At 72.9% G+C, this 112,837-nt stretch carries 99 protein-coding genes, 1 rRNA gene, 1 pseudogene and 1 riboswitch (1 of these 102 cut by a window edge); of the genes and pseudogenes, 56 read left to right on the forward strand and 45 right to left on the reverse strand.

What is annotated here, in order from left to right; translation table 11 throughout:
- The 11 genes from rrf to ACZ7DL_RS28190 form a co-directional block, all read left to right on the forward strand.
- Positions 1 to 95 (forward strand): 5S ribosomal RNA (rrf, locus tag ACZ7DL_RS28140); the annotation flags it as partial.
- Between the two features lie 107 nt (positions 96 to 202).
- Positions 203 to 811, forward strand: a complete 609-nt coding sequence (locus tag ACZ7DL_RS28145; protein ID WP_470778244.1) for a CDP-alcohol phosphatidyltransferase family protein — start codon at positions 203 to 205, stop codon at positions 809 to 811.
- A gap of 114 nt (positions 812 to 925) precedes the next feature.
- Positions 926 to 3,421, forward strand: a complete 2,496-nt coding sequence (locus tag ACZ7DL_RS28150) for a sugar phosphate nucleotidyltransferase (RefSeq protein WP_470778246.1) — start codon at positions 926 to 928, stop codon at positions 3,419 to 3,421.
- Positions 3,422 to 3,645: 224 nt separating this feature from the next.
- A complete protein-coding gene (locus ACZ7DL_RS28155) occupies positions 3,646 to 4,554 on the forward strand; it encodes a DUF881 domain-containing protein (RefSeq protein WP_470778247.1) in 909 nt (302 codons plus the stop codon).
- Positions 4,551 to 4,883 (forward strand): small basic family protein, encoded by a 333-nt coding sequence (locus tag ACZ7DL_RS28160; RefSeq protein ID WP_003988855.1) that lies wholly within the window; start codon positions 4,551 to 4,553, stop codon positions 4,881 to 4,883. The genes ACZ7DL_RS28155 and ACZ7DL_RS28160 overlap by 4 nt, the downstream gene beginning before the upstream one ends.
- A gap of 5 nt (positions 4,884 to 4,888) precedes the next feature.
- Positions 4,889 to 5,749, forward strand: coding sequence for a DUF881 domain-containing protein (locus ACZ7DL_RS28165; protein WP_470778249.1), 861 nt, complete (start codon positions 4,889 to 4,891; stop codon positions 5,747 to 5,749).
- A gap of 190 nt (positions 5,750 to 5,939) precedes the next feature.
- Positions 5,940 to 6,770: an FHA domain-containing protein gene (locus tag ACZ7DL_RS28170; protein ID WP_470778251.1), complete on the forward strand. Its 831-nt coding sequence runs from the start codon at positions 5,940 to 5,942 to the stop codon at positions 6,768 to 6,770.
- A 45-nt stretch (positions 6,771 to 6,815) separates the two neighbouring features.
- A complete protein-coding gene (ftsR, locus tag ACZ7DL_RS28175) occupies positions 6,816 to 7,553 on the forward strand; it encodes a transcriptional regulator FtsR (protein WP_470778253.1) in 738 nt (245 codons plus the stop codon).
- Between the two features lie 85 nt (positions 7,554 to 7,638).
- The gene (locus ACZ7DL_RS28180; protein WP_026253112.1) at positions 7,639 to 8,112 is read left to right on the forward strand and encodes a bifunctional nuclease family protein; all 474 of its coding nucleotides are present in this window, start codon (positions 7,639 to 7,641) and stop codon (positions 8,110 to 8,112) included.
- Positions 8,113 to 8,371: 259 nt separating this feature from the next.
- Complete coding sequence (locus ACZ7DL_RS28185) at positions 8,372 to 9,055, forward strand: MerR family transcriptional regulator (RefSeq protein ID WP_470778255.1); 684 nt, start codon at positions 8,372 to 8,374, stop codon at positions 9,053 to 9,055.
- Between the two features lie 67 nt (positions 9,056 to 9,122).
- On the forward strand, positions 9,123 to 10,718 hold the full coding sequence (locus ACZ7DL_RS28190; protein ID WP_470778257.1) for a DNA polymerase IV: 1,596 nt from the start codon (positions 9,123 to 9,125) through the stop codon (positions 10,716 to 10,718).
- Here the strand turns inward: ACZ7DL_RS28190 and ACZ7DL_RS28195 are convergent.
- A complete protein-coding gene (locus ACZ7DL_RS28195; protein WP_470778259.1) occupies positions 10,640 to 11,011 on the reverse strand; it encodes a PRC-barrel domain-containing protein in 372 nt (123 codons plus the stop codon). The genes ACZ7DL_RS28190 and ACZ7DL_RS28195 overlap by 79 nt on opposite strands.
- A 119-nt stretch (positions 11,012 to 11,130) precedes the next feature.
- Positions 11,131 to 11,225: riboswitch (glycine riboswitch) on the forward strand.
- 174 nt (positions 11,226 to 11,399) lie between these two features.
- Between ACZ7DL_RS28195 and gcvP the strand changes: the two genes are divergently transcribed.
- Complete coding sequence (gene gcvP, locus ACZ7DL_RS28200) at positions 11,400 to 14,285, forward strand: aminomethyl-transferring glycine dehydrogenase (RefSeq protein ID WP_470778261.1); 2,886 nt, start codon at positions 11,400 to 11,402, stop codon at positions 14,283 to 14,285.
- Positions 14,286 to 14,337: 52 nt separating this feature from the next.
- Here the strand turns inward: gcvP and ACZ7DL_RS28205 are convergent, their stop codons facing one another.
- From ACZ7DL_RS28205 to ACZ7DL_RS28235, 7 genes are all read right to left on the reverse strand, one after another.
- On the reverse strand, positions 14,338 to 14,757 hold the full coding sequence (locus tag ACZ7DL_RS28205) for a TOBE domain-containing protein (RefSeq protein ID WP_470778263.1): 420 nt from the start codon (positions 14,755 to 14,757) through the stop codon (positions 14,338 to 14,340).
- Between the two features lie 28 nt (positions 14,758 to 14,785).
- Entirely contained in the window at positions 14,786 to 15,874 is a 1,089-nt protein-coding gene (locus ACZ7DL_RS28210; protein WP_470778478.1) for an ABC transporter ATP-binding protein, read from the reverse strand.
- 53 nt (positions 15,875 to 15,927) lie between these two features.
- Positions 15,928 to 16,788: a molybdate ABC transporter permease subunit gene (gene modB, locus ACZ7DL_RS28215; RefSeq protein ID WP_470778264.1), complete on the reverse strand. Its 861-nt coding sequence runs from the start codon at positions 16,786 to 16,788 to the stop codon at positions 15,928 to 15,930.
- A complete protein-coding gene (gene modA / locus ACZ7DL_RS28220) occupies positions 16,785 to 17,606 on the reverse strand; it encodes a molybdate ABC transporter substrate-binding protein (protein ID WP_470778266.1) in 822 nt (273 codons plus the stop codon). The genes modB and modA overlap by 4 nt, the downstream gene beginning before the upstream one ends.
- 386 nt (positions 17,607 to 17,992) lie before the next feature.
- Positions 17,993 to 18,388 (reverse strand): molybdopterin-binding protein, encoded by a 396-nt coding sequence (locus ACZ7DL_RS28225; protein ID WP_398791070.1) that lies wholly within the window; start codon positions 18,386 to 18,388, stop codon positions 17,993 to 17,995.
- A 180-nt stretch (positions 18,389 to 18,568) separates the two neighbouring features.
- A complete protein-coding gene (locus tag ACZ7DL_RS28230; protein WP_470778269.1) occupies positions 18,569 to 20,527 on the reverse strand; it encodes an APC family permease in 1,959 nt (652 codons plus the stop codon).
- Between the two features lie 337 nt (positions 20,528 to 20,864).
- On the reverse strand, positions 20,865 to 21,395 hold the full coding sequence (locus ACZ7DL_RS28235) for a universal stress protein (RefSeq protein WP_470778271.1): 531 nt from the start codon (positions 21,393 to 21,395) through the stop codon (positions 20,865 to 20,867).
- A 199-nt stretch (positions 21,396 to 21,594) separates the two neighbouring features.
- Between ACZ7DL_RS28235 and ACZ7DL_RS28240 the strand changes: the two genes are divergently transcribed.
- Positions 21,595 to 23,082 carry a glycoside hydrolase family 43 protein gene (locus tag ACZ7DL_RS28240; RefSeq protein ID WP_470778272.1) on the forward strand — a complete coding sequence of 496 codons (1,488 nt, stop codon included), beginning with the start codon at positions 21,595 to 21,597 and terminating at the stop codon, positions 23,080 to 23,082.
- A gap of 153 nt (positions 23,083 to 23,235) precedes the next feature.
- On the opposite strand, the gene ACZ7DL_RS28245 is transcribed toward ACZ7DL_RS28240, so the two are convergent.
- Positions 23,236 to 23,442, reverse strand: a complete 207-nt coding sequence (locus ACZ7DL_RS28245; protein WP_361665910.1) for a DUF5999 family protein — start codon at positions 23,440 to 23,442, stop codon at positions 23,236 to 23,238.
- Positions 23,443 to 23,696: 254 nt separating this feature from the next.
- Positions 23,697 to 24,281, reverse strand: a complete 585-nt coding sequence (locus tag ACZ7DL_RS28250) for a hypothetical protein (protein ID WP_470778274.1) — start codon at positions 24,279 to 24,281, stop codon at positions 23,697 to 23,699.
- A gap of 572 nt (positions 24,282 to 24,853) precedes the next feature.
- Between ACZ7DL_RS28250 and ACZ7DL_RS28255 the strand changes: the two genes are divergently transcribed.
- Together ACZ7DL_RS28255 and ACZ7DL_RS28260 are read left to right on the forward strand one after the other, a co-directional pair.
- Positions 24,854 to 26,371, forward strand: coding sequence for a glutamate-cysteine ligase family protein (locus tag ACZ7DL_RS28255; RefSeq protein ID WP_470778276.1), 1,518 nt, complete (start codon positions 24,854 to 24,856; stop codon positions 26,369 to 26,371).
- 314 nt (positions 26,372 to 26,685) lie between these two features.
- Positions 26,686 to 27,486, forward strand: a complete 801-nt coding sequence (locus ACZ7DL_RS28260; RefSeq protein WP_470778480.1) for a CPBP family intramembrane glutamic endopeptidase — start codon at positions 26,686 to 26,688, stop codon at positions 27,484 to 27,486.
- 8 nt (positions 27,487 to 27,494) lie between these two features.
- On the opposite strand, the gene ACZ7DL_RS28265 is transcribed toward ACZ7DL_RS28260, so the two are convergent.
- On the reverse strand, positions 27,495 to 28,307 hold the full coding sequence (locus ACZ7DL_RS28265; protein ID WP_470778279.1) for a PhzF family phenazine biosynthesis protein: 813 nt from the start codon (positions 28,305 to 28,307) through the stop codon (positions 27,495 to 27,497).
- Positions 28,308 to 28,515: 208 nt separating this feature from the next.
- On the opposite strand from ACZ7DL_RS28265, the gene ACZ7DL_RS28270 reads away from it, so the two are divergent.
- Positions 28,516 to 29,151 (forward strand): PadR family transcriptional regulator, encoded by a 636-nt coding sequence (locus tag ACZ7DL_RS28270; RefSeq protein ID WP_470778281.1) that lies wholly within the window; start codon positions 28,516 to 28,518, stop codon positions 29,149 to 29,151.
- A gap of 172 nt (positions 29,152 to 29,323) precedes the next feature.
- Here the strand turns inward: ACZ7DL_RS28270 and ACZ7DL_RS28275 are convergent, their stop codons facing one another.
- Positions 29,324 to 29,752, reverse strand: a complete 429-nt coding sequence (locus tag ACZ7DL_RS28275) for a type II toxin-antitoxin system Rv0910 family toxin (protein WP_470778284.1) — start codon at positions 29,750 to 29,752, stop codon at positions 29,324 to 29,326.
- Positions 29,753 to 30,153: 401 nt separating this feature from the next.
- On the opposite strand from ACZ7DL_RS28275, the gene ACZ7DL_RS28280 reads away from it, so the two are divergent.
- The 3 genes from ACZ7DL_RS28280 (at position 30,154) to ACZ7DL_RS28290 (ending at position 33,148) form a co-directional block, all read left to right on the forward strand.
- On the forward strand, positions 30,154 to 30,834 hold the full coding sequence (locus tag ACZ7DL_RS28280) for a Clp protease N-terminal domain-containing protein (protein ID WP_470778287.1): 681 nt from the start codon (positions 30,154 to 30,156) through the stop codon (positions 30,832 to 30,834).
- 178 nt (positions 30,835 to 31,012) lie between these two features.
- Positions 31,013 to 32,017, forward strand: a complete 1,005-nt coding sequence (locus ACZ7DL_RS28285) for an EamA family transporter (protein WP_470778289.1) — start codon at positions 31,013 to 31,015, stop codon at positions 32,015 to 32,017.
- 189 nt (positions 32,018 to 32,206) lie between these two features.
- Entirely contained in the window at positions 32,207 to 33,148 is a 942-nt protein-coding gene (locus tag ACZ7DL_RS28290) for a DMT family transporter (RefSeq protein WP_470778291.1), read from the forward strand.
- A 10-nt stretch (positions 33,149 to 33,158) separates the two neighbouring features.
- Here ACZ7DL_RS28290 and ACZ7DL_RS28295 read toward each other — a convergent pair whose 3' ends face one another.
- Positions 33,159 to 33,839, reverse strand: coding sequence for a pyridoxamine 5'-phosphate oxidase family protein (locus ACZ7DL_RS28295; RefSeq protein ID WP_470778294.1), 681 nt, complete (start codon positions 33,837 to 33,839; stop codon positions 33,159 to 33,161).
- Between the two features lie 64 nt (positions 33,840 to 33,903).
- Here ACZ7DL_RS28295 and ACZ7DL_RS28300 point away from each other — a divergent pair, with 64 nt between their 5' ends.
- Positions 33,904 to 35,235, forward strand: coding sequence for an aminotransferase class I/II-fold pyridoxal phosphate-dependent enzyme (locus ACZ7DL_RS28300; RefSeq protein ID WP_470778296.1), 1,332 nt, complete (start codon positions 33,904 to 33,906; stop codon positions 35,233 to 35,235).
- Between the two features lie 61 nt (positions 35,236 to 35,296).
- On the opposite strand, the gene ACZ7DL_RS28305 is transcribed toward ACZ7DL_RS28300, so the two are convergent.
- Positions 35,297 to 36,235: a DMT family transporter gene (locus ACZ7DL_RS28305; RefSeq protein ID WP_470778298.1), complete on the reverse strand. Its 939-nt coding sequence runs from the start codon at positions 36,233 to 36,235 to the stop codon at positions 35,297 to 35,299.
- Positions 36,236 to 36,309: 74 nt separating this feature from the next.
- Between ACZ7DL_RS28305 and ACZ7DL_RS28310 the strand changes: the two genes are divergently transcribed.
- Positions 36,310 to 37,212 carry a LysR family transcriptional regulator gene (locus tag ACZ7DL_RS28310; protein ID WP_470778299.1) on the forward strand — a complete coding sequence of 301 codons (903 nt, stop codon included), beginning with the start codon at positions 36,310 to 36,312 and terminating at the stop codon, positions 37,210 to 37,212.
- A 3-nt stretch (positions 37,213 to 37,215) separates the two neighbouring features.
- Here ACZ7DL_RS28310 and ACZ7DL_RS28315 read toward each other — a convergent pair whose 3' ends face one another.
- The gene (locus ACZ7DL_RS28315) at positions 37,216 to 37,686 is read right to left on the reverse strand and encodes a pyridoxamine 5'-phosphate oxidase family protein (RefSeq protein ID WP_470778301.1); all 471 of its coding nucleotides are present in this window, start codon (positions 37,684 to 37,686) and stop codon (positions 37,216 to 37,218) included.
- Between the two features lie 150 nt (positions 37,687 to 37,836).
- Between ACZ7DL_RS28315 and ACZ7DL_RS28320 the strand changes: the two genes are divergently transcribed.
- The gene (locus ACZ7DL_RS28320; protein ID WP_470778303.1) at positions 37,837 to 38,481 is read left to right on the forward strand and encodes a cysteine hydrolase family protein; all 645 of its coding nucleotides are present in this window, start codon (positions 37,837 to 37,839) and stop codon (positions 38,479 to 38,481) included.
- A 6-nt stretch (positions 38,482 to 38,487) separates the two neighbouring features.
- Here ACZ7DL_RS28320 and ACZ7DL_RS28325 read toward each other — a convergent pair whose 3' ends face one another.
- Positions 38,488 to 38,955 (reverse strand): Rieske (2Fe-2S) protein, encoded by a 468-nt coding sequence (locus ACZ7DL_RS28325; protein ID WP_470778304.1) that lies wholly within the window; start codon positions 38,953 to 38,955, stop codon positions 38,488 to 38,490.
- 175 nt (positions 38,956 to 39,130) lie between these two features.
- On the opposite strand from ACZ7DL_RS28325, the gene ACZ7DL_RS28330 reads away from it, so the two are divergent.
- The 7 genes from ACZ7DL_RS28330 to ACZ7DL_RS28360 all read left to right on the forward strand — a co-directional run bounded on the left by ACZ7DL_RS28330 (position 39,131) and on the right by ACZ7DL_RS28360 (position 45,331).
- Positions 39,131 to 39,907, forward strand: a complete 777-nt coding sequence (locus tag ACZ7DL_RS28330; protein WP_470778305.1) for a HipA family kinase — start codon at positions 39,131 to 39,133, stop codon at positions 39,905 to 39,907.
- Positions 39,904 to 40,353 carry a DUF3037 domain-containing protein gene (locus tag ACZ7DL_RS28335; protein ID WP_470778307.1) on the forward strand — a complete coding sequence of 150 codons (450 nt, stop codon included), beginning with the start codon at positions 39,904 to 39,906 and terminating at the stop codon, positions 40,351 to 40,353. The genes ACZ7DL_RS28330 and ACZ7DL_RS28335 overlap by 4 nt, the downstream gene beginning before the upstream one ends.
- A gap of 145 nt (positions 40,354 to 40,498) precedes the next feature.
- Positions 40,499 to 41,260: a 3-oxoacyl-ACP reductase FabG gene (gene fabG / locus ACZ7DL_RS28340; RefSeq protein ID WP_470778309.1), complete on the forward strand. Its 762-nt coding sequence runs from the start codon at positions 40,499 to 40,501 to the stop codon at positions 41,258 to 41,260.
- A gap of 22 nt (positions 41,261 to 41,282) precedes the next feature.
- Complete coding sequence (locus ACZ7DL_RS28345) at positions 41,283 to 42,044, forward strand: SDR family oxidoreductase (RefSeq protein WP_470778311.1); 762 nt, start codon at positions 41,283 to 41,285, stop codon at positions 42,042 to 42,044.
- A gap of 186 nt (positions 42,045 to 42,230) precedes the next feature.
- Positions 42,231 to 43,808, forward strand: a complete 1,578-nt coding sequence (locus ACZ7DL_RS28350; protein ID WP_470778313.1) for an ABC transporter substrate-binding protein — start codon at positions 42,231 to 42,233, stop codon at positions 43,806 to 43,808.
- 98 nt (positions 43,809 to 43,906) lie between these two features.
- Positions 43,907 to 44,590: a uracil-DNA glycosylase gene (gene ung / locus ACZ7DL_RS28355; RefSeq protein ID WP_470778314.1), complete on the forward strand. Its 684-nt coding sequence runs from the start codon at positions 43,907 to 43,909 to the stop codon at positions 44,588 to 44,590.
- 228 nt (positions 44,591 to 44,818) lie between these two features.
- Complete coding sequence (locus ACZ7DL_RS28360) at positions 44,819 to 45,331, forward strand: hypothetical protein (RefSeq protein WP_470778316.1); 513 nt, start codon at positions 44,819 to 44,821, stop codon at positions 45,329 to 45,331.
- Between the two features lie 149 nt (positions 45,332 to 45,480).
- On the opposite strand, the gene ACZ7DL_RS28365 is transcribed toward ACZ7DL_RS28360, so the two are convergent.
- Positions 45,481 to 45,954 carry a hypothetical protein gene (locus ACZ7DL_RS28365; RefSeq protein ID WP_470778318.1) on the reverse strand — a complete coding sequence of 158 codons (474 nt, stop codon included), beginning with the start codon at positions 45,952 to 45,954 and terminating at the stop codon, positions 45,481 to 45,483.
- A 281-nt stretch (positions 45,955 to 46,235) separates the two neighbouring features.
- Here ACZ7DL_RS28365 and ACZ7DL_RS28370 point away from each other — a divergent pair, with 281 nt between their 5' ends.
- The gene (locus ACZ7DL_RS28370) at positions 46,236 to 47,147 is read left to right on the forward strand and encodes a Gfo/Idh/MocA family protein (protein ID WP_470778319.1); all 912 of its coding nucleotides are present in this window, start codon (positions 46,236 to 46,238) and stop codon (positions 47,145 to 47,147) included.
- On the opposite strand, the gene lnt is transcribed toward ACZ7DL_RS28370, so the two are convergent.
- Positions 47,065 to 48,639, reverse strand: a complete 1,575-nt coding sequence (gene lnt, locus ACZ7DL_RS28375; RefSeq protein WP_470778321.1) for an apolipoprotein N-acyltransferase — start codon at positions 48,637 to 48,639, stop codon at positions 47,065 to 47,067. The two genes, ACZ7DL_RS28370 and lnt, sit on opposite strands and share 83 nt — an antisense overlap.
- Before the next feature lie 71 nt (positions 48,640 to 48,710).
- Positions 48,711 to 49,193: a nuclear transport factor 2 family protein gene (locus ACZ7DL_RS28380; protein WP_470778323.1), complete on the reverse strand. Its 483-nt coding sequence runs from the start codon at positions 49,191 to 49,193 to the stop codon at positions 48,711 to 48,713.
- Between the two features lie 95 nt (positions 49,194 to 49,288).
- Here ACZ7DL_RS28380 and ACZ7DL_RS28385 point away from each other — a divergent pair, with 95 nt between their 5' ends.
- Positions 49,289 to 49,900 (forward strand): DUF4291 domain-containing protein, encoded by a 612-nt coding sequence (locus ACZ7DL_RS28385; protein WP_470778325.1) that lies wholly within the window; start codon positions 49,289 to 49,291, stop codon positions 49,898 to 49,900.
- Between the two features lie 12 nt (positions 49,901 to 49,912).
- Here ACZ7DL_RS28385 and ACZ7DL_RS28390 read toward each other — a convergent pair whose 3' ends face one another.
- The 3 genes from ACZ7DL_RS28390 to ACZ7DL_RS28400 all read right to left on the reverse strand — a co-directional run bounded on the left by ACZ7DL_RS28390 (position 49,913) and on the right by ACZ7DL_RS28400 (position 51,815).
- Complete coding sequence (locus ACZ7DL_RS28390) at positions 49,913 to 50,092, reverse strand: hypothetical protein (RefSeq protein ID WP_470778326.1); 180 nt, start codon at positions 50,090 to 50,092, stop codon at positions 49,913 to 49,915.
- Positions 50,093 to 50,288: 196 nt separating this feature from the next.
- Complete coding sequence (locus ACZ7DL_RS28395; RefSeq protein ID WP_470778328.1) at positions 50,289 to 51,164, reverse strand: undecaprenyl-diphosphate phosphatase; 876 nt, start codon at positions 51,162 to 51,164, stop codon at positions 50,289 to 50,291.
- A gap of 180 nt (positions 51,165 to 51,344) precedes the next feature.
- Positions 51,345 to 51,815: a winged helix-turn-helix transcriptional regulator gene (locus tag ACZ7DL_RS28400; RefSeq protein WP_470778330.1), complete on the reverse strand. Its 471-nt coding sequence runs from the start codon at positions 51,813 to 51,815 to the stop codon at positions 51,345 to 51,347.
- Between the two features lie 107 nt (positions 51,816 to 51,922).
- Here ACZ7DL_RS28400 and ACZ7DL_RS28405 point away from each other — a divergent pair, with 107 nt between their 5' ends.
- On the forward strand, positions 51,923 to 53,092 hold the full coding sequence (locus ACZ7DL_RS28405) for a thiolase family protein (protein ID WP_470778332.1): 1,170 nt from the start codon (positions 51,923 to 51,925) through the stop codon (positions 53,090 to 53,092).
- 218 nt (positions 53,093 to 53,310) lie between these two features.
- Here ACZ7DL_RS28405 and ACZ7DL_RS28410 read toward each other — a convergent pair whose 3' ends face one another.
- Complete coding sequence (locus tag ACZ7DL_RS28410) at positions 53,311 to 54,090, reverse strand: TVP38/TMEM64 family protein (protein ID WP_470778334.1); 780 nt, start codon at positions 54,088 to 54,090, stop codon at positions 53,311 to 53,313.
- Between the two features lie 381 nt (positions 54,091 to 54,471).
- Here ACZ7DL_RS28410 and tuf point away from each other — a divergent pair, with 381 nt between their 5' ends.
- On the forward strand, positions 54,472 to 55,641 hold the full coding sequence (gene tuf / locus ACZ7DL_RS28415) for an elongation factor Tu (RefSeq protein ID WP_470778336.1): 1,170 nt from the start codon (positions 54,472 to 54,474) through the stop codon (positions 55,639 to 55,641).
- A gap of 84 nt (positions 55,642 to 55,725) precedes the next feature.
- Complete coding sequence (locus tag ACZ7DL_RS28420) at positions 55,726 to 56,571, forward strand: spermidine synthase (RefSeq protein WP_470778338.1); 846 nt, start codon at positions 55,726 to 55,728, stop codon at positions 56,569 to 56,571.
- Here the strand turns inward: ACZ7DL_RS28420 and ACZ7DL_RS28425 are convergent.
- On the reverse strand, positions 56,533 to 57,831 hold the full coding sequence (locus ACZ7DL_RS28425; protein WP_470778340.1) for an MFS transporter: 1,299 nt from the start codon (positions 57,829 to 57,831) through the stop codon (positions 56,533 to 56,535). The two genes, ACZ7DL_RS28420 and ACZ7DL_RS28425, sit on opposite strands and share 39 nt — an antisense overlap.
- A 69-nt stretch (positions 57,832 to 57,900) precedes the next feature.
- Complete coding sequence (locus tag ACZ7DL_RS28430; RefSeq protein WP_470778341.1) at positions 57,901 to 58,980, reverse strand: DUF8017 domain-containing protein; 1,080 nt, start codon at positions 58,978 to 58,980, stop codon at positions 57,901 to 57,903.
- Positions 58,981 to 59,042: 62 nt separating this feature from the next.
- Here ACZ7DL_RS28430 and ACZ7DL_RS28435 point away from each other — a divergent pair, with 62 nt between their 5' ends.
- Positions 59,043 to 59,504, forward strand: coding sequence for a DUF4442 domain-containing protein (locus ACZ7DL_RS28435; RefSeq protein ID WP_470778343.1), 462 nt, complete (start codon positions 59,043 to 59,045; stop codon positions 59,502 to 59,504).
- Positions 59,505 to 59,600: 96 nt separating this feature from the next.
- Here ACZ7DL_RS28435 and ACZ7DL_RS28440 read toward each other — a convergent pair whose 3' ends face one another.
- Both ACZ7DL_RS28440 and galU read right to left on the reverse strand, forming a co-directional pair.
- Positions 59,601 to 59,777 (reverse strand): S1 domain-containing protein, encoded by a 177-nt coding sequence (locus tag ACZ7DL_RS28440; protein WP_470778344.1) that lies wholly within the window; start codon positions 59,775 to 59,777, stop codon positions 59,601 to 59,603.
- 296 nt (positions 59,778 to 60,073) lie between these two features.
- Positions 60,074 to 60,990, reverse strand: a pseudogene (gene galU, locus ACZ7DL_RS28445) (UTP--glucose-1-phosphate uridylyltransferase GalU); the annotation flags it as partial.
- A 368-nt stretch (positions 60,991 to 61,358) separates the two neighbouring features.
- Here galU and ACZ7DL_RS28450 point away from each other — a divergent pair.
- From ACZ7DL_RS28450 to ACZ7DL_RS28485, 8 genes are all read left to right on the forward strand, one after another.
- A complete protein-coding gene (locus ACZ7DL_RS28450; protein WP_470778346.1) occupies positions 61,359 to 63,320 on the forward strand; it encodes an RICIN domain-containing protein in 1,962 nt (653 codons plus the stop codon).
- Between the two features lie 412 nt (positions 63,321 to 63,732).
- Complete coding sequence (locus ACZ7DL_RS28455; RefSeq protein ID WP_470778348.1) at positions 63,733 to 70,800, forward strand: SDR family NAD(P)-dependent oxidoreductase; 7,068 nt, start codon at positions 63,733 to 63,735, stop codon at positions 70,798 to 70,800.
- A gap of 1 nt (position 70,801) precedes the next feature.
- Positions 70,802 to 76,126 (forward strand): type I polyketide synthase, encoded by a 5,325-nt coding sequence (locus tag ACZ7DL_RS28460; RefSeq protein ID WP_470778350.1) that lies wholly within the window; start codon positions 70,802 to 70,804, stop codon positions 76,124 to 76,126.
- A complete protein-coding gene (locus ACZ7DL_RS28465; protein WP_470778352.1) occupies positions 76,123 to 76,443 on the forward strand; it encodes an acyl carrier protein in 321 nt (106 codons plus the stop codon). Before ACZ7DL_RS28460 ends, ACZ7DL_RS28465 begins: the two co-directional genes overlap by 4 nt.
- 3 nt (positions 76,444 to 76,446) lie before the next feature.
- On the forward strand, positions 76,447 to 77,247 hold the full coding sequence (locus ACZ7DL_RS28470) for an alpha/beta fold hydrolase (protein ID WP_470778353.1): 801 nt from the start codon (positions 76,447 to 76,449) through the stop codon (positions 77,245 to 77,247).
- Positions 77,244 to 78,425 (forward strand): glycosyltransferase, encoded by a 1,182-nt coding sequence (locus tag ACZ7DL_RS28475; protein ID WP_470778355.1) that lies wholly within the window; start codon positions 77,244 to 77,246, stop codon positions 78,423 to 78,425. The genes ACZ7DL_RS28470 and ACZ7DL_RS28475 overlap by 4 nt, the downstream gene beginning before the upstream one ends.
- Positions 78,422 to 79,489, forward strand: a complete 1,068-nt coding sequence (locus tag ACZ7DL_RS28480; RefSeq protein WP_470778357.1) for a class I SAM-dependent methyltransferase — start codon at positions 78,422 to 78,424, stop codon at positions 79,487 to 79,489. Before ACZ7DL_RS28475 ends, ACZ7DL_RS28480 begins: the two co-directional genes overlap by 4 nt.
- Positions 79,490 to 79,977: 488 nt before the next feature.
- The gene (locus ACZ7DL_RS28485; protein WP_470778360.1) at positions 79,978 to 80,622 is read left to right on the forward strand and encodes a DedA family protein; all 645 of its coding nucleotides are present in this window, start codon (positions 79,978 to 79,980) and stop codon (positions 80,620 to 80,622) included.
- Positions 80,623 to 80,670: 48 nt separating this feature from the next.
- Here the strand turns inward: ACZ7DL_RS28485 and ACZ7DL_RS28490 are convergent, their stop codons facing one another.
- Positions 80,671 to 81,198 (reverse strand): gamma carbonic anhydrase family protein, encoded by a 528-nt coding sequence (locus ACZ7DL_RS28490; protein ID WP_470778362.1) that lies wholly within the window; start codon positions 81,196 to 81,198, stop codon positions 80,671 to 80,673.
- A 108-nt stretch (positions 81,199 to 81,306) separates the two neighbouring features.
- Between ACZ7DL_RS28490 and ACZ7DL_RS28495 the strand changes: the two genes are divergently transcribed.
- The gene (locus tag ACZ7DL_RS28495) at positions 81,307 to 82,071 is read left to right on the forward strand and encodes an acyltransferase (RefSeq protein ID WP_470778363.1); all 765 of its coding nucleotides are present in this window, start codon (positions 81,307 to 81,309) and stop codon (positions 82,069 to 82,071) included.
- Between the two features lie 11 nt (positions 82,072 to 82,082).
- Here the strand turns inward: ACZ7DL_RS28495 and ACZ7DL_RS28500 are convergent, their stop codons facing one another.
- Positions 82,083 to 82,940 (reverse strand): EamA family transporter, encoded by an 858-nt coding sequence (locus tag ACZ7DL_RS28500; RefSeq protein WP_470778365.1) that lies wholly within the window; start codon positions 82,938 to 82,940, stop codon positions 82,083 to 82,085.
- Between the two features lie 110 nt (positions 82,941 to 83,050).
- Between ACZ7DL_RS28500 and ACZ7DL_RS28505 the strand changes: the two genes are divergently transcribed.
- Together ACZ7DL_RS28505 and ACZ7DL_RS28510 are read left to right on the forward strand one after the other, a co-directional pair.
- On the forward strand, positions 83,051 to 83,623 hold the full coding sequence (locus ACZ7DL_RS28505; RefSeq protein ID WP_470778366.1) for a helix-turn-helix domain-containing protein: 573 nt from the start codon (positions 83,051 to 83,053) through the stop codon (positions 83,621 to 83,623).
- A 43-nt stretch (positions 83,624 to 83,666) separates the two neighbouring features.
- Positions 83,667 to 84,224 carry a YbaK/EbsC family protein gene (locus ACZ7DL_RS28510; RefSeq protein WP_470778368.1) on the forward strand — a complete coding sequence of 186 codons (558 nt, stop codon included), beginning with the start codon at positions 83,667 to 83,669 and terminating at the stop codon, positions 84,222 to 84,224.
- Between the two features lie 2 nt (positions 84,225 to 84,226).
- Here ACZ7DL_RS28510 and ACZ7DL_RS28515 read toward each other — a convergent pair whose 3' ends face one another.
- Positions 84,227 to 85,375 carry a cation diffusion facilitator family transporter gene (locus tag ACZ7DL_RS28515; RefSeq protein WP_470778370.1) on the reverse strand — a complete coding sequence of 383 codons (1,149 nt, stop codon included), beginning with the start codon at positions 85,373 to 85,375 and terminating at the stop codon, positions 84,227 to 84,229.
- Between the two features lie 62 nt (positions 85,376 to 85,437).
- On the opposite strand from ACZ7DL_RS28515, the gene ACZ7DL_RS28520 reads away from it, so the two are divergent.
- On the forward strand, positions 85,438 to 85,803 hold the full coding sequence (locus ACZ7DL_RS28520; protein ID WP_470778371.1) for an ArsR/SmtB family transcription factor: 366 nt from the start codon (positions 85,438 to 85,440) through the stop codon (positions 85,801 to 85,803).
- 19 nt (positions 85,804 to 85,822) lie between these two features.
- On the opposite strand, the gene ACZ7DL_RS28525 is transcribed toward ACZ7DL_RS28520, so the two are convergent.
- The 3 genes from ACZ7DL_RS28525 to ACZ7DL_RS28535 form a co-directional block, all read right to left on the reverse strand.
- On the reverse strand, positions 85,823 to 87,043 hold the full coding sequence (locus tag ACZ7DL_RS28525) for a 4-hydroxybenzoate 3-monooxygenase (RefSeq protein ID WP_470778373.1): 1,221 nt from the start codon (positions 87,041 to 87,043) through the stop codon (positions 85,823 to 85,825).
- Between the two features lie 65 nt (positions 87,044 to 87,108).
- The gene (locus ACZ7DL_RS28530; protein WP_470778375.1) at positions 87,109 to 88,743 is read right to left on the reverse strand and encodes an APC family permease; all 1,635 of its coding nucleotides are present in this window, start codon (positions 88,741 to 88,743) and stop codon (positions 87,109 to 87,111) included.
- Between the two features lie 199 nt (positions 88,744 to 88,942).
- Positions 88,943 to 89,353 carry a CoA-binding protein gene (locus ACZ7DL_RS28535; protein WP_470778377.1) on the reverse strand — a complete coding sequence of 137 codons (411 nt, stop codon included), beginning with the start codon at positions 89,351 to 89,353 and terminating at the stop codon, positions 88,943 to 88,945.
- 142 nt (positions 89,354 to 89,495) lie between these two features.
- On the opposite strand from ACZ7DL_RS28535, the gene ACZ7DL_RS28540 reads away from it, so the two are divergent.
- The 5 genes from ACZ7DL_RS28540 (at position 89,496) to ACZ7DL_RS28560 (ending at position 95,930) form a co-directional block, all read left to right on the forward strand.
- Positions 89,496 to 90,464, forward strand: a complete 969-nt coding sequence (locus ACZ7DL_RS28540) for a hypothetical protein (protein ID WP_470778378.1) — start codon at positions 89,496 to 89,498, stop codon at positions 90,462 to 90,464.
- Positions 90,461 to 91,006 (forward strand): SixA phosphatase family protein, encoded by a 546-nt coding sequence (locus ACZ7DL_RS28545; RefSeq protein WP_470778380.1) that lies wholly within the window; start codon positions 90,461 to 90,463, stop codon positions 91,004 to 91,006. The genes ACZ7DL_RS28540 and ACZ7DL_RS28545 overlap by 4 nt, the downstream gene beginning before the upstream one ends.
- Positions 91,007 to 91,042: 36 nt before the next feature.
- A complete protein-coding gene (locus ACZ7DL_RS28550; protein ID WP_470778381.1) occupies positions 91,043 to 91,669 on the forward strand; it encodes a YigZ family protein in 627 nt (208 codons plus the stop codon).
- Between the two features lie 107 nt (positions 91,670 to 91,776).
- The gene (locus ACZ7DL_RS28555) at positions 91,777 to 92,940 is read left to right on the forward strand and encodes an exonuclease SbcCD subunit D (protein ID WP_470778382.1); all 1,164 of its coding nucleotides are present in this window, start codon (positions 91,777 to 91,779) and stop codon (positions 92,938 to 92,940) included.
- A complete protein-coding gene (locus ACZ7DL_RS28560) occupies positions 92,937 to 95,930 on the forward strand; it encodes an AAA family ATPase (RefSeq protein WP_470778383.1) in 2,994 nt (997 codons plus the stop codon). The genes ACZ7DL_RS28555 and ACZ7DL_RS28560 overlap by 4 nt, the downstream gene beginning before the upstream one ends.
- On the opposite strand, the gene ACZ7DL_RS28565 is transcribed toward ACZ7DL_RS28560, so the two are convergent.
- On the reverse strand, positions 95,927 to 96,373 hold the full coding sequence (locus ACZ7DL_RS28565; RefSeq protein ID WP_470778385.1) for an Lrp/AsnC family transcriptional regulator: 447 nt from the start codon (positions 96,371 to 96,373) through the stop codon (positions 95,927 to 95,929). The genes ACZ7DL_RS28560 and ACZ7DL_RS28565 overlap by 4 nt on opposite strands.
- A gap of 94 nt (positions 96,374 to 96,467) precedes the next feature.
- Between ACZ7DL_RS28565 and ACZ7DL_RS28570 the strand changes: the two genes are divergently transcribed.
- Positions 96,468 to 96,944: a rhodanese-like domain-containing protein gene (locus ACZ7DL_RS28570; RefSeq protein WP_470778386.1), complete on the forward strand. Its 477-nt coding sequence runs from the start codon at positions 96,468 to 96,470 to the stop codon at positions 96,942 to 96,944.
- A gap of 93 nt (positions 96,945 to 97,037) precedes the next feature.
- On the opposite strand, the gene ACZ7DL_RS28575 is transcribed toward ACZ7DL_RS28570, so the two are convergent.
- From ACZ7DL_RS28575 to ACZ7DL_RS28600, 6 genes are all read right to left on the reverse strand, one after another.
- Positions 97,038 to 98,273 (reverse strand): cytochrome P450, encoded by a 1,236-nt coding sequence (locus ACZ7DL_RS28575; RefSeq protein ID WP_470778387.1) that lies wholly within the window; start codon positions 98,271 to 98,273, stop codon positions 97,038 to 97,040.
- Between the two features lie 34 nt (positions 98,274 to 98,307).
- The gene (locus ACZ7DL_RS28580) at positions 98,308 to 99,699 is read right to left on the reverse strand and encodes an NAD(P)/FAD-dependent oxidoreductase (protein ID WP_470778389.1); all 1,392 of its coding nucleotides are present in this window, start codon (positions 99,697 to 99,699) and stop codon (positions 98,308 to 98,310) included.
- The gene (locus ACZ7DL_RS28585) at positions 99,689 to 99,937 is read right to left on the reverse strand and encodes a ferredoxin (protein ID WP_470778391.1); all 249 of its coding nucleotides are present in this window, start codon (positions 99,935 to 99,937) and stop codon (positions 99,689 to 99,691) included. The genes ACZ7DL_RS28580 and ACZ7DL_RS28585 overlap by 11 nt, the downstream gene beginning before the upstream one ends.
- A 161-nt stretch (positions 99,938 to 100,098) precedes the next feature.
- The gene (locus ACZ7DL_RS28590; protein ID WP_470778393.1) at positions 100,099 to 100,770 is read right to left on the reverse strand and encodes a hypothetical protein; all 672 of its coding nucleotides are present in this window, start codon (positions 100,768 to 100,770) and stop codon (positions 100,099 to 100,101) included.
- A 296-nt stretch (positions 100,771 to 101,066) separates the two neighbouring features.
- Positions 101,067 to 102,758, reverse strand: coding sequence for a DUF885 domain-containing protein (locus tag ACZ7DL_RS28595; protein ID WP_470778394.1), 1,692 nt, complete (start codon positions 102,756 to 102,758; stop codon positions 101,067 to 101,069).
- Between the two features lie 52 nt (positions 102,759 to 102,810).
- Positions 102,811 to 103,296 carry an Lrp/AsnC family transcriptional regulator gene (locus tag ACZ7DL_RS28600; RefSeq protein WP_470778395.1) on the reverse strand — a complete coding sequence of 162 codons (486 nt, stop codon included), beginning with the start codon at positions 103,294 to 103,296 and terminating at the stop codon, positions 102,811 to 102,813.
- A 60-nt stretch (positions 103,297 to 103,356) separates the two neighbouring features.
- On the opposite strand from ACZ7DL_RS28600, the gene ACZ7DL_RS28605 reads away from it, so the two are divergent.
- Complete coding sequence (locus ACZ7DL_RS28605; RefSeq protein ID WP_470778396.1) at positions 103,357 to 104,571, forward strand: trans-sulfuration enzyme family protein; 1,215 nt, start codon at positions 103,357 to 103,359, stop codon at positions 104,569 to 104,571.
- A 137-nt stretch (positions 104,572 to 104,708) separates the two neighbouring features.
- Here ACZ7DL_RS28605 and ACZ7DL_RS28610 read toward each other — a convergent pair whose 3' ends face one another.
- The 4 genes from ACZ7DL_RS28610 to ACZ7DL_RS28625 form a co-directional block, all read right to left on the reverse strand.
- On the reverse strand, positions 104,709 to 106,121 hold the full coding sequence (locus ACZ7DL_RS28610; RefSeq protein WP_470778398.1) for a GNAT family N-acetyltransferase: 1,413 nt from the start codon (positions 106,119 to 106,121) through the stop codon (positions 104,709 to 104,711).
- A 99-nt stretch (positions 106,122 to 106,220) separates the two neighbouring features.
- On the reverse strand, positions 106,221 to 107,807 hold the full coding sequence (locus ACZ7DL_RS28615) for an alkaline phosphatase D family protein (protein ID WP_470778400.1): 1,587 nt from the start codon (positions 107,805 to 107,807) through the stop codon (positions 106,221 to 106,223).
- Between the two features lie 135 nt (positions 107,808 to 107,942).
- Positions 107,943 to 108,773, reverse strand: a complete 831-nt coding sequence (locus ACZ7DL_RS28620; protein WP_470778401.1) for an alpha/beta fold hydrolase — start codon at positions 108,771 to 108,773, stop codon at positions 107,943 to 107,945.
- Positions 108,774 to 108,925: 152 nt separating this feature from the next.
- A complete protein-coding gene (locus ACZ7DL_RS28625; RefSeq protein WP_470778402.1) occupies positions 108,926 to 109,579 on the reverse strand; it encodes an NADPH-dependent F420 reductase in 654 nt (217 codons plus the stop codon).
- A gap of 121 nt (positions 109,580 to 109,700) precedes the next feature.
- Between ACZ7DL_RS28625 and ACZ7DL_RS28630 the strand changes: the two genes are divergently transcribed.
- Positions 109,701 to 110,585, forward strand: a complete 885-nt coding sequence (locus ACZ7DL_RS28630; RefSeq protein WP_470778404.1) for an RNA polymerase sigma-70 factor — start codon at positions 109,701 to 109,703, stop codon at positions 110,583 to 110,585.
- A 276-nt stretch (positions 110,586 to 110,861) separates the two neighbouring features.
- Complete coding sequence (locus tag ACZ7DL_RS28635; protein ID WP_470778405.1) at positions 110,862 to 111,623, forward strand: GntR family transcriptional regulator; 762 nt, start codon at positions 110,862 to 110,864, stop codon at positions 111,621 to 111,623.
- A 222-nt stretch (positions 111,624 to 111,845) separates the two neighbouring features.
- Here the strand turns inward: ACZ7DL_RS28635 and ACZ7DL_RS28640 are convergent, their stop codons facing one another.
- On the reverse strand, positions 111,846 to 112,837 hold the 3' portion of the coding sequence (locus ACZ7DL_RS28640) for an ROK family transcriptional regulator (protein WP_470778407.1). Its footprint extends 166 nt past the window's final position; 992 of the gene's 1,158 nt are visible here — the last part of the coding sequence; the start codon falls outside the window, past its right edge; it ends in the stop codon at positions 111,846 to 111,848.

Genomic DNA, 112,837 nt, shown 5'->3' on the forward strand with positions numbered 1-112,837 from the left:
AAACGCCCGGTTACATACCGAACCCGGAAGCTAAGCCTCACAGCGCCGATGGTACTGCAGGGGGGACCCTGTGGGAGAGTAGGACGCCGCCGAACTCCTTTTGAAGCTCCGGCTCTTGGGCACTGCCCAAGAGCCGGAGCTTTTTTGCGTTGAGGTAAGGTCAGGGGGCATCGTCGGCTCTTTTCCCACAGGAGGCCCCCGGGTGGAGGTCCAGGAGACCCGTGTCCAAACAGACCGGGTCCTCACCATCCCCAACATTCTCAGCATGGCGCGGCTCGTCGGCGTACCCCTCTTCCTCTGGCTGATCCTCAGGCCGGAGTTCGGCGGACCCAACAGCGACGGCTGGGCCCTCCTGGTGCTGGCCTTCAGCGGAGTCAGCGACTACCTCGACGGCAAGCTCGCCCGGCGCTGGAATCAGATCAGCAGCCTCGGCCGGCTTCTCGACCCTGCCGCCGACCGGCTCTACGTGCTGTCCACGCTGGTCGGTCTCACCTGGCGGGAGATCCTCCCGATCTGGCTGACCGGGCTGCTGCTGGTGAGGGAACTGGTTCTCCTGGTGATGGTGGGGATCCTCCGCCGGCACGGGTATCCGCCGCCGCAGGTGAACTTCCTGGGGAAGGCCGCAACCTTCAACCTGATGTATGCCTTCCCGCTCCTGCTCCTCAGTGACGGAAGTGATTGGATCGCGTCACTGGCTGCCATTTTCGGATGGGCGTTCGCCGGATGGGGTACAACCCTCTACTGGTGGGCAGGAGTGCTCTACGTGGTACAGGTCCGCCGATTGGTTCGAGCGGACACCACGGCCGATTGAGCTCGGCGATTGTCCCGACCTGACGCCTCGATGGCCCGCGGTGGAAAAGTGCGGGACAATCTGGACGGGTGAAGTCGGCTAGACCGTCGTCTCTTGGAGGAGGACGCTTCCGACATGAAGGCCGTCGTGATGGCCGGGGGCGAAGGCACTCGCCTGCGCCCCATGACCTCTAGCATGCCCAAGCCGCTCCTGCCCGTGGTGAACCGCCCGATCATGGAGCACGTGCTACGGCTGCTCAAAAGGCACGGGCTCACCGAGACCGTTGTCACCGTGCAGTTCCTGGCATCGCTCGTCAAGAACTATTTCGGTGACGGCGAAGAGCTCGGTATGGAGCTCACCTATGCCAATGAGGAGAAGCCACTCGGTACCGCCGGAAGCGTCAAGAACGCCGAAGAGGCGTTGAAGGACGATGCCTTCCTCGTCATCTCCGGTGATGCCCTGACCGACTTCGACCTCACGGAGCTGATCAACTTCCACAAGGAGAAGGGCGCGCTGGTCACGGTCTGTCTGACCCGTGTGCCCAATCCGCTGGAGTTCGGCATCACCATCGTCGACGAGGAAGGCAAGGTCGAACGCTTCCTGGAGAAGCCGACCTGGGGACAGGTCTTCTCCGACACCGTCAACACGGGCATCTATGTGATGGAGCCCGAGGTCTTCAACTACGTCGAGGCCGACGTGCCGGTCGACTGGTCCGGCGACGTCTTCCCGCAGCTGATGAAGGAAGGCAAGCCGATCTACGGCTATGTCGCCGAGGGCTACTGGGAGGACGTCGGCACGCACGAGAGCTACGTGAAGGCTCAGGCGGACGTACTCGAAGGCAAGGTCAACGTCGACATCGACGGCTTCGAGCTCTCCCCGGGCGTGTGGGTCGCCGAGGGCGCCGAGGTGCACCCCGACGCCGTACTGCGCGGGCCGCTCTACATCGGCGACTACGCCAAGGTGGAGGCCGGCGCGGAGATCCGCGAGCACACCGTCGTGGGTTCCAACGTCGTCGTCAAGAGCGGTGCCTTCCTGCACAAGGCCGTCGTGCACGACAACGTGTACGTCGGGCAGCACAGCAATCTGCGTGGCTGCGTCGTCGGGAAGAACACCGACATCATGCGGGCGGCCCGCATCGAGGACGGCGCGGTCATCGGTGACGAGTGCCTGATCGGTGAGGAATCGATTGTTCAGGGCAACGTCCGGGTCTATCCGTTCAAGACCATCGAGGCCGGTGCCTTCGTCAACACCTCGGTGATCTGGGAGTCCCGGGGCCAGGCCCATCTGTTCGGCGCCCGGGGTGTCTCCGGCATCCTGAACGTCGAGATCACGCCCGAGCTGGCGGTGCGGCTCGCCGGCGCCTACGCGACGACCCTGAAGAAGGGCTCCACCGTCACCACCGCTCGCGACCACTCCCGGGGGGCCCGGGCGCTCAAGCGTGCGGTGATCTCCGCGCTTCAGGCCAGCGCCATCGACGTACGGGACCTGGAGAACGTGCCGCTGCCGGTGGCCCGGCAGCAGACCGCGCGCGGCAGCGCCGGCGGCATCATGATCCGGACCTCACCGGGTGTCCCGGACTCGGTGGACATCATGTTCTTCGACGGCCAGGGCGCGGACCTCTCCCAGGGCAGCCAGCGGAAGCTGGACCGGGTGTTCGCACGCCAGGAATACCGGCGGGCGTTCCCGGGCGAGATCGGTGACCTGTACTTCCCGGCGAGCGTCTTCGACTCGTACACCGGGTCGCTGCTGCGGAACGTCGACACGACCGGGATAGCGGCAGCGGGTCTCAAGGTTGTTGTGGACGCTTCGAACGGCAGCGCTGGTCTGGTGCTGCCCAGCCTGCTCGGCAAGCTCGGGGTGGACTCGCTGACCATCAACCCCGGTCTGGACGAGTCCCGGCCCACGGAGACGGCCGAGATGCGGCGCAACGGGCTGGTGCGCCTCGGGGAGATCGTGGCCTCCTCGGGTGCCGCCTTCGGTGTGCGGTTCGACCCGGTCGGCGAGCGGCTGTCGCTCGTGGACGAGAAGGGCCGGATCATCGAAGACGACCGGGCGCTGCTGGTGATGCTGGACCTGGTGGCCGCCGAGCGGCGCAGCGGGCGGGTGGCGCTGCCGGTCACCACCACCCGGATCGCCGAGCAGGTGGCCGCCTATCACGGCACCCAGGTCGAGTGGACCACCACCTCGCCCGACGACCTCACGCGCGTGGGGCGCGAGGAGGGCACCATCTTCGGCGGCGACGGCAAGGGCGGGTTCATCGTCCCCGAGTTCAGCGGCGTCTACGACGGCACGGCGGCCTTCGTGCGGCTCATCGGGCTGGTGGCGCGGACGCAGCTCACGTTGAGCCAGATCGATGCCCGGATCCCGCGGGCGCACGTCCTCAAGCGGGACCTCGCGACGCCGTGGGCCGTCAAGGGGCTGGTGATGCGACGGGTGGTCGAGGCCGCAGGAGATCGCTTTGTCGACACGACCGACGGTGTGCGGGTCGTGGAGACCGACGGGCGCTGGGTGATGGTGCTGCCCGACCCGGCGGAGGCGGTCACTCACCTGTGGGCGGAGGGCCCTGACGACGCCTCCGCGCAGGCTCTGCTGGACGAGTGGTCGGCCGTCGTGGACAGCGCCGGCCGGTGATCCTGGTGGCAGCGGTCGGCTGCCGGTCAGGTTGCGCCCACGGCTGAGCCGGGCGGCAGCGGACAGCCGTCGGCCCGGCCGCGCCCGCCGGTGAGCCCTGGCCGGTGAGGACGGCAAAAGCCGCTGCACGCGTGCGTGCCGGACAAGTGTCCCCAAGGGGGCCTGTCCGGCACGCCGGTGGGGCCGTTCGGAGGTACTGCTCGCGACATGCGACGATGTGCGGCATGCCGCAGCAACCCCCCGTTCGGAGCAGCCCCACGCGGCCGCAGCGCCCGGACGCCTCCATGTCGTTGATCACCAACGTCATGGACCACAGCCTCGACGACGGGTACGCCGAGGCCGCCGCCCGGAAGAAGTCGCTGGGCGAGGGCGGTCTGCCGAGGACACTCCGGGCCAAGCTGGGCCTGGCCGCCGGTCTCGTCCTCGCGGCGCTGGTCGTGACCGTGGGAGCGGCACAGGCGCGCGTGACGGCGCCCGTGGTGGCCAAGGAGCGCCAGGAGCTGATCGACCGCATCGACAGCGAGACCGCGGACGCGGACAAGCTCGAGAGCACGGTGGACAAGCTGCGCGACGACGTCAGCGCTCGCCAGCGGGCGGCTCTGAAGTCGAGCGGCGGCAGCGCCGACGCGGATCTGGTGGGTCTGCTGTCCGGCGCCACCGCGGCGCACGGTCCCGGGGTCAAGCTCGTCGTGAACGACGCCAAGGAGGCCGGCACCGGCGGCGACGGCGCCAATCCCCGGGAGACGTCGGGCTTCTCCGACACCGGCCGGGTGCGTGACCGCGACATGCAGCGCGTGGTCAACGGGTTGTGGGCCTCCGGGGCCGAGGCGATCTCCATCAACGGGCAGCGGCTGACCGCCCTGTCCGCGATCAGGGCCGCGGGCGACGCGATACTGGTCGACAACAGGCCGCTGGTGCCGCCGTACACGGTGCTGGCGGTGGGCGACGGGGACAGGTTGAGCACCAGGTTCCAGAACAGCGCCGACGGCCTGTATCTGCATGCCCTGGAGGAGAACTACGGCATCCGCGCCACCATCTCCACGGAGGGCGATCTCCGGCTGCCCGCCGCCCCCAGTGTGATCGTACGAACAGCACAGCCGAAGTCCGAGAAAACCGAGAAGGGCACATCGTGATCGCCGTACTGGGCCTCGTCGTGGGAGTCGTGGCCGGCCTGTTGGTCCGTCCCGAGGTTCCGGCGGTCGTCGAGCCTTATCTGCCGATCGCCGTCGTCGCGGCGCTGGACGCCGTCTTCGGCGGCCTGCGGGCCATGCTGGACGGCATCTTCGACGACAAGGTCTTCGTGGTGTCGTTCCTGTCGAACGTGGTCGTCGCCGCCCTGATCGTGTTCCTGGGTGACAAGTTGGGCGTGGGCGCGCAGCTGTCCACGGGTGTGGTCGTGGTCCTGGGCATCCGGATCTTCTCCAACGCCGCGGCGATCCGTCGGCACGTGTTCCGGGCGTGACGGTCATGAGCGAGCAGAACGACCGCAACGGCCGGAGTGATCAGCCCGAGAACCGGCTGCGCAGGGAACTGCCGGCCGAGGTGCCCGCGCCCGCACCCGCGCCCGATGCCGGGCAGCAGGCCGGCGAAGATCCTCAGCAGCCGCTGACGGGCCGGCAGCGGCTCGTCAAGGGCCTGTGGCCGCCGCGCTTCACCCGGGCTCAACTCATCGTGGCGCTGCTGCTGTTCGGCCTCGGCTTCGGCCTGGCGGTGCAGGTGGCGTCCAACAGTGACACCGACAGCGCGCTGCGCGGGGCACGTCAGGAAGATCTTGTGCGCATCCTCGATGAACTGGATTCGCGTACTCAGCGTCTTGAGGACGAGAAGCAGGGACTCGAAAAGCAGCGTCAGGAGCTGCAGAGCAGCTCCGACCAGGCCGCGGAGGCACGCCGGCAGACCGCCGAGAAGGAAAGACAACTCGGCATTCTGGCGGGCACCGTGGCGGCGGAGGGTCCCGGCATCACCATGACGATCGAGGACACGAAGGGGACGGTCCAGGCGGACATGCTGCTCGACGCGATCCAGGAGTTGCGCGCGGCCGGCGCGGAGGCGATCCAGGTCAACGGGGTCCGGGTGGTCACCGGCACCTATTTCACCGACGGGGACAAAGCGGTGAGCGTCGACGGGAACAAGATCAACGCTCCCTATCGTTTCAAGGTCATCGGCAAGCCGCAGGACCTCGAGCCGGCGCTGAACATCCCTGGAGGTGTGGTGCAGACCCTGGAGAAGGAGCAGGCGACGGTGACTGTCGAGCGGTCGGACAAGATCGTCGTGGACGCCTTGCGACAGGCGAAGCGGCCTGACTACGCTCGGTCGTCCTCCCAGTGAACCGGCGGTGCATGGGGGCCGTCGGGCAGGGGCATGAGGTTGCGGGGGGTCGGCGCACCGAAGAGGTGGTGCGTGATGGAAACTGTTTGGTGGATACGGACGTTGTGAGAATGTCCGGCTCGGCCGGTGTAGGCAATCAGGGTTCGTCCTGCCCCACGGGCGGGTCTGTTTCGGTCAAGGGGAATCGCCCGTGAAGTTGTTTGCGAAGTTGTTCGGCAAGAGCGCGCGAGAGGGCAGCGACAACGCGACCGCTCGTCATCGCGCACAGCCCGACGCGGAGGGCCAGCGCCCGCTGTTCCGGGACCAGGTCGCTGGTCCGGGCGGTGACATTTCGGGTGTTCAGGGCGCGGCGTCTGTTGACCCTGCCCGGTCCGGCGGCATAGGTTTCGGGCAACCGTCAACCTCAGGTACGGGTGGAGGGTTTGCCTCCGGCCCGTACGCGTCCAACGCCCCGGCGGGGCAGCCGCGGCAGGAGGATCCGTCGATGTCGGTCCTGGTATGTACGAGGTGCGGTAACCGGAATGCGGAGAACGCCCGGTTCTGCTCCAACTGCGGGGCGCCGCTGCGTCCCGGTGTGGCGCCCGAGCGAGCCTCCGAGACGACCTCGACGATCTCGATCTCCGGTCTCGAGGCCTACGACTCCGAGGCGACGGGCCAGACGCCGCTGCCGATGCTCTCCCCGGAGGCGCAGGCCGCGGTGGACGCGCTGCCGCTGGGTTCGGCGCTGCTGGTGGTGCGCCGGGGTCCGAACTCGGGCAGCCGCTTCCTGCTGGACAGCGACCTGACCACGGCCGGCCGTCACCCGCAGAGCGACATCTTCCTGGACGACGTGACGGTCTCCCGGAGGCACGTGGAGTTCCGGCGCTCCCCGGACGGCTCCTTCACGGTGGCCGACGTGGGCAGCCTGAACGGCACGTACGTCAACCGCGAGCGCATCGACCAGGTCGCTCTGTCGAACGGTGACGAGGTGCAGATCGGCAAGTACCGGCTGGTGTTCTACGCGAGCCGGCAGGGCATCTGACCCGCCCCCGGACTGACGTCCGGGGGGATCCCCCAGGGAAGGTCCATGCTTCAAACACCGAGCGGCGGTGCCGGAAGCGGTACCGCCGCCAGGGACAGTGGGCTGATGAGCATCGGCACGGTGCTGAACGTGCTGCGCGACGAGTTCCCCGAAGTCACCATCTCCAAGATTCGCTTTCTGGAGTCGGAGGGGCTCATCGAGCCGCAGCGGACCCCGTCGGGGTACCGAAAGTTCAGTGCCGAGGATGTCGAGCGCCTCGGTCACGTCCTGCGGATGCAGCGGGACCACTATCTGCCGCTCAAGGTGATCCGCGAGCATCTGGAGGCCATGGAGCGGGGTGAGGCCCTCCCGCTGCCGCTGGTCGGGCGCCAGCGCACCCCGGAAGACGCGCCGGAGGTCATGCCGGGGCCCACGGTGGCCCGGGTCGGCAGGGCCGAGCTGCTGGCCGCGGCGGACATCGACGAGGGCGAGCTGAAGGAGTGGGAGTCCTACGGGCTCATCGCTCCTCTGGAGGAAGGGGCGTACGACGCCGAGGCCGTCACCGTGGCCACGCTCGTCGCCGAGCTGGGCCGATTCGGCATCGAGCCGCGCCACCTTCGGGTGATGAAGGCCGCCGCCGACCGTGAGGCGGGGCTGGTCGACCAGGTGGTGGCCCCCCTCAAGCGTCACCGCAACCCGCAGACCAGAGCGCTTGCCGAGGCTCGCACGAAGGAGCTGGCGGCCCTCACGGTCAAGCTGCACGCGGCCCTGGTCAAGACCGCCCTCGGCGTGCGGCTGCCCTGAAGCGGCGGGTCCCGGAGAGGCCGGATCGGGCACCTGTTCCCGGCCCGACTACCCAAACGTCCCGAGCACGGCCTAGGGTTGCTGTGTGAACGAGCTCGATGTCGTAGGTGTCCGGGTCGAAATGCCCTCCAACCAACCGATCGTGCTCCTGCGCGAAGTGGGGGGCGACCGTTATCTCCCCATCTGGATCGGGCCGGGGGAGGCGACGGCGATCGCCTTCGCCCAGCAGGGCATGGCGCCCGCGCGACCGCTGACGCACGACCTGTTCAAGGACGTGCTGGAGGCGGTCGGCCAGGAGCTGACCGAAGTGCGCATCACCGATCTGCGGGAGGGCGTCTTCTACGCGGAGCTGGTGTTCGCCAGCGGGGTCGAGGTCAGCGCCCGCCCCTCCGATGCCATAGCGCTCGCCCTGCGCACCGGGACGCCGATCTACGGCAGTGACACGGTGCTGGACGACGCGGGCATCGCCATTCCGGACGAGCAGGAGGACGAGGTGGAGAAGTTCCGCGAGTTCCTCGATCAGATCTCGCCCGAGGACTTCGGCACCAGCAGCCAGTGAGGCGGGGGCCGGCCCTGTCGGCCCGGTCTTTCCGGGGGCGAACGGCGGCTCCGCGCGGCCGGCGCCCCGGCAATTGCCTCCGGCCAGTGAGAGCGTCCTACGGCTCCCCGGGAGCGCATTCGGCTAGCCTTTCCCCGCGGTGGGACACGGGAAACCACTCCTAGGGTGATTATCACTCGGCGTGCCGAGTGTGGCGATCGTTGACGCACCCCTGGTGACTGCCTACCGTCGAGAAGGCAGGTCAAGGACGGAGGTCGGCGTGAGAACGAGCGGCGACGGTACGGCTGGGGGTGCCCCCGGACGCAGTTTGGGGGAGAGCGGTCCGTACCCGCCCCCGAGTTCACGGCCGCGCTCGAGCGGGGGATTCCCCCATCCGGGCAGCGCGGTCGATCACGCTCCGCAGCTTCCGACGGCGGTGCCGAACGGCGGAGGGGTGGCGGCCATGACGTCCGAGCAGATCGGCTACCGCGGGCCCACGGCCTGCGCGGCTGCCGGCATCACCTACCGGCAGCTCGACTACTGGGCGCGTACCGGTCTGGTCGAGCCCAGTGTGCGGCCCGCCTACGGGTCGGGCACCCAGCGGCTGTACAGCTTCCGGGACGTCGTCGTCCTGAAGATCGTGAAGCGGTTCCTGGACACCGGGGTGTCGCTCCAGAACATCCGCACGGCCGTCCAGCACCTCAGGGAACGCGGTTTCCGCGATCTGGAGCGGATGACGCTCATGAGCGACGGCGCCACCGTGTACGAGTGCACCTCGCCGGACGAGGTCCATGCCCTGCTCCAGGGCGGTCAGGGCATCTTCGGGATCGCCGTCGGCGTGGTGTGGCGGGACGTGGAAAGCGCCCTCTCCCAGCTGCACGGCGAGCGCATCGACACCGGCGAGACACTCGTCGGGCACAACCCCGCGGACGAGCTGGCCCGGCGCCGCAACCGGGCGGTCTGACCGCCGGAATCCCGTCGGGCGCTCCGGCACCACCGCATTGTCAGTGCCGTGGTGCAGCATCGGAGATGTGAGAAACGCGCCCACGATCCTGCATCTCGACATGGATGCCTTCTTCGCCTCGGTGGAGCAGGCATCCAAGCCGAGCCTGCGCGGGAAGGCGGTCGTCGTGGGCGGGCTCGGACCGCGCGGGGTGGTGGCCACCGCGTCGTACGAGGCACGGGTGTTCGGGGTCCACTCGGCGATGCCCATGGCCCAGGCGCGCCGGCTGGCACCCAACGCCGCGTATCTGGTGCCGCGCTTCTCTCTGTACCGGGCGATCAGCGAGCAGGTGATGGCGCTGCTGCGGGAGCTGTCGCCGCTGGTGGAGCCGCTGAGCCTGGACGAGGCGTTCGTGGATCTCGAGGCCGGGGGAGCGGCCTGGGACGAGGAGTCGGCGCGGCGGGCCGGAGTGCGGCTGCGGGCGGACATCCGGGCGGTCACCGGGCTCACCGGGTCGGTCGGGCTCGCCGCCTCCAAGATGCTCGCGAAGATCGCTTCCGAGCAGGCCAAGCCGGACGGCCTGGTGGTGATCGAGCCGGGGACCGAGCGGGCCCTGCTGGGGCCGATGCCGGTGCGGACCCTGCCGGGGGTCGGGCCGGCCACCGGCGACCATCTGCGCAGAGCCGGGATCACCACGGTGGACGAGCTGGCGGAGGCCGGCGAGGACGAGCTCGTCCGGCTGCTCGGCAAGGCGCACGGACACGCGCTGTACGCGATGGCCCTGGCGCGCGACGAGCGGCCCGTGGTGGCCGAGCGGGAGGCGAAGTCGGTGTCGGTGGAGGACACCTACGACGTGGACATCCACGACCGGCTGCGGGTCGGTATGGAGGTGCAGCGGCTGGCCGACCGGTGCGTACGGCGGCTGCGCGAGGCCGGGCTGTCGGGGCGGACCATCGTGCTGAAGGTGCGGCGGTACGACTTCTCCACCCTGACCCGGTCGGAGACGCTCAGAGGGCCCACGGACGATCCGGCGGTCATCCGCGAGGCGGCGGCGCGGCTGCTGGACTCGGTGGACACCACGGGCGGGGTGCGGCTGCTCGGGGTGGGGGTGTCCGGGCTCGCCTACTACACACAGGAGGATCTGTTCGCGCAGGCGATGCCGGTGCCGGTGCCTGCGGCGGAGGAGCCGGGAACAGGTGCGGCTCCGGCTGTTGCGGAGCGGCCGGAGCCGGTCGAACGGCAGTGGCGGGCCGGGCAGGATGTGCGGCACGCCGAGCACGGGCATGGGTGGGTGCAGGGGAGTGGGCTGGGCCGGGTGACGGTGCGGTTCGAGACGCCTCAGTCCGAGCCGGGCCGGGTACGGACGTTTTTTGTCGACGATCCTGCGCTGGAGCCCGCTGATCCGTTGCCGTTGGTTCCGGATTCTTCCCATCCGCCCGCCGGTCTGGGTCCGCCGAGCAGTGGCCGACACGGGGCTCCGCCCCGGACCCCGGAGCAATTCAGCGATGAGGCATCTTCCGACCTCGCCGAAGCCACGCATCAGGCATTCTCCGACCCGGCCGAAGGTACTGATCAGGCATTCTCCGCCCCCGCCGAAGCCACTGATCAGGCCTCTTCCGACCCCGCCAGCTTCCCGAAGTCGTGGTCCGGGACCGTGGGAGGTGAGGCCACGTCGAGGCCGTAGTGGTGGTAGAGCTGGAGTTCCTGCTCGGGGGAGAGATGACGGCCCACGCCGAAGTCGGGGGCGTCCTTGATCAGGGCGCGGTCGAAGGGGACGTGGAGGGTGCCCTCGACGAGTTCGCTGGGCTCCAAGGGCACGAAGGCGTCCCGGGAGAACAGGCCGGTGCGTATGGCCGCCCATTCGGGTACGCCGGTCGCGTCGTCCAGGTACACCTCGTCGATGGTGCCGATCTTGGTGCCATTGCGGTCGAACGCCTTGCGGCCGATCAGGTTCCGCGGATCGATGTCCGTCTGCACGGGCCCTCTCCCTCCACGTGGTCGCAACTCATCCGTAAGCACTACAAAAGAGCACATTCAAGGAGGCGGCCACTCGAAGGCTCAGGCGTTGACCTCGCTGGTAGGCTGACAGCGGCTGCTGACCCCGTGCGGGAGAGTCCTCCGACCACCTCGGAGGCGCCGAAGGAGCAAATCCTCCCCGGAATCTCTCAGGCTCACGTACCGCACGGACGAGGTCACTCTGGAAAGCAGAGCGGGTGTCGACGGCTTCCGCTCTCACCGACGGGGAAAGCCGGCGCGCACAGGCGCCCGGTGAAGCTCTCAGGTTGAGATGACAGAGGGGGAGGCCGTCGGGGTACCCGCGCCGTGGTGCCCCTCGAAGGTCGCGTCAGACCAGGAGGCCTCCGCCATGACCGCCCACCGTACGCCGCTTTCGGAGCTCGAAGCGGGCATCCCCTTCGAGCAGCGCCACATCGGGCCCGACCAGGAGGCGCGGGCCAAGATGCTCGCGCAGGCCGGGTACGGCTCGCTCGACGAGCTGACCGCCGCCGCGGTCCCGGATGTGATCAAGAACGCCGATGCCCTGGACCTGCCGGGCGCCCGCACCGAGGCGGAGGTGCTCGCCGAGCTGCGCTCGCTCGCCGACCGCAACCAGGTCCTCGACTCCATGATCGGCCTCGGCTACTACGGCACCTTCACCCCGCCGGTCATCCTGCGCAACGTCATGGAGAACCCGGCTTGGTACACGGCCTACACGCCGTACCAGCCGGAGATCTCCCAGGGGCGGCTCGAGGCCCTGCTGAACTTCCAGACCGTGGTCGCCGACCTCACCGGTCTGCCCACGTCCGGCGCCTCCCTCCTCGACGAGGGCACGGCCGCCGCGGAGGCGATGTCGCTGTCGCGGCGCATGGGCAAGAACAAGAAGGGCCTGTTCCTGGTCGACGCGGACGCGCTGCCGCAGACCATCGCCGTGATCGAGACGCGTGCCGAGCCGACCGGCGTCGAGGTCGTCGTCGCCGACCTGAGCGACGGCATCCCGGCCGAGATCGCCGAGCGCGAGATCAACGGCGTACTGATCCAGTACCCGGGCGCCTCCGGTGCCGTACGGGACATCAAGCCGGTCATCGACCAGGCGCACGAGCTGGGCGCCCTGGTCACCGTCGCCGCCGACCTGCTCGCCCTGACCCTGCTGACCTCGCCGGGCGAGCTGGGTGCCGACATCGCCGTCGGCACCACCCAGCGCTTCGGTGTGCCGATGGGCTTCGGCGGTCCGCACGCCGGCTACATGGCGGTGCAGGAGAAGTTCGCGCGCAGCCTGCCCGGCCGTCTCGTCGGTGTCTCCCTCGACGCCGACGGGCACAAGGCCTACCGGCTCGCGCTCCAGACCCGTGAGCAGCACATCCGCCGCGAGAAGGCGACCAGCAACATCTGCACCGCGCAGGTGCTGCTCGCCGTGATGGCCGGCATGTACGCCGTCTACCACGGCCCCGAGGGGCTCAGGACCATCGCGCGGCGCACCCACCGGTACGCCACGATCCTCGCCGAGGGCCTGAAGGCTGCCGGTGTCGAGATCGTCCACGGCGCGTTCTTCGACACCGTCACCGCGCGCGTGCCCGGCAAGGCCGCCGAGGTCGTCGCCGCCGCCCGGGAGAACGGCGTCAACCTGCGCCTGGTCGACGCCGACCACGTCTCCATGGCCTGCGACGAGACGACCGGCCGGGCCCAGCTGGCCGCCGTCTGGGCCGCCTTCGGCGCCGAGGCCGACGTCGAGGCGCTGGACGCGACCGCAGAGGACACCCTGCCCGAGGCGCTGCTGCGCACCGACGTCTACCTCAACCACCCGGTCTTCCACCAGCACCGCTCCGAGACGGCGATGCTGCGCTACCTGCGCAAGCTGGCCGACCGCGACTACGCGCTCGACCGCGGCATGATCCCGCTGGGCTCCTGCACCATGAAGCTCAACGCGACCACCGAGATGGAGCCGGTCACCTGGCCCGAGTTCGGCCAGCTGCACCCCTTCGCGCCCGCCGAGCAGGCCCAGGGCTACCTCACGCTCATCCACGAGCTGGAGGACCGCCTCGCCGAGGTCACCGGCTACGACAAGGTCTCCCTCCAGCCGAACGCCGGCTCGCAGGGCGAGCTGGCCGGTCTGCTCGCCGTCCGCGGCTACCACCGCGCCAACGGCGACGAGCAGCGGACCGTCTGCCTGATCCCGTCCTCCGCGCACGGCACCAACGCCGCCAGCGCCGTGATGGCCGGCATGAAGGTCGTCGTCGTGAAGACCGCCGAGGACGGCGAGATCGACGTCGAGGACCTGCGCGCCAAGATCGAGCAGTACCGCGACGAGCTGGCGGTGCTGATGATCACCTACCCGTCGACACACGGCGTGTTCGAGGAGCACGTCGCCGACATCTGCGCCCAGGTGCACGAGGCGGGCGGCCAGGTGTACGTCGACGGCGCCAACCTCAACGCGCTGGTCGGCCTCGCCAAGCCGGGCCACTTCGGCGGTGACGTCTCCCACCTGAACCTGCACAAGACGTTCTGCATCCCGCACGGCGGCGGCGGCCCGGGTGTCGGCCCGGTCGCGGTCCGCGAGCACCTGGCGCCGTACCTGCCGAACCACCCGCTCCAGCCGGAGGCGGGCCCGGAGACGGGCGTCGGGCCGATCTCGGCGGCCCCCTGGGGCAGCGCGGGCATCCTGCCCATCTCCTGGGCGTACGTCCGCCTGATGGGCGGCGAGGGCCTGAAGCGGGCCACCCAGGTGGCCGTGCTGTCGGCGAACTACATCGCCAAGCGCCTGGAGCCGCACTACCCGGTGCTCTACACCGGCCCCGGCGGCCTGGTGGCGCACGAGTGCATCATCGACCTGCGCCCGCTGACCAAGGCGACCGGCGTGACCGTGGACGATGTCGCCAAGCGCCTGATCGACTACGGCTTCCACGCGCCGACGATGTCCTTCCCGGTGGCCGGCACGCTGATGATCGAGCCGACCGAGTCCGAGGACCTCACCGAGCTGGATCGTTTCTGCGATGCGATGATCGCCATCCGCGCGGAGATCGAGAAGGTCGGCGCGGGCGAGTGGCCCGCGGAGGACAACCCGCTGCGGGGTGCCCCGCACACGGCCGCCGCGCTCGGCGGTGAGTGGACGCACGGCTACAGCCGCGAGGAGGCCGTCTTCCCGGCCGGCGTCTCGATCGCCGACAAGTACTGGCCGCCGGTGCGCCGCATCGACCAGGCCTTCGGCGACCGGAACCTGGTGTGCTCCTGCCCGCCGCTGGACGCGTACGAGGACTGAGCGACGAGGGTGAGGGCCCCGTCCGTGCCGCGGACGGGGCCTTCACCCGTTCCTATGCCGTCGCCAGGGACACCTCGGTCGCCTTGATCAGGGCGATGACGTCTGAGCCCACGAAAAGACCGAGGTCGCCGACCGCGTCCTTGGTGATCACGGCGGTGATCCGGCCGCCGGGCACGGTGATCTTCAGGGAGGCCATGGCCTCACCGGTGGTGAGCTGGGCGATGGTGCCGGGGAGCTGGTTGCGGATCGACAGGCCGTCGACGCGACTCGTGGCCACGGCCACCTCGGTCGCCTTCACCAGCGCGCGGACGGGTGTGCCGGGGGAGAGGGCGAGCTGCTCGGCGGCCTCGCGGGTGATGGCGGCGGTGAGGAGCGGGCCGTCGTCCAGCCGGAGCTTGACGGTGGCCATGACCTCGCCGGGGTGCACCTCGGTGACGGTTCCGGGGAGCTGGTTGCGGATGCTGAGCGTCATGGGCACCCACCGTAGAGCGCCGGTCCGCTCAGGCCGGGTATGCGTGGGTCTGCGCCGCCTTGACCGTCGCCCAGACTGGTGCACCCGGGTGCAGGTCCAGCTCGGCGGCGGCGACCGTCGTCAGATCCGCCGCGAGCGGCAGCTCGCCGGTGAGGTCGGCGCGGATCTGGTCGCCGTGCGTCTCCAGGCCGGCGACCTCGCAGCGCCACAGGTTCCGGGCGCTGGCGCCCGAGGGCCGGTCCCGGAACAGGGTCACGGCGGACGGCGGGAACGCCACGAAGGCCGGCCCCGACAGCTCCTCCGTGGTGGTGATCGCGGGGCCCGCGTCGAGCCGTACGGTGTGCCCGGTGGCCTGCCCCCGGTAGAGGTTGAGACCGACGAGCTGGGCGATGTAGTCCGTGCGCGGGTGGCGGGCGATGTCGGCGGGCGTGCCCTCCTGGACGACCCGGCCGTGTTCCACGACCACCAGCCGGTCCGCGAGCACCATGGCGTCCAGCGGGTCGTGGGTGACCAGCACGGAGACCGCCTCGAACTCGGCCAGATGGCGGCGCAGCTGCGCGCGGATCTCCAGCCGGGTCCGGGCGTCCAGGGCGGCCAGCGGCTCGTCCAGGAGCAGCAGCCGGGGCCGGGTGGCGAGGGCGCGGGCGAGGGCCACGCGCTGGGCCTGGCCGCCCGACAGGCGGCGCGGCTTGGCGCCCGCGTGGCCGGCGAGGCCCATCCGCTCCAGCCAGGCCGCCGCCTGGGCGCGGGCCTCGGCCTTGCCCGTTCCCCGGCAGCGCGGTCCGAAGGCCACGTTGTCCAGGGCGGACAGGTGCGGGAAGAGCAGATAGTCCTGGAAGACCACGCCGACCGGCCGGGACTCCGGGGGAGTGCGCTCCAGCGGGGTGCCGTCCAGGCGCAGGTGGCCGTCGGTGAGCGGGGTGAGCCCGGCGAGCGCGCGCAGGGCGGTGGTCTTGCCGGCGCCGTTGGGCCCGAGCAGCGCGACGACGTCTCCCGGGGCGGCCGTCAGGGCCACGTCCAGCCGGAACGCGCCTCGGTCCACGACGAGACGGGCGTCGAGGCCCGCATCACGTACGACCTCGGAGGCCGCGTTCCGGTGGGCGTCGATGTCCGTCATGAATCGGTCCGTCGGCATGGGTGCGGGGGTCCTCTCCACTCCTTCCGGCATCCTCACGCTCCCGTCGTCCAACGGTCCCTGAGCCCCGCCAGCACCGCGATCGACACGGTCAGCAGCACCAGGCTGAGGGCGATGGCGGCATCGGGGTCGTTCTGGAGCGCGAGGTACACCGCGAGGGGCATGGTCTGGGTGCGGTCGGGGAAGTTGCCCGCGAAGGTGATCGTCGCGCCGAACTCGCCGAGTGCCCGGGCCCAGGCCAGCACCGCGCCGGCCGCGATGCCGGGCGCGATCAGCGGCAGCGTGACCCGCCGGAAGGCGGTGAAGCGGGACGCGCCGAGCGTGGTCGCCGCCTCCTCGTAGCGCGGGTCGGCGGCGCGCAGGGTGCCCTCGACGCTGATGACCAGGAACGGCATCGCGACGAACGCCTCCGCGATCACCACCCCGGTGGTGGTGAACGGCAGGGTGATCCCGAACCACGCGTCGAGCCACTTGCCGACGACGCCGTTGCGGCCGAGCGCGAGCAGCAGCGCCACACCGCCGACCACCGGCGGCAGCACGAGCGGCAGGGTCACCAGGGCTCGTACGAGGCCCCGGCCGGGGAAGTCCGTACGGGCCAGCAGCCAGGCCAGCGGAACCCCGAGCACGAGGCTGACGGCGGTCGCCGCGGTGGCGCTGACCAGGGAGAGCTGGAGCGCCTGCCAGACCTCGGCGCTGGTCAACTGGTCCGGCAGGCTGCGCCAGGGCGTGCGGAGCAGCAGCGCGAGCAGCGGCAGCAGCAGGAACGCCAGGGCCAGCACGCCCGGCAGCAGCAGCGGCAACGGCACCAGGCGTCGGCCCCCCGTGCCGCCGCGACGGCGCTGCGACCCGCCCGTGCGGGGGCCGGTCGCGGCGCCGGGCTTGTGGAGCGAGGTCATGGCTTGAGGAACCCGGCCTCGCTCAGCACCTTCTGGCCCTCGGCGGACCGCACGAGGGCGATGAACGCCTTGGCGGCCTCGGCGTTCTCCCCGTTCTTCAGCAGCGCGATCGGGTAGTCGTTGACGGCCTCGGCCGACTCCGGGAACTCCACGCCCTCCACCTTGTCGCCCGCGGCCCGCACATCGGTCTTGTAGACCACGGCCGCGTCGGCCTCCTTCAGCGCCACCTTGTTCAGGGCGCCCTTGACGTCCTGCTCGTAGGAGACCGGGGTGAGCTTGAGGTCGGCGGCGTCCAGAGCCTTCTGGGCGGCGGTGCCGCAGGGCACCGTCTTGTCGCACAGGACCACCTTCAGACCGGACTTGGTGAGGTCCTTCAGGGAGGCCACCTTGTGCGGGTTGCCCGGCACGGTGGCGATCTCCAGCTGGTTGCGGACGAAGGTGGCCGGGGTGCCGACCGCGTCCTGCCCGTCCGTCACGATCGCCATGGTCTTGGGGCTCGCGGCGGCGAAGACGTCCGCCGGGGCGCCGCTGGTGATGCTCGCGGCGAGCGAGTCGCTGCCGCCGAAGTTGAAGCCGACCTTGGTGCCCGGGTGCCGCTTCTCGAATTCCCTGCCCAGGAGCGTGAAGCTCTCCTTCAGGGAGGCGGCGGCGAACACGGTGACCGTGCCAGAGAGCTTCGGGGACGCGGACGCGTCCGGCGTACCGGAGGAGTCCTTCGAGTCGGACGCGGAGGAGCAGGCGCTCAGTGCCATCAGGGCGGCGGCTCCCGCACCGGCCAGCTGCACCATCCGGCGGATTCGGCGCACGGAACGGGTCATGACGGATCTACTCCTCGAGTTCTGTGGAACAAGCGTCGCGCCCTGTACGACCGGTCATCGGTCGTGCGGCGATGATACTGCCGCATCTGCCAGGAAGAAGTCTCCTGTCACATCGCATGAGCTGCGAACTCGCGGCTTGTAGCTTGCATGTGCGTTTGTACGGCCCACTCGCGCCGGAGCCTCGCGGTGGCGGTTCCGGGTACGGCGGTGCCCGGGACGGCGGTAGGGGCGGGGTCCCGGTGCGAGGCTGGGCGAGGCGGCCTGTGACGGCTCCTGCGTACGTACGCGCAGGGCGCTGCGCCTACGTGGCGGCACCGTGCACCCCCGGGTGCCGCGTACGCGGCGCGACTCGTGGGCGGCGCTGCTGTGCCGGTGGGCGCGCCGGGTCAGACGCGGTCGATGTGCACGTTGGTGGACTTCACGCGCGCGGTGGCCTCCATGCCGACCTCCAGGCCCAGTTCCTCCACGGCTTCCCGGGTCAGCAGGGAGACCAGCCGGTGCGGGCCGGCCTGGATCTCCACCTGGGCGGCGACATCGCCGAGCTTGATCGCGGTGACGATGCCGGGGAAGGCGTTGCGGACGGAGGTGTGGGAGGCGTCCTCCTCGCCGCCGCCTCCCTTGGCCAGTTCCACCGAGAACGCGGCGAGGTCCCGGCCGTCGATGAGCCGCCGCCCGGATTCGTCGCGGTGGGTGGCCACCCGGCCGGCGTCGGCCCAGCGGCGGGCGGTGTCCGGGCTGACGCCGAGCAGCCGCGCGGCCTGGCCGATCGTGTAGGACTGCATGCCGGTCACGATAGGGCCATCCTCCGGAACCACGGACCTGGGGTTGGGCGTTGGGTACAACGCGATATGGCTCTACGGCGTGAGAGCCCCCGTTCGTGACAGCTCTGCGGAGTGGGCCGCGACTCCCGTCGGAGCGTCCGAACCGGGGAGCGAGGTGCCTGATGCCCTGCCGTGTCGCGCTCAGCCGGTGTGCACCCGTGGCCGGCGGTCCGGGTCCGGTTCCGCCTCGCGCAGCACCTCACGGGTGACCGGGGCGACCTCGCCCTGGCCGAAGAGGAAGAAGCGCAGGAAGTTGGCGAACGGGTTGCCCTCGGTCCACTCGAAGTAGATGTGCGGGGTGCAGCCGGTGAGGTCACGGACGTGCAGCAGCAGTGCGGCGAGGGCGTTGGGGATGGAGGCGGACTCCACGGTCAGCACCCGGTAACGGCCGTGCAGCACCTCGCCGCGCGCGGTCAGACTCGCCTCGAACTCGGACGGATCGGTGACCGTGACCTCGACGAAGACGAAGTCCTCCTGCTCGGGCATGTCGTTGTCGGCGCGGATCTGCTCTGTCTTGTCGCGGTACTCGGCCTTGTCGCGCCGGTCCGGCTCGTTGGCGATGAACCGTATCTTGCGGCTGGCCATGTCCCGGACGAATCGTTCCGCCATGGGGTCGAGCGACACACTGGTCACACGCAGCTCGAAGGCGCGGGCCAGCCGGGACAGCAGCGAGACCAGCATGATGCCCGCGATGAAGCAGGCACCGATCTTCACACCGTCCGGGCGCTCGATGACGTTCACGACGGTCGTGTAGAGGAACACCGCCGAGATCACCGCGAACGCCACGGTCCAGCCGCGCTGTCCCGCCTTGTGCGCGGCGATGGTCACCGCGATCGCGGCCGAGCTGATCAGCACCAGCACACCGGTGGCGTAGGCGCCGCCCTGCTTGTCGACGTTGGCGTCGAAGATCCAGGTCACCAGGAACGCGACCAGGGTGAAGACGAGGACCATCGGGCGTACCGCCCGCGCCCAGTGCGGAGCCATGCCGTAGCGGGGCAGGTAGCGCGGCATGAGGTTGAGCAGACCGGCCATCGCGGAGGCGCCCGCGAACCACAGGATCGCGATGGTCGAGACGTCGTACACCGTGCCGAAGACGTTGCCGAGGTACTCGTGCGCGAGGTAGGCGAGCGCGCGGCCGTTGGCGTCGCCGCCCGGCTTGAACTCCTGCTCCGGGATCAGCAGCGTGGTGATGAAGCTGGTGGTGATCAGGAAGCAGCTCATGATCAGCGCGGCGGTGGTCAGGAGCTTCTTGGTGTCCCGGATCCGGCCGGCGGGCCGCTCCTCGGTGTCGCCCGGGTCGCCCTGCACATGCGGCATGACGGCGACACCGGTCTCGAAGCCGGACAGGCCCAGGGCGAGCTTCGGGAAGACGATCAGCGCGACGCCGATCATCACGAACACGTTCCCGTGTTCCGCGGTCAGGGCGCTGCTCCAGTCGGTGATCACATGCCCGGCGGTGATGACGTGCCACAGGCCGACGATCACGACGACGACATTGAGCGCGAGGTACACGCCCACCAGGGCGACCGCGACCCCGATCGCCTCCAGGAAGCCCTTGAGGAAGACCGCGCCGAGCAGCGCCACGAGGAACAGCGTGATCAGCATCTGCCTGCCCGCCAGGGCTTCCGTCAGATGCGGGTTCTCCACCAGGTGGGTGGAGGCGTCGGCGGCGGAGAGGGTGATGGTAATCAGGAAGTCGGTCGCCGCGAAACCCAGCAGCGTGAGTACGAAAAGCTTGCCCTGCCAGAACGAGAGCAGCCGCTCCAGCATCGCGATCGAGCCCTCGCCGCGCGGGCTTTCCTCGGCCACCCGGCGGTAGACCGGCAGCGCGCCGGCCAGCGTCACGACGACGAGCACAATGGTCGCCACGGGCGAGAGCAGGCCGGCCGCGAGGGCCGCGATGCCCGGCTGGTAGCCGAGGGTGGAGAAGTAGTCGACACCGGTCAGGCACATCACCCGCCACCAGCGCTGTCCCAGGTGCGGGGGCTCCGGCTCGGCGTGCGGCCCGGGGTGACCATGACCTTTGCCCATGTCGGACAGGCCCTCCAGCATCCAGGCGCGTATGCGGCTGGTACTGGGAGGGCGCTCGATCGTGGCCATCGGCGTGCTCCTGACGTGCGGCTCAGCTGTTTTCGGCCATCACGCGGACGGCGACACCAGCGTAAGCAGAGCGTGATGCCTGGGCCCATGGATCAGGGCGGCGCTGGCGTCAAGCCTGCGTTAAGAGTGGCCCGGTGCCGGGCGAGACGCACGAGGAAGGGACAGGGTCGGGGCGTCTCGCTCACTCCAGGCCGGAGGCCCGGAACACGCGGAGGGCTGTGTCGTAGTCCGGTCGGCGGCCCAGGTGGTGCAGGGCTGTCGTGCCGCACAACAGGGTGCCGGCCGCCTCGGAACGGCGGGTGCCCTCGTCGAGCCGGTGCCAGAGCAGGCCCGCCGCTCACAGTCCCTTGGTGTCGATGCGCAGATGCCAGGTGTTGCGCCGGTGGACGGACAGCAGTTCGGACTCCAGCGGGGACGGGGGTACCGCCAGGACGGGGCAGACCGCGTGGGCCAGGCAGTGCCGCGAGACCCGGCCCGAGAAGGCCCGCTGGAGACCGCGCCGGCCCGCGCCCACGACCAGGACGTCGTTCTCCCGGTCGGCGGCCGCCACCAGTGCCCGGCCCGGGGTACCGCGGACGACGAGGGCGTGCATCGGCACCCCGGGACCCTCCGCGCCGAAGATCTCGTCGAGCACCGCGGCCAGCCGCTGCCTGGCCAGCCGCCGCCACTCCTCGACCGGCAGGCCGGCGGCGGGGGAGCGCCGTGCGGCCGGGTCACCGCCCGGTGGTTCCCAGGCCAGCACCGGCCACAGCTCGGCCCCCAGCCGACGGGCCAGCGCGGTGGCCCGCCGCAGGGCCGTGACGCTGCCCAGGGAACCGCTCACACCGACCACCACTCGCGCGACCGCCGAGGCGTCGTAACCGGACATGGCTCCACCGTTCCGCACGGGCACCGGCGGGGTGACACCCGCGGACGTGCCCGCCTGCCAAGGACCTCGCTTCCTTCCATCCCACCCCCGCACCGGCGATCCGACCAGCCGGACGACGGCACCCCATGGGGCCGGTCGGCTTCAACCGTTAAGATTCGGAATCCAAGTCGAAACTTTCGAGCGCCTCCGGGAGGCGAGCATGCGGACCTACGGCAACCCCGTCATCCCCGGCTTCCACCCCGACCCGAGCGTGTGCCGGGTCGGCGACGACTACTACCTGGTGTGCTCCAGCTTCGCGTACTTCCCCGGTGTTCCGCTGTTCCACAGCCGGGACCTGGTGCACTGGCGCCAGATCGGCAACGTCCTCGACCGGCCGGGCCGGCTGGCGCTGCCCGACGACGTCCCGGCCTCCGGCGGCATCTACGCCCCGACGATCCGTCACCACGAGGGCCGCTTCCACGTCATCACCACCTGTGCGGGCGCCGGCGGCACCTTCCTCGTCACCGCCGACCGCCCCGAGGGCCCCTGGTCCGATCCGGTGTGGATCGACCTGCCCGGCATCGACCCCGACCTGGCATGGGACGAGGACGGCTCGTGCTGGTGCGCGATGGCCGGGGTCAGCGTCGCCCGGATCGACCCGCGCACCGGCCGGGTCCTGGAGGGTCCGCTGCCCATGTGGTCCGGCACCGGCCTCAGGGATCCCGAGGCCCCGCACCTGTACCGGATCGGCGACTGGTGGTACCTGCTGCTCGCCGAGGGCGGCACCGCCCTGGGCCACGGTGTCTCGGCCGCCCGGGCCCGCTCACCGCGCGGCCCCTGGGAACCGGCCTCCGGCAATCCGCTGCTGTCCCACCGCGGCACCGGCCTGCCCGTCCAGTGCACCGGCCACGGCGACCTGGTCGAGGCGGCCGACGGCACGTGGTGGATGGTGCTGCTCGGCACCCGGCCGCGCGGCTGGTTCCCGGAGTTCCACGTCCTCGGCCGGGAGACCTTCCTGGTCCCGGTGGAGTGGGCCGACGGCTGGCCCAGGGTCGGCCCGGTGCGGGAGCGGCACCCGGCGCCGGCCGCCTGGGCCCCCGTCGAACAGCCGCCGGTACGGGACGACTTCACCGGTCCACAGCTCGCACCCCACTGGATATCCCCGCACCGCAGGCCCGAGGCGTGCTGGTCGCTGACCGAACGGCCCGGCCGGCTCACCCTGACCGCCACCGGCGACAGCCTCGACCGGCCCGGACACACCTTCGTCGGCCGCCGCCAGCAGCACCACGACTGCCGGGCCGCCACGCTGCTGGAGCCCGGCGCCGCGCGAGCCGGGCTGTCCGTCCGCCTGGACGAGGCGCACCACTACGACCTGGAGGTGAGCGGGGGAACGGCGGCCGTGATCGCCCGGATCGGCCCGCTGCGGCAGCGCGTCGCCGCACACCCCCTGCCGGCCGGCCCGGTCACCCTGGCCGTGGAGATCCGGTCGACCCGGCAGCCAGGGCCGCAGGACGGTCCCGACACCCTCGCCTTCTCCGTCGAGACCGGCGAAGGAACCGTCCGGCTCGCCGAACTCGACGGCCGCTATCTGTCCACTCAGGTGGCCACCGGATTCACCGGCCGGGTCATCGGCGTGTACGTCACCGAGGGCCGTGCGTCCTTCGACTGGTTCGACTACGCGCCCGCCGACCCGGGCACGACACCTTGACGTTTCCGCGCGCCTTGGTGCCGCTTGCCACCGTCGGGGTTCTCGGCGAGGTGGCTCCGAAAGTTTCGAGGGCGGGGGCTGCCTCCAGGCACACGTCGGGGCCGGTACGCACCGGGTGCGTGCGGCCGGCCCCTCAGGGTCACTGTGCCGTGGTCAGGCGGCGGTCATCACCTGGTCCGTCCCGAGCGGGCGGTGCGGGGCGATGATGCGGCCATCGGGCAGCAGCTCACCGGTGTCCTCGAAGAGCAGGACGCCGTTGCACAGCAGGCTCCAGCCCTGCTCCGGGTGGTGCGCCACGAGGCGGGCGGACTCCCGGTCGGCGGATTCGGCTGTCGGGCACGGCGGCTGGTGCTGGCACATGGATGGGATCTCTCGCTCTGTCGTGATCATGTCCGTCCCCCGTGATGAAGAGTCGGTCTGAGTCCAGTGTTGTCCTCTCCGCGTGGTTCCGCAGGGATTTCACAGCACCGCTTCTCACAGGTTCATGACGCGTCACCCGCCCGGGCGGTTCAGCCCAACTGCACTGTCATTTCGGGTGGTTCGCACTGGCCGGATAGGACTAGTCCGGGCGTACCCCGCTTCCTTTGCAGGTGGCGGGGTACGCGGGCGTCGGATCAGGCAGGCGAGCCGAGCAGTGGGAGGGGAGTCGCCCGATGGGTGAGCACCGGAAGCAACTCGGCGACCCGGAACGGACGGTGCGCCGGGATGCCGGGCGGTGCCGGGGCCAGCGGGACGAGCAGATCGGTGGCCGCCGGATGGCCCTCGCCGCCATCACCGGTGCAGTCCCCGTGCAGCCACAGGGTGAGCATGTACAGGCCGGGCACGGAGAGCAGCCGCGCCTGGTACGGCTGTGGCAGCGCCTCGGCCTGCTGAAGGGCGCGCTCGGTCGAGGCGACGTACGGGCCCTCGAAGAAGTGCGAGAAGGCCCAGCCGTCAGGGGTGAGCATGGTCTCGGCCGCGGCCACCGCCCGGTCGCCGCACCGGATCAGAAAGCGCCAGCCGGCCAGCTTCGTCGCGGACAGGCCTTGCGCGGTGATCCGGTCGAGCACATGGACCGGGAGCGGGAGCTCCGGTGTCGCGGGACCCTGCGCGGCGCGCAGGGAGGGGGTGCGGGCCTCACGGACCGCGGTCGGGGAACCAAGGGCGGTGAGGACGGAGCGCAGGGCAGGCGCGGGGGCAGGGGATACGTGCAGGGGCATGTGGCTCGCCTCTCGTTCGACAGGCGCGGCGGCGCGAGGGAGGGTGGGGCGGACAGCGCTGTCTGCTCACGGAAGGCCGGAGAGGTGGGGCCCGGGTCGGGTGTGAACGAGGGTGCGGCTCGGTTTGCCGCCCGTCAACCGGGGCGGCAGGAACACGGCAGGAACCAGGACCGAGGGCGCCAACCTTCCGCCTTGTGGACGGAGTTTATACGACGCGTGTTCGGCCGGTGATTCGTCTATCCGATTCCGGTTGCCGCGGTAAGGCCGTATTGGGTCACGGATTTGCGAAACTCATCCCGATTTCCGGACCGGGCCCTCGGGGCTGACCTCGTAATACGCGCCGGTAGCGGTCGGCCGAATGTCGTCGGCGTTTTTCACGAGGCGTTCGGGGCACCCGAAGGTGCGAGTTGCGGCATGCCTCGTGAATGTGCCGCCGGGAACATACCGACAGAGTAGCGGGCGGCGGGCCCGTGCGGGACGTTATCGATCGCTTCGGCTGGGCATCATCCCCCCTGACCCGGGAGCCCGGCGCGCCGGATCGTCGGCCCGCCCATCCGAGGAGGGACACTTCGATGGGGGAGAAGGTCGTGGCAGGGCAGTTCGACCTGTCCGATCGCCAGCGCTACCGCGAAAAGCTCCAAAAGTGTCTGACGGGGCTGGAGCGGTTGCTGAGCGAGAAGCGATTCGATCGCCCCAAGGCCCTCATGGGTGTCGAGATCGAGCTGAATCTCGCGGGGCCGGACGGTATGCCGAAAATGTTGAACGGGCAGGTACTGGAGCGCATCGCGAGTCGTGATTTCCAAACAGAACTCGCCATGTTCAACCTGGAAGTGAACATAGCCCCACACCGATTGGGGGGCCGGGTATTCGACCGGCTCGCCGAGGAACTGCGCACGTCGCTCGCCTACGCCGACCGCAAGGCCGGGGAGGTGGACGCCGGCATTGTGATGATCGGCATCCTGCCCACCCTCGACCGGGACGACCTGGTCTCCTCCAACCTCTCCGAGGTCGACCGCTACACCCTCCTCAACGACCAGATCGTCGCCGCGCGCGGAGAGGACTTCCGGCTCGACATCGAGGGCGTCGAGCACCTGGTGTGCACCTCCAAGTCCATCGTGCCGGAGGCCGCCTGTACCTCCGTACAGCTGCACCTCCAGGTCACCCCGGCGCGGTTCGCCGACGTGTGGAACGCGGCCCAGGCGGCGTCCGCCGCGCAGATCGCCGTCGGTGCCAACTCGCCGTTCCTCTTCGGGCACGAGCTGTGGCGCGAGTCCCGGCCCCCGTTGTTCCTCCAGTCCACCGACACCAGGCCGCCGGAGCTCCAGGCCCAGGGCGTACGGCCGCGCACCTGGTTCGGCGAACGGTGGATCTCCTCCGCGTACGACCTGTTCGAGGAGAACCTGCGCTATTTCCCGGCCCTGCTGCCGCTCTGCGACGACGAGGAGCCGCTGGAGGCCATCGCGGCCGGCGGGGTGCCGAAACTCGCCGAACTCGTGCTGCACAACGGCACGATCTACCGCTGGAACCGGCCGGTGTACGGCATCGCGGACGGCGTCCCGCACCTCAGGGTGGAGAACCGGGTGCTGCCGGCCGGGCCGACCATCACCGATGTGATCGCCAACGCGGCCTTCTACTACGGCCTCGTCCGCGCCCTCGCCGAGGACTCCCGGCCGGTGTGGACGCGGCTTCCGTTCGCCGCGGCCGAGGCGAACTTCGACGCGGCGTGCCGGTACGGCATCGACGCGCGCTTCGTGTGGCCCCGGCGGGGACGGTACGGCGGCACGGGCGAGGTCGACGCGGTCACGCTGGTCCGCGACGAGCTGCTGCCGCTCGCCTCGGCCGGACTGGACGCGTGGGGCGTGGAGGCTGCCGACCGGGATCTGTACCTGGGCGTCATCGAGGAGCGCTGCCGCCGCCGGGTCAACGGCGCTTCCTGGCAGGCGGCCACCTTCCACCGGGCGCTGGAGCGGGGCCTGTCCCGCGAAGCGGCACTGGCCGCGACGACCCGACGGTACGCCGAGCTCATGCATGTGGGGGAGCCGGTGCACATGTGGCCGGTGGGGTTGCCGGAGGCGGTGCCGTTGGGGTGACGGCGGCCGGTGCGAGGAGACCGGCGTGCCGGGCCGCTGGTCGGGGCAGTGCGGGATCCGAGGTCGGGCCACCGGTCGGTCTGTGCGGGGTCTGAGGTCGGGCGGGCGTCGGGGCAGTGCGGGATCCGAGGTCGGGCCACCGGTCGTGTCGGGCCACCGGTCGTGCTGTCGCGGGTCAGAGTCGCCGGGCGGCGGGGCCCGGGTGAAGGGGAGGCGGCGCGGGGCGGAGACCTGTTCGCGGGGCTGACAGCTGCTTCTGCGATCCTTGCCAGGCGAAGGTGGGCCAGGGGCCCGTGAGCCGGCTGGAGGCAGGGGTGCAGGTGGAGGCTGACTCGGTGGCCGATTCCGCGGCGCGGGAGCGCGATCCGCGGCGGATCCTGCGGGACGAGACGCTGCTCGTGCTCGGTCTCTCGCTCGGCGCGAGCGGGGTGTCCGCGCTGATCAGTTTCATCGGCTCGGTCACCAAGCCGGGCGGCCTCAAGGACCAGGCGGCCACCCTCAACGCCTCGGCCGCACCGGGCCGCCCCTGGCTGGACCTGGCCTGGCAGCTCTTCGGCATCGCCAGCGCGCTGGTTCCCGTGGCCCTCGTGGCCCACCTGCTGCTGCGCGAGGGCACGAGCCTGCGCGCCCTCGGCTTCGACCGCACCCGCCCCTGGCCGGACCTGGCCCGGGGCGCCGGCGTCGCGGCCGTGATCGGCAGCACCGGCATCGCCTTCTACCTGGCCGCCCGCGGCCTCGGCTTCAACCTGACCGTCGTACCCGAGGCGCTGCCGGAGGTGTGGTGGAAGTACCCGGTGCTGGTCCTGTCCGCCCTGCAGAACGCGATCCTCGAAGAGGTGATCGTCGTCGGCTATCTGCTGCGCAGGCTGGGCCGGTTGGGCTGGACCCCGGGGACCGCGCTGGTGGCCAGCGCGGTCCTGCGCGGCTCGTACCACCTCTACCAGGGCATCGGCGGCTTCCTCGGCAACATGGTCATGGGCGTGGTGTTCGTCTGGCTGTACCGCCGCTGGGGCCGGGTCGGGCCCTTGGTCGTCGCGCACTCACTGCTCGACATCGGCGCGTTCGTCGGCTACGCCCTCCTCGCGGGCAAGGTGGGCTGGCTGCCGACGGCCTGAGAACGCCGTCAGGCGCGCAGTTCGCCCTCGATGACCGTGATCGCGCGGCCGGTGAGCAGGGTGCGCTCGCCGCGCAGGGCGGTGCGGACGAGCCCGGTGCGGCGGGATGCCTGGAGCCCGGTGAGCTCGTCGCGGCTGAGCCGGGCGGCCCAGTGCGGGGCGAGCGCGGTGTGGGCGCTGCCGGTCACCGGGTCCTCGTCGATGCCGACGTTCGGGAAGAAGCACCGGGAGACGAAGTCGTGGCCGCGTGACGGGTCGTCGGCGCGGGCGGTCGCGATGACGCCCCGTGAGGAGTAGGCGCCGAGGGCCCTCAGGTCGGGGGAGAGACCGAGCACCGTCTTCTCGTCGGCCAGCTCCAGCAGCAGGTCGCCGACGTTCTCCCCGGTGTCGAAGGCGGCCACCGGCTCCGTCCCGAGGGCCTCGGCGACCCCGGCGGGGATCTCGACCGGGGTGAGCGGCGCGGTCGGGAAGTCCAGGGTGATCGAGCCGTCGGTGCCGGGTGTGGCGATGAGCACGCCACTGCGGGTGGCGAACCGCACCGGGCCCTCGTGGGCGCCGGTGGTGTGCAGGACGTGGGCCGTGGCGAGGGTGGCGTGTCCGCACATCGCGACCTCGGTGACCGGCGTGAACCAGCGCAGTGCCCAGTCCGCCGCGCCGCCCGCGGGCAGCCGGTGCGCGAACGCCGTCTCAGCGTGATTGACCTCCATCGCGACGTTCTGGAGCCAGTCGTCGTCCGGGAAGACGTCGTCCAGGAGCAGGACTCCGGCCGGGTTGCCGGCGAAGGGGCGGTCGGTGAAGGCGTCCACGATTCGAATGCGCATGGCACCGACGCTAGTGGTTACGCCGGCCCGCGGGACAAGGCCAATTCACGAGTGCCGGACTGAGTTCCGTGCCCCCGGTGCCTGGTGGCGTCCCTCCGCGCAGGTCGGAAGGGGGTTGTCAGACCCATTCTTCCGATATATCGTTGAGGCATCGCGAACGATACGCGATGCATACGTGACAGATCAGCGATGGAATGGAGTGATCACGATGCGTACCCACGGATTCGAGCGTGGACATCGGCACGAGGGCCCCGGACGCCGGGGCATGGGCGGCTTCGAGGCCCGGCGGGCGGCCTTCGGGCCCTTCGGCCCGGGTGGTCCGGGTGGCCCGGGGTTCGGTCCCGGCGGACCGGGCTTCGGCCCCGGTGGCTGGGGGCCGCGAGGGAGGGGCGGTCCGCGAGGGAGGGCGCGGCGAGGTGACGTACGCGCCTCGATCCTGGCCCTGCTCAAGGAACGGCCCATGCACGGCTACGAGATGATCCAGGAGATCGCCGAACGCAGTGGCGGCGCCTGGAAGCCCAGCCCCGGCTCGGTCTACCCGACCCTCCAGCTACTGGAGGACGAGGGTCTGATCGCCAGCGAGAGCGAGGGCGGCAAGAAGCTGTTCGCCCTCACCGAGAGCGGGCGCGCCGCCGCCGAGGAAGGGGCGGAGGCGCCCTGGGAGGAGGCCTCGCGCGGAGTCGACTGGGAGGCCCTAAGCGAGATCCGCCAGGCCGGCTTCGGCCTGATGGAGGCCTTCGGGCAGGTCTGGAAGACCGGCAGCAAGGAGCAGCGCGAGAAGGCGCTGGCCGTCATCAACGACGCCCGCAAGAAGCTGTACCTGATCCTCGCCGACGAGGACTGAGCGCGACGAGCGACGAGCGCCGAGTGCGACGAGCGCTGAACGCCGACGACGACTGAGGTGCCGATGAGCACCGAGGCGTGTAGGTGGGTTCCGTCGCCCGTACGGCATCCCGGGCGCCCCGCGCGGTATCCGCACGGGGCGCCTTCGCGTGCCCGGGTTCACGTGCCCGGGTTCAGGTCACCAGGCCGCCCAGCTTGCGCAGCGATTCGTTCAGGGCCGCGGTCGCCGAGTCCTTGAGCTTGCCCGCCATCAGTGACACCGCGGCGCCGGTGAACTCGCCGTCGATGCGGACCGTCGTGGCGTCCCCGTCGGGGATGAGCGTGTAGCGGGTGGCGACGGTCACCGCCATCGGCCCCTTGCCGCGGATGGCGAGGAGCCGGGCCGGCTCCAACTCCTCGACGGTCCAGTCGACCTCCGCCGGAAAGCCCATCAGCTTCATGTTCTCCTGGAAGGTTCCGCCCACCGCCAGGGTTTCCGGGCCGCCCCGGGGGAAGTTGGTGTGGGTCGCGTTCCACTCTCCGTACGACGGCCAGTCGGTGAGCTGCGCCCACACCCTCTCGGCCGGCGCCTGGATGCGTGCCTCCGCGCTGACTTCGGCCATGCGGCCACCCCTTCGGCTCGGGCGTATCGGGCTACGGTGTCGCGGAACGTAGCCGCAGGGGCGCGAACATTCAATACTGATGAACCGTCAGAAATGTTCCGGTCGGTGAGCAGCGCGTCCTGCGGTGCGCAGACCCGGTACACGTAACGTCTGCCGTCCACCGCCGGCAGCGCACAAGCCGGCCCGCCCGCACGCTCTCCATATCGGTGGGGAACGAGGGGCGGGGCGGCACAGTTGGGTTGGGAGCGCAGAGCAAGGCGGCGCGTGCCCCTCGGGGCCGATTCGGCCAGATCTCCTCCGCAAGGATGAGATCCGGGCCGGTGATGTCCACTCCTCGTGGGACGCGAAGATGGTTCCCCTCGTGGATGTCCTCTCCCGTTGGGGCTGATGAGGTAGAGGATGTGCAACCCCGTACAACCCACCGGGCCGCCCCCGACGCAGCGGTTCCGCACAGGGACGGCGCTGCCGGGCTCGGTGCCGAGCTGGCGGTGGTGGTCGCCGCTGCCCGCCGCCGGGCCGTCCGGGACGGGGACCGGCAGACCGACACCGCCCATCTGCTCCACGCCCTGCTGGAACACGACCCCGAGGCGCGTGCCGCCGTAGGGGGACCGCCGCAGCTCGCCCGGCTCCTCGGTTACCTCGTGCAGCGCAGCATCGGCTACGGACTGCGCTGGCAGAGCAGCGTGGAGGACTCCGGCGCGATCGCCGTCGTACCCGCGCCCGCCGGACCGGACGCGCGGGCCGGGCAGGCCGCGGGCCGGTCCGTCACCGCTGCCGCCGGCCGGGACGGCGGGGCCAGGGATGCCGGGGGCGAGGCCAGGGATGATGCCGGGGGCGCTGCGAGGGATGCCGGGGGCTGGTCGCCCGCCGCGTCCGCCGCGCTCACGGCCGCCCGTGCGCGTGCCCGGCGTCGGGGGACGCCTCGCGTCGCCGGCACCGATCTGCTGGCGGCGCTCGCCGCGGACCCCAGCTCGCGGGCCGTCGAGGTCCTCGGACGCGCCGGCATCCCGGCCGGCGAGCTGTCCGCCCGGATCGAGGCCGCGGCCGGGGAGCACGCCGACGACGGCGGGGCGGCCCGCTGATGCGCCCGCCCTCCATCACCTGAGACAGGTGGACGGCCGCGGGGCGGCCTGCTGATGCGCCCGCCCTTCACCACCCGAGAGAGATTACGACCGCGGGGCGGCCCGCTGAGGCGTCCGCCGTCCACCACCTGAGACAGGTGTCAACAGGGGTGACGCTCATGTCGTCGCCTGTCATCATGTGCCGGTGCATACGTCTGTGAGCAGTCAGGACAGCCCCGGCAAGGGGGCCGGGCTCGGCCTCGCGCTCGCCTCGGCGCTGGCTTTCGGCGGGTCCGGTGTGGCCGCCAAGCCGCTGATCGAGGCGGGACTCGACCCGCTGCACGTGGTGTGGCTGCGAGTGGCGGGCGCCGCCCTGGTCATGCTGCCTCTCGCGGTCCGGCACCGCGCCCTGCCGCGCCGCCGGCCCGCACTGCTCGCCGGGTTCGGCCTGCTCGCCGTCGCCGGTGTCCAGGCCTGCTACTTCGCCGCGCTCTCCCGGATCCCGGTGGGCGTGGCCCTGCTCATCGAGTACCTGGCCCCGGCTCTCGTGCTGGGCTGGGTGCGGTTCGTGCAGCGGCGGCCCGTGACCCGCGCCGCCGCGCTCGGCGTGGTCCTCGCGGCGGGCGGCCTCGCCTGCGTGGTGGAGGTCTGGTCGGGGTTGAGCTTCGACGCACTGGGCCTGCTCCTCGCCCTCGGCGCCGCCTGCTGCCAGGTCGGCTACTTCGTCCTGTCCGACCAGGGCAGCGACGCGGGCGACGCGGCGCCGGACCCGCTCGGTGTGATCGCCTACGGGCTGCTCACCGGCGCCGCTGTGCTCACGGCCGTGGCCCGCCCCTGGAGCATGGACTGGTCGGTGCTGGCCGGCACCGCGCGGCTGAACGGCACGGCCGTACCGGCGGTCGCGCTGCTGGCCTGGATCGTGCTGGTCGCCACGGTGCTCGCGTACGTCACCGGCGTGCTGTCCGTGCGCCGGCTGTCGCCGCAGGTCGCCGGTGTCGTCGCCTGCCTGGAGGCGGTCATCGCCACCGTGCTGGCCTGGGTGCTGCTCGGCGAGCACCTGTCCGCGCCGCAGGTCGCCGGTGGCGCGGTCGTCCTGGTCGGCGCCTTCATCGCCCAGTCCTCCGCCCCCGCCGCACCCTCCCCGGAGCCGGTCGCCTCGGGCGGCGCCGAAAGGGAGTTGTCCGCCCGCGGCTCCGCCGCCTAAGGTGCCGGTCATGCCGTCGACACGCGTCCTTCCGCCCCCGGCCGCCTGAGGCGGGCCTCCGGGACACACGCCCCGCGCGCACGCGCCGGGCCGGACCGTGCTGCCCGCAGATGAAGTCCGCGCGCCCCGCCGAGGCGGGGCGCTCCCGAACTTCCGCACCGTCGTGTGCGTTTCTGCGGAGAAGATCCCTTGTCGAACGCTGCCTCTGGCCTGCCCGTCGGGCGTGGCCTGCTCTACCTGATCATCACCGGTGCCGCCTGGGGCACCGCCGGCGCCGCCGCCTCGCTGGTCTACCGGACCAGCGACACGGGCGCCCTCGCTCTGTCCTTCTGGCGCTGCGCGCTGGGCCTCCTGCTGCTGCTGGCCGGCCGCGGGCTGCGCCCGCATGTCCGTCCTGCCGCGGCCGAGCCCCTGCGCCGCAGGGCCGGCCGGGCCGTGGCCACCGGTCTGGGCCTCGCCGTGTTCCAGACCGCGTACTTCGCGGCCGTGGAGTCGACCGGGCTGGCCGTGGCCACGGTCGTCACGCTCGGCGCGGGCCCTGTCCTCATCGCGCTCGGCGCCCGGCTGCTGCTCGGCGAGCGGCTCGGCGCGGGCGGTGTCCTCGCGGTCGCCGGTGCGCTCGCCGGACTGGCCGTCCTCACCTTCGGCGGTTCGGCCGCGACCGTCCGGCCGGCGGGTGTGCTCCTTGCGCTGGCGTCGGCGGCGGGCTACGGCGCCATGACCCTGCTCACCCGCTGGTGGGGCAGGGACGGCGGCGCCGACGCCTCCGACACCACGGTCGGTGCCTTCGCCGTGACGAGCCTGTGCCTGCTGCCGTTCGCGGTGCACGAGGGTCTGCTCCCGCACACCGCCCACCCGGCGCGGCTGCTCTGGCTACTGCTGTACATCGCCGCCGTGCCCACGGCCCTCGCGTACGCGCTCTACTTCGCGGGAGCGGCCGTCGTCCGGTCCGCGGTCGTGTCCGTGATCATGCTGCTGGAGCCGGTGACCGCGGCCGTGCTCGCCGTCGGCCTGCTCGGCGAGCGGCTCACCGCGACCACCGTGGCCGGCACTTTGCTGCTGCTCGGCGCGGTCGCGGGCCTTGCGGTGAGCGAGGCCCGCGGGGCCCGGCGGGAGCCGGTGCCGGTGTGACCGGCCCGCCCTACCTCGCCGCCAGGTAGTCCGGAAGTTCGATGCCGGGTGCGAGGTCGGCGTTGCGGACCGGCGTGTCGTAGCCCTTGCGGAGCGGGACGACCCCGGCCCAGTGCGGCAGGGACAGGTCCTCCGGCTCGTCGTTGGCGCCGCCGGTGCGGACCTTGGCCGAGACCTCCTCCAGGTCCAGGCGGATGACCGCGGTGGCGGCCAGCTCCTTCTTGTTCGCGGGCCGGGAGTCGGCGGCCCGGCCCGGTACGACGTGGTCGACCAGCGCGTCCAGGGCCAGCCGCCGCTCCTCGGGGTCGGTGACCTCGTGCGCGACGCCGTGCACCACGACCGAGCGGTAGTTGATCGAATGGTGGAAGGCGGAGCGGGCCAGTACCAGCCCGTCGACATGGGTGACCGTCAGGCACACCGGCAGACCCGGGCTGGCCTGGCCGGTCATCCGCAGCGGGCGCGAGCCGGTGGACCCGTGCACGTACAGCCGCTCGCCGACCCGGCCGTAGAGCGTCGGCAGCACCACCGGGGCGCCGTCGCGGACGAAGCCCAGGTGGCAGACGTACCCCTCGTCCAATATCGCGTGCACGAGCTCCTTGTCGTACGACGCCCGGTCCGCGGAGCGCGTGGGCACGGTGCGGTCGGTCGGTGTGTAGGCGGTGGTCTGCGCGCCCTCGGTGGTGCCCGGCATGGCGGTCCCCTCCGCGGTCCCCTGCGACTGGCGGACCGCTTTGTACTAGTGCATAATGTTCTTTGTGCTAGGAGAATATCGGATCACCGGGCGCGGCGCAGCCGAGATCGCGGCCGGCATCGAGCGCGCGGTAGGTGCCGGAGAGCTGGAACCGGGTCAACACCTGCCCCCCATGCGGGAGCTGGCGGCCCAGCTGGGGGTGAACCCGAACACGGTCGCGGCCGCGTATCGCACCCTGCGCGAACGCGGGGTGATCGAGACGGCCGGTCGCCGGGGCAGCCGTATCCGCCCCAATCCGGCCACCACGAGGCGTGAGCAACTGGGCGTGGAGGTGCCCCCGGGAGGCCGGGACCTCGCCTCGGGCAATCCCGACCCTGCCCTGTTGCCCCGCCTGGCCCCGGCCCTCGCCGCGGCGGCCGAGCGGGGCGACGGCCGGCCCGTCCGCTACGGCGACGACCCCGTCGACGCGGACCTCGCCCGCATCGCCCGCGCCGAACTCGACGCCGACGGTGTCCCCGCAGGCCCGCTGACCGTCACCTCCGGCTCCCTCGACGCGATCGAACGCATTCTGACCGCGCACCTCAAACCGGGCGACACGGTCGCCGTCGAGGACCCGGGCTGGGGGAGCGTCCTCGACCTCGTCCCCGCCCTGGGCCTGCACACGGCCCCGGTCGGCGTGGACGACGACGGCCCACGCCCCGACGAGCTGCGCCGCGCCCTGGAAGCCGGAGCCCGCGCCCTGATCGTCACCGACCGCGCGCAGAACCCGACCGGCGCCTCGCTGACCGCCACGCGCGCGCGTGCCCTGCGCGCGGTGCTGCGGGACCACCCGCAGACCCTGCTCATCGAGGACGACCACGGCCACGGCATCGTCGACCTGCCGCTGCACCCTCTCGCGGGCGTCACCCGCCACTGGGCCTTCCTCCGCTCGGCCGCCAAGGCGTACGGCCCCGATCTGCGCCTCGCCGTCCTCGCCGGGGACCCCGTCACGGTCGACCGGGTCCAGGGCCGCCAGCGCCTGGGCCCCGGCTGGGTGAGCCTGCTCCTCCAGCGGGCCGCGGTGCACCTCTGGGTGAACGGCGCGGTGGACCGGGTGGCGGTGGCCCGGGCCTACGGCGTGCGCCGGAACGCCCTGGTCGACGCGCTGGCGGAGCGCGGGGTCACCGCCCACGGCCGCAGCGGCATGAATATCTGGGTGCCGGTCCCGGACGAGACCGGCACGGTGGCCCGCCTGCTGCAAAGCGGGTGGGCGGTGGCTCCGGGCGCCCGCTTCCGCCTCGCCTCCCGGCAGGGCATCCGCCTCACGGTCTCGGCGCTCGCGGAAGCGGACATCGCCCCGGTGGCGGACGCGGTGGCGGCGGCGGTACGGCCTTCTCCGGCGCGCGTCTACGGATAGGCGTCTCCGACGCGCGTCTACGGACTGGGGGCGCGGCGAGCCGCGTGAACGGCCACCCGGCTCAGGCGTTCTTCGGTCGCAGTTGAGTGAGCGCGGCCCCCGCGAGAACGATCACCGCGCCCACCGGGGTGGTCCACCGCAGCGACTCCCCGAGGATCGCCACTCCCGCGGCCGTGGCGATGACGGGAATGAAGTACGTGACCATCTGGGCGGTGGTGGGCCCGACCTCGGCGACCAGGCCGTACTGGATGAGCACCGCGAGCCCGGTGCCCAGCGCGCCCAGCGCGGCGACGGCCAGCAGCGGAACGAACGCGACACGCTCGGGAACGCTGGTGAACAGAGGGGTCACCACGGCCAGCTGCGCCGTCGCGAGCAGCAGTTGGCCTCCCGTCATGGCCAGGTGGGAATTGCCGGTGCCGGCCAGCGTCCGCCGGACGTAGATCCACCCCACCGGGTAGCTCAGCGAGGCCAGCAGCGCCATCGCCGTGCCCGTGGCGTCCAGTCCGTGGAAGCCCTGCCAGGCGCCCAGCACGGTCAGCACGCCCAGGAACCCCAGGCCGAGGCCGGCGACCCGGACCCGGGTGGGCCGGTCCTCCGACAGCGCGACCAGGGACAGGGCCATGCCCCACAGCGGTGATGTCGCGTTGCAGATGCCGGCCAGCGTGGACGGGATCGTCAGCTCGGAGTAGGCGAACAGGGAGAAGGGCAGGGCGTTCAACAGGAACGCGGCCACCGCCATGTGCCCCCACAGCCGGGCCCCGCGCGGCAGCCGCTCCCGCTTCACGGCCATCGCCGCCACCAGCACCGCCGTACCGAACATCAGCCGCCCGAGGGTGACCTGGAAGGGCGCGTAGCCTTCCGTCCCCACCTTGATCAACAGGAAGCTGAAGCCCCAGATCAGGGACAGGGCGCCGAAGCGGAGCCGCCAGTCGAGGCGGGCGCGGGCGCGAGGGCGGGCGGGGGCGGGGGACTGCGTGCGGGATGAGGTGACGGTGCTCATGACCTCAACGATGCTGCAGGCAACCTCGTAGGACAATCGAGATTTCTCACCTGGTACCTCTTAGAATCACTTACATGTTGAACCTTGAGCGCCTGCGCACCCTGGACGCCCTGGCCCGGCACGGCTCGGTCAGCGCCGCCGCCGACGCCCTGCACGTCACCACCTCCGCGGTCTCGCAGCAGCTGGGCAAGCTGGAGCGGGAGATCGGCCAGCAGCTCCTCGCCAAGAACGGCCGGGGTGTACGGCTCACCGACGCGGGCCGGCTGCTGTCGGAGCACGCGGCGCGCATCCTGTCGCAGGTCGAGCTGGCCGAGTCCGACCTGGAGGCACACCGCGGCCAGGTCGTCGGCGAACTCCGGCTGTCCGCGTTCCCGACCGCCGCCCGCGGCCTGTTCCCCGCCGCGCTCGGCGCCCTGCGCACCGAGCATCCGGGGCTGCGCGTGCGCTCCAGCGAACTGGAACCGGAACAGGGCGTCGCCGGGGTGGTCCGCGGCGATCTCGACCTCGCGGTGGTCCTGGACTGGTACAACAAGCCGATGCCCGTGCCCGACGGGCTCGTCAAGGCGCCCCTGCTGGACGACCCGGCCGATGTCGCCATGCCCGCCGGACACCGGCTCGCCGACCGGGACGAGGTGGACCTCACCGAGTTCGCCGAGGACGAGTGGATCACCTGGGGCGAGGGCGAGTTCTGCCACGAGTGGCTGATCTTCACCCTGCGGTCCAAGGGCGTCGAGCCGATCGTCGGCCACCGTGCGGGCGAGACCCACACCCAGCTCGGGCTCGTGGCCGCCGGTCTCGGCGTGTGCATCGCACCGCTGCTGGGCCGCCACCCGGTGCCCGACGGCGTCGTCCTGGTGCCGCTCAAGCAGCACGTGCGCCGCCATGTCTACGTGGTCTGGCGGGCGGACGCGGACCGCCGGCCGTCGATCCGCGCGGCGGTGGACGCCCTGCGCACCACGGCCCGCGCGGTGGGGTGAGCCCTACACGGCCCCCAGCTTCCGGAAGTCCCAGGACACGATCTTCTCCGGCGTCAGCCGGGCCCAGGCGTGCCGGCCGTCGTGCGGCATCTCGTCCAGGCCGAAGTTCTTGCGGGCGAACAGCGTCTCGGCGGAGTCGAGTTCGGCGCACAGCTCACCCCTGCGCGGCACCTCGCCCACGAACTCCACCCGGCCGGACAGCTCGACCCCGCGCAACTCGTCGTACTCCTCGCCCGAGTCGACCACGACGGCCACCCGCGGATCGCGGCGCAGTTGCGCCCAACGGCGGCTGCGCACCACCGAGTACAGCCACAGCGAGGTGCCGTCCCAGGCGAACCACAACGCGCTGACATGCGGTGTGCCGTCGGCCGACACGGTCGCGACCCGGCAGGTGCGCTGGCTCGTGAGGAACTCGTCCAGCTCGCCGGGCGTCATCATGATCCTGCGGCCCCGGCGCTGCTCGGTGACGGTCATGCGGCCCCCTCTTCTCCCACGTCGTGCCAGAGGAACTCCTCTGCTGCGGTGATCCTCTGACATCACGTCAGAAAAGGGAATGGCCCCGCTTCCGCTCGCACCCGGATGTGGCTACTCTCACCGCCCCGGACCTCGGTGAAAGGATGTGCCATGCCGTCGTACGAGCACCTCGGCGAACTCCTCGACCCCGTGAGCACCGTCCTGCTGACCGTGGAGTGCCAGCAGGGCGTCGTCGGCCCGGACAGCGCCCTGCCCGAGCTGGCCCGCGAGGCGCGTTCCTCCGGCGCCCTGCGCAACGTGGCCCGGCTGGTCGCCGCCGCCCACGAGACCGGCGTACAGGTGATCCACGCGATCGCCGAGCGCCGGCCCGACGGCCGGGGCGCCGGCCGCAACGCCCGGCTGTTCCGGGCCGCCGAACGGCTCCCCGTACAGCAGCTGACCGGCAGCGCGGCGGTCCGGGTCGCGCCCCCGATCGAGGTCACCGAGGAGGACTTCGTCGTACGACGGCTGCACGGGCTGTCCCCCCTCCACGGCACCGGCGTCGACGCCCTGCTGCGCAACCTCGGCTGCCGCACACTCGTCGTCACCGGCGTCTCGGCCAACGTGGCCATACCCAACGCGGTGTTCGACGCCGTCAACCTCGGTTACACCGCCGTCGTCCCGGCCGACGCCGTCGCGGGGGTGCCCGCCGAGTACACGCCCGCGATGATCCGCCACACCCTCGCGCTGGTCGCCACGGTCGCGACCACCGACGAGGTGCTCGGCTGCCTCAAACGGGCGTACGGGCGCGGCTGAGCCGACTCAGGCCAGCGTGATCTCGTCGCCGGAGACGGTGATCTTCGCGGCGGGCAGCCCCTGTGTCGCGGGCCCCTTCTGCACGCTGCCGTCCTCCACCGAGAAGTGGCTCTGGTGACACGGGCAGACGATCACGCCGTCCGCCACGCTGCCCACCGCGCAGCCCCGGTGGGTGCACTTCGACGAGAACGCCTTGAACGTGCCCGCCTTCGGCTGGGTGACCACGACCCCCTGGTCCTTGAAGATCTTGCCGCCGCCCTCGGGGATGTCCGCGGTCCTGGCGAGCGCGGAACCGCCGGTGTCCGCCGCGGACCCGCCGGAACCGGAGGCCTTGGACCCGGTGTCGGCGGAACCCGACGAGTCGTCGCCCGAACCGCAGGCGGTCAGCGCGGCGGCGAGTCCCGCGGCTCCGGCCGCCGCCACGACGGTACGGCGGGCCGGCTTTCCTGCGGGCTGGAGCGAGGCGCTGGTCATGTGGGGCTTCCCTTCCGCGGAGCTTGTCGTGGTCCGTCATGGGGTACGGCCCTACGGCGGCCGCCGTTCAGCCGGGCACCCGGATCCTTGCCGTCCGGTGATGAGCGGGCGGTGCGCCGGGGCTGTCGCTCGGCTGTGGGCCGGACGCCGGACCGTGCCCCAGTAACCTGGGGCGATGCTCAAGGAAGTCACCGCGACCCGCTACATCACGCCCCTGCGTGAGGGGGGCTCGCTGCCGGGGCTCGTCGAGGCCGACGACTTCGGGACCTACGTCATGAAGTTCACCGGCGCCGGACAGGGCCGCAAGACCCTGGTCGCCGAGGTGGTGTGCGGCGAACTCGCCCGGCGCCTCGGATTCCGGATGCCCCGCCTGGTCACCGTCCAGCTGGACCCGGTCCTCGGGCTCGGCGAACCCGAGCAGCAGGTGCAGGACCTGCTGCGGGCCAGTGGCGGCACCAACCTCGGGATGGACTTCCTGTCCGGCGCGCTCGGCTACGACCCGCTCGCGTTCCCGGTGAGCCCCGAGGAGGCCGGCCGGATCCTCTGGTTCGACGCGCTGATCAACAACGTCGACCGCTCCTGGCGCAACCCCAACCTCCTGGTCCACCAGGGCGAGCTGTGGCTCATCGACCACGGCGCCACCATGATCTGGCACCACAACTGGCCCGCCGCTTCAGCCTCCGCGGCCCGTCCGTACGACGCCTCCGACCACGCCCTCGCCCGCTTCGCCCCCGACGTGTCCGCCGCCGCGGCCGAGCTGGCACCCCGGGTCACCGAGGACCTGCTCGCCGAGGTCACCGCGGAGATCCCCGAGACGTGGCTCGCCGACGAGCCCGGCTTCGACACCCCGGACGACCTGCGCCGGGCCTATGCCCGGCCGCTGCTCGCACGGGCGGCCGTCATCGCCGACCGCATCACCGGCACCGGCTCCGGACTCCAGGAGGACAAGTGAGCGAGCGCCACATCCATATGGCCGGCCATGTGGCCGAGCGGCACATCACCCGGGCGGGTCAGGGCGGCGACCGGGACGTGTTCGAGTACGCGCTGCTGCGGGTCGTGCCGCGCGTGGAGCGCGGGGAGTGCATCAACGCGGGCGTGGTCGTCTACTGCCGCGCCCAGACCTACGTCGGCGCCCGCACCCATCTGGACGAGGCGCGGTTGCTCGCGCTGGACCCGGCCGCCGACGTCGCCGGGGTGCGCGCCGCGCTGCGGGCGATCGAGCGGCACTGCGCGGGCGGTGAGGAGGCCGGACAGGCGGCCGGCGACGACGCCGGCCGGCGCTACCGCTGGCTGATCGCGCCCCGCTCCACCGTGGTCCAGCCCGGGCCCGTGCACACCGGCCTGACCACCGACCCGGCCGCCGAGACGGAGCGGTTGCTGGACCTCCTGGTGAGGTAATGGATCACACCGGCCTGATGTGCCGTTGACACCGGGTGCCATGGCTTCTAGCGTCACGGGTGCTGAAGGTACTAAGCGGTCGCTCACCGCATGAGGGGTTCTCTCCGAGGGCCCCGTCAGGTTCTCTCAAGGGCGAGGAGAAACAATGTCCACCACTGAACAGCGGGTCGCGGTAGTCACCGGCGCGGCGCGCGGCATCGGCGCCGCCACCGCCGTACGGCTGGCCGCCGAGGGTCGCGCGGTCGCCGTGATCGACCTGGACGAGGCCGCCTGCAAGGACACCGTCGAGAAGATCACCGCGGCCGGCGGCAAGGCCATCGCGGTCGGCGCGGACGTCTCCGACGAGGCGCAGGTCGAGGCGGCCGTCGCCCGGATCGTCGAGGAGCTGGGCGCGCCCACCATCCTCGTCAACAACGCGGGCGTGCTCCGCGACAACCTGCTGTTCAAGATGAGCGTCTCCGACTGGGACACCGTCCTGAACGTCCACCTGCGCGGCTCGTTCCTGATGACCAAGGCCGTCCAGAAGCACATGGTGGACGCGGGCTTCGGCCGGATCGTCAACCTCTCCTCCTCCTCGGCGCTCGGCAACCGCGGACAGGCCAACTACTCCGCCGCCAAGGCCGGCCTCCAGGGCTTCACCAAGACCCTCGCCATCGAGCTCGGCAAGTTCGGCATCACCGCCAACGCCGTCGCCCCCGGCTTCATCGCCACCGAGATGACCAAGGCCACCGCCGACCGCGTCGGCATGGGCTTCGACGACTTCAAGAAGGCCGCCGCCACCCAGATCCCGGTGCAGCGCGTCGGCGAGCCCGAGGACATCGCCAACGCCGTCGCCTTCTTCACCGACGAGGCGGCCGGCTTCGTCTCCGGCCAGGTGCTGTACGTCGCCGGCGGACCGCTCAACTAAGGGATTCAGAGGTAACACGGACATGACTGAACTCCCCGAGCTGTCGGGCCGGGTCGCCCTCGTCACGGGCGCGAGCCGCGGCATCGGCTACGGCGTCGCCGAGGCCCTGGTCGCCCGCGGCGACCGCGTGTGCATCACCGGCCGCAACGAGGACGCGCTGAAGGAGGCCGTCGAGACGCTCGGCGCCGAGCGGGTCATCGCCGTCGCCGGCAAGGCCCACGACCTGGACCACCAGACCGAGGCCGTCGCGCGCACCATGGAGGCCTTCGGCAGGGTCGACTTCCTGGTCAACAACGCGGGCACCAACCCGGTCTTCGGCCCGATCGCGGACCTCGACCTGAGCGTCGCCCGCAAGGTCTTCGAGACCAACGTGATCTCCGCGCTCGGCTTCGCCCAGAAGACCTGGCACGCCTGGCAGAAGGACAACGGCGGCGCGATCGTCAACATCGCCTCGGTCGCGGGCCTCGCGCCCTCGCCGTTCATCGGCGCCTACGGCGTGAGCAAGGCGGCGATGATCAACCTGACCCAGCAGCTGGCGCACGAGTTCGCGCCGAAGGTACGGGTCAACGCGATCGCCCCGGCCGTGATCAAGACCAAGTTCGCACAGGCCCTGTACGAGGGCCGGGAGGAGGAGGCGGCCTCCGCCTACCCGCTCGGCCGGCTCGGCGTGCCCTCCGACATCGGCGGCGCCACCGCGTTCCTCACCTCCGAGCAGTCCGACTGGATCACCGGTCAGACGCTCGTCGTGGACGGCGGCATCTTCCTCAACGCCGGTGTGAGCTGAGCATCCTCCGGGCGCCGATATCCGGACGGATCGGCGCCCGGAACACCGTTGGGAATCCGCAAAGCGGACTGACAACGTCGTCATGGCCGAGACGATCAAGAAAGCGCTTCTCCGGGGTGGTTCACGGGGCCGAACGCTGCGGTATGGTCTGCCGACCCTTGGTATGGCAGATCGAGGAGCGTGCGCGTGTTCAACCGGAACCGATTCCTGCGGAGAGTCGCGGCAATCGCGTCCATATCCCTGGTGACCGGGTGCAGTCTGCTGTCCGACGGCGACCCCGACAGCCAGGGGCCGATCGTCGTGGGCACCACCAGCGTCCCCAGCACGCTCGACCCGGCCGGTGCCTGGGACGGCTCCTGGGAGCTGTACCGGAACATCTTCCAGACGCTCCTCGCCTACCCGAACGGCGCCACCACCCCTCAGCCCGACGCCGCCGAGAGCTGCTCCTTCACCGACTCCTCCAGTCGCACCTACCGCTGCAAGCTGCGCGCCGGCCTGAAGTTCGCCGACGGCGACCCGCTGACCGCCGAGGCCGTCCAGCACTCGATCGACCGCATCCGCACCATCAACGCCCAGGGCGGCCCCGCCGGGCTGCTCGGCAGCCTGGACCGCGTCGAGACGTCCGGCGACCGCGAGATCGTCTTCCACCTCAACCAGCCGGACGCCACCTTCCCCTTCGTGCTGGCCACCCCCGCCATGTCGATCGTGGACCCGGACGACTACCCCGCCAGCTCGCTGCGCAAGGACACCTCGGTGCACGGCTCCGGGCCGTACAAGCTCCAGTCCTACGAGGAGGGCGCCGAGGCCGTCCTGGTCCGCAACGACAGCTACCAGGGCTTCGCCAAGCCGCAGAACGAAGCGGTGACCATCCGCTACTTCAAGGACTCCGCCGGCATGGTCAAGGCGCTGCGGGACAAGCAGATCGACGTCACCTACCGAGGTCTCGCCGCCGACGACATCCTCGCCCTCCAGGAGCACGACGACGAGGACCTTCAGCTGGTCGACGGCGCCGGCACCGACATCAGCTACCTGGTCTTCAACCCCAAGGACCCGTGGGCCAAGCAGCCCGCCGTACGCAAGGCCATCGCGCAGCTCGTGGACCGGGGCGCGATCGCGCACAAGGTCTACAAGGACACCGTCGACCCGCTGTACTCGATGGTCCCCAAGGGCCTGACCGGCCACGCCACCGGCTTCTTCGACGACTTCGGCGAACCGAGCGTCTCCAAGGCCCGCAAGATCCTCTCCGACGCCGGCATCACCCAGCCCGTCCCGCTCACCTTCTGGTACACCACCGACCGCTACGGCTCCGAGACGGCCCTGATGTTCAAGGAGCTGAAGCGGCAGCTGGAGGACTCCGGCCTCTTCACCATCACCCTCAAGAGCCGCCCCTGGAAGAGCTATGTGGTCGGCTACCAGAAGGGCGAGTACCCGGTGTTCGGGCGCGGCTGGTTCCCGGACTTCCCCGACGCGGACAACTTCATCGCCCCCTTCGTCGGCGAGCACAACGCCCTCGGCACGCCCTACCCGGCCAAGGAGATCACCGGCAAGCTGCTGCCCCACGCGCGCGCGGAGAGCAACCGCGCCAAGACGGTCAAGGACATGGAGGAGGCCCAGCAGATCATCGTGAACGACGCCCGGCTGGTCCCGCTGTGGCAGGGCCGGCAGTACGTGGCGGCCAATGTCGACATCTCCGGTGGAGAGCAGGCCCTGGACCCGTCGACGATCATGATGATGTGGATGCTGCACCGCAAGACGAGCTGGTGAACCGGCCTTCCGGCACGCGTTGTCAGTGGTCGCCTGTAGGTTCTGAAGCCTGGAAGTGACCGCACGCCGTAGTTGCCTGACATCGTGAGGACGTTGACGTGACCGACATCGCCATGCTGCCCGAATCCTGGCGCGGGGTTCTGGGCGACGAGCTCCAGCAGCCCTACTTCAAGGAGCTGACGGAGTTCGTGGAGGAGGAGCGGGCGAAGGGTCCCGTCTACCCGCCGCGCGAGGAGGTCTTCGCCGCGCTGGACGCGACGCCGTACGAGCAGGTGAAGGTCCTCGTCCTGGGCCAGGACCCCTACCACGGCGAGGGCCAGGGCCATGGCCTGTGCTTCTCGGTCCGTCCGGGCGTGAAGACCCCGCCGTCCCTGCGGAACATCTACAAGGAGATGCAGGAGGAGCTGGGCCTGCCCGTCCCGGACAACGGCTATCTGATGCCGTGGGCCCGGCAGGGCGTGCTGCTGCTCAACGCGGTGCTCACCGTCCGGGCGGGCGAGGCCAACTCGCACAAGGGCAAGGGCTGGGAGAAGTTCACCGACGCCGTGATCCGCGCGGTGGCCTCCCGCCCCGACCCGGCGGTCTTCGTCCTGTGGGGCAACTACGCGCAGAAGAAGCTTCCGCTGATCGACGAGACCCGGCATGTGGTGGTCAAGGGGGCGCACCCCTCGCCGCTGTCCGCGAAGAAGTTCTTCGGTTCCCGCCCGTTCACCCAGATCAACGAGGCGATCGCCCGCCAGGGCCACGAGCCGGTCGACTGGCGCATCCCGAACCTGGGCTGACGGGTGACGGCCGCGGGTGACGGCCGGCTGAGGGCTGAGGGTGACGGCTGTCGGGTCACGTGTGACGGTGACAGCGGGCGGCGAACCGTGCGGGCCGGCCGCGACGAGCCCGCGGCCGACCCGCGGCCGATCACCGGCCCCCAGTGGCACGGCGCCGCCTGACCAGGAATCCTCGCGGCGCCGGTTAGCGTCAGGAGCGGACCATTGCCGACGGCCCGGAGGACCACCGTGGCGGAGCGACAGGAGCAGACGGCGCCGGACGCCGTGCTGACGCGGATCGGGCAGGTCGTGATGCTGCACCACGGAGGCGACCGCGAGGAGGCCCGCAGCCGCTTCCTGGACCTGTGGACGGAGATCGGCGAGGACGGTGACCCGCTGCACCGCTGCACGGTCGCGCACTACCTGGCCGACACCCAGGACGACCCGGCGGACGAACTGGCCTGGGACCTGCGGGCCTTGTCGGCGGCCGAGGAGGTGGCCGAGGGCCGCGCGGCCGGCGACCCGGCGAGCGTCCGGGGCTTCTTCCCCTCGCTCCACCTCAATCTGGCCGCCGACTACGTCAAACTGGGCCGCGCCGAGGCCGCCCGCAGCCATCTGCGCCGGGCCCGCAGCGCCGCGGGTTCCCTGGCCGACGACGGCTACGGCGACGGAGTCAGGTCCGCGATCAGCCGCCTGGAGCTGCGGCTGCGGGAGGACGGCACCCCGGGCGGCGACGGCTGGGGGCCGCCCCGGCAGCGCTGAGCCTCCGCGGGTGGTGCAGTTGAAGGGCGTCGGTTCCGGTCAGGACCCCCCGAGTCCCGCGCCCCTCCCTGCTGCGGCGCCCTTGCGGCTGGTCGCCCACGCGGCGGTGCCGCACATCGATACCGGCCCGCGCGTCTTCGGGGCGCGGATCAGTGGCCGTACCTCTGCTCGCAGATCCTCGCTTCCGGGCTGTCCTTGTGCCAGCCGCCGTACGCCTTGCCCAGGGCGCACACGTCCGGGGCCGTGGGCAGCAGTAGCGGGGGCGGGCCGGGCAGGTGGCTGTGCCGTCGCCCGGCGGGGTCAGGGTGCGGGCGGGTTCGCGGGGGATCGGGCGGGCCCGGCGGCCGGTGCGTGGTCTCAGGTGCGGCCGGGGCGTGCTGCCGGGCGGGTGGCCCGGAGTGTGCCGGGCGCCGGGACGGCCCGGCCATCCCCAGCGCCTCGCGGGCCGGCGCCTGCACCACGTGGGACTCCGCGCTGCCGTCCGGCCGCGACGCCATCGGCTGCGAGGGCGCGGTGTCCCGCTGCGATCCGGGTGTCACCGGGTGCCGCACCGTCACACAGCCGGAGAGGGCCGAAACGGCCACGGTGACCAGAAGCGCTGCGATGGTCGTCGTTCGATGCACCCGCGCAACTCTGCTGGGTGGGCCGCCGGCTTGGCACGAGGGAGCCGGATCCGATGCCCCGCAGGGGTGATTGCATGCCCCGTGCGGAGGGATTCCGTGTGCCCGGGGTGACGTTCTCGGCGTCCGGCAGGCCCACGAGCAGCTCCCGCAGGCCCGTCCGGATCCCCACCTGTCGAAGACCGGGCCGGCGCTCTTCCCGTGCGGCTGCGACGGCATCGCCGACCGGCGGCCCCCCGTATGCTTCGGCAGGGACCACGCAGGCAAGCGCCAGGGGAGAGCACGTGAAGGTCGGCTGTATCGGACTCGGGGACATCGCGCAGAAGGCGTACCTGCCGGTGCTGGGCGCGCAGCCGGGGCTGGACCTGCACCTCCAGACCCGCACGCCCGCCACCCTGGACCGGGTCGGGGACAGCCTGCGCCTGCCCCGGGAGCAGCGGCACACCTCCCTGGACTCGCTGCTCGCCGCCGGCCTCGACGCGGCCTTCGTGCACGCGCCCACCGCCGTCCACCCCGAGATCGTCGCCCGGCTGCTGGAGGCCGGCGTCCCGACCTACGTGGACAAGCCGCTCGCCTACGAACTCGCCGACTCCGAGCGGCTGGTCGAGCTCGCCGAGCGGCACGGCGTCTCGCTGGCCGTCGGCTTCAACCGGCGGTACGCCCCCGGCTACGCCCAGTGCCTGGACCACCCGCGCGAGCTGATCCTCATGCAGAAGAACCGGATCGGGCTGCCCGAGGAACCGCGCTCGATGATCCTGGACGACTTCATCCATGTCGTCGACACCCTGCGGTTCCTGGTGCCCGGCCCGGTCGACGACGTGACCGTCCGCGCCCGTGCCGAGGAGGGGCTGGTCCACCACGTCGTCCTCCAGCTCGCCGGGGACGGCTTCACCGCGCTCGGCGTGATGAACCGGCTCAGCGGCTCCACCGAGGAGATCCTGGAGGTGTCCGGGCAGGACACCAAGCGCCAGGTGGTCAACCTCGCCGAGGTGATCGACCACAAGGGGCAGCCGACGGTGCGCCGGCGCGGCGACTGGGTGCCGGTGGCCCGGCAGCGCGGCATCGAGCAGGCGGTCCTCGCCTTCCTCGACGCCGTGCGGGCCGGGGAGGTGCTCAGCGCCCGGGACGCGCTGGCGACCCATGAACTGTGCGAGCGGGTGGTGCGAGCGGTTCAGGACCGCTCCGGCGCAGCCTGAGCGCCCGCACCCCCTCGGTCACCCCCAGCGCGGCCAGCACCAGCAGCGCGCCGTACACCGGCCAGTCGCCGTAGCGGGCGTACGCGGTGACGCCGTGCGCGAGCGGGACGTCGTACACGCGCGCGGCGCTCGCGTCGGTGCCGAGCCAGGGGCCGAGGCGCCGTCCGTCCGGGCCGTACACCGCCGACACGCCGGTGAGGGTGGCGTGCACCATGGGGCGGCCGGTCTCGGCGGCGCGCAGCGCGGCCAGCGAGGCATGCTGCTCAGGCGCCCAGCTGCTCTGGAAGGAGGAGGTGGAGCTCTGGCCGAGGAGGAGGTCCGCGCCGTCCTCGGCGAGATGCCGGCTCATGTCCGGGAACGCGGTCTCGAAGCAGATCAGCGGGCCGATGCGCAGCCCGTGTCCGACGTTCATCACGGTCTGCTCGGCGCCGCGGTGCCGGTCCTCGCCGGCGGCCCGGCCCACCGAGGTGGCCCAGCCGAGCAGCGAACGGGCCGGTATGTACTCGCCGAACGGGACCAGCCGCATCTTGTCGTACCGGTCGCCGGTCAGGCCGTCCGGGCCGACCAGCACCGAGCTCTTGTAGATGCCGGGCCGGTCGGAGCGACGGGCGTCCACGTTCACCAGCACATCGGCGCCGGTCTCGTGGGACAGCGCGGCGATCCGCCGGGCCAGATCGGGGCGGTCGTCCAGGTCGAAGCCCACGCTGGACTCGCCCCACACGATCAGGTCGATGTCCTGCCCGGCCAGCCGCCGGGTCAGCCGCTCCTCCCGGTCGAACCGCTTGTCGCCGCTGTCCTGGCCGGCCACGACACCCGGTTGTACGACGGCGACCCGGACCCGCCCGTCGACGTCCGGGCGCGGCGCCCACGCCCACGCGGCCGAGGTCGCGGCGGCCGTCGCGACCAGCGAGGCCACGGCCGGCACGCGGACCCGGCGGACGGCGAGCAGCACGGCCGCGGCCACGTTGACGGCCACCACCAGGAAGCTGAGCAGCCACACCCCGCCGACCGAGGCCAGGTGCAGTGCGGGGTCCACCTGCCACTGGCTGGCGCCGAGCATGCCCCACGGCCCACCGAGGCCCTGCCAGGACCGGACCAGCTCCACCGCCAGCCAGGCCGACGGCAGCACCAGCAGCGCGGCGGCCCCCCGGCCCGGCGACGGCACCCCGCCGAGGAACCGGCGCACCAGCCAGCCCCAGGGCGCCCAGAGCGCACCCAGCAGCGCGGCTATCAGGAAGATGAACACGTGCAGGCTCGGCAGCAGCCAGTGGTGAACGGCCAGCAGGAAGCCGAAGCCGCCGCACCAGCCGTCGTACGCGGCCCGTCGCGCGGTCGGCGCCGAGCGGGCCAGCAGGATCCATGGCACCAGGGCGACGTACGCGAACCACCACAGTGACGGGGCAGGGAAAGCGAGCACGGGCAGGGCGCCCGCGAGGGCGGCGGCGCCCGAGCGGCGCCATGGGGAGGTGAGCCAGCGGTCGATCGTCCTCATACCGACCCTCCCTACCCAGGCTCTGCCTCCAGTGTGCGCGCGGGAATCGATCTCCGACACAGGAGTCCGGATCAGTCGCCGACCCCGGCCCGGCTCCGCTCGGGCAGCCGCCGCCACTTCTCCCGTACGACCACCTCGCGCAGGCGCCAGCCGTCCGGTGTGCGCAGCAGCGCGAAGTCGTAGCGGCCGCCACACACCAGGTCGGGGGCGGCGGACCCGTCGGGACCGGCGAAGCGCATGGGGTTGAGGTAGTCCGCCCGTACCCGGGCGGTGTCCCCGGCGTCGTGCTCCAGCACTCCGAACCGCACCTGCCGGTTGACGATCAGGTGCTGGCGCATGGCGAACAGGGCCAGGCTCTCGGCGAGCCAGCCGGCGACCCGTTCCGCGTCGCCCTCGATGCCGCCCGCCGAGCGGTAGTCGGCCCGCCCGTCCGCCGTGAACAGCCGCCGGTAGGCCGCCCAGTCACCGTCGTCCACCGCCACCGCGTACGCGGTGACCAGGTCGTCCACGGCCAGCCGGTCCCTCACGGTCGCGAACTCCGCGCGCTGCGTCATCGGCACAGTGTTGGGCACGGCGGGCCCGGAGCCAAGAGGCGTGCGGGGTGAATATTCGGTGGTGCGCCAGGCCCCGGGCAGCCGAACCTGTCCCCGTGAACGTGCAACCGACCACAACCGAACCGAAGTTCCGCATCCGTGCCCGGCACACCGACGCCACGGTCACCGTCTACCAGGCCTACCGCCCGCAGATCGGCCGCCCGGCCGCCCGGGCCGGACGCTTCCCGGCCGCCTGGAAGCGGGACCGGATGACCTGGATCAAGCCGTCCTTCCTGTGGATGATGTACCGCTGCGGCTGGGGCACCAAGGAGGGTCAGGAGACCGTGCTCGCCATCGAGATCAGCCGCGAGGGCTTCGAGTGGGCACTGCGCCACGCCTGCCTGTCCCACTACGTGCCCGCGCTGCACGCCGACCAGGCCGCCTGGAAGCGGGAGTTGGCGCGCAGCCCGGCCCGCGTCCAGTGGGACCCGGAGCGGGATCTGCACCACAATCCGCTGCCGTACCGGTCCTTGCAGCTCGGTCTCGCCGGGGAGGCGGCCACCCGGTACGCCGACGAGTGGATCGTCGGCATCGAGGACGTCACCCCGCTGGCCACGGAGATCCACGCGCTGGTGCGGGCGGGCGAACAGGAGCGGGCCGGCGAGCTGCTGCCCGAGGAGACGCCGTATCCGGTGGCCGACGAGGTGCTGGCGCATCTGCGGGCGTAGGCCGGCCGTGGGTCAGGCGGCCTCGATGACCTGCCCGCGGATCGCCTCGGCCCACTCGATCACCAACAGCTCGTACTCCGCGCGTTCCTGGGTGGACAGGATGCCGCCCGCACGCAGCCACAGCGCCCGGATCTGCTCGTTCACCTCGGCAGCAGAGCGCACGGAACCAGGGGGCGGGAAATCGGGGGACATGCGGAACAGCCTAGGGGCAGGAGCTGACCGTGCGCTACCGCGCGGCTACGCAGAAGGTATGGGGTTGGTCACCGGCCCCGCGCGATAAGGCGTTCGTGGCGGCGAAGTGCCGTGCGGTTCTTCCGGGTTGCCCAGGTCGGGGGCGCGCCGCCGCAGCGCGGAAGATGTCCGAAACAGGGGTGGTGGGAGCGGGCCGTCAGCCCGCCGACTCCGCCGCGTGCGGGCTCAGCGCGCCCGCGCCGACGAGGGCGATGATCACGACGCCGAGGGCGATGCGGTACCAGACGAACGGCATGAAGCTCTTGTTGGAGATCCACTTCATGAACCATGCGATGACCGCGTATCCCGAGGCGAACGCGATCACCGTCGCGAACAGGGTCGGCCCCCAGGCCACATGGCCCTCGCTCAGTGAGTCCTTCACCTCGAAGGCGCCGGAGGCGAGGACGGCCGGGATGGCGAGCAGGAAGGAGTAGCGGGCGGCGGCCTCGCGCTTGTAGCCCATGAACAGGCCGCCGCTGATGGTCGCGCCGGAGCGGGAGACGCCGGGGATGAGGGCGCAGGCCTGGCACAGGCCGAAGATCAGGCCGTCCTTGACGCCGAGGTTCTCCAGCGTCTTGCGCTGCTTGGGCGCCCGGTGCCGGCCGCCGGTCTCGTCGCGGGCCGCCATCCGGTCGGCGATGCCGATGACCAGGCCGACGACGATGAGCATGGTGGCGGTGATCCGCAGATCCCGGAAGGGCCCCTCGATCTGGTCCTTGAGTGTCACGCCCAGCACCCCGATCGGTATGGAGCCGACGATCACCAGCCAGCCCATCTGCGCGTCGTGGTTCCGGCGCATCGTCTTGTCGAACAGTGAGCGGAACCAGGACGTGATGATCCGGCCGATGTCCTTGCGGAAGTAGATGAGGACCGCCGTCTCCGTGCCGATCTGCGTGATCGCCGTGAAGGCCGCCCCCGGGTCCTTCCAGCCCGAGAACGCGGCGGTCAGCCGCAGGTGCGCGCTGGAGGAGACGGGCAGGAACTCGGTCAGCCCCTGGACGAGTCCGAGGACGAGGGATTCAAACCAAGACATGAAGGTAGGGCGTCCAAGTGCTGGGGAGAAATGGTGATCATGTGACGAGGGCAGCGTAGCGGGCCCGGGTGACACCGGAGCAACAGGGGCCGGACAGTCCGCTCATGCCTGGTCGCCGGTATGTCCCCGCCGTTGCGGACCGTGTCCGTGGCCGCCGATCGGCTCGGGCCGCCGGCCGGCTCAGGCCGCCGTCGGTCCGGTGACGGTCCAGCCGGGGGCCTGCGGGTGGGCCGTCAGGTCCTCGTGACGCACGGGTTCGCCGCACGCCTGGCAGGTGACCACCGGCACCAGTTCGTTGCCGCAGACGTGCTCGACGGCCATCGGCAGGTCGATGCCCTTGCGCAGATGACGGTCGCCCCACTCCTTGAGGGTCATCAGGACCGGCTCCAGCTCCAGTCCCGCCTGTGTGGGCCGGTACTCGAAGCGCTGGGGGCGCTCGCTGTACACGCGCTTGGTGAGGATGCCGGCCTCCACGAGCCGGCGCAGCCGGGTGGCCAGGATGTCGCGCGGGGCGCCGATGTTGCGCACCAGTTGGTCGAACCGGCCGTTGCCCAGACACACCTCCCGCAGGACGAGCAGCGAGTACTTCTCGCCGACCAGCGCGAGGGCGTCGGCGATGGAGCAGGGGCGCGGATCCTTCGTGGCGGCCATGCGGCCCAGTCTAGATGAGGGTTTGAATTTCCAACTCGCTCGGCTATGGTGAGTCCAGATTTCCTACTCACTGGTAGCCCTTCCGAACCCCGCTGGAGGCCCGCCCCATGCGAGACGCAGTCATCGTCGAAGCCGTACGCACTCCCATCGGCAAGGGCAAGCCGAACGGCTCCCTCGCTCACGTCCACCCCGTGCAGCTCCTCGCGCACACCCTGCGCACCCTGGTCGAGCGCTCCGGCGTCGACCCGGCGCTGATCGACGACGTGATCGGCGGCACCGTCGACCAGGTCGGCGAACAGGCCATGAACACCACCCGGTTCGCCGTGCTCGCCGCCGGCTTCCCCGAGTCCGTCCCGGCGACCACCGTGGACCGCCAGTGCGGCTCCTCCCAGCAGGCCGTGCACTTCGCCGCGCAGGGCGTGATGTCGGGCGCGTACGACCTCGTGGTCGCCTGCGGTGTGGAGTCGATGAGCCGGGTGCCGATGTGGTCCAACGTGTCCGACGGCAAGGATCCGTTCGGGCCAGGCGTCGCCGAGCGCTACCCCGAGGGTCTGGTCCCGCAGGGCATCAGCGCCGAACTCATCGCCGCCAAGTGGTCCCTCACGCGCGCGCGGATGGACGAGTTCGCCGTCTCCTCCCACAGCAAGGCCGACGCCGCGTGGCGGAGCGGGCTGTTCGACGCCGAGGTCGCCCCGCTGGAGGGCGTCGCCCGCGACGAGTGTGTCCGCCCCGGCAGCACCCCGGAGGTCCTGGCCGGTCTCAGGTCCGCCTACTACGACCCCGGTTTCGCCGAGCGCTTCCCGCAGATCGAGTGGAACATCACCGCGGGCAACGCGAGCCCCGTCAACGACGGCGCCTCCGCCGTCCTGATCACCTCCGGCGAGACCGCGGCCCGGCTCGGCCTGCGCCCTCTGGCCCGGCTGCACAGCTTCGCCGTGACCGGCTCCGACCCGATGCTGATGCTCACCGGAGTCATCCCGGCCACCGAGAAGGTGCTGCGCAGGGCCGGCCTGAACCTGGCCGACATCGACCTGTTCGAGATCAACGAGGCGTTCTCCAGCGTGGTGCTCGCCTGGCAGCAGGAGACCGGTGCCGACCTCGCCAAGGTCAACGTGCACGGCGGCGCGATCGCCCTCGGCCACCCGCTCGGCGCGAGCGGCACCCGGCTGACCACGACCCTGGTCCACGCGATGCGCGAACGCGGCGCCCGCTACGGCCTCCAGACCATGTGCGAGGCGGGCGGACTCGCCAACGCGATGATCCTGGAAGGGGTCTGAGCCGGCAGCCCGTCCCACCGGGCCGTCAGGCCATGACCCGGCCCGCCGCGGCGATCAGGTCGGCGGTCGCCGCGACGGCCGCCTCGCGGCGGGCGGCCGGCATGGCCTGGTCGGTTGCGCCGCAGGTCGAACGCGTGCGCGCCGCCGAGCAGGGTGCCGGCCACGGCGATGACGCCGGCCCACATCGGTAGGTCCTCCTCGGCTGGCGGTGCGAGGGCTCACCGGCCGCGCAGCTGGTGACGCTTGCGCCAGGCCACGACCGTGCCCACGAGCGCCGGTACGGCGATGACGGCCATCGCGATCAGGAAGGCGGGGGACGTCGGTGCCGAGGCGCGCGCCCCGGCGATCGCGTAGGCGGCCGTGTTCGGGATCGAACCGAGGCCCGTGGCCAGCAGGAAGGGCAGCCAGCCCATGCGGGAGACGGCCGCGCAGTAGTTCGCCGCACAGAACGGCACTCCCGGGAAGAGCCGGGCGACCAGCATGGACCGGAACCCGTGCCGGCTGAGCTGCCCGTCGGCCGCCTTCAGCCAGCGGCCCCGCAGCAGGGGCCGCAGCGCGTCCTGCCCCAGCAGCCGGCCCAGCCCGAACGCCACCCCGGCCCCGAGCACCGTGCCCGCGAGCGCCGCGGCCAGCCCCAGCTGCGAGCCGAACAGCGCGCCCGCGGCCAGGTTCAGCAAGGGGCGCGGCACGAACGCCACGGTGCACAGCCCGTACGCCGCCGCGAACACGACGGCCGCGGTGAGCCCGCCCAGCTGGGGCGGCCAGCCGTGCGTCAGGAGCCGCTGCGGCTCGAACAGCAGCACACAGCCCGCCGCGCCCGCGAGCAGCGCGAGCAGTACCGACAGCCGCGCGTACGGCGACAGCAGCGTGCGCGTGCAGCGAGCGCCGAACCCGCCGCGGGTCGGCGGCGGAACGGGCACGGCCGGGGGGACGGCCGGCTCCGTGGCGGCGGCCCGGGGCGGGGCCGTGGCGGTGCCAGAGCGGTTGGCATCGAGCATCCGGTGACAGTAACCGACGAGCATGTGTGATCGCCGTATGGTCCGCCTGCCGTCCACACCGGCCCGCGCACCCCGAGGCCCTCAAGAGCACCGGCTCCTGACGCCCGCGCCCCGAGCCTCGACCGGCGTACCGCGGAAAACCATTCGACGCCGGATGGAGCGTCGGCCATGATCGACGGCATGTTCCGGTACGCCTTCCTCCTCGCAGCATCCGCCGTCGCGGATGCGCCGAAGGCTGCCGTCCCGCTCCTCGTGGCCGCTGTCGACGGCGCCCGAAGCTGACCCTCTCCGGATCGTCCGGCGGACCCCGCAGGGGGAGGGTCGGCCAGTTCCCGGGGTCCCGCATCCTTCCGCACGGCTGAGAGGCTTCGAGGTACAGCCATGTCCAAAACCGCTTACGTCCGCACCAAGCCACATCTGAACATTGGCACGATGGGCCACGTCGACCACGGCAAGACGACCCTGACCGCCGCCATCACCAAGGTCCTCGCCGAGCGCGGCACCGGCACCTTCGTGCCGTTCGACCGCATCGACCGCGCCCCGGAGGAGGCCGCCCGCGGCATCACGATCAACATCGCGCACGTCGAGTACGAGACCGACACCCGGCACTACGCCCACGTCGACATGCCGGGCCACGCCGACTACGTCAAGAACATGGTCACCGGCGCCGCGCAGCTGGACGGGGCGATCCTCGTCGTCTCCGCGCTCGACGGGATCATGCCGCAGACCGCCGAACACGTGCTGCTCGCCCGGCAGGTGGGCGTCGACCACATCGTCGTCGCGCTCAACAAGGCCGACGCGGGCGACGAGGAGCTGACGGACCTGGTCGAGCTGGAGGTGCGCGACCTGCTCACCGCCCAGGGGTACCCGGGCGACGCCGTACCCGTCGTACGCGTCTCGGGACTGCGGGCCCTGGAGGGCGACCCGCGCTGGACGGCGTCCGTCGAGGCGCTGCTCGACGCGGTGGACACCTACGTGCCCATGCCGGAGCGGTACCTGGACGCGCCGTTCCTGCTGTCCGTCGAGAACGTGCTGACCATCACCGGGCGGGGGACCGTCGTGACCGGCGCGGTCGAGCGGGGGACACTCCGCCTGGGGGACCGCGTGTCGGTGCTCGGCGCGGACGTCGAGACCGTGGTCACCGGTGTGGAGACCTTCGGCAAGCCGATGGAGGAGGCACAGGCCGGGGACAACGTGGCGCTGCTGCTGCGGGGCGTTCCCCGGGACGCCGTACGGCGGGGGCACGTGGTCGCGGCGCCGGGAAGTGTGGTGCCCGCCCGGCGGTTCTCGGCCCGGGTGTATGTGCTGTCGGGACGGGAGGGGGGTCGTACCACCCCGGTCGTCAGCGGGTACCGGCCGCAGTTCTACATCCGCACGGCGGACGTGATGGGCTCCGTCGACCTCGGCGAGGCCGCCGTCGCCCGGCCCGGCGAGACGGTGGAGATGACCGTCGAGCTGGGGCGTGACGTTCCCCTGGAGCCGGGGCTCGGTTTCGCCATCCGTGAGGGCGGGCGGACCGTGGGGGCGGGGACCGTGACCGCTGTGGAGTGAGGCCGACGAGCGTGGGGGACCGCCGGTCGTCGTGGCTGGTCGCGCAGTCCCCCGCGCTCCTTCGGTGCGCGTCACAATGAGCGTGTGACTGAACAGATACCCGTTTCCCGCACCACCGACCACGGCACCGCCCGGCTGATGCCCGACGTGGACCGGGAGCGGGCCTGGCTGCTCACCGTCGACGGGGCGCCCCAGTCGTACGTCGATCTCGACGATCCCGCGTATCTGGAGTTCGAGTACGCGCGGCGGCTGGGGTACGTCCTGGACACCGTGGCCGAGGCCGGACGGGCGCTGGACGCGGTGCACCTGGGCGGGGGAGCGCTGACGTTGCCCCGGTACCTCGCCGTCACCCGGCCCGGCTCCCGGCAGGACGTCGTGGACGCCGACCGGGGGCTGCTGGAGCTGGTCACCGAGCAGTTGCCGCTGCCGCAGGGCTCGGGCATCACACTGCACGCGGCCGATGCCCGGGCCTGGCTGGAAGCCGCGCCGGACGACCACGCGGATGTGCTGATCGCCGACGTGTTCGGCGGGTCCCGGGTGCCCGCCCACCTCACCACGCTCGCCTACGTCCGCGAGGCCGAGCGGGTGCTGCGGCCCGGCGGGGTCTATCTGGCCAACCTCGCCGACGCGGCGCCGTTCGGCTTCCTCCGCTCCCAACTGGCCAACCTGGCTGCCGTGTTCGAGGAGACGGCGCTGATCGCCGAGCCGGCGGTGCTGCGCGGGCGGCGGTTCGGCAACGCGGTGGCCGTGGCCGCGCACCGGCCGCTGGACATCGCCGCGCTGGCCCGCCGTACCGCGGCGGACGCCTTTCCGGCGCGGGTCGAACACGGTGCCGCGCTGCGGGCGTTCACCGGGTCGGCTCGGCCCGTGGAGGAGGCCGACGCCGTGCCGTCACCCGAACCCCCCGACGGAGCTTTCGGCATCGGCTGACGCGGGCGGGGAGACGGTGACCCGGTGCGTGCGCCGGGTCAGCGTACGGACGTCCGGGACCAGCAGCACCAGGGCGGTGACCAGGACCACCAGCGCGGCACAGCCCCAGAGGGCGGCCGTGCGGCCGAAGGCGGACTCGGCCGGGCCGGCCAGGGCGGTGGCGAGCGGCACCAGGGAGACCGAGCCGAACCAGTCGTAGGCCGAGACCCGGGAGAGCTTGTCCTCGGGGATCTCCTGGTGGAGCGCGGTCATCCAGGAGACGCCGAACACCTCCACCGTCGTACCCGCGGCGAACATCACCACGTACAGCACGCCCGGCGGCACCGGGACGGCAAGCGCCGCCGAGGGCAGGGCGAGCGGGAAGACGCACAGGGTGCCGGCGAGCAGCAGCCGGCGGGGTTTCCAGCGGGTCATCAGCAGGGCGCCGGCCACCGTGCCCGCGCCGAACGCGGCCAGGGCCAGGCCCCAGGGGCCCGCGCCGCCCAGCCTGTCCCGGGCGACCAGCGGGCCGTAGACCGCGTCGGCCGCGGCGACCACCGCGTTGGCGATCGAGAACTGGACGACGATGCCCCACAGCCAGGGCCGGCCGATGAACTCCCGCCAGCCCTCGCGGAGATCGGCCAGCATGCCCTCGCCCGGGGCGCGCGGCGGGATGTGGCCGACGTCCAGGAAGGAGCGCAGCGCCGCGGCGACGGCGAAGGCCGCCGCGTCGATGGCGAGCACCCAGCCGGGGCCGACGGCCGCGACCAGGGCGCCGCCGAGCGCCGCGCCGCCGAGGGCCGCGCCCTGGGTGGCCATGCGGAAGACGGCGAACGCCCGGCCCGCCTGCTCGCCCTCGACGGAGGACATCAGCATGCCCTCCGCAGCCGGGCCGAAGAACGCCTGCCCGGCGCCGCCGAGCGCGGTCAGCAGCATCATCTGCCACAGCCGCGGCTCCCCGGCCAGGACGAGCGCCGCGAAGGCCGCCTGGGACAGGCAGTTGAGGGCGTTGGCGGCGACCATCACCCGGTGCCGGGGCAGCCGGTCCGCGACCGCGCCGCCGATGAGCAGGAACACCACCAGCGGCAGGGTGCGCGAGGCGGCCACCAGTCCCACGTCGCCGCCGTCGCCGCCCGTCTCCAGCACGGCGAACGCGGCGGCGATCAGCGACCCGTTCGCGCCGAGGCCGGTCACGATGGCGGCCGCGGTCAGCAGCGAGTAGTTGCGTCCTGCCCAGGCGGGTCTGCGGGGACGGTCCAAGGAGCCGGCGGTCTTGTTCACCGGCCGACTATCTCCGCCCGGCGCCTGGTCTGCCAAGTTGGTGTCCGGACGTCCTGGGCGGTGCCGCGGTCACTCCACGGTCGGGTCGCCGTGCAGCCGTACCGTGCCGAGGATCTTGGTGATCGTGGCCTCGGGCAGTTCGTCCTTGACGCCCGTGGCGCCGTAGAGCGTCCACGAGACGAAGCTGCCCGTGGAGTTCTTGAAGGCGAACGTGGTGGCCTTGCCGTCGGTGGAGCACTTGTTCTTCTTCGGCACGCCGGCGACGTACGACGTCGCGACGCTGCCCTTGATTCCCGACGCCGTCGTGAAGGGCTTCGCCTTGCCGATCCGCAGGTACTTCTTGGCGGCTTCCGACTGGTCGGTGTACCCGCCGAAGGCGAACGTGGCCGCGTCGCCTCGGGCGATACTGGCGGTGTCCTTGGCGCCGTTCTCCCCCTTGGTTCCGCTGCCCGCGAGCGCGTAGGTCGCCTTGGTGCCGTTCTCCTCGGAGGAGCAGTAGTCCGGCTTCAGGAACGCGGGCCCGGAGAAGCCGATGTACGCCGAGCCGTCGCCCTTCTCCTTGTCCTCGAAGAAGGAGAAGGTGCCGGGCCGCTCCACCTCCCAGTCGGCGGGCACGTCGAAGGCCGTGCCGTACTTGGGGTTGACCACGACCTTCCAGCCGGCGACCGTCGGCTTCTCCGCCTCGTTGGCGCGCGGGTTGTCGGTCGACGCGGTCGAGGCGGTCGAGGCGGACGAGGTGGCCGTCGGCGACGCACTCGTGTGGTGGCCGTCCTTGCCGTTGTCGGCCTCGTCGTCCTTCGAGCCGCCCAGCACCAGGAAACCGGTCACGGCCGCGGTGACCACGACGGCGGTGGCCGCGACGATCGCGATCAGCTTGGTACGGCCGCCGCCACCCTGCGGGGGCTGAGGTCCGGGCGCCGCGGGCGGCTGCCCCCACTGCGGCTGCTGTGCGTACGGTCCGGCCTGCGGCTGCTGTGCGTACGGTCCGGCCTGCGGCTGCTGTCCGTACGGTCCGGCCTGCGGGTTCTGCTGGTATCCCGGCTGCTGGTACGGGTTGTGCTGCGGGTGACCCGGTTGCTGGTACGGGTTCGGCTGCGGATTCTGCTGCGGGTTCTGCGCGCCCCCGGGCGGCTGCTGATCTGGCCACATGGCCCGTAACCATAGTGCGGATCACTGGCCAGGCTCCGCTACTCGTGAGTAACATGACGGCCATGAGCGCAGACCAGATGTCGATCGGCGAGATGCTCGCCGCCACCGTGCCCATGGCCCGGACGCTGAACCTCGAGTTCCTGGAGACCACGCCCGACCGGGCCGTGGTGTCCCTGCCGGACCAGAGTGCGTACCACAACCACGTGGGCGGCCCGCACGCCGGTGCGATGTTCACCCTCGGGGAGTCGGCCAGCGGCGCCATCGTGCTGGCCGCCTTCGGGAACCAGCTCTCGCGCGCGGTGCCGCTCGCCGTCAGCGCCGAGATCGCCTACAAGAAGCTGGCGATGGGCGCCGTCACCGCGACCGCGACGCTGGGCCGGCCGGCCGCCGAGGTCGTCGCCGAACTGGACGCCGGACAGCGGCCCGAGTTCCCGGTGTCGATCGAGATCCGGCGCGCGGACGGGGCCGTGACCGGCGAGATGACCGTCCTGTGGACGCTCCGGCCGACCGACCAGGAGAAGTAGGCACACCGGCCTTGGACCGGGCCCGACTCTCTGTGGCGGCCCGGCGGACGCCCCGCTCCCGCTGTGCCGGGGCGGGGCGCTGTCGGGCCGGGCGGTTCATCGAACGGCGACGACGTTGGTCGCCTTCGCGCCGACGATCTCGAAGACGACCCGCTGACCCTCGCGGGTGGTCTGCGTCTCCATGCCGGAGAAGGGGCGTCGGGCACCGTCCTCGCCGGCGATGATGCCGACGCCGTCCGCCTTGTTGTAGACGGCGATCGTTCCGAGAGGCATCGTCTGCTCCTCCATGGGTTGGTCGAGCTGGTGATCTCCCCCCGTGAACAGAGCATCACGCAACGTGTCCGGCACGGGGAAGGGTCCGGCGGCGCGTCGGCCAGGGTTTGACCGGATGTCAGCGAGGTTTCTCCGAGCCACCGGCCGACGCCGGCCCTGCCGGGTCACGCGGCCCGGTGACGCTCCGCGCCGCCCGTCGCCGGACCGCCGTCTGCCGCGGGACCTCCTGTTGCCGGACCGTTCGTGGCCGCTCGGCCCGTCGCCGGACCGCCCGTCACCGCACTGGCCGTCGCCGCGCCGTCCGGCAGTGACGCCACGAACTTCCTGAGCCAGCGCGTGAAGTCGGGGCCGAGGTCCGGGCGGGCGCTGGCCAGGCGGACCACCGTGCGCAGGTAGTCGGCCTTGTCACCGGTGTCGTAGCGCAGACCCGTGAAGACCACCCCGTGCACCGTGCCGCCCGCCGCCAGCTCCTGCAGGGCGTCGGTCAGCTGGATCTCGCCGCCGCGGCCCGGCGGGGTGTGCTCCAGGACGCCGAAGACGGCCGGGTCGAGGACATACCGGCCGATGACCGCGTACCGGCTCGGCGCGGTCCCCGGTGCCGGCTTCTCCACCAGGCCGGTCACCCGGACGACCCCCTCCTCGCCCGTCGGCTCCACCGCCGCGCAGCCGTAGAGGTGGCTCTGCGCCGGTCGGCCTCCATCAGCGCGACCACGCTGCCCGCGTACCGCTCGCGGACCTCCAGCATGCGGCTCAACAGGGTCTCGCGCGGGTCGATCAGATCGTCGCCGAGAAGCACCGCGAAGGGCTGGTCCCCGATGTGCTGCCGGGCGCAGAGCACGGCGTGGCCGAGACCGAGCGGGTCCCCCTGGCGGATGTGGTGGATGTCGGCGAGCCGCGCCGGATCGCGTACGGCGTCCAGGCGCGCGGTGTCGCCCTTGGCGGCCAGCGCCTGTTCCAGTTCGAAGGCGTGGTCGAAGTGGTCCTCGATGGCCCGCTTGTGCCGGCCGGTGACCATCAGGATGTCGTCCAGGCCGGCCGCGGCGGCCTCCTCGACGACGTACTGGATGGCCGGCTTGTCCACCACCGGGAGCATCTCCTTCGGCGTGGCCTTGGTCGCGGGCAGGAACCGGGTGCCGAGACCGGCGGCCGGTACGACCGCTTTGCGCACGGTCCGGGGGAGGGCGGGGGTCGCTGTGGAGTGGGGGTCGATCATGCGGCCCATGCTGGGGCACGCGGATGAGAGTTCGCTCTCAGCGGCGTGGGTACCCGCTGTGCGGGCGGCCGGAGAGGCGGAGATTTCGTGTGCCATCCGGCTTTTGTGGCACGGGAGTTGACCGTCAGGTGAGGATCCCCGTGAAGGATACCGGCGGTAACCGCCGGGCAATTAAACGAGTTTGCCGTCGGAGCATTCTCACTTCTTGTTTCCGGCGAGCCGCTTGTGCCAAGGTGAGCCTTCCCGCGGGAGGGCTAAGGCAGGCGTCGACGTCAGAGCCGGCCCTTTAGGTATGCACCAATCAGGCACTGCTTTCCGACAGGACGCGCTTGCGCATGCGGTCCTGCGGCTGGAAAGGAAATGGTTCCGTGCAGTCCCCTTACCCCCCACGCCCCCCGTACCCGCCCCTGCCCGGCCCGACCGGGGAGTCCGACCGTGATCTCGTCGCCCGGCTGAGCGAGCCGGACGGTGCCCGTCATCACGCCGTCGCCCTGCTGCTCGCCCGGCACTGGCGGGCCACCCGCGACTACGCCGTCGTCTGCCTGGCCTCCGCCGGGCCCACCGCCCAGCTGGTGGCCACCGCGGCCTTCCATCAGGTACTCGGTCGCGCGGCGGGCGGCGTGCTCGGCGGTGCCCTGCGCCCCCGGTTGCTCGTCGCCGTCCGCGACACCGTCCGCGCCTGGGCCGCGGACGACGTGGCCTGCGCCACCCTGCCGGAATTGCGCAAAACCACCGGCGCTCGCGGGCTGCGTGCCACAAAGCCGGGGCCAGCGGAAAGCAGGCAGCTCGCCGCCCGGGCTTTCCGGGCCCTTCCCGGCGCCTCGCAATGCCTTCTGTGGCACACCGAGGTCGAGGCCGAACCCATATACATACCGGCGGGTCTGCTGGGCGTCGACACGGCCACCGCGATGACCGCCCTGGAGCAGGCGCGCGAGCAATTCCGTGCCGGTTGCGTACGCGCCCACCGGGAACTCGCGCCCACCAGGGAATGCCGTTTCTACAACCGGCTCCTGGACGTTCCCATCCGTCGCGGCGGAGCCCTGCTGCCGGACGTCCGCCGGCATCTGACGGTCTGTCGCCACTGCCGGCACTCCGCCGAGCAGCTCGGCCACTTCGACGGCGCCCTGCCCCTCCTGCTGGCCGAGACCGTGCTCGGCTGGGGCGCCCGCCGCTACCTCGACTCGCGGCCCGGCCGCGCCCCCGTCGAGGGGTGGCCGCCCCCGCCGGCGCCGCCGGCCGCGCCCCCGGTGTCCGGCGGCCGACACCGCACCGGACCGGAGCACCGCCACCGCAGGGCCGTCGCCGTCGGCGTCGGACTCACCTCCCTCGCGCTGCTCGTCACCGTCCTCGCGGCCAGAGGCTGGTCCGATGACAACGGTGTCCGCGCACCCGGCGCCACCTGGGGCGCGCCCGCCGGCGGCACCCCGCGGCCGAGCGGCGCCGGAGCCCGCCCCGCCACCTCGCCCTCCGGCGCCTCCGCCGGCCAACCCGTCGAGGTCGCCCGCGGCGCCCTCCGCGGCCTCGCCTCCGGGCGCTGCCTGGACGTGTCCGGGGACCGGGTCGCGGCGGGCTCCGGAGTCCGGCTCGCACCGTGCTCGGCAGCCGCCTCGCAGCAGTGGTCGTACCAGGACGACGGCCTGCTGCGCAGCGCCGCCGACCCCACCCTCTGCCTCGCCGCCGACCCCGGGACGGGAAGCGTCGCGCTGGCCGGGTGCGTCGGGCCCGCCGGGGAGGTGTCGTACGACTTCACGGTGCGCGGCGAGATCCTGCTCCGCCGGCACCAGGGGCTGGCCCTCGCGTCGGGTTCCGGCCGCTCCGCCGGGCGGGTCGGGGTGGCCCGGCGTGATGCCTCGGCGAAGCAGCGGTGGGTGTTAGAGCCGGGAGTGGGCGGACCTTCGGGTTCCGGCCCGGCTCCGGCGCCGGACGGCCGGGACGGGCGGGGGCGGTCGCATGAGCCGGACGCGCCCGGTGCCGGGCGGCCGGGGGAGCCGGAGGGTGCGGGCGGGCAGTCTCCCGGGCGCGGCGGGGACGGCAACACCTCGCGGGGCAAGCGCGGGCGGGCCGGCCAGGACGCCGGGGAGCGCCATGAACCCCGTGTCGCGCAGGTGCGGGCCGCGGAGGCGGAGCGGCCGGGTGGCGTCGGTGGAGCGGGTGAAGTCGTGGGAGGGCGGGACGTGGTGAGGGAGGCGCCGGACGTCGTTCCGCGGGTCGCGCGCCTGGCCGTGCCGCAGCGGGTGCTCCCCGCCGTGCCGCAGCGCGTATCCCCGGCTCCGCGGCTGCGGCCGCCCCTGGCCGAATCGCCGGGCACACCCCGGGCCGTACGGCCGTGAACGCCCCTGCCGTACGGCTGTGAGCAATCCCCGCCGCCCTGTCCGTTTCCCGTCGGCCGGGTTCGAGCCACCGGTACGAGGTCATGGGGAATTCACAGAGCGCGGCGGGGCGTCCGGGCGGGTGGCGCGGTGGTGAGGGCACGGTGGAGCGAGCGGTCGGTTTGACGGGCTTGTGCCGGTGTGGCGTACGGGGACGGGTGGACGTCCGTCCCCACCCGTGGCGGAAGGGTGATCGATTTACCACGCCTTGGGGGGATTTCGGAGCGCTGGCCGAATCGGCGCCACCTCACACGGAAAGGCTGCGCCGTTATTGACCGGCGAGTAAGCACTCGCTAGTTTCCGTTGCCCTCGCACCGCAGTGTCTTCCGCGCATCCCCCCACCGTGCTGTCTCGCCGATCGTGCCGGAGCATCATGACCTCCCCTGTGCGTGCCCACGACCTGATCCTTTGTCTCACTCCCTTCGGAGAACCCGACGCCGGCCTGGCCGCTGCCGCCTCCGCCGCCGGCGCGCTCGGCATCCTGGACCTGGGTGCCGGCGACCGGATGTCCCGCGAGCAGTTGTCCCGGCTGAGACGGACGGCGCCGGGACCCTTCGGCGTACGGGTCACCGGCCGCTGCGCGCTCACCCCCACGGACCTCGGCGGCGCCGTGGACACCGTCGTCCTCAGCTCGGACGCACCATGGACGGCCGCCCGACTACCCTCCACATGCCGCGTGTTGGTGGAGGTCACCGACCTCGGGCAGGCGCGTGCCGCAGTCCGCGCGGGTGCGCGGGGGCTGATCGCCCGAGGTGCCGAGAGCGGCGGCCGCGTCGGCGACCTGAGCACCTTCGTCCTCGTGCAGCAGCTGCTGGCCGACGACGAGCTGAGCGGCGTGCCCGTGTGGGCCTGCGGAGGCATCGGCCCGCGGACGGCGGCGGCCGCCGTGGCCGGCGGGGCGGCCGGTGTCGTCCTGGACAGCCAACTGGCCCTGCTGGCCGATTCCGAGCTGCCCGAGGCGATCCAGGCCGTGCTGCGGTCCCTGGACGGCTCCGAGACCGTGGTGCTGGGCGGGCACCGGGTACTGCGGCGACGCGGCCCGGACGCCCCGCGGCCGCCCGCCGACGACGCCGAGGCCGTCGCCTCCCTGCTGAGCGGCCGCGAGCTGCGCGGCCGCCTGCTCCCGGTGGGCCAGGACGGCTTCCTCGCCGCCCGGTTCGCCGAGCGGTGGCGGGATGTGCGGGGGGTCGTGCGCGCGCTGACGACGGCGGTACGGGAGGCGGTCGGCGCGGCGGAGCCGGCGCCGACCGCCGGGGCGGCTCTGCGGCCCGGTGCAGCCCTGCGGCCGGGCGCGGCCATGAGTCGGGCGCTGGGGACGCGGTTGCCCGTCGCGCAGGGGCCGATGACACGGGTCAGTGACCAGGCGGGATTCGCCGCCGCCGTGGCCGAGGGCGGGGCGTTGCCCTTCCTCGCGCTGGCACTGGCCGACGGGGAGCGGGCCCGGGCGATGCTCACCGAGGCGCGCGCCGTGCTGGACGGCCGGCCCTGGGGCGTGGGCGTGCTCGGCTTCGCGCCCGAGGACATCCGCAACGCCCAACTGGACGCCGTACGGGAGCTGCGGCCCACCCACGCGATCGTCGCGGGCGGGCGGCCCGCCCAGGCCGAGGCGCTGGAGCGAGCCGGGATCCGCACCTTCCTGCACGTGCCCTCGCCGGGGCTGCTCCGGCAGTTCCTGGACGCCGGTGCGCGCAGGTTCGTGTTCGAGGGGTCCGAGTGCGGCGGGCATGTGGGGCCCCGGGCCTCGTTCCCGCTCTGGGAGGCCCAACTCGCCGTACTGGAGGACTTCCTGGCGCAGACCGAAGCCGGCACCGGCGCCGACGAGGCGTGCCGGCTGGAGGTGTTCTTCGCGGGTGGCATCCACGACGAGCGGTCCGCGGCGATGGTCGCCGCCCTGGCCGCGCCGCTCACCGCCCGGGGTGCCGCCGTCGGCGTACTCATGGGCACCGCCTACCTGTTCACCGCGGAGGCCGTCGCCCGCGGTGCCGTCCGGCCGCTGTTCCAGCGGCAGGTCCTGGCCGCCACCTCGACCGCCCTGCTGGAGACCGCGCCCGGCCACGCCACCCGCTGCGTGCCCAGCCCCTTCACCCGCGACTACCGCGAACGGGAAGCCGCGTTACGCGCGCAGGGCTTACCGGAGCGGCAGATCTGGGAGCGGCTCGAACGGCTCAACGTCGGCCGGCTGCGCATCGCCAGCAAGGGCCTGACCCGCGCGGACGGCGGTGAGTTACAGGCGGTCGACGAGGAACGGCAGCTCGGTGACGGGCTGTTCATGGCGGGCCAGGTCGCCGTCCTGCGCTCGGCATCCACCACCGTGGCGGCCCTCCACCGGGCGGTGACCGACGGCGCCGCCGACTTCCTGACCGCACAAGCCGCACGCACCGCGGGCGCCACCGGAGGTGTGGAGGCCGCCGGGGAGGTAGCGGGCACCCGAGGCGTACAGCCCGGCCTCCGTACCGTCGTCTCCGAACCGCCGCCGCCTCCGCCGCTGGACATCGCGATCGTCGGCATGGCGTGCATGTTCCCGCAGGCCCCCGACCTCGCCACCTTCTGGGCGAACATCGTCGCCGGACACGACGCCGTCACCGAGGTCCCGGCCGACCGCTGGGACCCGGCCGTGCACCACACCGCAGGCAGCACCGCGTCGAAATGGGGCGGCTTCCTGCCTCCCATCCCCTTCGACCCGCTGCGCTACGGCATCCCGCCCGCCTCCCTCGGCAGCATCGAACCGGTGCAGCTGCTGTCCCTGGAGGCGGCCCACAGGGCGCTGGAGGACGCCGGATACGGCGACCGGGGACGGGAGTTCGACCGCTCCCGCACTGCCGTCGTCTTCGGCGCCGAGGCGGGCAGCGACCTCTCCAACGCCGTCACCCTGCGCGCCGTCCTGCCGTCGTACTACGGCAAGGTCCCCGACGGACTCGACGAGCAGCTGCCCCGGCTCACCGAGGACAGCTTCCCCGGCATGCTGGCCAACGTCATCTCCGGCCGGATCGCCAACCGCCTGGACCTCGGCGGCGCCAACTACACCGTCGACGCCGCCTGCGCCTCCTCCCTCGCCGCCCTCGACGTCGCCTGCAAGGAACTCGTCTGCGGCACCAGCGACCTGGTGCTGTGCGGCGGCGCCGACCTGCACAACGGCATCAACGACTACGTCCTGTTCTCCTCCGTCCACGCGCTCTCGCCGACCGGCCGGTCCCGCGCCTTCGACGCCTCCGCCGACGGCATCGCGCTCGGCGAGGGCGTGGCCTGCCTGGTCCTCAAGCGGCTCACGGACGCCGAACGCGACGGCGACCGGATCTACGGCGTGGTCAAGGGCCTCGGCTCCGCCAGTGACGGCCGCGCCCTCGGCCTGACCGCGCCCCACGCCGAAGGCCAGCGGGCCGCGCTGCGGCGGGCGTACCGCAACGCCGGTGTCGCGCCCGCGGCGGTCGGCCTGGTGGAGGCGCACGGCACCGGGACCGTCGTCGGTGACCGCACCGAACTCACCGTGCTCGGCGAGACGTTCGCCGAGTCCGGCGCCGAGAACGGCGGCTGCGCGCTCGGCTCGGTCAAGTCGCAGATCGGGCACACCAAGTGCGCCGCCGGGCTCGCCGGACTGATCAAGGCCACCCTGGCGCTGTACACCGGGGTCAAGCCGCCCACCCTGCATCTGGAACGGCCCAACGCGGCCTGGGACGCGGGGGACAGCCCGTTCGTCTTCCACACCCGCGCCCAGCCCTGGGCCGCTCCCGCCACCGAGCGCTTCGCCGGTGTCAGCGCGTTCGGCTTCGGCGGCACCAACTTCCATGCCGTACTGGCCGCGTACGGCGCCGCGCCACCGCCCCGGCATTCCCTGGACGTCTGGCCCGCCGAACTGTTCCTCTTCCGGGGCCGGGACATGGCGGCCGCCCGCCGGGCGGCCGAGGAGATCCTCCGGGCCGCCGAGACGGACGGCACCCCCTGGCGGCTGCGCGACCTCGCCCTCGCGGCGGCCCGGCGCGCCGACACCTCGCACGAACCGGTACAGGCGGCGGTCGTGGCGCGGGACACCGGGGAGCTGATCGGCCGGCTGCGCCACATCCTCGCCGACGAGCCCGTCCCGGATGACGGGGTCCACCGCGCGGCCCCGGCCGACGGCCAGGTCGCCTTCCTCTTCCCCGGCCAGGGCAGCCAGCGCACCGGCATGCTCGCCGATCTGCTGATCACCCTGCCCGAGCTGCGCCACTACCTGCACCTCGGCCGGGCCCACGCCGACCGTGTCTTCCCGCCGGCCGCCTTCGACGCCACCGTCCGCGAGCGTCACCAGACCGCCCTCACCGACACCCGGACGGCACAGCCCGCCCTCGGCGTCACGGGGCTCGCCGCGCACGCCTTCCTCACCTCCGCCGGCGTCCGTCCGGACCTGGCCGCCGGGCACAGTTACGGTGAGCTGGTCGCCCTCGCCGCAGCCGGCGCCCTCGATCCCGAGACCCTGCTGGAGCTGAGCGCCGAGCGGGCCGGCGCGATCCTGGCGGCGGCCGGCGACGAACCCGGCACCATGGCCGCGGTCGGCGCCCCCGCCGAGGAGGTCGAGCGCGCCCTGCGCACGGCCGGGGCACCACTCTCGGTCGTCGTCGCCAACCGCAACTCTCCCCGCCAGACGGTGATTTCCGGACCCACGGACGATGTCGAGACCGTCGTTCGGGCACTGCGCGCGGCCGGGCTCGGCGCCCGCCGTATCCCGGTGGCCTGCGCCTTCCACAGCCCGGTGGTGGCCGGCGCGGAGGAGCGGTTCGCCAAGGTGCTCGCGGACAGGCCGGTCCGGGCACCCGAGTTCCCCGTCTGGGCCAACCGCACCGCCGCGCCGTACCCCGCCGACCCCGACGCCGTGCGCGCCGGGCTCGCCGCCCAGATCGGCGCCCCGGTGGCCTTCGCCGCACAGATCGAGGCGATGTACGAGGCGGGAGCGCGGATCTTCGTCGAGGCGGGCCCGGGCACGGTCCTCACCCGGCTCGTCGGCCAGATCCTCGGCGACCGCCCGCACCGCACGGTCGCCTGCGAACCACGGGCCGACAGCGGCCTGGCCGGCTGGCTCGACGCCCTCGCCCAACTCGCCGTCGCGGGGCAGCCGGTGCGCACCGCGTGGCTCTTCCGGGGCCGCGACGCCGTCGACGCGCTGCGCACCCCGGCGCCGAAGCGGCCCGGTTGGACGGTCGACGGACATCTGGTCCGTACGGCCGACGGAGCCCTCCTGCCCGGCGCCCTCGCGCCGGCCCGACGCGTCGTGGAGACGACTGTGACGACCGACCAGCCGAACGGCGCCCCCGCCGACCGGGATGCACTGATCTCCGAGTTCCTGCGCACCAGCCGGGAGATGATCGCCGCCCAGCGGGATGTGCTGCTCACCTACTTCGGTGCCACGGCGCCCGCACCCGTCCTGCCCATCGCGCCCGCACCGGTCGCATCCATAGCGCCCGTACCGGTCGTGCAGGTTGCCGAGCCCATGCACCTTCCCCTGGTCGAAGGGGAGTTGGGTGAACCGGCGGCAGAGGCGAGGCCGGTGGACGACGTGGCGGGGGTCGTACGGGAGATCATCAGCGAACGCACCGGCTACCCCGTCGACATGATCGAGCCCGATCTGGACCTGGAAGCCGATCTGAGCATCGACTCGATCAAGCGGGCCGAGATCGCGGGCGAACTCGCCCGGCGCCTGGGCATCGCGGGCGGCGCCGAGCTGCTGGCGGACGCGGAACTCGAGGAGCTGGCCAAGGCGCGCACCGCGGCGGCGGTGACGGCGTGGCTGACGACGCGGATGGGTAAGGACACCGACGACGACAGCAATCAAGTGCCGGGTGAAGACGGGGTGTCGGGATCGGAGGCCGTCGGCGTGCCGGACAGCCCCCTCGGCATGGCCCCGCAGCGCTGCGAGCTGCGGCCCGTCCCGCTGCCCGACCCGGACCCGGCTCTCGCCACCCGCCTGTCGGGCAAGCGGTTCGTCATCCTCGGCGACGGCCCGGCCTACGGCGATGCCCACGGCGAGGGTGATGCGCACGGCCACGGCAGCGTGGCGGCCGAGGTCGTGGCCCGGCTCGCCGAGTACGGCGCCGACGCCGTGACCGTCGACCGCGGCCGGCTGCTCGGCCCACCCGACAGCACGACCGCCGGCCCGGCCGACAGTGCGGCTGGCAGCAGGGCCGACAGTACGGCCGCCGGCCCGGTTCACGGCGTCGTGTACCTCGGCGCGCTCCCCGGTCCCGACCTCCCCGTGTTGCCGGACGCGTTTCCGGTGCTCCAGGCGGCCCTGGCGCGCGGCCCCCGCGTGCTGCTGGCCGTGCGCGCCGCCGACGACGCCGGGGCGCTGAGGGCGGCGGGCCTGGACGGTCTGATCCGCAGCGTCGGCCGTGAGTACCCGGACCTCCTGGCACGCGTCCTGGCGGTCGCCGACACCAGCCCGGCGGCCGTCGCCGAAGCGGTGCTCGCGGAACTGCGGGCTCCCGAGCCGGCCCCCGTCGTGCTCCGCACGGCCGACGGCCGGCGCCGGGGCCTGGACCTGGTGCCCGCGCCCCTCGGCCCGCTCGGCACGACCGGCGCGGGGCCGGCCGGGGACGGCGCCGCCGAGGCCGCCGCGCTCGGGCTCGACCGGGACTCCGTGGTGCTGCTGGTCGGCGGGGCCCGGGGCATCACCGCGCGGTTCGCGGCCACGCTGGCCGCCGCCTGCCGGTGCCGGATCGAGCTGCTGGGCCGTACCCCCGCGCCCACCGCACCCGAGGCCCCGCACACCGCCGCCGCCCGCACCCCCGTCGAACTGCGGGCCGCGCTCGCCGCGGGTCCCGGCGCCCCGAAACCCGCCGAGATCAACCGGGCGGCCGAACTGATCCTCGCCCAGCGGGAGATCACCACCACCCTGGCCGAACTCGGCGCCCTCGGCAGCCCGGCCCGCTACCGCTCGGCCGACTTCCGGGACCGGGACGCCGTCCTGCGGTCCGTCAAGGAGATCCACGCCGAACGCGGCCGCCTGGACGGTGTGGTCTTCGCAGCCGGAGTGATCGAGGACCGGCTGATGGCCGAGAAGACCCCGGAGTCCTTCCAGCGGGTCTACGGCACGAAGACGGCGGGGGCCGCCGCGCTGTTCGCCGCGCTGGACGACCTGCCCGCCGCGCCGGCCTTCACCGTGCTGTTCGGCAGCATCGCCGCCGTCCTCGGCAACCGGGGCCAGGCCGACTACGCGGCCGCGAACGACGCCCTGGAGGCGCTCGGCGCCGACCGGGCCCGCCGTATCGGCCGTCGTACGCTGACCGTCCACTGGGGTCCCTGGGCACCGGCCGGCAGCCACACCGGCATGGTCGGCGCGGAACTCGGCCGCGAGTACGCCCGGCGCGGAATCGCGCTGATCGACCCGGACGAGGGCACCGCGGCCCTGCTCCGCGAACTCGCCTGGGGCGACCCGGCGGCCCGCGCCGTCGTCTACACCGCGTCGGGCTGGTGACATGACGCAACGACAGACACCCGTCGCCATCGTCGGGATGGCGGTCCTGCTGCCCGGCGCTCCCGGCCTGGACGCCTACTGGCGCAATCTGCGGGACGGCACCGACGCCATCAGCGATGTCCCCGCAGATCGCTGGGACGCCGACTACTACCATCCCGGCTCGGCAGCCGGCCCCGCCGTCGCCGGGCAGGTGTACTGCCGACGCGGCGGGTTCGTGGACGGGCTGGCCGAGGTGGAGGTCACCCGCTACGGCATCATGCCCGCCTCGGTGCCCGGCACCGAGCCGGACCAGCTGATCGCCCTGGACGTGGCCGCCGCCGCACTCGCCGACGCGGGCGGCACGGACCGGCTGCCCGAACGGCACCGGGTCGGGGTCGTCCTCGGCCGGGGCGGCTATCTCACCCCCGGCCTGGCCCGGCTGGACCAGCGGGTGCGCACCGCGAGCCAACTCGTGCGCACCCTGAGTGAGCTGCTGCCCGACCTGGCGCCCGGCCAACTCGAACGCGTCCGGGCCGCGTTCACCGAGCGGCTCGGCCCCGACAGCCCCGACGCCGCGATCGGCCTGGTCCCGAACCTCGCCGCCTCCCGCATCGCCAACCGCCTCGATCTGCGCGGCCCCGCCTACACCGTGGACGCGGCCTGCGCCTCCGCCCTGGTCGCCGTCGACCAGGCGGTCACCGCCCTCACCGCCGGCCGCTGCGACCTGATGCTGGCCGGGGGAGTGCACCACTGCCACGACATCACCTTGTGGAGCGTCTTCTCCCAGCTGCGCGCCCTGTCCCCGACGGAGCGCATCCGCCCCTTCCACCGCGACGCCGACGGCATCCTCATCGGCGAGGGCACCGGCATCGTCGTACTGAAACGGCTCGCGGACGCCGAACGCGACGGCGACCGCGTCTACGCGGTCATCCGCGGCACGGGCGTGGCCGGCGACGGCCGCACGGCAGGGCTCGTCACCCCCGATCCGGGCGGGCAGACCCGGGCGGTGCGCCAGGCCTGGCGGGCCGCCGGACTCGACCCCGCCGCGCCGGACTCGGTCGGCCTGCTGGAGGCGCACGGCACGGCCACACCCGCCGGTGATACGGCCGAACTCACCACGCTGGCCGAGGTGTTCGGTCCAGGCACGGGCTACGGCCGAAACGCGCGTCCGGTGCTCGGCTCGGTGAAGTCGATGATCGGCCACACCATGCCGGCGGCGGGCGTGGCGGGCCTGGTGAAGGCCGCGCTCGCCCTCCACCACCGCACCCTGCTGCCCACCCTCCACTGCGACGACCCCCACCCCGGCCTCGCCGCGACCCGCTTTTGGACCCTGGAGTCCGCCCGGCCCTGGGAGACCGGCTCGGGGCAGCCGCTCCGGCGGGCCGCGGTGAACGCGTTCGGGTTCGGCGGGATCAACGCCCATGTGGTGCTGGAGGAGCCGTCGTACGGGCGCTCCGCTCCGGTTCGCGCCCGGGACGACGGCCGTCCGGCATCCCAGGAGGCACCGGATCCGCGGTCCGTGACCGGCTCAGCGGCGTTCGCCGGCGGCGCGGACCGCCGGGCGCCGGCAGCGGTGCCGCCCGCTCGTCCCGCCCCGGCCCGTTGCGCTCCCACCGGTCCTGCGGCCACCGCCCTCCCGGCGCCGGCGGACCCGGCACACGCGCGTGCCGCTTCTCCCTCCCCTTCCCCGCGCGTCACCGAACCCGAACGCGTCCTCCTGCTCGCGGCCGACAGCGTGGCCGGGCTCGCCGCTCTGCTCGACGCCGACGACTCGACCGTGCTCGCCGCCGGACTCGACCCCGCCCGGCCCCGCCCCGACGCCGGCCCGGTGCGGCTCGCCGTCGTGGACCCGGGCGCCAAGCGGCTCGCCCTGGCCCGTCGCGCGGTCACCAAGGGCCGCGCCTGGCACGGCCGCAGTGACGTGTGGTTCCGGCCGGCCTCCCTGCTCGGGCCCGCCGGCGGCAGGCTGGCGTTCGTCTTCCCCGGCCTGGAGGCCGACTTCACCCCTCGCACCGACGACATCGCCGCCCACTTCGGCCTGCCCCCGGTCTCCGGAACCGGCCCGGACGTGCGGGTCGGTGACATCGGCCGGCACGGGTTCGGCGTCGTCGGCGTGGGGCGCCTGCTGGACCAGGCCCTGCGCCGCATGGGCGTCGTACCGGACGCGGTCGCCGGGCACAGTGTCGGTGAGTGGACGGCCATGGCCGCGGCCGGGCTGTATGCGGCCGCCCAAGTCGACGCGTTCATGGCCGGGTTCGACCCCGACTCGATCACGGTCCCCGGCCTCGTCTTCGCCGCCGTCGGCGCCTGTGCCGCCCACGTCCGTACCACCCTCGCGGGCGCCTGGGCGGACTCCGGGATCGTGCTCTCCCACGACAACGCGCCTCGCCAGTCCATGGTCTGCGGCCCCGGCCCGGCGGTGGCGGAGTTCGTGCGGTCGCTCCGCGCCGAGGGCGTGCTCTGCCAGGTGCTGCCCTTCCGGTCCGGCTTCCACACGCCGATGCTCGCACCGTTCCTGGCCCCCATCAGGGAGGCCGCCTACCGTTTCCGGCTGCACCCGCCGACCGTCCCGGTGTGGTCCGGGACGACCGCGGCGCCCTTCCCGCGGGACGAGCAAGCGGTTCGCGCGCTCTTCGTACGGCACCTGCTGGAGCCCGTCCGCTTCCGCGAGCTGACCGAGGCCATGTACGCCGCCGGGCACCGCGTCTTCGTCCAGACCGGCCCCGGCCGGCTCACCTCCCTCATCGCCGACACCCTCGGGGACCGTGATCACCTCGCCGTCGCCGCCAACTCGCCCCACCACAGCGGTCTGGCCCAACTCCGGCGGACGGCCGCGGCGTTGTGGACGGCCGGAGCGTCCGTGGCCCCGACGGCACCACCGCGTACCCCGGCAGCCCGGCCGCCCGTGGCACGCCCACCCGTCAGGCTCGACCTCGGCAGCGCCCTGATCTCCCTCGACGGCCCGTCCCGCGACGCCCTGCGCGCGGAGCTACGACCGGGCGAACGGGTTGCGCGGGCGGGTGAACGGCCTGCGTGGCTGGGCGAACGGGCTGCGGGGTCGGGTGAAGGAGCTGCGTGGCCGGGTGAACGGGCTGCGCAGCCGGGCGCGGGAGCCGCACGGTGGGGCGACGGAGCCGCAGGGTCGCGTGGTCGGGTGCCACGGCCGAGCGCCGCTCCGGCAGCACCGAGCGCCTCTCCGGCAGCACCGAGCGCCGCTCCGGCAGCACCGAGTGCTTTTCCGGCAGCACCGAGCACCTCGCCCGCGGCACCGGGTGCACGCGCCTCACGCATCCCCGCCCTCGACGACCTCGCCCTCCGGCACCCGGCCGCCGCCGAACTGACCGCCCTGCTGCGGGACACCGCGGAGACGGCGGCGGAGCTGATCGCGGCGGGCCGCCGGCGCGGTGACCGTCACCGCCCCGCCCCCGCCGCAGCCACAACCACGGAATCCGGCCCCGCTGCCACGGGAGCCGGTGCCGCCGGTGCGTCGGCCGTCCCCAAAGCCCCAGCTGCCGGTGCCACACGCGCGTTGGCCGCCCCCGCACCCGCGTCGGCCGCCCTCACACCCCCGGCTTCCCCTCCCACAGGCGCGTCGGCCACACCCACACCCCCGGCTGCCCTTCCCACACCCCAGGGACCCACCCCCACACCCCCAAAAGCCCCCACCACTCCCACCGACGCCCCCACCACCACAACCCTCCACGTCTCCGCCCGCACCATGCCCCACCTCCTCGACCACTGTTTCTTCCCCCAGCGGCCGGGCTGGCCGGAGCTGGACGATCGCTGGCCGGTCGTGCCCGCGACCACGATCGTCCGGCACATGATGGACGCGGCGGAGGCGGCGGCCCCCGGCCTGCTCGCCGTCGCCGTGCACGGTGCCCGGTTCGACCGCTGGCTCACCGCCACACCCCCCGTCGACGTCCCGGTCACCGTCACCGCGGTCCCCGGCCGCCCGGACCGGGTCACCGTCGCCTTCGGCCCCACCGCCCGCGCCGCGATCGAACTTGCCCCGCGGTACCCCGCAGCACCCCCGCCGAGCCCCCTCCCGGCCGAGCCGGCCCGCCTCCCGGAGCACACCGCCGCGCAGCTGTACCGCGAGCGCTGGATGTTCCACGGCCCGGGTTTCCAGGGCCTGACCGAGCTGACCGCGATCGGCGGGCGGCACATCCGCGGAGTGATCACCACCCCCGCCGCGCCCGGCGCCCTGCTGGACAACGTGGGCCAGCTGCTCGGCTACTGGATCATGGCGACCCGCACCGAGCGGACCGTCGTCTTCCCGGTACAGCTGGGGGAGGCGCGCTTCCACGGACCGTACCCGGCCCCCGGCACCGAGGTCCGCTGCGTGCTGCGGATCACCTCGCTCACGGACACCGTGCTGGAGGCGGACGCGGAGCTGACCGTCGGCGGCCGGGTGTGGGCCCGGCTGACCGGCTGGCAGGACCGCCGCTTCGACAACGACCCCACGACCCGGCCCGTAGAACGCTTCCCCGAGCGCCACACCCTCGCCACGGCCATGCCCGGCGGCTGGGCGCTGGTGCACGAGCGGTGGCCCGACCTCGCCTCCCGCGAGCTGATCATGCGCAACTCGCTGGGGAGCGCGGAGCGTGCCGCGTACGCCGACCGTCCGCCGCGCGGTCGCCGGCAGTGGCTGCTCGGCCGGATCGCGGCCAAGGACGCCGTACGGCAGTGGCTCTGGCAGCACGGCGAAGGGCCCGTCTTCCCGGCGGAGCTGCGGGTCCGCAACGACGAACTCGGCCGCCCCTACGTCACCGGCGTGCACGGCCGCGCCCTTCCCCCGCTAGACGTCTCGCTCGCCCACCGGGCCGAGGCGGCCGTGGCGATCGTCCGGCCGCACTCGCCGCGTCCCGGCCCCGGCATCGACATCGAGGAGGTCGGCGAGCGCGACCCGGCGACCCTCACCACCGCGCTCGGCCCGCCCGAGCTGCGGCTCCTGCGCGCCCGGTGCGCGGAAGGCGGCGAGCCGGAAGCCGTGTGGTTCACCCGGTTCTGGGCCGCCAAGGAGGCGGTCGCCAAGGCCGAGGGCGTCGGATTCGGCGGCCGCCCACGGGACTTCACCGTCCTGGAGGCCGCCCCGGACGGCGGCCGGCTGCTGGTCTCCGGCCGCCTGGAGCGCGCGTACACCGTGCGCTGCGCCCCGGTGGACAACCCGGCCGCCCTGCCCCGACGCGCCTATGTGGTGGCCTGGACCACGGGCCCCGGAGTCGACGACGCACACCCCGACGCACCAGCGGCCGAGCAAGCGGCGACCGACCGGACAGCCGGCCCGGCAGCCGACGGCGCAGCCCGTGCGGCAGCCGACGCACCAGCCGAGGAGTACGCCCGATGAACCCCACCCAGCCGGCCCCGTCGGAGCCCACCGCCGACACCGTGCTCGCCGACGTCACCGGCATGCTCCGCACGGTGCTGGCGGAGTACGGCGACGACGACGTGGTGATCGGCATGTCCACCACCTTCAACTGCGACCTGGAACTGGAGAGCATCGACCTCGTCACCCTGGCGGGCCTGCTGGAGGAGCGGTACGGGCGGCGGGTCAACCTCGCCGAGTTCCTGGCCGGCATGGACTTCGACGAGATCATCGATCTGACCGTCGGCCGGCTCGTGGAGTACGTGGTGTGGAGCCTGAAGACCACCCAGGCGGGCTGAGCCATGGCGATGGTCGACGCCGGCGGCATCCGGCTGCACGTCCAGCGGACCGGCCCCACCGACGGCCGCGCCCCGCACGGCACCATCGTCCTGGTCCACGGGCTGCTCACCGACAGCCTGGCCAGCTATTACTTCACCGTCGCCCCCGGGTTCGCGGCGGCCGGACTCGACGTCGTCATGTACGACCTGCGCGGCCACGGCCGCAGCGAGCGCCCGCCGCACGGCTACACCCTGGACCACAGCATCGACGACCTGACGGCGCTCCTCGGCCGGCTGGGCATCGGCGGGCCCGTGCACCTGGTCGGCAACTCCTACGGCGGCACCGTCGCCTTCGGTTACGCGGCCCGCCACCCCGGCCGCGTCGCCAGTCTGACCCTGATCGAGTCCGAGCCGGCGACGGCCGCCTGGGCCGCGAAACTCGGCCGCATCCTGCGCCGGGTGATGACCGAGCTCGCGGACAACGAGCCGGACGCGATCGCCTGGATCACCGCCCACCGCGGCCACAACACCGCCCGCCTCGCCAAGGGCGCGGCCCGGCTCGCCCGCGAGACCACCCTCGGCCGGGACATCCCCGTCAGCCGGGTGCTCACCGAGGCCCAGATCAGAGCCGTACGCTGCCCGGTCCTCGGCGTGTACGGCGGCGACTCCGATCTTGCGGACCTGGTGCCGGAGCAGCAGCGGCTGCTGACGGACTTCCGGGCGGTCGTCCTGCCGGGGCACGAACACTCGGTCCTGGTCGAGGCGCCCGGCCCGGTCGGCGCGCACATCCTGGAGCTGGTCCGGGCGAGGGTGGGCGTCCGGTGAGCGGGTTCCTCTTCGTCGTCCCGCCGCTGACCGGGCACATCAACCCCGCCGTCGGCGTCGCCGCCCGGCTCGCCGCGCACGGGCACCGGGTGGCCTGGGCCTGCGCCGACCCGGCACTGGTGCGGCGGCTCGCGGGCCCGGACGCCGAGGTGTTCGGCTGCGCGGGACCGGTGCCGGGTGCCCCGGGCGCCGTACGGCCGCCGGAACTCCGGGGCGTGGAGGCGCTGCGGTTCCTGTGGGAGTGGTACCTGCTGCCGCTGGCCGACGCGATGGCGCCGGGCGTCCGTGCGGCCGCCGCGGCGGTCCGCCCCGACGTCGTCGTCGCCGACCAGCAGGCGTTCGCCGGCGCCCTGGTGGCCGAGCGCCTCGGGCTGCCCTGGGCCACCTCGGCGACCACGTCCGCCGAGTTCACCGGCGCCTACGACGGCCTGCCCAAGGTCGCCGACTGGCTGCGGGAGTGCCTGACCGAGCTGCGCGCCCGCATCGGCGACCCGTCCGGTACCGCCGACCCGCGCTTCTCGCCCCACCTCATGATGGTCTTCAGCGCACCCGAACTCATCGGCCCCCAGGCGCCGTTGGCACCGCACATCCACTACGTCGGACCGTCGCTCGCCGGCCGCCCGGCCGGACCGGACTTCCCCTGGGCCTGGCTGGATCGCGGCCGGTCCAAGGTCCTGGTCAGCCTCGGCACGGCCAACGACGATGCCGGCGGCCGCTTCCTCACGGCGTGCCTCACCGCGCTGCGCGAGCGCGTCGACCGGATCCAGGCGGTGATCGCCGACCCGGGCGGCACCCTGCCCGTGGCGGCGGACGACAAGGATGTCCTGATCCTGCCCTCCGTTCCTCAACTCCCGCTGCTGGAGCGGATGGACGCCGTCGTCTGCCACGCGGGCCACAACACCGTGTGCGAGGCCCTGTGGCACGGCGTCCCGCTCGTCGTCGCGCCCATCCGGGACGACCAGCCGGTGGTCGCGGGACAGGTCGTGGACTCCGGTGCGGGCCTCCGGGTCCGGTTCGGCCGCACCACCGCGGCCCGGCTGGGCGAGGCCCTCGACACCGTCCTGCACGACTCCGCCCACCGGGCCGCCGCCGCCCGGGTCCGCGCCGCGTTCCGTGCGGCGGGCGGTGCCCAGGCCGCGGCGGCCCACCTCGAACGAATGGCAGCGGAGAGCCGATGAGCGACGCCCGAGACAAGACAGCCCGCATCGCCGCCCTGCGCCCCGGCTACCAGGCCGATCTGGCCGGCGGCACCGACCGCTTCCTCGCGCCCCGGCGTACCACCTGCCCCTGGTGCGGCTCCGGCCGGCTCACCCACCGCCTGCGCACCACCGACCTGCTCCAGCACAAGCCCGGCCGTTTCGCGCTGGACCGCTGCGCCGACTGCGACCACATCTTCCAGAACCCTCGACTGACAGCCGAGGGACTGGAGTTCTACTACCGGGACTTCTACGACGGGCTCGGCGAGCAGCGGATGAGCGGCACTTTCGGCGGGCGCGGCGCGATGTACCGGGGCCGCGCCGAGGCGATGCTGCCGTACGACCCCGCGCCGAAGACCTGGCTGGACGTCGGCACCGGTCACGGCCACTTCTGCGCGGCCGCCCGCGCCGTCCTGCCCGGCACCGGCTTCGACGGGCTCGACTTCACCGACGGCGTGGAACTCGCCGCCCGCGAGGGCCGCGTGGACCACGCCCACCGCGGCGCGTTTCCCGACCTGGCACCCGAACTCACCGCCCGCTACGACGTGGTGAGCATGTTCCACTACCTGGAGCACAGCACCGACCCCGACCGCGAGCTGCGCGCCGCCCACCAGACGGTACGCCCCGGCGGCCACCTCCTGATCGAGGTGCCGGACCCGGAGAGCCGCTACGCCCGGCTCCTCGGCCGCTGGTGGCTGCCCTGGCTCCAGCCGCAGCACCTGCACTTCATGCCGGTCGCCAACCTGCGTCGCCGGCTCACCGAGCGGGGGTTCACGGTGCTCGCGGAACAGCACGCCGAAGCCCACGACCCGGTCGACCTGCTCGCCGCGGTCTGGCTCGCGCTCGACCACAACGCCCCGCGTGAGGACGCGCCCTGGCTCCCCGAGCCGCCCGGCGCCCTCCGCCGCGCCGCCCGCACGGCGCTCCTCCTGGCCGGCGTCCCCGCGCTCCTCACCGCCACACTCCTCGACCGCTTCGCGATCCGCCCCCTGTCCCACCACCTGGGCCTGTCCAACGCCTACCGCTTGGTGGCCCGCCGCGACTGATCCCTGCGAGGGCGCCCCACCCACACCCGAGCCGGGCAGGCGGGCGGGAAAGCCGGGCAGACGGGGGCCGCCGGGACCGGTGACGGCAGAGCCCGGCATGAACGCCCCGAGGGCACCTCGCCGACACCCGGGTCGGGTGGGCCGGTGGGCGACCATCCGGCTTACAGCACCCTCGCGCGGATCAGCCCCGACAGCACCGGCGCCCCCGGCAGCAGCGGCACCCAGTCCGTCAGCACCCGGTAGCCGATGACGGGCCCCCTGACGGGGACCTGGGGGAAGCGGGCGGGCGAAACCGCGGGGAGCCTTCCCCGTCCGCGTGACACCGGGATGTCCGAGAACGTAGGGGGCGGGGGCGGGACGGTGCCGCCGGGAGGGTGCGCGCAAGCGGCCGTTCACCGCCGACCAGGTAGCCTTCCCTTGGGGCGCGCTGTGCATGCGACGGCCCGGTATGCCGGAGAGCAAGGTCAGCGACAGGGGAGGAACCGGCGGTGCACGTCCAGGAATGGCTCGACTCGGTGCCTGCGGCCGCCGTCTACGCCGTGGTGGCCCTGGTGATCGGTCTGGAGAGCCTGGGCATCCCGCTGCCCGGCGAGATCGTCCTGGTCTCCGCGGCGCTGATGTCCTCGCAGCACACGGGCGTCAACCCGGTGATCCTCGGCGCCTGCGCGACCGCAGGTGCGGTGATCGGCGACTCCATCGGCTACGCCATCGGCCGCAAGGGCGGACGCCCACTGCTGGCCTGGCTCGGCAGGAAGTTCCCACGCCACTTCAGCGCGGGCCATGTGGCCACCGCCGAGCGGTCCTTCCAGAAGTGGGGCATGTGGGCGGTCTTCTTCGGCCGTTTCGTCGCCCTCCTGCGCATCTTCGCCGGCCCCCTGGCGGGCGTCCTGCACATGCCGTACTGGAAGTTCCTGACGGCCAACGTCCTCGGCGGCATCTGCTGGGCCGGCGGCACCACGGCCGTCATCTACTACGTCGGCGTCGTCGCCGAGGACTGGCTGAAGCGCTTCTCGTACCTGGGCCTGGTGGCGGCCCTGCTGATCGGCCTCACCTCGATGCTGCTCCTCAAGCGCAAGGCGAAGAAGGCCCAGGCGGAGCAGCAGGAAGCGGAACCGGTGAGCGCCGGGGACTGAAGCGCCCCACCTCGTACACCCACCTCGTGCACCCCACCTCGTGCACCGCTACTCGTGCACCCCGCGATGCGCCTTCGCCAGCTCGGCGTAGAGCGTGCCGTTCAGGGTGACCCCCTCGCGCTCCTCCTCGGACAAGGGCCGCTTCACCTTCGCGGGCACCCCCGCCACCAGCGATCCCGGCGGCACCACCATTCCCTGCGGCACCAGAGCCTGCGCCGCGACCAGGGACCCCGCCCCGATCACCGCCCCGTTGAGCACGGTCGCCCCCATCCCGACCAGGCAGTCGTCCTCCACGGTCGCCCCGTGCACCACCGCGTTGTGCCCGATGGACACCCGTTCCCCGACGGTCACCGGAAACCCGGGATCGGCGTGCAGGGTGACGTTGTCCTGCACGTTCGCCTGCGCCCCCACGGTGATCTTCTCGACATCACCGCGTACGACCGCCCCGTACCAGACACTGGCCCCGGCGCGCAGTGTGACATCCCCGATCACGGAGGCCGTGGGCGCCACGAACGCCTCCGGATCGATCTGCGGCTCCTTGCCCCCGATACCCACGACCAGCGCCTTCTGCGTCATCACCGTCTCCTCGTGTCGGCAGTACACGGCACGGTACGACACCGGGTGGGGCAAAGATCACAGCAGCCCGCCCTCTCACCGGAAGCGACCGATGAGTAACGTGAGCTCGTGCCGAAGCGCAAGAACACGTTCTCATCCTGGCGGCAGGGCCTGGCCCAGCGAGCCGTCCACGCGGCCTGGTCGTGGGTGCAGCGCAACGGGTCCGTGACCGCCGAGCACCCGGCAGGCTTCCGTTTCGGTTCCCTCGGCGAAGGCACCCGGCTGGCCTTCCCGCTCGGCACGGTCTTCGGCGAACCCTGGATCCGCATCGGCTCGTACTGCATCATCGCCGAGCAGGTCACCCTCACCGCGGGCCTGATGCCCGACCTGGACCTCGGCCCGGACCCGATCCTGCGCATCGGCGACGGCGTGGTCCTCGGCCGCGGCAGCCATGTCATCGCCGACACCACGGTGACGATCGGCAACGACTGCTACTTCGGCCCGTACGTCTACGTCACCTCCACCAACCACTCCTACGACGACCCGCACGAGCCCATCGGCAGGCAGTGGCCGCGGATGGAACCGGTCGAGATCGGCCCGGGCTGCTGGATCGGCACCGGCGCGGTGATCCTGCCGGGGGCGCGGATCGGCCGCAACGTGGTCGTGGCGGCGGGCGCGGTGGTCCGGGGCACGGTGCCCGACCACGCGGTGGTGGCCGGGGCGCCGGCCAGGGTCGTACGGCGCTGGACGCCCGAGGACGGCTGGCAGCCGCCGCTGCGGACCCCGGCCCCGGTGCCGATCCCGGACGGCATGACGCCTCAGCAACTGCGGGCGCTGGCGGACCTGGACGAGGAGGCGGTGGCGCGGCTCGCCGCGCTGGAGCCCGAGGGCTGACGCGGGCCGGCTCAGCCGGTGGCCAGCAGCAGCGTGCCGAGCAGGGCCAGCCCCGCCCCCGCCGCCTGGACCGCGCGCAGCCGCTCGCTGAGGAGGCCACGGGCGGCCAGCGCGGTCACCACCGGATACAGCGAGGCCAGCACGGCCGCGACGGTGACCGGACCGATCCGGGCGGCGATCGCGTACGTGCCGTTGGCCGCCACGTCGGCCAGCCCGACGAAGGCCAGCGCCGGCAGCGACGCCCACGGGAAGCCGCCCTCCGGTACCGCGGCACCACCGCGCCGGACCGCGGCGACGAGCGCGGCCCCGCCCACCGCGATGTTGGTCAGCCGCTGCACGAACAGGGCCAGGAACAGGCCGGTGACATTGGTCGACGCCTCCGCGATCAGCGCGAACACGGTGCCGAAGCCGAGCGCCGCGACCAGCGTGAGCCAGATCGTGCGCCGCTGCACGGCCGCGCCCCGCAGCTGCGGACCGCCCGCCAGGACGACCCCGGTGACGGCGACCGCGATGCCCGCGACCTGGAGCAGTCCCGGCCGCTCGCCCAGGGCGAGACCCACCCCGACGGGCACGGCGACGCTGAGGGTGGCGAGCGGGGAGACCACGCCCATGGGGCCGAGCGCCAGGGCCTTGTAGAAGGAGAGCAGGGCCATCGGTCCGACCAGACCGGCCGCGAACGCGAACCACAGCCGGGGCCCGGCCTCGCTCCAGCCGCCCGTAGCGCACACGATCGCGCCCAGCACGGCCGCCGCGATCGCCTGTGAGACGACCACCACGGTCAGCGCCGGGGTGCGTCGTGTCAGCAGCCCGCCGCCGAAGTCGGCCAGCCCCCACAAGAGACTGGTGGTGAGGGCGAAGAATGCTGTCACGGCCTGGCCTCGCAGTACAGTTCGATGAACGATCGGGTGCACCTCACCGTAGTTCAGTGAATTGAACTGCGCTAACCATAATATTGAACTTCCCGGATATTGGACAGAACGTGTCGGACCTCGAACTCCTGACCCAGTCCCTGGCGCGCAACGTCAAGCACTGGCGCGCGGTGCGCGGCTTCACGCTGGACGTGCTGGCCGCCCGGGCCGGTGTCAGCCGCGGCATGCTCATCCAGATCGAGCAGGCCCGGACCAATCCCAGCATCGGCACGGTCGTCAAGATCGGCGACGCGCTCGGCGTCAGCGTCACCACGCTCCTCGACTACGACCAGGGCCCCACGGTCCGCATCGTCCCCGCCGAACGGGCCGTACGGCTGTGGCACACCGAGGCCGGCAGCTACAACCGGCTCCTGGCCGGCACCGAGGCGCCCGGACCGCTGGAGATGTGGGACTGGCGGCTGATGCCGGGCGAGAGCAGCCCCTCCGAGCCGCACCCCGGCGGCACGGTCGAGCTGGTCCACGTCACCGCCGGTGAGCTGACGCTGACCGTGGAAGGTGAGGAGTACCGCGTCCCGGCGGGGGCGAGCGCCTCCTTCGAGGCCAACGTCCCGCACCAGTACGGCAATCGGGGTGAGGTGCCGATGGAGATGGTGATGGCGGTGTCGGTGCCGCCCGTGCCCTGAGACGCCGGCACGGCGGGCGGGCGGCTCTTGCTAGCGTGCGGCCATGCGCGCACCCATCGGAGACTTCGACACCGCCACCCCCGCCCCCGACTGCCTGGACGAGCTGACCGCTCCCGTCGCCGATGCCGTACGCCACTGGCAGGGCGCCGTCCCGGCCGACCGGATCCTCTATGTCGACACCGATCCGCAGTGGGCCGACACGGCCGTCTTCGTGGAGCACTACGGCCGCGACCTGCTGGAGCAGTCGGCGAACTGCGTGGTGGTCGCGGGCAAGCGGGCCGGCGAGAGCACCCTGGCCGCCTGTGTGGTTCCCTCCACCACCCGGGTCGACGTCAACGGCGCCGTACGACGCCAACTGGGCGCCCGCAAGGCATCGTTCGCCTCGATGGAGACGGCGACCGGCGAGACCGGCATGGAGTACGGCGGCATCACCCCGCTCGGACTGCCCACCGGCTGGCCGGTACTGGTGGACTCGGCCGTCGTCGACCTGCCCTACGTCCTGGTCGGCAGCGGTCGCCGGCGCGGCAAACTGCTGGTGCCGGGCAAGGCCCTCGCCGAACTGCCCGGCGCGATCGTCCTGGAGGGGCTGGGCGTCGCCTGACCTCAGGCCGTCGCATGGTGGGCCAGCGCCAGATGCGGGTCCGCCTCCCCCTCGGCCGGTGCCGGGTCGGCGTGCACCAGGGCGGCCGTCAGCCTCGGTACGGCGTGCAACAGGGCGTGTTCGGCCTCGACGGCGATCGCGTGCGCCTGCCGCACAGTCGCCTCGCCGTCCACCACCACCGCGAGTTCGGCCCGCAGCCGGTGCCCGATCCAGCGCAGCCGCAGCTCGCCCACCCCGCGCACCCCCGGAACCTCGCGCACCGTCCGCTCGGCCCGGTCCACCAGCGCCGGGTCGACGGCGTCCAGCACCCGCCGGAACACCTCCCGCGCCGCGTCCCGCAGCACCAGCAGGATCGCGGCCGTGATCGCCAACCCGACGACCGGGTCGGCCGGTTGCCAGCCCAGCGCCGAGCCCCCGGCGCCCAGCAGCACGGCCAGCGAGGTGAAGCCGTCGGTACGGGCGTGCAGCCCGTCGGCGACGAGCGCGGCCGAGCCGATCTCCCGGCCCACCCGGATCCGGTACCGGGCCACCCACTCGTTCCCGGCGCAGCCGAGCAGCGCGGCCACCGCGACCGCCGGCAGGTGGGCCACCGGGCGCGGGTCGAGCAGCCGCCCGACCGCCACCCACCCGGCGAAGACCGCCGACGCGGCGATGGTCAGCACGATCACCAGACCCGCGAGATCCTCGGCCCGGCCGTAGCCGTAGGTGAACCGGCGGGTCGCCGCCCGCCGGCCCAGCGCGAAGGCGATGCCGAGCGGGACGGCGGTCAGCGCGTCGGCGGCGTTGTGCACCGTGTCGCCGAGCAGCGCCACCGAGCCGGAGACGGCCACCACGGCCGCCTGCGCCAGCGCGGTCGCGCCCAGCACGGCCAGCGACACCCACAGGGCGCGCATGCCCCGCGCCGAGGACTCCAGTGCCGGGTCCAGCTTGTCGGCGGTCTCGTGGGAGTGCGGGGTGAGCAGATGGGCGAGACGGTGGCGCAGGCCGGGGGAGAGGCCGTGCCCGTGCCCCGGCCCGTTGTGCCCATGCCCGTGCCCGTGCCTGTGCGGGTGGCCGTGCGCGTGGCCGTGCGCGGCGTGCCCGTGCCGTTGGTCACCGTCCGCGTGCCGGTGCTCGTGCGGTCCGTGCTCGTCGGGGTGGCGGTCGCTCACGTCGATCCCCTTTCGCTGGGCGGCGGATGGACGCACGGCGCCCATGGAGCCATTATGTGCGTATGAGCGCACGCATGCACCTGTCACCTGCGCACCATGCGCACGAGCGCACCCCGGGCGAGGAGCAGTTCGCGCTCGCCGCCGACCTCCTCGCCCTGCTGGGCGACCGCACCCGGCTCGCCCTGCTGCACACGCTGACCGCCGGCGAGGCCGACGTCACCACGCTCACCGAGGCGTGCGGTGCCGCCCGGCCCGCCGTCAGCCAGCACCTGGCCCGGCTGCGGCTGGCGGGCCTGGTGGACACCCGGAAGGAGGGCCGCCGCGTGATCTACTCGCTCCGCCACGGGCATGTGCGCCGGCTGGTGGAGGAGGCGCTGAAGACGGCCGACCACCGCCTCGCCGAGCGGGCCGGCGACGCGCAGCCGTGAGCCGGGTGCCGTCGGGCGCTCAGAACGCGCCGGCCGTGCCGAGGTACTGCTCCGCGAACGCCGCGGCCGCCGCCGGCGAGGTGAACAGCCGCCGCAGCCGGGCCAGCGTGGTGCCGGCGCGGTAGGGGTCGCCGTGGGACGTGCCGTGGTAGATCTCCGAGAGCCACTCCGAGAACTCCTGGTAGTCCCATACCCGGCGCAGACACGCCTCGGAGTAGCCGTCCAGGCCCGTGCCGTCGCCCTTCGTCAGATACGCGACCAGGCCGTCGCCGAGCAGGAACGCGTCGTTCAGGGCGAGGTTCATGCCCTTCGCGGCGATCGGCGCGACGAGGTGGGCGGCGTCCCCGGCCAGGAAGAGACGGCCGAACGCCATGGGCTCGACGACGTAGTTGTGCATGTCCAGCACGCGCTTCTCCAGCAGCCGGCCCTCGGTCAGCGGTGGGCGGTCCGCCGCGCGCAGACGCTGCTGGAGCTCGTCCCAGACTCGCTCGTCCGGCCAGTTGGCCGGGTCGTCGCCGGGCGGGCACTGGAGGTAGTAACGGGTCATCTCGGGGCTGCGGGCCATGTGCCCGGCGAACCCGTGGGGGTGCACGCCGAAGAGCACGCAGTCGGCGGACGGCGGCGCCTCGGCCAGCAGCGCGAGCCAGCCGATGCCGTAGTCGTGCCGGGAGACCCGGGCGTGCCCCGGCAGCGCCGCCCGGCTCGCCCCGCGGGCTCCGTCGCAGCCCGCCACGAAGTCGGCGTGCACGAGCCGCCGCTCGCCGCTGTCCGGGTCGGTGTAGGAGACGGAGGGCCGGTCCGAGTCCACATCGTGCAGCCGGACGTCCCGCACGCCGAAGCGGATCTCGCCGCCGCGCACGTCGGCGTACTCCCGCACGAGGTCCGTCACCAGCAACGGCTGCGGATAGACCCAGTGGTGACGTCCGGTCAGGTCGCCGTAGGCGAAGCGATGGCCGCGGCCGTCGAAGCGGAACTCGCACGTGGTGTGCCGCTGGGCGCGGGCCGTCAGGTTGCCCGCCAGGCCACGCCGTTCCAGGCCGCGTACGGCCCATTCCTCGATGACCCCGGCGCGTGGCCGCTGTTCGACGAACTCCCGGCTCTCGGCCTCCAGTACCAGGCAGTCGACGCCCGCGGCGCGCAGGATGTTCCCGACGGTCAGGCCGGCCGGTCCGGCGCCCACGATGACGACCGGAAACCGGTCGGCGGCAGGGGAGTTGGGGTGGGGGGAGGGTGAGGTCACGCGAGCATTATGACGGTGTCCCGTCAGCAGAGCCGACGGGACACCGTGGGTGACGCGGGAGTGGGTCAGTGCGCGGGCGCGTCCGTGACCACGACCTCGTCGATGCTGCGCTCGATCGCCTCGGGCTTCGAGGCGACGGCCCGGGCCCAGTAGTAGATGCCGACCGAGAAGGCCGCCACGACCAGGATGTCCCACCACAGCGGGATGGTGCCCTGGCCGCCGAAGGTGCCCAGCCAGGAGATCAGGCCCAGGCCCAGCAGGTAACCGGGCAGCCACTGCGCGGCCTTGAAGTCCATGCGGGGCGCGTCAGGCTTCCCCGTGGCCGTGGCGTACCAGGCGTAGGAGCCCAGCAGCACGTAGCCGAGCAGGATCGCGAAGCCCAGCCGCCACAGGGTGTCCCAGCCGGCCCAGTAGATGATCAGGTTGGCCACCACGAAGGACAGTGGCGAGATGATCTTGCCGCCAGGCAGCCGGTAGGGGCGCTCGAGGTGCGGCAGGCGGTCGGCGAAGACGCCGTAGGCCAGCGGGGCGCCCGCGTACATCAGCACGCTCGCCGAGGTGATGAAGCCGACCAGCTCCTGCCAGCTCGGGAAGGGCAGGAAGCAGATCACACCGGTGACGAACGACATGATGAGGCCGAACCACGGCACGCCGCGCTTGTCGGTCTTGGCGAAGGCCTTCGGCGCGTAGCCGTTCTTGGCCAGGCCGAAGGAGACGCGCGAGGTGGCGGTGGTGTAGATCAGGCCGGTGCCGCCGGGCGAGATGATCGCGTCGACGTAGAGCACCCAGCCCAGCCAGCCCAGGCCCACCAGGGTCGCCAGGCCCGCCCAGGGACCGCTGATGCCGGGGAAGTCCAGCTTGGCCCAGCCGTGCGCGAAGGAGGTGTGCGGCAGCGCGGCGATGAACACGACCTGGAGGAGGACGTAGATCACGGCGCCGATCGCGACCGAGCCGAGGGTCGCCCGCGGCAGGTCCCGCTTCGGGTTCCGGCTCTCGCCCGCCAGCTGGATCGCCTGCTCGAAGCCGAGCAGCGCGAAGATGATGCCGCTGGAGCTGATGGCGCCGAGGATGCCCTGGGCGCCGAACGGCGCGAAGCCCTCCGAGGTGAAGTTGCTCGCGTGGAAGTTGGTCGCGGCGATGATGAAGATCGCCCCGAGCGGGACGGCGATCTTCCACCAGGTCGCGGCGCTGTTGGTGTGGGCCAGAGCGCGGACGCCGAAGAAGTTGACGCCGACGAAGACCGCCATCAGGGCGACGGCCGTGACGAAACCGCTGGTCGTCAGTGTTCCGTCGGCGTGCTGAAGGCCCTGGGCCCACTGCCAGTGACCGGCGTAACCGATCATGGCCTCGACCTCGATCGGGGCCACGGTGGCCGCCTGGAGCCAGGCGAACCAGCCGAAGGACATGCCGGCCAGGCCGCCGAACGCGTAGTGCGGGTAGCGGGCCGTGCCGCCCGCCACCGGGAACATGCCGCCGAGCTCGGCGTGCACGAGCGCCAGCAGCACGATCGCCACCGCGCCGATCAACCAGGAGATGATCGCCGCGGGGCCGGCGACGACGACGGCCTTCTCGGCGCCGTACAGCCAGCCGGAGCCGATGATGGAGCCGACGGAGGCCCACATCAGGCCGATCAGTCCGACATCTCGGCGCAGACCGTCGGACTCCGTCTTGGCCTGTGGCAGGGCGTCGACTTTCGCCATGTCAAGTGGCCTCTCAGTTCATGAACGCAGGATTAACGAGCAATGAGGCCACAGGCTAGGAAGACGTTGCCCGCCCACAAAAGACTGTTTTACAAAACTTGACCCAGGATCTTGTCTGTCTTGGGCACAGCCTTCGTACAGGTCAGACGGGTCCGGCGAATGTCAATATTCAGCGGAGAATTGTGATGAAGGAGAACAGTCACACGGTCAGGCGGGGAATTTCGATCGCTGGGCACCGGTCCATGACCATTTCCAGGCCCGCCGCACGGGTCCGCTCGTAGGCCGCCATGTCGACGACCCCGAGCTGGAACCACACCGCCTTCGCGCCGCGGGCCGCGGCCTCGTCGGCCACCGCACCGGCCAGCGCGCTGTTGACGAAGACGTCCACCACGTCCACGTCGAAGGGGATGTCCGCGAGGGAGGCGTAGCCCCGCTCCCCGTGCACGGGCTCGGCCTTCGGGTGCACCGGCACGATCCGCTTGCCGAACCGCTGGAGCACCTGGGCCACCCCGTAGGCGGCCCGGCTCCGGTTCGCGGACAGGCCGACCACGGCCCAGGTGTCTCCCAGGTCGGTCAGGATCCTGCGGGTCGTCGCGTCGTCGCCGTACATCGGCCGCCTCCTCGGGCTGCGGGAACTGTGTGCCGGGGCAACGGCACCAGGGTGGGTGCCGATTCCCGCCGTACCCCGCCACGCTGACCGGAATCGGCGCAAGCTGCCTGCATACGGCCGCCCGCCCGCCTACGCTCGGCCCGTGCTGCGCATCCTCGACGCTCGAACCGGTGAGCCCGTCCCCGCCGCGCCCGCCCGCCGCGGCCTGACCCGCATCGAGGCCCACGCCTCCGGCCTCGATCCGACGGCCCTGCGGGTGCTGCTCACCGCCGACCTGCTCGTCCGGGCCCTGGAACTGGGCGGCACCCCGGTCTGGACGATCCTCACGGCACCCCGCGACCAGCCCGAGCTCCGCACGGCCGCCATGCGACTCGCCATCCGCCCCTTCGAGGACGGCCGCGACCTCGCCTCCGGCCTGGGGGAGGCCCAGGCCATCCATGTGGCGCAGGGAGGCTTCGAGAACACACCGGGGCAGGGGCCGGTGGTGTCGGTGGCGCCGGCGGAGTGGACGGAGGGAACCGGCACGGAGACCGGGAGAACGGACGGGGCGGCGGCGGGAAGACCCGGTGCCGCCGCCGGTGAGGCGGTGGGGAGGTCTGGTGCCGCCGCCGGTGAGGCGGTGGGGAGGTCTGGTGCCGCCGCCGGTGAGGCGGTGGGGAGGTCTGGTGCCGCTTCCGGCGATGCGGGGCGGAGGCCCGGTGCCGTTTTCGGTGATGCCTCGGACACCGTGGCCGATCCCGCTTCCTCCTCCGCGCTGCCGGTGCTCCTCTCCGACCCCTCGGCCCTCCGGCTCGCCCTGCTCGCCGTGCCGCGGAGCGAACCCGTGCGGCTCGACCGGGCCGCGCTGGACGACGCCGCGCGGAGCCTCGCCCGGTGGCGGCGGGCCGTGGCCGGCTGGGCGCGGCGGCCCTCGCGCCCGGTGCCCGGCGAGGTGCGGGAGCGGCTGCGCGCCGCCTGGGAGGACGACCTGGACCTGCCCGCGGTGCTCGGCGTCCTGCGCGATGTGGAGAGCGCGCCCGGTGTCCCCGACGGCGCCCGCTTCGAGACCTACGCCTACGCCGACCGCCTGCTCGCCCTCGACCTGGCGCGCGACCTCGGGAGCCCCGCGTGAACCACCCGGCGGGCGCGGGCCCGCTGCGCCGGCTGGTGGTGCTGCGGCACGCCAAGTCCGCCTGGCCCCAGGGCGTCGAGGACCACCGCAGGCCGCTCGCCCCGCGCGGGCGGCGGGACGCACCAGCTGCCGGACGCGCCCTCGCCGCCGCCGGCTCCCTGCCCGACCTCGCCCTGTGTTCCACCGCCGTACGCGCCCGCCGCACCTGGGAGCTGGTCTCCGCCGAGTGGGCCACTCCGCCGCCGGTGCACTACGACCAGCGGCTGTACGCGGCCGGCGTACCGGAGCTGCTGGCGGTCGTCCACGAGGTGCCGGCGCACGTGCGGACGCTGCTGCTGATCGGGCACAACCCCGGCCTCGAGGAGCTGGTGCTGGCGCTGGCCGCGGACGGTCTGGACGACACGCTGGACCGGGTGCGGACGAAGTTCCCGACCTCCGCGATCGCCGTGCTCACCTGGCACGGCACCGGCTGGCCGGCCCTCGCCCCGGACGCGGCGCTGCTGACCTCGTTCACGGTGCCGCGCGGCAACAAGAAGAGGTAGCCGGGAGGCGTCCCGGCGTTCACATAGGCTGGCGGGATGCAGGACGAGTACCGCACAGTCGCCCGCGCGGGCGTGCACGAGACCGAGATCAACCGCTCCCGCTTCCTGTGCGCCCTCGCCCCGGCCGCCACCGAGCAGGAGGCGCAGGACTTCATCGCCGCCGTGCGCAAGGAGCACGCCGACGCCACCCACAACTGCTGGGCGTACGTCATCGGCGCCGACGCCTCCGTGCAGAAGGCCAGCGACGACGGCGAACCGGGCGGCACCGCCGGCGTCCCCATGCTCCAGATGCTCCTGCGCCGTGACATGCGGTACGTCGTCGCCGTCGTCACCCGCTACTACGGCGGCGTGAAACTCGGCGCGGGCGGACTGATCCGCGCCTACGGCGGCTCGGTCGGCGAGGCCCTGGACGAGCTCGGCACGCTCACCCGGCGCCGCTTCCGGCTGGCCACGGTGACCGTCGACCACCAGCGGGCGGGCAAGGTCCAGAACGACCTGCGGGCCACCGGGCGCGAGGTGCGCGACGTGCGCTACGGCGAGGCCGTCACCATCGAGATCGGGCTGCCGGACGCCGACGTGGACGCGTTCCGTGCCTGGCTCGCCGATGTGACGGCGGGCACGGCCGGCTTCGAACTGGGCGGCGAAGCCTACGGAGACGCCTGATAATTGTGACGAATCGGGCATAACGCCCCTGAGATGTACGGGTCGTGACGGGCTGGTACGGGAGTAACCGCCCGTGATGTCAGACCCGGCCGTTAGTCTCGGGAATCATGCGACTCCTGCACACGTCCGACTGGCACCTCGGCCGGGCCTTCCACCGGGCGAACCTGCTCGGGGCCCAGGCCGAGTTCATCGGTCACCTCGTCACCACGGTGCGTGAGCGCGAGGTCGACGCGGTGGTCGTGTCGGGCGATGTGTACGACCGTGCGGTGCCGCCGCTCGCCGCCGTCGAGCTGTTCGACACCGCCCTGCACCGTCTCGCGGACCTCGGCGTGCCCACGGTGATGATCTCCGGCAACCACGACTCGGCCCGCCGCCTCGGCGTCGGCGCCGGACTCATCGACCGCGCGGGCATCCACCTGCGCACCGAACCGTCCGCCGCCGGCACCCCGGTCGTGTTCCAAGACGCCCACGGCGACGTCGCGTTCTACGGCCTGCCCTACCTCGAACCGGCCCTGGCGAAGGACGAGTTCGCCGTCGACAAGGCCGACCACGAGGCCGTGCTCGGCGCCGCCATGGGCCGCGTCCGCGCCGACCTCGCCACGCGCGCGCCGGGCACCCGTTCCGTCGTCCTCGCCCACGCCTTCGTCACCGGTGGCCAGGCCAGCGACAGTGAGCGGGACATCACCGTCGGCGGGGTGGCCGCCGTACCGGCCGGGATCTTCGACGGCGTCGACTACGTGGCGCTCGGCCATCTGCACGGCTGCCAGACCATCACCGAGCGCGTGCGCTACTCCGGCTCGCCACTCGCCTACTCCTTCTCCGAGACCGACCACCGCAAGAGCATGTGGCTGATCGACCTGGATGCGGCCGGCTCGGTCACCGCCGAGCGCCTCGACTGCCCGGTGCCGCGCCCGCTCGCCCGCATCCGCGGCACCCTGGACGACCTCCTCGCCGACCCGGAGCTGACCCGCCACGAGGACGCCTGGGTCGAGGCCACCCTCACCGACCCGGTCCGCCCGGCCGACCCCATGGCCCGGCTCACCGAGCGCTTCCCGCACACCCTCAGCCTGGTCTTCGCCCCCGAGCGGGCCCCGGACGACCCCCGGGTGTCGTACGCCCGCCGCCTCGCCGGCCGCAGCGACCAGCAGATCGCCCAGGACTTCGTCGCCCATGTGCGCGGCGCCGGCCCCGACGACCACGAGGCGGCCGTGCTGCGCGAGGCGTTCGACGCCGTGCGCGCCGACGCCGCCGTACGGGAGGTGGCCCGGTGAGGCTGCACCGGCTCGACATCACCGCCTTCGGGCCCTTCGGCGGCTCCCAGACCGTCGACTTCGACGTCCTGTCCGCCGCCGGTCTCTTCCTGCTGCACGGCCCCACCGGCGCGGGCAAGACCTCTGTCCTGGACGCCGTCTGCTACGCCCTCTACGGCTCCGTCCCCGGCGCCCGGCAGGGCAGCCAGGGCATGCACCTGCGCAGCGACCACGCCCGGCCGGGCACCCGCACCGAGGTCCGCCTCGAACTGACCGTCGCAGGACGCCGGCTGGAGATCACCCGGCAGCCTCCGTGGGAGCGGCCCAAGCTGCGCGGAAAGGGCATGACGGTCGACAAGGCCCAGACCTGGCTGCGCGAGTACGACGCCCGGGCCGCCGCCTGGAAGGACCTCAGCCGCTCCCACCAGGAGATCGGCACCGAGGTCGAGCAACTGCTCGGCATGAGCCGCGAGCAGTTCTGCCAGGTCGTCCTGCTGCCCCAGGGCGACTTCGCCCGCTTCCTGCGCGCCGACGCCGAGGCCCGCGGCAAGCTGCTCGGCCGCCTCTTCGACACCCAGCGCTTCGCCGACGTCGAGAAGCGCCTCGCCGAACGCCGCCGCGCCACCGAGGCACGCGTGCGCGAGGGCGACACGGCCCTGCTCGCCGACGCCCACCGCATGCAGCAGGAGGCGGGCGACGCCATGGAGCTGCCCGACCTGGTCCCCGGCGACCCGGGCCTGGCCGAGGCCGTCCTCGGCGCCGCCGCCGTCGCCCGCAGCACCGCCCGGGAACGCCTGACCGTCGCCCACTGCCGCCTGACCGCCGCCGAGTCCGCCCACGCCGCGGCCCGGCGCGCCCTGGACGACGTACGCGAACTCGCCCGGCTCCAAGGCCGGTTCGCCGAGGCCCGGCAGCGCGCCGAGCGCCTTCAGGAGCGGGCCGGCGCCCACCGCGAGGCACAGGAGCGCATGGAGCGGGCCCGCAAGGCGGAGGCCGTCGCGCCCGCGCTGGAGCTGCGCGAGCAGGCCGACAGAGAACACCGCCGGGCCGCGGAAGCCGAGGCACACGCGCGCGCACTGCTCCCCGGCTCCTGCGCCGACGCGGGCGCGAGCGGCCTCACCGCCGCCGCCCGCCGGGCCGCCGAGGAGCTGGGCGGTCTGGACGCGGCCCGGCGCGCCGAGCGACGGCTCGCCGAACTCGCCGACGAGTGGGCCGGACTGGACCGGCAGGAGCGCGCCGACGAGGACGTCCTGCGCGAGGCCGACGCCTGGCTCGCCGACTGGGAGGGCACCCGCGCGGCCCTCCAGACCCGGATCGACGCCGCCCAGGAGGCCGCCACCCGCGCCGAACAGCTCGCCGTCCAGCGCGTCCCCATGCAGCGGCGGCTCGACGCGGCCCGCACCCGCGACCAGCTCGCCGCCGACCTCGACCAGGCCCGGCAGCACGCGCGCACGGCGGAACAGCGCGCGCTCGACGCCCGGGCCCACTGGCTCGACCTCAAGGAACAGCGCCTGAACGGCATCGCCGCCGAGCTGGCCGCCCACCTCACCACCGGCGAGCCCTGCGCGGTCTGCGGAGCCACCGAACACCCCGCCCCCGCCCGCAAGGTCGCCGGGCACGTCGACCGCGAGACCGAGGACCGCGCCCTCGCCGCCGGCCAACGGGCCGAGGAACAGCGCACCGAGGCCGAGCGGCGCCTCGGCGTGGTCCGCGAGGCCCTGGCCGCCGCCACCGCCGAGGCCGGCGACACCCCCACCGCCCGGCTCGCCGCCGAGGCCGGCGAACTGGAGCAGGAGTACGCCCGCGCCCGCCGCGACGCCTCCGCCCTGCACGCCGCCCAGGAGCAGCTGCGGCGGGCCGAGCGGGAGCGCGAGCAGCGGCTCGCCGACCGCCAGCAGGCCGCCGTACGGGTCGCCTCCCGGCTCACCCGGCGGGAGACCCTGGAGCGCGAACACGCCCTGCTGGAAGCGGAGTTGGATCAGGCGCGCGGCAGCGCCGGGAGCGTGGCCGCGCGCGCGGCGGAGTTGGAGCGGCTCGCGACACGGATCACCGACGCCGCCGACGCCGTGCGCGCCGCCGAGGACGCGGCCCAGCGGCTGAAGGACGCCGACGCCCGCCTCGCCGACGCCGCCTACCGGGCCGGCTTCGACACCCCGCAGGCCGCCGCGGCGGCCCTCCTCGACCCCGCCGCCCACCGCGAGCTCCAGCACCGCCTGGACGCCTGGCAGCAGGAGGAGGCCGCCGTCCGCGCGGTCCTCTCCGAGGCCGGCACCGCCGCGGCCGCCCAGCAGCCGCCCGCCGACCCGGCCACGGCCGAGCGGACGGCGGCCGGCGCGGAACGGCGGCTGCGCGAGGCCGCCTCCGCACGCGACGCCGCCGCCCGCTGCCGCACCGAGCTGGACCGCCTCTCCGCCCGGGCCGCCGAGGCCGTACGGCGGCTCGCCCCGGTGCGCGAGGAGTACGACCGGGTGGCCCGGCTCGCCGCCCTCACCGCGGGCACCTCCGCCGACAACGAACGCCGGATGCGCCTGGAGTCGTACGTCCTGGCCGCCCGGCTCGAACAGGTCGCCGCCGCCGCGACCGTCCGCCTCCAGCGCATGTCGTCGGGCCGCTACACCCTCGTCCACTCCGACGACCGCACCGGGCGCGGACGCAGCGGGCTCGGGCTGCACGTGGTCGATGCCTGGACCGGACGGGAACGGGACACCGCGACCCTGTCCGGCGGCGAGACCTTCTTCGCCTCCCTCGCGCTCGCCCTCGGCCTCGCCGACGTCGTCACCGACGAGGCGGGCGGCGTCCGGCTGGACACCCTCTTCATCGACGAGGGCTTCGGCAGCCTGGACGACCAGACCCTGGACGAGGTCCTGGACGTCCTGGACGGCTTGCGCGAACGCGACCGCAGCGTGGGCATCGTCAGCCATGTCGCCGACCTGCGCCGCCGCGTTTACGCCCAGCTGGAGGTCGTCAAGGGCAGATCGGGATCGACGCTGCGGCAGCGGGGCCCGGCCTAGCGGCCCAGCGGTCGCCGTGTCAGCGGGGACGAGTAGACGACGCTGGTCGTCACCGAGCCCAGCGCGCCGATCTTCCCGGAGACCTCCTCCAGATGGGACATGGACCGCGTGGCGACCTTGATGACGAAGCAGTCGTCGCCCGTGACGTGGTGCGCCTCCAGGATCTCGGGGGTGGCGGCGACCAGGTCGTGGAACGGCTTGTAGTTGCCGTTCGGGTAGCGCAGCCGCACGAACGCCAGGATCGGCAGGCCCAGCCGCTCGGGATCGACCACCGCCGCGTACCCCTGGATCACGCCCGCCTCCTCGAGCCGCCGTACCCGCTCGGTGACGGCGCTCGGCGACATGGACACGGCGCGCGCCAGCTCGGCGTAGCTGGCCCGTCCGTCGCGCTGGAGGACTTCGAGGATGCGCCAGTCGGTGGCGTCCGGGGAATACACGGTCATCCCGGATGGATAGCAGGGGAATCCCCGGCCGGGCAAGGGTAAGCCGGTGGATCCTCCCTTCAGCGGGCGGCGCACGAGCCGTAGATTTCCAGTCATGATCAACACGACTTCGGAGAACCCCGTCCTGCGCGTCGCCCCCGCCGCCCCCGCCGAGGCCGCTGCCTACTTCCGCGCCAGCCTGGCCTTCCACGCCGACGTCTCCGACGTCGCCGCCGCGCTCGCGGCCGGCGGCGACCCCGGCTTCGTCGTCGTGGACTCCCGCTCCACCGAGTCCTGGGACCAGGGCCACATCCCCGGCGCCGTCCACCTGCCGACCGCGCTCGTCCCCGAGCAGGCCGAAGCGCTCCTCGACAAGTCCGTGCCGGTGGTGACCTACTGCTGGGGCCCCGGCTGCAACGGTGCCACCCGCGCCGCCCTCGCCCTCGCCGAACTCGGCTACCAGGTCAAGGAGATGCTCGGCGGCTTCGAGTACTGGGCGCGCGAGGGCTTCGCCTACGAGACCTGGCAGGGCCCGGCCCACCGCGACGCCGACCCGCTGACGGCACCCGTGACGGGCGACTGCGGCTGCTGACACCCGCCGCCCGGGGCCGCACGAGCGCCACCGCGCCCGGCGCCGTTTCGCCGTCGGCGCCGGGCACGCCGTGGCCCGCGCTCCTGCGTCCGGTCAGCGCAGCGCGTCGAAGGCGATGTTCAGGTGCCGGGGGCCGCGCAGCACGGCGTTCTGCCGGTAGGGCGGCGGATCCTCGACCAGGCGGGGATTCTCCAGCCGCCGGGCCAGCTCGGACAGGGCGAGCTGGGTCTCCAGCCGGGCCAGCGGAGCGCCGAAGCAGCTGTGGATGCCGCTGCCGAAACCGAGGTGCTGGATGTCCCCCCGGTCCGGGTCGAAGCGCTCGGGATCCTTGAAGCGTTCGGGGTCCCGGTTCCCCGCGGCCAGCACGAGCCAGATCCGCGAGCCCTTGGGGATGGTCACCCCGCGCACCTCGATGTCGGTGATGTTGGTGCGCTGCGGCACGATCTGCACCGGCGGCTCGTAGCGCAGCAGCTCCTCCACGATCTTCACCGACAGGCCCGGATCCTCCCGCAGCCTCTGGAGGACGTCCGGGTGGCGCAGCAGGGTGAGCATGCCGTTCGTGATCAGGTTGACCGTCGTCTCGTGACCGGCGATCAGCAGCAGCACGGCGGTGCTGAGCACCTCCATCATCGTCATGGCGCCGTCCGGACCACGACTGCTCACCAGGTCGGACAGCAGGTCGTCCTGCGGCTCCTTGGTGCGCTCCTCGACCAGCCCGGCCAGGTACATGCCGAGCTGCATCCGCGCCTCCTGCGCCGTCTTCACGAACTCGGGGTCCGCCGCCTGGCGCGTCCCGGGGTCCAGCGTCGCGACGAGCGGATCGACCCAGGAGCGGAACCGCGGCTCGTCCTCCCGGGGCACACCGAGCAACCGGCAGATCACCGTCACCGGGAAGGGGTAGGCGAACTGGTCGACCAGGTCGATCCGGCGCGCGTCCCCGAAACCGTCGATCAGCCCGGTGACGACGGTGGCCATCTCGGGGCGCAGGTTGTCGATCCGGCGGGGCCGGTGCGGCGGCCCGAAGGCGCTGTTGGCGATGCGCCGCAGCCGGTCGTGCTCCGGCGGGTCCAGACGCAGGAACGACGGCGGCAGCCCCCCGCTCTCCGCCTGGGCCATCTCGTCTTCGCCGGCGGCGGTGATGTTGGCGGCGTCGGAGCTGAGCCGGGGATCGTGCAGCAGGGCCTCGATGTCGTAGTACGAGCTGAAGACGTAGGGACCGCCCTCCTCCTCGTGCAGTACCGGAGTCCTGCGGAGTTCCTCGTACAGCGGGTACGGGTCGGCGCGGTTGGCGAAATCGGTGATCTGGCGCACCAGCGAGGATTGCGTCATGACAGGTCCTTGGAGCGTTCGGGCCGGGCGGCGGTCAGTGCCGGGAGGGGTGGAAGACCAGCTGCTGGTCGGCCGGTGAGTATCCGCTGAGGGTCACCATGGGGCCGTGGGTCGGCAGGGAGGGGTCGGGGAAGTCGGCGGCCATCGGTTGCCGGCCTTCGGGACGCCGGTCCATCGTCGGGAACTCCACCGGGAACGGCGCGCCCCGCTCGATCTGCCGCCGGTAGAACTCCAGCCACCGGGCGTTGTCGAACGTCACGGCGGCGACGACCCGGCCCTGATGGCCGTACACCCCCGCGAACCGGCGTTCGGCCAGCGAGCCCTGCGTGATCATGAGCTGGTCGCCCATGGGCGGCACCCCGACCGACTTGATGTTCACGCCGAACATCGAGGACCAGAAGGCCGGCATCCACAGGTGCGGCCGCCGGTCGACGCCGTGGCAGATCATGTTGTGCGCCGCGGTCTCCGCCTGGGCGACGGCATTGCCCCAGTGCTCCAGGGAGAGGAACTGGTAACCGAACAGCGCGTGCGGGGAGCGCGCCACATCGCCCGCCACGAAGACGTCGTCCGTGACGATGCCCCGGAAGTCGAAGGCACGGCAGCCCGCGTCACAGGCGATGCCCCGGGGCCCGGCGCCCAGCCCCGACCCGGCCAGCCACTCCGTGTTCCGCACCGAACCCAGCGAGACCACCACCACGTCCGCCTCGACCACACTCTCGTCGGACAGATGCACGGCCCGCACCCTGCCGACCGAGTCACCCTCCAGCGAGGTCACCGTGACATGGGTGCGCAGATCCACACCGTTCTCGGTCTGGAGGTCGGCCGCGACCGCGCCGATCACTCCGCCGAGCGCGCCCACCAGCGGCGCGCCCGCACGCTCCGCCACGGTGACCGGGATGCCCGCCTCCCGGCATGCCGAGGCGACCTCCGACCCGGCGAATCCGGCGCCGATGACGAACACCCGGCGCGGCCCCGCCTTCAGCCGCCGGTACAGCTCGGCCGCGTCCTCCCGCGTCCGCAGCAGGCAGACCCCGTCCAGCCGGGCCTCCTCCTCCTTCGGCCACGGCCGGGCGCGGACACCGGTCGCGATGAGCAGCCGGTCGTACTCCACCTCGTCACCGTCGGCCAGCCGGACCCGCTTGTCCGTCAGATCCAGACCGGTCGCCGCCACGCCGAGCCGCCACTTGGCGTCGATCTCCCAGCGGTGGGGCAGCTCGGTGTGGTGCGGGGACGCCATGCCCAGCAGCACGGACTTGGACAGCGGCGGCCGGTCGTACGGCTCGTAGGGTTCGTCACCGATCAGCGTGAGCTCACCGGTGAAGCCCTCGGCGCGCAGGGTCTCGGCCGCCCGCAGGCCGGCCAGCGAGGCCCCCACGATCACGATCCGGCCCTCGCGCCTGAGCCATTGCACGTAGTCAGCGGCCATCGGACGCCTCCTCGGCGGAACCGGCCCCGGGCCCGCCCACGGCACCGTCCGACCCGTCCGCCGTGATCGCCTGCACCGGGCATGCGGCGACGGCCCGCGCCAGCCGTTCCCGCTGCTCCTCGTCCGCGCGGGGGTTGTAGAGCAGCGACTCATCGCCGTGCATGGCGAAGACGTCGGGCGCGAGGAACGCGCACTGGGCGTACCCCTGACACTTGTTGAGATCGACGACGAGCCTCATCGACGCTCCGCTCTTTCGGTGGCAGGTCCGGTGCGCACCACGCGGCTCCCGCGGGCGCCCCCGGACGGCGGTCGTCCCCCGCCCGCCAGCATGCGAGCCGAGGCGGGGTGGCCGCGCGCCACGCACGCCGATCGGGTGAGGGACCGACGGCGGGCGGGAGGTCATCCGGCCGTCGCCGGCCGGGGCCGCCGGGCCGCGACAAGGATGTGCACGCTGAGCAGCAGGGACCACGCGGGGAAGACGAGTTCCGCCCAGGGCACGTTCGGCGAGACGAAGAGCAGCGTCAGGGCGGTGAGGAAGCCGACGATCGTCAGCCAGCGCGGCAGCACCTCGAGGCGGCGGCCGATCACCGACATGGACGACACGAAGACGGCCGCCATCCGCATGGCGTACCCCGTCATCAGGTTGTACGCCAGGTGGCGGCCGAAGTCCCAGGCGGCCGGCCTCGGCAGCGCGCCGGCGGGATGCGCCACCGCGAGCACGGCATCCGCCGCCGCGGCGGCGCCGAACATCGTGGCGGTGAAGACCAGCCCGCTGCCGAGGAGGACGGTGGCGAGGAACTTGTCCTCGACCGCGCCGACGTGCGAGCGGACCGCGCCGACGAACCACAGGAAGAAGATGCCGGCGAACGGCACCAGCGCGAGGGCCGTCCGCAGGGCGCCGCGCCGCCACGAGTCCGTGAAGCCCTGCGCGGTGTCCGCGTCGGCCCCCTCCGGGATGCCCAGCCTGACCAGGACGATCGCGGCCGCCAGGAGCAGCGCGAAGACGACTCCGGCCAAGCCCGCGGCGCGCGGAGTCTCCAGTGCCCGTTGCCCCGGCCCCTTCTCCTGCATGCCCGGCCCGCCTCTCCGCATCGGCCCCCGGCAACCAGCTAGCCGCCTTCGCCCGGCCCGCGCCACCAGGAGGCGCCCGTACGGGCTCGCGCTCGCCGCGTACCCGCACGGATGGACGCCGTCGGCTCCGACCGGGCCGGCCCGGTCACACCGGCGGCGAGGCCCGCGCGGCCGTCACCGCACGGGCCTCGCCGGGTACCGGGCCCCGGGCGTCGGAGCCATGACGTCAGAGCCATGACGTCGGAGCCGGGACGTCAGAGCCGGAGTGTCAGAGCCGGGACGTCAGAGCCGGAGTGTCAGAGCTGGGCCAGCTCGTCCACCAGGTCGTCCAGGCCCAGCGAGCCCTGCGACAGCGCCGCCATGTGCCAGGACTTCAGGTCGAACGCGTCGCCGTGCCGCTCGCGCGCCTTCTTCCGGCCCAGCAGCCACGCCCGCTCACCGAGCTTGTAGCCGATCGCCTGGCCCGGAATCGTCAGGTACCGGGTCAGCTCGCTCTCCACGAAGTCCGCGGGCCGGCTGCTGTGCGCGCCGAAGAACTCCTGCGCCAGCTCCGGAGTCCACCGCTCACCGGGGTGGAACGGCGAGTCGGCGGGGATCTCCAGCTCCAGGTGCATGCCGATGTCCACGATCACCCGGGCCGCCCGCATCATCTGCGCGTCCAGGTAGCCGAGCCGCTCCTCCGGGTCCGCCAGGTAGCCCAGCTCGTCCATCAGCCGCTCCGCGTACAGTGCCCAGCCCTCGGCGTTGGCGCTGACCCCGCCGACGGTGGCCTGGTAGCGGGAGAGGTTCTCGGCCACGTGCGCCCACTGTGCGAGCTGGAGGTGGTGGCCGGGCACACCCTCGTGGTACCAGGTCGAGACCAGGTCGTAGACCGGGAAGCGGGTCTGGCCCATCGTGGGCAGCCAGGTGCGCCCGGGCCGGGAGAAGTCCTCCGACGGGGCCGTGTAGTAGGGGGCCGCCGCGCCGCCGGGCGGGGCGATGCACGACTCCACCTTCCGCACCCGCTCGGCGAGTTCGAAGTGCGTGCCGTCCAGTTCCTCGATCGCCTTGTCCATCAGGGCCTGGAGCCACTCCCGGACCTCGTCCACGCCCTCGATGTGCCGGCCGTGCTCGTCCAGGTGCGCGAGCGCCACCCACGGCGTCCCGGCGCCGGGCAGGATCTTCTCCGCCTCCTGCCGCATCTCGCCCAGGATCCGGTGGAACTCCGCCCAGCCGTACGCGTACGCCTCGTCCAGGTCGAGGTCGGTGCCGTTGAAGTAGCGGGCCCAGCGCGCGTACCGCTCCCGGCCGACCACGTTCGGGGCGCCCTCGATCGCCGGCGCGTACACGTCCCGCAGCCAGTCCCGCAACTCCACCAGGGCGCCGGTCGCCGCCCGGGCCGCCTCGTCCAGCTCCGCGCGCAGCGCCTCCGGGCCCGCGGCGGCGAAGTCCTCGTACCAGCCGCGGCCCTTGCCGTCGGTGTCCGTCCACTCGGTGAGCTGCTCGATGAAGGTCGCGGTCGGCCGGGGCGCCGCGAACAGCTTGCGCTCCAGGCCGAGCTGCAGCGACTCGCGGTAGCCGGCCAGCGCGCCCGGCACCGCGCGCAGCCGCTCGGCGATGGCAGCCCAGTCCTCCTCCGTCTCCGCCGGGGTGACCGTGAAGACGTCCCGCACCGAGTGGCCCGGCGTGCTCATGTTGCCGATCGCGCGCAGGTGCTCGTCCGCCTCGTGCACGGCGAGATCGGCGGTCAGCCGTTCCCGCAGCAGCCGCCCGCAGCGCCGCTCCACGTCACTGTCCGCGCCGGGCTGCCGCTCCGCCTCGTCCAGCTTCGCGAGGGTGGCCCGGATCAGCTCCGCGAGGGCCTCCTGACCCGCGGGCGAGTAGTCGGGCAGCCTGCTCGAACTCTCCTTCACACCGAGGTAGGTACCGGTGACCGGGTCGAGGGCGATGAGGTCGTCGACGTATGCGTCGGCGACCTGACGGGGCAGCAAGCTCTGGGTCTCAGACATACGGCCCATCCTCGTACGGGGAGGATCTCCGCGTCACCCACGTATGGGGGATTCAGCTCTGGGCGTGGCCGGGCGGCAGCAGCGGACCGCACTCCCACTGCTGGAAGATCAGCCGGGTCTCCACCCGGGCCACCTCGCGCCGCGCGGTGAACTCGTCCAGCACCAGCCGCTGGAGATCGGCCATGTCCGCGACGGCCACATGCACCAGATAGTCGTCCGGACCGGTCAGATGGAACACCGTCCGCGCCTCCGGCAGCGCCCGGATGCGCTCCACGAACGGTCCCACCAGCTCGCGCCGGTGCGGCCGTACCTGCACCGACAGCAGCGCCTGGAGGCCGCGGCCGAGTTTGGCCGGATCGAGCTGGAGCCGGTGGCCCAGGACCACGCCCGAGCGGCGCAGCCGGGTCACCCGGTCCAGACACGTCGACGGCGCGACGCCCACCTGGGCTGCGAGGTCGCGATAGGTGGTCCGGGCGTCGTTCTGCAACAGCCGCAACAGATGCAGATCGACCGGATCCAGTACGACAGATTCGGCCATCGGTCGAACGTAGCACGGTGTTCGATTCCAGTGAACCGTTCGATGTTCACTCTTCCGCCCATGGACACAGCCAGCACCGGTGCCTACGACGAGGTACGCACCGCATCGAGAGCTCTGGCCACCGAGGCCGTGCACGCCGGCCGCGACGACCTCGCCCGCCAGGGCCTGCACGCTCCGCCGATCGACCTGTCCACCACCTACCCCTCCTACGACAGCCGCGCCGAGGCCGCCCGCATCGACGCCTTCGCCACCGACGGCGCCGACCCGGTGGGGCCGCCGGTCTACGGCCGCCTCGGCAATCCGACCGTCGCCCGCTTCGAGACCGCCCTGGCCCGCCTGGAGGGCACCGAGTCCGCGGTCGCCTTCGCCAGCGGCATGGCCGCGCTCAGCGCGGTCCTGCTCGCCCGGTCGGCCATGGGCCTGCGCCACGTCGTCGCGGTACGACCCCTGTACGGCTGCAGCGACCACCTGCTCACCGCCGGGCTGCTCGGCACCGAGGTCACCTGGACCGACCCGGCCGGCATCGGCGACGCGCTGCGCCCGGACACCGGCCTGGTGATGGTCGAGTCCCCGGCCAACCCGACGCTCGCCGAACTCGACCTGCGGGCCATCGCCCATGCCTGCGGCTCGGTCCCGCTGCTCGCCGACAACACCTTCGCCACGCCCGTGCTCCAGCGCCCGGCGGAGCACGGCGCCCGGCTGGTGCTGCACAGCGCCACCAAGTACCTCGGTGGCCATGGTGACGTGCTCGCCGGGGTGGTCGCCTGTGACGAGGAGTTCGCGGGCCGGCTCCGGCAGATACGGTTCGCCACGGGCGGGGTGCTGCATCCGCTGGCGGGCTATCTGCTGCTGCGCGGGCTGTCCACGCTCCCGGTGCGCGTCCGGGCCGCCTCCGCGAACGCCGCCGAGCTGGTCCGCCGGCTCGCCGCCGATCCGCGCGTGGCCCGGGTGCGCTATCCGCGGCTCGGCGGCGCGATGATCGCCTTCGAGGTGCACGGCGACCCGCACGAGGTCATCTCCCGGGTCCGCCTCGTCACCCCCGCGGTCAGCCTGGGCAGCGTCGACACGCTCATCCAGCACCCCGCGTCCATCAGCCACCGCATCGTCGACGCCGACGACCGGCGCGGGGCGGGTGTGAGCGATCGGCTGCTCCGCCTGTCCGTGGGGCTGGAGGACGTCGACGACCTGTGGACCGACCTGGACCAGGCACTGGGCGATACGCCGGAACGCACCGTGGTGCCGCTGCGGGAGGCGGTGCGGGAGGCGGTGCGCTGAGAGCGGCGGTGCGCTGAGGGAGGCGAGCCCTGCGGGGTGGTTGCGCAGGGCTCGCCGCCGGACGCCGCCGTCGGGGCCGTGCGCCGTTGCTGCGGATGCGGCCGGCGTACCGCACCCCGGGCCGGGGCCCGGTCGCCTCAGTCGAGGGACGGCGGCTGCACCCGGGGTGCGGCGGCCACCGGCGTCGGGTCCAGCCGGGCCGTGATGACCAGCGTGCCTTCCTCGACCTGGTAGTCCAGCGGCAGCCCGAGGCCGCGCATCGCGGCCACCATGCCGGTGTTGGACGCCTTGGTCACGGCGTACACGCTCGCGCAGCCGGCCTCCGTTGCCAACGCCACCAGCCGGCCGAGCAGTTCGCCGCCGATGCCCCGCTGCTGCCAGGCGTCCTCGACCAGCAGCGCGACCTCCGTCTCGTCGCCGTCCCAGAGCAGATGCCCGAGGCCGACGATCCGGCCGGAAGCGGTCTGCGCGGCCAGCGTCCGCCCGAAGCGGGGGCTGAGCAGGTGGTTCAGATAACGGTCCGCGTCGCCGAACGGGCCGTGGTAGCGCAGGCCGAGGGTCTGCGGCGAGCACCGCTCGTGCATCGCCCTGGCCGCGGGCAGGTCCCCGGTGTCGGCCCGGCGGACGGTGATGTCGTTCCCCTCGGGCAGGGTCAGTACGTCCTGGCCGCGGGGGATCCGCGGCCCGAGCCGGCTGTCCAGCTCCACCAGCGCCCGGGCCCGCGCGAACTCGGTGGGGGTGAACGGCAGATACGGCCGTTCCACGGTGAGCACACCGCCCTCGGGGGCCGGCAGCCGCATCACGGTGTCCTCCAGAACACCCTCGGCCGGCACCGGCCGCGGACCGCGGCCACCCCCGGCCGGCGCGCCGGGCAGCGAACGGATCGTGCAGCGGCCCAGCAACTGGCGCAGAGCGAGCGGCAGTTCGGCGGTGTCCAGCGCGGCGCGGGCCGCCAGGCCGAGCACCCGGGTCGGCGCGTCGACCAGGTCGTGGGCGTCGGCCCGCTCGATCCAGGTGGCCGTGCCCCCGGCCAGCGCGACCGCCCGGTTGATCTCGTCCGCCGCCCGCGCGCCCGGTGCCCGCAGCAGGAACTCGTCCACGGTGCCGTCGGCCAGCGGATGCGTCTGGAGGCTCAGGATGTCCACCCGCAGCTCGGCGAGTGCGGTGCACAGGGTGGCCAGCGAACCCGGCTCGTCCTTCACCGTCGTCCGCATCCGCCACAGCGTGCCGGCGATCTCGTGGGCGGTCGGCTGCTCGGACGGCCCGGCCGGCCGCGTCTCGGCGGTCGGCCGGGCACCGGTATCGCTCACCGGCGGCGCGTGTCCGTGGCGGCGTGACCACCACACGTGGAATCCCGCCGTCGCGGCCAGCGCGACGGCCGAGACCATCAGCAGGGCCGGGCCGTCGGGCCCGTGCCCGATCAGGTTCGCCACCGCGTCCGCGACGGCCACGGCCGTGAAGAGCGCGGCGAGTTCGACGACGTCCCGCCGCCAGTGGTGCACGGGCCGTCCGTGCTTCGCCCGGGTCACATCAGGGATTTCTGGAGTCATGCAGCCACTGTGAGGGAAGGGTGTTGCGTGATCACGAACTGATTGTGACCGATGGGTAAAGTATGCTCCGCCCTATTTATTGCACTTTCTACGGTGGAGCTACTGACCGACCCGGCCCGGCTGCAGCGTCTGCGTGAACAGTACCGTGCCGTCCTGCTCGCGCAGCCGGACCGTCAGCTCGCCGCTGTCACCGTCGATGTCGACCTCGCCGAAGAACTGGTAGCCGCCCGCGGGCGAGACGTTCGACGCGGTCGGCGCCTTCACGAAGACCCGCTCCGGGCCGAAGGTGGCGTCCAGCGCGCCGGCCGGGAAGGCGCCGGCGTTCAGCGGCCCGGAGACGAACTCCCAGAACGGCTCGAAGTCGGTGAACGCGGCCCGGGACGGCTGGTAGTGCTGGGCGGAGGTGTGGTGCACGTCCGCCGTCAGCCACAGCGTGCCGGTGACCCGCCGGTGCTTGATGAACCGCAGCAGCTCGGCGATCTGGAGCTCACGGCCGAGCGGGGCGCCCGGGTCGCCCAGGGCCACCGCCTCGAAGTTCGGCTTGTTCTCCATCGGATCCGGTACGACGAGACCGAGCGGCATGTCGGCGGCGATCACCTTCCACACCGCACGCGACCGGGCCAGCTCCCGCTTGAGCCACTCCAGCTGCTCCCGGCCGAGGATGCCCTGCGGGTCGGCCGTCTGGTCGTCGGGGGAGTTGGCGTTGCGGTAGGTCCGCATGTCCAGCACGAACACGTCCAGCAGCGGGCCCTGGTGCAGCACCCGGTGGACACGGCCCTCCCGCGCGCCCGGACGCAGCGTGGACAGGGGGAAGTACTCGCTGAACGCCCGCCGGGCGCGCGCCGCCAGCACGTCGACGCTCTTCTCGGTGTACCGGGCGTCGGTGGTGGCGATCACCTCGCCCGGGTACCAGTTGTTGCGCACCTCGTGGTCGTCCCACTGGACGATCGAGGGCACCTGCGCGTTGAACCGGCGCAGGTTGGCGTCGAGCAGGTTGTAGCGGAAGTTCCCCCGGTACTCGGCGAGGGTCTCGGCGACCTTCGCCTTCTCCTCGGTGGTGATGTTCCGCCAGGTGCTGCCGTCGGGCAGCGCCTGGGTGGCGGCGATCGGGCCGTCGGCGTAGATGTTGTCGCCACTGCACAGGAAGAAGTCCGGGTCCAGCTCGGCCATGGCGTCGTAGATGCGGTAGCCGCCGCGGTCGGGATTGATGCCCCAGCCCTGGCCGGCCAGGTCACCCGACCACAGGAAGCGCACGCCGTCCCGGCGGTGCCGGGAGACCGTGCGGAAGGTGCCGGTCACGGGCTCGCCCGTGCGGCGCGGGTCGTCCGGGTCGGCGAGCAGGACGCGGTAGTGGATCTGCTCGCCGGACGGCAGGCCGTGCAGCCGGGTGGTGCCGGTGAAGTCCGTGCCGGCGCCCAGCAGCGGGCCGTGCCATCTGCGCGGGTTGCGGAACGACTCGGTGGCCGAGGTCTCCACGATCATCCGGGCCGGCCGGTCCGAACGCACCCACACCAGGCCGGAGTCGGCGGTCACGTCACCGGTCTGCACCCCCCAGCCCGCCCGGGGCAGTCCGGATCGGGCGAACGCCGGGGCCGCGCCGAGGCCGGCGGGCAGGGTCAGGGCCGCCGACGCGGCGAGCGAGCCGCGCAGCACGCTGCGGCGGCCGGGGAACGGACGGTGGGACATGGCTGCGCCTCCAGGGACGGGATCCGGCCAGTGTGCAGAGCCACACCTACTGGGGCGCTGCGGCGCGCACGCGAACCGCGAGTGAACAACCGGGCCCGACTCGGCCCGGTCGACGGTGCGTCAGGCGGGGCGCGCTCAGCGGCTGCCGTCCAGGATGACCCGGGCGACCAGCGCCGGGTCGTCGTTCATCGGGCAGTGGCCGCAGCCGGGCAGCCGGACCAGCCGGGCGTGCGGGATGAGCTGCTTGGCCCGTATCCCCTGGCGGCGCACGAGAATCCGGTCCCGGGTGCCCCAGGCCACCGTGACCGGCAGGCCCGGCAGGGTGTCGGTGAACCGGACCGTGGCGCCCGCCCGCAGGGTCGCCTCGAAGCCGGCGGCCCCCACGAGCGCGAGCGTCTCGGCGACCACCGCCTCCGCGGAACGGCGCCCGGGGCGGGCGTAGATGGTGCTGGTCAGCGCGGTGCGGCCGGCCGCCGTCCGGGCCAGCCGCTCCACCAGGGGCAGCGGAAGGCGCTGGGCGATGCCCCGCATCGCGAGCAGCACCGAGAAGGCGTATCGCCGTTCGGCCTCCGTCCAGAAACCGGCGGGGGACAGGGCGGTGACGGACCGCGCCAGCTTCTCCCGGCCCAGTTCCAGCGCGAGCAGGCCGCCCAGCGAGTTGCCGGCGACGTGCGGGCGGTCCAGTTCCAGCGCCTCGAACAGGGCACCGAGCACGGCGTTGGTGGTGGACAGGTCGTAGGCCAGGCCGTCCGGCAGGCCCGGGGAGGCGCCGAAGCCCGGCAGGTCGACGGCGATCACCTCGCGCTCGGTGGCCAGGATGTCCACGACCGGGTCCCAGGCCTGCCGGTGATGGCCGATGCCGTGCAGCAGGACCAGCGGTTCGCCGCGGCCCACGCGCGTGTAGGACACGGTCACATCGCTCGGGCCGGACGGGCCGGGGACCTTGAAGGAGACGGTGGCGGACATGGGGTGCTCCTCGTCTGGGCTGCTGACGGACGCCGTAGACAGCTTGTCAGCAATTGCTACCGACGGGTAGCCCCGGGTGTCGCTCCCTCCGTCCTCGAACGGCCGGTCGCTGGGGCCGTTGTCATGCCCCTCGGCCGGCCGCGGTACGGTCCTCAACCCGGCCGGCGGATCTCGATGTTGAAGTCGGCGTCCCCGAAGCGGCCGAACAGGGTCAGCCACAGCGGCAGATACATCTCCATCGCGCGCGCCGCCCGCATGCCGCCCAGGTCCAGCACCCGCCCGGCCGGCCAGCCGAACTCCCCGAGCAGCGCCGTCACGTGCTCCTTGGCCCGCGCGTCCGCCCCGCACACGAACACGTGGTGCTCGCCCGGCACCCGGCCCGGATCCACCATCACCTGGCAGTTGACCGTGTTCAGCGCCTTCACCACGCGCGCGTGCGGGAACGCCCGCTGGATCCGCTCGCCCACGCTGTCCGACTCCACCGGGTCCAGCCGCGGCTGCCCGTCCTCGAACGCCAGCGGGTTGGAGACGTCCACCAGCACCTTGCCCGCCAGGTGTTCCGCGCCCGCCGCCTCCAGCGCCTCCAGCGCCACCCGGCCGCCGACCGCGTTCACGACCACCTCACCGGCCGCCGCCGCGTCCGCGAACGTCCCGGCGTGGGCCCGGCCGGCCGCGGCCGTGGCCCACTCCACCGCCACCGGATTGTCCGCGGAGCGCGAGCCGAGGGTCACCTCGTGGCCCAGCTCCAACAGCCGGCCGGCGAGGGTGCGGCCCACCTCGCCCGTGCCCAGCACCGCGTACCGCATAGCCCACCTCGAAGTCGCCGGCCGCCGCCCGTCGGCGGTCCGGGGTCATTGTGATCCGGACCGCTCGTGGAAGCGGGCATTCCGGGTGGACACCGGCAGGTGTGTCGGATGGGATGGACGCGTGACCGCAGACCTAGCCACCGACGTCTTCGAAGAACACCGGGCCCTGCTCATGGGGGTCGCCTACCGCATGCTCGGCCGGGTCGCCGACGCCGAGGACGTGGTCCAGGAGGCCTGGCTGCGCTGGTACCAGGCCGACCGCGCGGAGGTCCGCGAACCGCGCGCCTACCTGGTGCGCATCACCACCCGGCTGGCCATCGACCGGCTGCGCCAGGTGCGCTCGCGCGGCGAGGCGTACATCGGTCCGTGGCTGCCGGAGCCGTACCTCACCGAGCTCGCCGACACCGCCCCGGACTCCGCGGACCGGGCCGTGCTCGCCGACACCGTCTCCCTGGCCGTCCTGGTCGTCCTGGAGTCGCTGTCCCCGCTGGAGCGGGCGGTGTTCGTGCTGAGGGAGGCGTTCGGCTACCCGTACGCCGAGATCGCCGCGCTGCTCGACCGCGCCGAGCCGGCGGTACGGCAGCTGGCCGGGCGGGCCCGCCGGCACGTGGCGGAGCGGCGCCCGCGGTACGAGGTCGACCCCGCCCGGCGCCGGGACCTGACCGAGCGTTTCCTCGCCGCCGCGGCCGAGGGGGATCTGGAGGGGCTGATGTCCCTGCTCGCCCCGGACGTCCAGCTGGTCGGCGACAGCGGCGGCAAGGCCAAGGCGCCGGTGCGCGTCCTGCACACCGCCGACAAGGTCGCCCGCTTCCTCATCGGAGCCACGCGCAAACTCCCGGCGGGTCTGTCCCTCCAGCCCCTGGAGGTCAACGGCGGTCCGGCCGTGCTGGCCCTGGCCGGCGACCAGCCCGACAGCCTGTTCCAGCTGGACATCGCCGACGGCCGCATCACCGCCGTCTACATCATCCGCAACCCCGACAAGCTGCGGCACCTCACCGGCCGCTGAACCGCCCCGCCCCGAAGCCCCCGTCGTGTCGGCGGGGGCTTCGCCGTGCCGCCGAGGCGCGCCGGGCGACGGGAGCTTTGCCGCGATGTCACACACGCCGGAGCGTACGAACGCCGCGTGAACGCTCCGCGCAGACCACCTGTGTACTCCCCACAACGACCGAGGATTGGTCTTGACCAAGGGTGACGGCCGCCCTATGGTCGCAGAGAAGTGCAACAACCTTTAATAAACAAGGGCGCCAAAAACCGCCGGACCACGGCTCTTGCGGAGGACAGGGTGGGGACCACGCAGCTGGAATCGGTACCGGAACCGAAGTACTGGCATCTCAAGACCGTGCTCACCGAGGCACTGGACTCGGAGTTCTCGGTCGGCGAGATCCTGCCCAACGAGCGCGAACTGGCCGCCCGCTTCGGCGTGGCCCGGGCCACGCTCCGCCAGGCCCTCGAACAGCTGGAGCTGGAGGGCCGGCTCCAGCGCCGCCGCGGGGTCGGCACGACCGTCGCGCCCCCGCGCGTGGGCGTGGCCGTCGGCACCGAGCAGCACACCTGGCCCGGCGCCGCCGGAGACGCCTGGCAGCCCGTCGACGGCGTCCAGGCGACGCCGCCCGCCGCCGTCGCCGCGGCCCTGGAGACCGGCGCGGACGAGCCCGTCCACGTCGTCCGCCGCTCCCGCACGTCCCACGGCCAGCAGGTCGCCACCGAGCTGCTCTACATCCCGGCGGGCGCCGTCCCCGGACTGACCGCGATCGACGCGCCGTCCGGCGCGGCACGCGCGCGTGCGGTCCTGCGGGAACTCCAGCACCTTCCACTGGACGGCGAGGACCGCGCCGTCGAACTGGGCTCCGCCCGCGCGGACGACGCCCGGGAACTCGACCGGCTGCCCGGCTCGCCCGTCCTGGTCGTCACCACCCGCTTCTTCGCCCAGGGCCGCACGGCGGCACTCTCGGTCGCGACCTACCGCGCCGACACCTGCCGGCTGACCTTCGGGGAGTCGGCGGGCGTGGAGATACACCACGACCCGGAGCAGCGGGCTTCCTGACACTTCCCGACCCCCGGGGAGCTGTCCAGCGCCGGGCAGGGCGCCCGGCCCGGGGCGCAGGGACCTGCGGATGCTCGAAGCCGAGGGCGCGGACAACCCCCGGGGGCGCGGGGCCGCATTTCTGTGCGGCTCCGCCGCGCGGGCGCGACCAGCCACAACGGCGCCGCCACCGCACGACGACGGCACCCGGCATCCGCATCTCCCTGCGCCCCCACCGGCAGGTCACCGCCGCGCCGTCACCGAGCCCTCCACCGCGAACAGCTGCTCCTCCACATGGTCCAAGGCCAAGCGCAGCGCCCCCGTCGCCACGGCGGCCTCGCCCAGCACGGACAGCGCCACCCGAGGCGGCCGCAGGCAGTAGCGGGCCAGTTCGCGGCGCAGCGGCTCCAGGACGCCGTCCAGGCCGGCCGCCCAGCCGCCGATCACGACCAGCTCCGGATCGAGCGCCAGCACCAGCGCGGCCACGTCGTGCACGAGCCGCTGGATGAACCGCTCGACGGCCGCCCGCGCCCGCTGGTCGCCCTTCCGGGCCAGCGCGAACACCTCGGCGACCGCCTGCTCGTCCAGCGGGTGCAGCGGCTCGTCGGTGGTCGACAGCAGCGCCTCCGGCGTCGCCTCCCGGCCCAGCAGATGCAGCGCGCCGATCTCGCCGGCCGCCCCGCCGTAACCCCGGTGCAGCCGCCCGCCGATCAGCGAACCGGCCCCCGGGCTCAGCCCGGCCAGTACGAACACCACGTCGTCCGTCTCGGTCGCCGCGCCCTTCCAGTGCTCGGCGACCGCCGCCGCGTTGGCGTCGTTCTCCACCAGCACCGGGCACCTGAAGGACCGGCTCAGCCGCTCACCGAGCTTGAGACCGGTCCACTGCGGCAGGGCCGTGCCCAGCCGTACCGTGCCGTCCGTCTCCACGATGCCCGGCGTGCCCACGCCCACCGCCCGCAGCGAGGAGCGCGCGACCCCGGCCCGGCGCAGCAGTTCGGCGACCGCGCCGCGCAGCCGGTCGAGCCGCTCGTCCGCCGGGGCCGCCTCGCCGACCTCCTTGGCCTGCGCGCCCAAAACCCGCCCGTCCAGGTCGGACAGGAGCGCGGCGACCCGGTGCGGCCCGATCTCCAGGCCCAGCAGATGCCCCGCCTCGGCCCGGAACCGGAACCGCCGGGCGGGCCGGCCCTGCCGGCGCGTGCCGCCCTCGTCGGCGGCCGCCTCCACGACGAGGCCGC

The sequence above is a fragment of the Streptomyces sp. NPDC036984 genome (assembly GCF_055607665.1).

Excerpts from the sequence above, each read along its gene's own strand:
- ACZ7DL_RS28150 (WP_470778246.1), top strand. The coding sequence starts at position 926 with ATGAAGGCCGTCGTGATGGCCGGGGGCGAAGGCACTCGCCTGCGCCCC.
- ACZ7DL_RS28155 (WP_470778247.1), top strand. The coding sequence starts at position 3,646 with ATGCCGCAGCAACCCCCCGTTCGGAGCAGCCCCACGCGGCCGCAGCGC.
- ACZ7DL_RS28165 (WP_470778249.1), top strand. The coding sequence starts at position 4,889 with ATGAGCGAGCAGAACGACCGCAACGGCCGGAGTGATCAGCCCGAGAAC.
- ftsR (WP_470778253.1), top strand. The coding sequence starts at position 6,816 with ATGCTTCAAACACCGAGCGGCGGTGCCGGAAGCGGTACCGCCGCCAGG.
- gcvP (WP_470778261.1), top strand. The coding sequence starts at position 11,400 with ATGACCGCCCACCGTACGCCGCTTTCGGAGCTCGAAGCGGGCATCCCC.
- ACZ7DL_RS28205 (WP_470778263.1), bottom strand. The coding sequence starts at position 14,757 with ATGACGCTCAGCATCCGCAACCAGCTCCCCGGAACCGTCACCGAGGTG.
- ACZ7DL_RS28210 (WP_470778478.1), bottom strand. The coding sequence starts at position 15,874 with ATGACGGACATCGACGCCCACCGGAACGCGGCCTCCGAGGTCGTACGT.
- modB (WP_470778264.1), bottom strand. The coding sequence starts at position 16,788 with ATGACCTCGCTCCACAAGCCCGGCGCCGCGACCGGCCCCCGCACGGGC.
- modA (WP_470778266.1), bottom strand. The coding sequence starts at position 17,606 with ATGACCCGTTCCGTGCGCCGAATCCGCCGGATGGTGCAGCTGGCCGGT.
- ACZ7DL_RS28225 (WP_398791070.1), bottom strand. The coding sequence starts at position 18,388 with ATGCAGTCCTACACGATCGGCCAGGCCGCGCGGCTGCTCGGCGTCAGC.
- ACZ7DL_RS28230 (WP_470778269.1), bottom strand. The coding sequence starts at position 20,527 with ATGGCCACGATCGAGCGCCCTCCCAGTACCAGCCGCATACGCGCCTGG.
- ACZ7DL_RS28235 (WP_470778271.1), bottom strand. The coding sequence starts at position 21,395 with ATGTCCGGTTACGACGCCTCGGCGGTCGCGCGAGTGGTGGTCGGTGTG.
- ACZ7DL_RS28240 (WP_470778272.1), top strand. The coding sequence starts at position 21,595 with ATGCGGACCTACGGCAACCCCGTCATCCCCGGCTTCCACCCCGACCCG.
- ACZ7DL_RS28245 (WP_361665910.1), bottom strand. The coding sequence starts at position 23,442 with ATGTGCCAGCACCAGCCGCCGTGCCCGACAGCCGAATCCGCCGACCGG.
- ACZ7DL_RS28250 (WP_470778274.1), bottom strand. The coding sequence starts at position 24,281 with ATGCCCCTGCACGTATCCCCTGCCCCCGCGCCTGCCCTGCGCTCCGTC.
- ACZ7DL_RS28255 (WP_470778276.1), top strand. The coding sequence starts at position 24,854 with ATGGGGGAGAAGGTCGTGGCAGGGCAGTTCGACCTGTCCGATCGCCAG.
- ACZ7DL_RS28265 (WP_470778279.1), bottom strand. The coding sequence starts at position 28,307 with ATGCGCATTCGAATCGTGGACGCCTTCACCGACCGCCCCTTCGCCGGC.
- ACZ7DL_RS28270 (WP_470778281.1), top strand. The coding sequence starts at position 28,516 with ATGCGTACCCACGGATTCGAGCGTGGACATCGGCACGAGGGCCCCGGA.
- ACZ7DL_RS28275 (WP_470778284.1), bottom strand. The coding sequence starts at position 29,752 with ATGGCCGAAGTCAGCGCGGAGGCACGCATCCAGGCGCCGGCCGAGAGG.
- ACZ7DL_RS28295 (WP_470778294.1), bottom strand. The coding sequence starts at position 33,839 with ATGCCGGGCACCACCGAGGGCGCGCAGACCACCGCCTACACACCGACC.
- ACZ7DL_RS28305 (WP_470778298.1), bottom strand. The coding sequence starts at position 36,235 with ATGAGCACCGTCACCTCATCCCGCACGCAGTCCCCCGCCCCCGCCCGC.
- ACZ7DL_RS28310 (WP_470778299.1), top strand. The coding sequence starts at position 36,310 with ATGTTGAACCTTGAGCGCCTGCGCACCCTGGACGCCCTGGCCCGGCAC.
- ACZ7DL_RS28315 (WP_470778301.1), bottom strand. The coding sequence starts at position 37,686 with ATGACCGTCACCGAGCAGCGCCGGGGCCGCAGGATCATGATGACGCCC.
- ACZ7DL_RS28320 (WP_470778303.1), top strand. The coding sequence starts at position 37,837 with ATGCCGTCGTACGAGCACCTCGGCGAACTCCTCGACCCCGTGAGCACC.
- ACZ7DL_RS28325 (WP_470778304.1), bottom strand. The coding sequence starts at position 38,955 with ATGACCAGCGCCTCGCTCCAGCCCGCAGGAAAGCCGGCCCGCCGTACC.
- ACZ7DL_RS28330 (WP_470778305.1), top strand. The coding sequence starts at position 39,131 with ATGCTCAAGGAAGTCACCGCGACCCGCTACATCACGCCCCTGCGTGAG.
- fabG (WP_470778309.1), top strand. The coding sequence starts at position 40,499 with ATGTCCACCACTGAACAGCGGGTCGCGGTAGTCACCGGCGCGGCGCGC.
- ACZ7DL_RS28345 (WP_470778311.1), top strand. The coding sequence starts at position 41,283 with ATGACTGAACTCCCCGAGCTGTCGGGCCGGGTCGCCCTCGTCACGGGC.
- lnt (WP_470778321.1), bottom strand. The coding sequence starts at position 48,639 with ATGAGGACGATCGACCGCTGGCTCACCTCCCCATGGCGCCGCTCGGGC.
- ACZ7DL_RS28380 (WP_470778323.1), bottom strand. The coding sequence starts at position 49,193 with ATGACGCAGCGCGCGGAGTTCGCGACCGTGAGGGACCGGCTGGCCGTG.
- ACZ7DL_RS28390 (WP_470778326.1), bottom strand. The coding sequence starts at position 50,092 with ATGTCCCCCGATTTCCCGCCCCCTGGTTCCGTGCGCTCTGCTGCCGAG.
- ACZ7DL_RS28395 (WP_470778328.1), bottom strand. The coding sequence starts at position 51,164 with ATGTCTTGGTTTGAATCCCTCGTCCTCGGACTCGTCCAGGGGCTGACC.
- ACZ7DL_RS28400 (WP_470778330.1), bottom strand. The coding sequence starts at position 51,815 with ATGGCCGCCACGAAGGATCCGCGCCCCTGCTCCATCGCCGACGCCCTC.
- ACZ7DL_RS28405 (WP_470778332.1), top strand. The coding sequence starts at position 51,923 with ATGCGAGACGCAGTCATCGTCGAAGCCGTACGCACTCCCATCGGCAAG.
- ACZ7DL_RS28410 (WP_470778334.1), bottom strand. The coding sequence starts at position 54,090 with ATGCTCGATGCCAACCGCTCTGGCACCGCCACGGCCCCGCCCCGGGCC.
- tuf (WP_470778336.1), top strand. The coding sequence starts at position 54,472 with ATGTCCAAAACCGCTTACGTCCGCACCAAGCCACATCTGAACATTGGC.
- ACZ7DL_RS28430 (WP_470778341.1), bottom strand. The coding sequence starts at position 58,980 with ATGTGGCCAGATCAGCAGCCGCCCGGGGGCGCGCAGAACCCGCAGCAG.
- ACZ7DL_RS28435 (WP_470778343.1), top strand. The coding sequence starts at position 59,043 with ATGAGCGCAGACCAGATGTCGATCGGCGAGATGCTCGCCGCCACCGTG.
- ACZ7DL_RS28440 (WP_470778344.1), bottom strand. The coding sequence starts at position 59,777 with ATGCCTCTCGGAACGATCGCCGTCTACAACAAGGCGGACGGCGTCGGC.
- ACZ7DL_RS28455 (WP_470778348.1), top strand. The coding sequence starts at position 63,733 with ATGACCTCCCCTGTGCGTGCCCACGACCTGATCCTTTGTCTCACTCCC.
- ACZ7DL_RS28460 (WP_470778350.1), top strand. The coding sequence starts at position 70,802 with ATGACGCAACGACAGACACCCGTCGCCATCGTCGGGATGGCGGTCCTG.
- ACZ7DL_RS28465 (WP_470778352.1), top strand. The coding sequence starts at position 76,123 with ATGAACCCCACCCAGCCGGCCCCGTCGGAGCCCACCGCCGACACCGTG.
- ACZ7DL_RS28470 (WP_470778353.1), top strand. The coding sequence starts at position 76,447 with ATGGCGATGGTCGACGCCGGCGGCATCCGGCTGCACGTCCAGCGGACC.
- ACZ7DL_RS28480 (WP_470778357.1), top strand. The coding sequence starts at position 78,422 with ATGAGCGACGCCCGAGACAAGACAGCCCGCATCGCCGCCCTGCGCCCC.
- ACZ7DL_RS28490 (WP_470778362.1), bottom strand. The coding sequence starts at position 81,198 with ATGACGCAGAAGGCGCTGGTCGTGGGTATCGGGGGCAAGGAGCCGCAG.
- ACZ7DL_RS28510 (WP_470778368.1), top strand. The coding sequence starts at position 83,667 with ATGCGCGCACCCATCGGAGACTTCGACACCGCCACCCCCGCCCCCGAC.
- ACZ7DL_RS28520 (WP_470778371.1), top strand. The coding sequence starts at position 85,438 with ATGAGCGCACGCATGCACCTGTCACCTGCGCACCATGCGCACGAGCGC.
- ACZ7DL_RS28530 (WP_470778375.1), bottom strand. The coding sequence starts at position 88,743 with ATGGCGAAAGTCGACGCCCTGCCACAGGCCAAGACGGAGTCCGACGGT.
- ACZ7DL_RS28535 (WP_470778377.1), bottom strand. The coding sequence starts at position 89,353 with ATGTACGGCGACGACGCGACGACCCGCAGGATCCTGACCGACCTGGGA.
- ACZ7DL_RS28550 (WP_470778381.1), top strand. The coding sequence starts at position 91,043 with ATGCAGGACGAGTACCGCACAGTCGCCCGCGCGGGCGTGCACGAGACC.
- ACZ7DL_RS28555 (WP_470778382.1), top strand. The coding sequence starts at position 91,777 with ATGCGACTCCTGCACACGTCCGACTGGCACCTCGGCCGGGCCTTCCAC.
- ACZ7DL_RS28565 (WP_470778385.1), bottom strand. The coding sequence starts at position 96,373 with ATGACCGTGTATTCCCCGGACGCCACCGACTGGCGCATCCTCGAAGTC.
- ACZ7DL_RS28570 (WP_470778386.1), top strand. The coding sequence starts at position 96,468 with ATGATCAACACGACTTCGGAGAACCCCGTCCTGCGCGTCGCCCCCGCC.
- ACZ7DL_RS28575 (WP_470778387.1), bottom strand. The coding sequence starts at position 98,273 with ATGACGCAATCCTCGCTGGTGCGCCAGATCACCGATTTCGCCAACCGC.
- ACZ7DL_RS28580 (WP_470778389.1), bottom strand. The coding sequence starts at position 99,699 with ATGGCCGCTGACTACGTGCAATGGCTCAGGCGCGAGGGCCGGATCGTG.
- ACZ7DL_RS28585 (WP_470778391.1), bottom strand. The coding sequence starts at position 99,937 with ATGAGGCTCGTCGTCGATCTCAACAAGTGTCAGGGGTACGCCCAGTGC.
- ACZ7DL_RS28590 (WP_470778393.1), bottom strand. The coding sequence starts at position 100,770 with ATGCAGGAGAAGGGGCCGGGGCAACGGGCACTGGAGACTCCGCGCGCC.
- ACZ7DL_RS28595 (WP_470778394.1), bottom strand. The coding sequence starts at position 102,758 with ATGTCTGAGACCCAGAGCTTGCTGCCCCGTCAGGTCGCCGACGCATAC.
- ACZ7DL_RS28600 (WP_470778395.1), bottom strand. The coding sequence starts at position 103,296 with ATGGCCGAATCTGTCGTACTGGATCCGGTCGATCTGCATCTGTTGCGG.
- ACZ7DL_RS28605 (WP_470778396.1), top strand. The coding sequence starts at position 103,357 with ATGGACACAGCCAGCACCGGTGCCTACGACGAGGTACGCACCGCATCG.
- ACZ7DL_RS28610 (WP_470778398.1), bottom strand. The coding sequence starts at position 106,121 with ATGACTCCAGAAATCCCTGATGTGACCCGGGCGAAGCACGGACGGCCC.
- ACZ7DL_RS28615 (WP_470778400.1), bottom strand. The coding sequence starts at position 107,807 with ATGTCCCACCGTCCGTTCCCCGGCCGCCGCAGCGTGCTGCGCGGCTCG.
- ACZ7DL_RS28620 (WP_470778401.1), bottom strand. The coding sequence starts at position 108,773 with ATGTCCGCCACCGTCTCCTTCAAGGTCCCCGGCCCGTCCGGCCCGAGC.
- ACZ7DL_RS28625 (WP_470778402.1), bottom strand. The coding sequence starts at position 109,579 with ATGCGGTACGCGGTGCTGGGCACGGGCGAGGTGGGCCGCACCCTCGCC.